The following is a 96,822-nucleotide window of genomic DNA, read 5'->3' as shown; positions in this document are numbered from 1 at the left end:
CATAAATATTGGGGGTTCCCCCAAGTAACACTGTTATGGGCGAAATCGCGGGCTGGGTGGCTGGAAACGCGCGCTCCTGTGGCGTTTTGACACTCGAATCGTGCGCTGGGGCTCCTCGCCCGCTCGGACCCGGACCACCGGCCCCCAGCCCGGAACAGCGACCACCCCCGAACCCGGAACAGCGACCCCGGACTGGAACAGCGACCCCCGAACCGGGCCACCGGCCCTCGAACCGGAACAGCGACTGCGGACCGGGCTGCCGCTCCGACTCGCTCCGCAGGCCTCGGCCCGGGCCGCCGGCCGTGCTCCGCCGCCCTCGGCCCAGACCGGCTGGCACCGGGCCTCGCCCAGACCCTCGGTGGTGCTTCGGCCTCACGACCGGACCACCGGCCCACGGCCCCTCGCCGAGCCTCGGTCCGGCGACCCAGCGCGTGGAGCGTCTGGCCCCGGCCTTCGCCCAGCCCCTCGTGCCAGGGCGAGCCTGGCGGCAGAACCGCCGGCCCTGGCCCTCGTCCAGACCATCGTCGGCGCTCCGGCCTGGCGGCCGGAGCGTCCGGCCTGGCGGCCGGAGCGCCGACGAGGTGTGCGAGCGGCGTCATGACGACGAGCGTCGCCCGGGCTCAACAGGGTGGGACGTCGCCGGTGACGTCGACCCTCCCCCGGGGGACGAACCGCTCGTGGCCGATGCGCAGCCACTTGTTGGAGCCGTCCGCGTGCTCACCCGTGGTCTCGCACTCGATCGGGACCTGGGCGCGTGGCGTGGCCATGCCGTTCTCGGTTTCCGGGATGACCTGGGGACGGCTGTGCACGGTGATCACGTCGTCGCCGTTGACCGTCCCGCGTGGACCGGAGCCGGTCCAGACGTAGGTGACCGTGACCCACTCGTTGGCCATGAGGCGCAGGCCGTCCCAGAACATCCCGTCGGCCAGGTCGATGCCCGCCGGGTTGCGCACCGTGCGCCCGAACTGGTCCCTGCCCCCGTTGTGGCCGTCCTCGTACGCGGCCTGCGCCTGGGGCTTGCCCCTCGGCAGGTCCTGCCACATCTCGCGGTCGGCGTTCCAGTGGTCGTCCTTGGTGTTCCACGGCCCCACGTCCCACACCGGCGCCCACTCGCACCGGCCGCTGTCCGCGCAGACGCTCACCGTGTAGTCGCCGGTGTCCCTCGGGGCGAGCCCCCGACGGGAGGGCAGGGCGGCGAAGTGGTCCCGCTCGGCGATGATGTGGCCGTTGGCGGTCTTGCCGCCCACCAGGCCCTCGCGCGTGGCGTAGACCCGGAACGACGCGGGCGGCCCCGGCTTGTCCCCACCGGCCTCCGACGAGGTCTCCTCCTCGCCCTCGCGCGGGGTGGTCGAGGTGGCGTCGGCGGTGAGGCTCAGCCGGCGCAGCTCGGGACCGGCGCCGCCCGCCGGGGCGGACAGCACCGCGCGCGCCTGCACGGTGTTCGTGGCCTCGTCGAGTACGGCGGGGTGGCCGGGTCGGGCCTCGACCCACTCCGTCCACCGGCCGTCGCGCCGTCGTCCCCGCACGTCGACGGCCAGTTCGGCGCCGTGGGGGGTGGCGCCGACCAGCTCGGCGGCGATCCGGTTGACCGGCGCGGCGAACCCGCGCGGCGGGAGCACCATCATCCCGGTGCGCCCCGCGCCGGGGACGCCGACGTCCGCGCGGCCCCGGCCGGCCAACCGCACGGTTCCCCGCTCGACGACGACGTCGCTGTCGTCGCCGTCCACTCTGGACAGGTCGGCGACCCAGGTCGTCGCCGCCGACGCCGTCGGCGGGGAGACCGGGAGCGCGAGCACGCCGACCACCAGCGCGGGGAGCACACGATGCCATGGCACATCAACGACTCGCATGGCAGACGGCTCCGTTCCTGGCGGTTTCGGTACGGTCGCGCGCCGCGCCCCACGGCCGACGCCCGACCGTTCGTCAGGAGAATCCGGACCCCGGGAAACGGCAACTCGGGCCGGCCGCCGGGGAACCCGGAATGCGGAAAACGTCCGCCGCTTTCAGTGCGGAAAGCGACAAAACCCGGTGGCGATCACCTGGTGTGATTACTTCGTTGGAGCGAAAAGACGCCGTACCGCCGTGCGATCAACCTTGCCTGGTCCACGGAGCGGAAGCGCCCGAACGAAGGTCACCCTTTTTGGTGCCGCCGCCCGGCCCACCCGCTCCCGGACCTGGCCGCGCAGCGCGTCCGCGCTGGGCGGGTCCGCCGGGTCCACCGGGACGACCGCCGCCACCACGGCCTGGCCCCACTCCGGGTCGGGCACGCCGACGACGCACGCCTCCAGCACGCCGGGCGTGGCGGCGAGCGCCCGCTCCACCAGGACCGGCGCGATCTTCACCCCGCCGGTGTTGACCAGGTCGTCGACCCGCCCCAGGACCTCCCACCGCCCGTCGTCGCCCCGGCGGCCGAGGTCGCTGGTGCGGAACCACCCGTCGCGGGGCGCGCCGAAGGCCGCGGCGGTGAGGTCGGGTCGGCCCCGGTAGCCCCGCGCCACGGTGGGCCCGCCCAGAACGATCCGGCCGATCCGGCCGATCTGGCCGACCGTTCCGACGTCCCCGACAGAAGCGCTGACGGAAGCGCTGACGGAATCCCCGCCGTCCCCTCCGACGGACTCGTGGGGCTCGGTCCCGTCCAGCTCCAACTCGGTCACCTCGGCGAGCCGCACCCGCGTCCCGTCCAGCGGGATCCCGTCGTAGACGCAGCCGCCGCTGGTCTCGCTCATGCCGTAGGTGGTGACGACGCGCACGCCGGCGGCCTCCGCCCGCTCCCGCAACGCGGGCGGCGTGGCCGCGCCACCCAGCAACACGGCGTCGAAGGCGCGCAGCGCCGCCAGTCCCGCCCCACCCTCGGCGACCAGGCGGGCGAGCTGCGTGGGCACCAGGGACGTGTAATGCGGCCCTCGCCTGGCCAGCAGGGGCGCCGCCGCCGCGGCGAAGCCGTCGGGACGGAAACCGCCCGACGTGTCCATCACCACGGGATCGGTGCCCGCCGTGAGCGAACGCACCAGGACCTGCGTGCCCGCCACGGACCACGCGGGCAACGCGAGGAGCCAGTGACCCGGCCCGCCCAGCCGCGCGTGGGTGGCGTCGGCGGAGGCGCGGAGGGCCCCGGCCGACAACAGCACGCCCTTCGGCTCGCCCGTCGAGCCCGAGGTCGCCACGACCAGGGCCGTCGGGTCGTCCCCGTCCTCGTCCGCCGCCAAGGGACCGCCGCCCAGCGCGGCCGCCAGCCGGTCCGCCGCGGCGCGGTCGTCGGCCGGCACGGGCAGCACGGCCGGCCCCTCTCCCGCGAGCGCTCGGCGCAGCGGGGACAGCAGCAGCGCGCCACCGCCGGTGGGCACCGGCAGCGGGCGCAGCTCGCGGGCCTCGGACCGCACGGACCTGGTCACGGGAACACGATCAGTAGTAGTAGGGGAAGCGCGACCAGTCGGGCGAGCGCTTCTCCAGGAAGGCGTCGCGGCCCTCGACGGCCTCGTCGGTCATGTACGCCAGCCGCGTCGTCTCCCCGGCGAAGAGCTGCTGCCCGACCAGCCCGTCGTCGATGAGGTTGAACGCGTACTTGAGCATGCGCTGCGCCGTCGGCGACTTGCCGTTGATCTCCCGCGCCCACTCCAGCGCGGTGGCCTCCAGCTCGGCGTGCGGGACGACCGCGTTCACCGCGCCCATCCGGTGCATCTCCTCGGCCGAGTAGGCGCGCCCGAGGAAGAAGATCTCCCGCGCGAACTTCTGGCCGACCTGCCGGGCCAGGTAGGCCGATCCGAAGCCGCCGTCGAAGCTGCCCACGTCGGCGTCGGTCTGCTTGAACCTGGCGTGCTCCGCGCTGGCCAGTGTGAGGTCGCACACCACGTGCAGGCTGTGCCCGCCGCCGGCCGCCCACCCCGGCACGACCGCGATGACGACCTTCGGCATGAACCGGATCAGCCGCTGGCACTCCAGGATGTGCAGCCGGCCGGCCCGCGCCGGGTCGATGGTGTCGCCGGTCTCACCGCTGGCGTACCGGTAGCCGTCGCGGCCGCGGATCCGCTGGTCGCCGCCGGAGCAGAACGCCCAGCCGCCGTCCCTGGGCGAGGGGCCGTTGCCCGTGAGCAGCACGCACCCGACGTCCGGGCTCATCCGGGCGTGGTCCAACGCCCGGTACAGCTCGTCCACCGTGTGCGGCCGGAACGCGTTGCGCACCTCGGGACGGTCGAACGCGATGCGCACCGTGCCCTGGTCCACCGCCCGGTGGTAGGTGATGTCGGTGAAGTCGAACCCCTCGACCGGCTTCCACGCGGCGGGGTCGAACAGCTCGGAGACCTGCGGCTCTGGCACGCCTGCGAGGATAGGGGTGTGTCCCCCACTCTTGTCGCCGCGGCACCACCGGCCCTCCGGTGGTCCGCCGGCACGGGGTGGTGCTGGTGAATCCCTCCACGGCGCAGGCCCGGGTCGTCGTCGACGAGCTGGTGCGCAACGGCGTGCGTCACGTCGTGCTGAGCCCGGGATCGCGCAACGCCCCGCTCTCGTTCGCCCTGTACGAGGCGGCTGACGCCGGCCGGCTCCGGCTGCACGTGCGCATCGACGAGCGCAGCGCCTCGTTCCTCGCGCTCGGCCTGGCCGCCCAGAGCCGGCGGCCGGTGGTGGTGTGCTCCACCTCCGGCACCGCCGCCGCGAACTTCCACCCGGCCGTGCTGGAGGCCGACCGGTCCGGCGTGCCGCTGGTCGTGCTCACCGCCGACCGGCCGCCCGAGCTGCGCGCGGCCGGCGCCAACCAGGTCGTCGACCAGCACCGCCTCTATGGCGGCGCGGTCCGGCTGTTCGCCGAGCTGGCCGTGGCCGAGCGGCGCCCGGGGCAGAACTCCTACTGGCGCAGTGAGGTTTGTCGCGCGTGGCATGCGGCACGGGGGGACTGGTGGACCACGGCGGGGCCGGTGCACCTCAACATGCCGTTCCGCGACCCGCTGGTGCCGGAGCCGGGGGACGGCCCCGGCGAGTGGTGCGAGTCGCTGGAGGGTCGGCGGGACGGCCTGCCGTGGACCGAGGTGACCGACCACTTCGCCGCGCCCAGCCTCGTCTGCCCGGGTGAGGGGCGCGGTGTGGTGCTGGTGTGCGAGGGGCAGCCCCGGCTGGCCGTGCGCTGGGCGGAGGAGCACGGGTGGCCGGTGCTGTCCGAGGCCGGCGGGGTCGGCCTGGGCGGGCCGAACGCGATCAGCACCGGCGCCTGGCTGCTGGGCATCGAGGAGTTCCTCGCCGAGCACCACCCCGACCAGGTGGTGTGCGTGGGGAGGCCCACGGTGTTCCGGCAGGTCCAGCGGTTGCTCGCCGACCCGGACGTGGACGTCTACCTCGTGCACGACGGCAACGACTGGCCGGCGCCCGGCCACGACGTCCGCGAGGTCGGGCAGGCCCTGGGCGCGCCGTTCGGGGAGCGGGACCCGGAGTGGCTGGCCGCGTGGCAGGCGGCGGAGAAGGCGGCCAGCGTCGCCCTGCACGCCGCGCTGGACGCGCAGCCGTGGCCGACCGGCCTGCACGTGGCCCGCGAGGTGGTCGACGCCCTCCCCCCGGGGGCGATGCTGGTCCTGGGCTCGTCGAACCCGACGAGGGACGTGGCGTTGGCCGCCCATCCCCGGCCCGACGTGCTCCTGCTCCGCAACCGGGGCGTGGCCGGCATCGACGGCATGGTCTCCACCGCCGTCGGCGCGGCGCTCGGCCACCAGGGGCCGGCCTACGCCCTGCTCGGCGACCTGACCTTCCTGCACGACAGCAACGGGCTGTTGATCGGCCCGGACGAGGACCGGCCCGACCTGACGATCGTCGTGTTCAACGACGACGGGGGCGGGATCTTCTCCCTGCTCGAACAGGGCGCCCCGGAGCACGCGCGCCCGTTCGAGCGCGTGTTCGGCACACCGCACGGCGTGCGGCTGTCCGCCCTCTGCGCCGCGCACGGCGTGCCGCACGTGGCGGCCACCACCCAGGAGGAGCTGCGCGACGCGTTGCGGCCGGCCCCGGGACTGCGCGTGGTCGAGGTCCGCGCTGACCGCTCCCACCTGCGGGAGCTGCACCAGCGCGTGCGCTCCGCCGTCCGCGCCGCCCTGGTCGGCTGAACGTTCGCGAACCTGGTCAGTACCCCGCGCGCGGGTCCTGGCGGAGTCGCGCCTGACCGCCCGGCGTTCTCCTCCCGGGCTCCCCGCGCGGAGGGAGGCGTCGAACGGACGAGCCACGGGCGCACGGCCCGGCGCGCCGCCACGACCGGTCGCGGCCGCCCACGTCCGCCCCTCCTCCCCAGTGGCACCGCGCTGGCCTGCGGAAACAGAGATCGACCAGGTTCGTCCCACTCCGTGACCACCAACGTACGGAGGGTGGCGACCTTCGACGGCGCTCGATACGTTCGGCCGCACGCACCAGCTGACTGGGAGGTTCAGCACGTGGCCGTGAGACACACCCTCCGCGTCGCCGCCGCGGCGACCTGCGCACTCGCCCTGCTGGCGTTGCCGGCGGGCGCCGGGACCGAGGGGCCGGGCTCGGCGGGCGTCGGGGACCCGTACTTCCCCACCGACGGCAACGGCGGGTACGACGTCACCCACTACGACATCCGGCTGAAGTACCAGCCCTCGGACGACCGCCTCCAGGGCACGACGACGATCGTGGCGCGGCCGACCCAGGACCTCACCCGGTTCAACCTCGACTTCGCGCTCAAGGTCAACTCGATCCGGGTCAACGGCGCGCCCGTGCGCACCTTCACCCAGAAGGGCAAGGAGCTCCAGGTCACGCCGGCCACGACGCTGCGCCGCGACAGCCTGCTGACGATCGTCGTCGACTACGCCGACACGCCGTCGCAGGTGAAGGTGGACGGCCAGACCGCGTGGCGCAGGACCTCCGACGGCGCGGTGGCCATCGACGAGCCGCACATCTCGTCGTGGTGGTTCCCCGGCAACGACCACCCGACGGACAAGGCCACGTTCGACATCTCCGTCGCGGTGCCCCAGGGCACCGAGGTGCTGTCCAACGGCGTGCTCAAGAGCAGTCCCACGCAGCACGGCTGGACGCGCTGGAACTGGCGTAGCACCAAGCCGATGGCCACGTACCTGGCGTTCCTCGCCGTGGGCCAGTACGAGATCAACACCAAGACCGGCCACAACGGGCAGCCGTTCGTGACCGCCTACGCGCAGGGGCTCGGCGAGGTCGAGGGCGCCGCCAAGGCGAGCATCGAGCGCACGCCGGAGGTGCTCGACTTCCTGGTCAACCTCTACGGGGAGTACCCGTTCGAGGCCCAGGGCGGCGTCGTGCCGAAGGAGGGGCTGGGCTTCGCGCTGGAGAACCAGACCCGGCCGACCTACAGCCCGGCGTTCTTCCGCGCCGGCGCCAACACCTACGTGGTCGTGCACGAGAACGCCCACCAGTGGTTCGGCGACTCGGTGTCGGTCCAGACCTGGCGCAACGTGTGGCTGAACGAGGGCTTCGCGACCTACTCCGAGTGGCTGTGGTCCGAGGCGAAGGGCGAGGGCACCGCCCAGGAGGTGTTCGACTACGAGTACGCCTCCCGGTCGGCCGACGACCCGTTCTGGCAGGTCCTGCCGGGTGACCCCGGCGCGAACCAGGTGTTCCACAACGCGGTGTACGACCGGGGCGCCATGACCCTGCACGCGTTGCGCACCGAGGTCGGTGACGGCGCGTTCTTCGCCATCATCAAGGACTGGGTGAGCAAGAAGAAGTACCAGAACGGCACGATCGAGGAGTTCGTCGCGCTCGCGGAGAAGATCTCGGGCAAGAAGCTCGACAAGCTCTTCCAGACCTGGCTGTTCACCAAGGGCCGGCCCTCGGTGGGCGAGCAGAGCGGGGTGGCCGCGAGCGCGGCCCAGGCCGCCAGCCAGTTCGCGGCGGCCGCCTCGGCCGGCGACGCGGCGCCGGCCCTGCCCGCGAAGCCCAAGTCGGTCGACAAGATCCGCCAGACCCACGAGACCCTGCACAGCCAGCACGGCGCGGGCAGGTGACGGACTGGCGGACTCCCGCACGCACGGCCTCCCGCCCGGTTCGCCGAACCGGGCGGGAGGCCGTCGGCGTCGTGGAACCGGGGTGCGGTCGGGATCTGGGGCGAGGCCGGGAGCGGGAGCACCTCAACGGCTCTCGGTCACCTGCCAGTAGGGGCCGCCGGTCCAGCTCGCCTCCAGGCGGGACGAGGCGCCCGCCGCCGAGCGGAAGGTGACCACGACCAGGTGCGGCCCGCGCCGCTCCACCTGCGCGGAGTAGCCCGCGCCCGGGGTCGCCGAGACCGCCTCGACCCCGGTCTCGGCGAACCGGACGCCCGCGGTGCCGCCCTTCAGGCCGAAGCTGCGGAGGTAGACCTGCCGCCCGTCCTCCTGCACCCACGCGCCCTCCTGGGGAGGCTTCTGGGGTGTCGGCGTGGGGCGGTCGGGAGTGCGGCGTGGTGTGGTCGTGGCCTGCGCCGTGGTGGTGGTCGCCTGCGTGGTCGTGGGTGTGGGGCTGGCACTGGTCGGCGTCGGGGTCGGTGTGTCCGACGTGGTGAGCACCACCGTGTGCGTGGGCGCGGCGAGCCCGGCGTGCAGGTCGAAGCGTTGCGGCAGGGTGGCGCCGAAGACCGAGCGCACACCGAGCCAGGACAGGCCCACGGCGCATGCGGTCACCGCCAGCCACGCCGCCACGTACCGGATGCGCACCCACACCCACCTCATCCCGCCGGCCGTCGCCTGGGCGCCGCCGACGCGCGGGCGTCGACCGCGACACCACCGCCGGGGCGTCGGCCCTCGGCCGCGTCGGAGCCTATTCGAACCGGCGCCGCCGTGATCGACCGCCGCCCCTCCCGCGCCCGTCGATATCGCGCTATTCCGGATAGCGGTCCCCTTCTGAGCAGGGAATCTTTCACCGCTTCACGGAGGGGGCGAACGGGCGTTTTGTGACGTCAATTCTGGCCGGGGTCGGAGGAAAGAGCGGCCCTGGCCCCGCCCTCGACGCGCGAAGTAGCGTACGGGGGTGCCCGCGATTCTCCTGGTGGAAGACGACGTGGTGGTGCGCGCCGCGGTGCTGCGGGCGTTGCGGGAGCACGGCCACGTGGTCCTGCCCGTCGGCACCGCCCTCGACGCCCTGCGCGCGGTGACCACGCACCGGCCCGACCTGGTCGTGCTGGACCTCGGGCTGCCCGACCTCGACGGCAGCGACGCGCTGCGCATGATCCGCGGCGTCTGCGACGTCCCCGTCGTGGTCGCCACCGCCCGCGACGACGAGGCGGAGATCGTCCGGCTGCTCAACGCGGGCGCCGACGACTACGTGGTCAAGCCGTTCTCCAGCGAGCACCTGGCCGCGCGCCTGTCCGCCGTGCTGCGCCGCGCCCGCCCCGCGCGGGAGCCGGGGCCGATCGAGGTGGGCGGGCTGCGGGTGGACGTGCGGCGCAGGGAGGCCGAGCTGGACGGGCGGCCGCTGAGCCTGACCCGCAAGGAGTTCGACCTGCTCGCCTACCTGGCGGCCAGGGCCGGCCAGGTGGTCGAGCGGGCCACGCTGCTCACCGAGGTGTGGCGGCTGCCGGCGGGGCAGGACGACCAGACCCTCGACGTCCACCTGTCCTGGTTGCGCCGCAAGCTCGGGGAACGCGCCGCCCAGCCCCGATACCTGCACACGGTGCGCGGGGTGGGCGTGAAGCTGGTGGCGCCCCGGTGACGGCTCCAGCGGCCTCGGCGCGCCCCCGGGCGGGAGGGACCGGGACGACGGGATCGGCAGGGCTGACCGGATCGGCAGGGCTGACCGGATCGGCAGAGCTGACGGGAACGACAGGGCCGACCGGATCGGCAGAGCCGACGGGAACGACAGGGCCGACCAGATTGACGGCGACGGGGGCGGGCCGGGCGTGAGACGCAGCCTCGCCACCCTCGCGCTCGCCGTCACGTCCATGGTCGCGCTGGCGTTCCTGCTGCCCCTCGGCCTGGTCGTCGGCGAGCTGGCCAGGGACCGCGCGCTGACCGAGGCCGAGCGGCAGGCCAGCGCGCTGGCCCCGGTCCTGGTGATCACCACCGACGCCGCCCAGCTCCGGCGCGCGGTGGCCAGCACCCCGATGGGCTCGGCGGGCCGGCTCGTCGTGCACCTGCCGGGCGGCACCGTGCTCGGCGCCAGCCGGGTGCCCTCGCACCAGCCGGCCGTGGCCGCGGCCGAGGGCCGCTCGTACACCACGTCCGCGCCGGGCGGCCAGGTCGTGCTCCAACCGATCCTGCTCGGCCACGACGGGACCGCCGTGGTGGAGGCGTTCGTGCCGGAGGAGGAGCTGACCAGGGGCGTGGGCACGGCGTGGCTGGTGCTGTCCTGCGTGGCCCTCGGCCTCGTCGCGTGCTCGGTCTTCGTCGCCGACCGGCTGGGCTCCCGCATGGTCCGCTCGGTCGCGACCCTCGCGGCGGGCGCGAAGGAGATCGGCAGCGGGAACACCGAGGCCAGGGTCGAGGTGGACGGGCCGCGCGAGCTGGCCGAGGTGGGCGCGGCGTTCAACGCGATGGCCGAGCGGGTGGCCACCCTGCTCAGGGCGGAGCGGGAGTTCGTCGCCGACCTCTCGCACCGGCTGCGCACGCCGTTGACCGCGTTGCTGCTCGACGCGGAGGCGTTCGGCAGGGACCCGAGGGCCGACCAGGTGCGGCAGTCGGTGTACGCGCTGGAGTTCGAGGTCAACGAGATCATCCGCACCGCGCGGGGCGGCCTGGCCGAGCGCGCCGAGGAGGGCTGCGACGCCGCCTCGGTCCTGCGGGACCGGCTGGCGTTCTGGTCCGCCCTGGCCGAGGACCAGGAGCGGCCGTGGCGGCTGCGCGGGGTGGACCGGCCGGTGACCGTCCCCGTCTCCCGCGCCGACCTCGTCGCCGCGACGGACGCGTTGCTCAGCAACATCTTCCGGCACACCCCGCACGGCGTGGCCTTCGCGGTCTCGCTGCACGCCGAGCCGGGCCGGGTGACGATCGCCGTCGACGACGCCGGTCCCGGCGTCCGCGACCCGAAGGCCGCCGTGCGCAGGGGCGCGAGCGGGCGGGGCTCCACCGGGCTCGGGCTGGACATCGTCGACCGGCTCGCGCGCGGCACCGGTGGGGCGCTCCACGTGGAGCGCGGACCCCTCGGCGGCGCGCGGTTCCGGCTGGTGCTCGGCGGCGGTCCCCGCGGCCGTCAGCCGGCTCCCGCACCCGCCGAATGATCTTGTCTTACCGGCGGCTCAGCGTTTCCTTAAATGCTCCATAAATAAGTCGAGCACCGTCGTGAACCGCGTTTTTCGTCGCTAGCGTCGTTGTTGGGTTCCGTTGACGCCACCATTCGCCGCCCATGGGGGTGGGCTGCGCGAACAACCGGCGCGCGCCGTCTGGGCGCCCGGGGAATTGGCGCGCGGAACTCGAGGGAAACCCGACGCGAAAAGGACGACTCGTGCTCCGACACCGACTTCTGCCCGGCGTGCGCGCGGCCCGGCCCCTCGGCCGCCGCCGGGTCGCGTTCGGCGCGCTGGTGGCCGGCCTGGTGCTGGTGACCGCCGCCTGCGACCCGACGGCCCCGACGGTGGGCGGCGGCTCCGGCTCCCCGGTCGACCCCGCGGCGAGCGCCCCGGCCCCCGCCGCCCTCTCGTCCACCCCCGCCCCGTCCGGCTCGACCACACCCCCGAGCGACAGCGCGAGCGCGACACCCAGCCCGTCCAGCTCGTCCCCGGCCTCGTCCGTGCCGTCTGAGCCGGCTGAGCCGGCTGAGCCGGCTGAGCCGTCAGGGCCGTCCGCCCCGCACGGCCCGTCCGGGTCGGCCGACGCCACGGCCCGCCCCGGCCCCGCCACCACGGTCGCGACGGGACCCACCCGCCCGCGACCGGCGTCCTCCTCGTCGCGGCCCGCACCGACGAATCCCTCGATGAGCGAGGAGGAACGCGCCGTGGCCGAGCTGACCAACGCGGAGCGCCAGCGGGCGGGCTGCCCGGCGCTGCGGATCGACGACCGGCTCAACGCCTCCGCACGCGGCCACAGCGTCGACATGGCGTCCAGGAACTACTTCGACCACCGGTCGCTGGACGGCAGGAGCTTCGCCGACCGGATCCGGGCCGCCGGCTACCCCAACCCGGGCGCGGAGAACATCGCCGCCGGCCAGTCCACGCCGGAGGACGTGGTGCGGGGCTGGATGAACTCGCCGGGCCACCGCGCCAACATCCTCAACTGCGACCTCAAGAGCCTCGGCGTGGGCATGGCCCGCGGCGGGAGCTACCGGATCTACTGGACCCAGAACTTCGGGTGGTGATCCCCTGCCCAAGTCGCCCCCGGAGCGTTCCGGCGAGGGCAGTGATCCGGTAGGTGTCCGGCCGGGCGCGCTCCCAGCGCCCGACGGGGCACCGGTCCGGCCCGCGGCCCGCGTGGGCGTCCCCTTCCCCCGAGTGGGACGGTGCCGCGGGTCGGGCCGACACCGAACGGGGAGGCCGCCGGAGCGAGGGCCCGGCGGCCTCCCCGCGCGCCACGGCGGTCGTGCGTCCCGCCCGCCCGAGGGGGCCGGGACCGGAGCGGGCCGGGTCAGCCCGTCGAACGGGCCGAGCGCGGCGGCGTGGAGATCAGCCGAACGCCCTGGTGGTCGCGAGCACCACGCGCCAGCCGTCCGGGTCCTCGACCGTCACGGCGCCGTGCTTGTCCCAGAACGGGTTCTCCGACGGCACCACGGGGTGGCCGAGCGCGGTGAGCCGGGCGGCCACGGCGTCCCGGTCCCGCTCGCCGTCGAAGTAGAGGACCAGGAGGTTGTCGGCCGTCGGCGCGGGACAGGGGCTGCCGTCGACGTGCGAGGTGAACTCCAGGTGGTAGCTCGCGCCCGGCAACCCGAGCATCACCCCGTCGTAGCCGTCATGCCCGCTGAACCGGAACAGCTCCGGCAGGCCAAGGCCGTCGCGGTAGAAGCGGACCACCTCGTCGAGCCGGTCCGTCGGCCGCGCCACCCGCACCCGCACCGCCGGCAGGGCGGCCGGCCACCGCTCGGTCTCCGCTGTCCGGCCCACCTTGTCGCTGTCTCGCACTGTCGCTCCTCGTCCGGCCCGCTCCGGGCGCGACCGTAACAACGGGACCGGGCCGAACCAGCGTGATCATCACGGCAGGGGCGCGGCGGGCTCATCCCTCCAGCGCGTCGCGGATCGGCCGGAACTTGGCCTCGGCCTCCTCCACCTCGCGGTCAGGATCGGAGTCGGCGACGATCCCGCAGCCGGCGAACATCCGCACGACGTCGCCATCGACCTCGGCGCACCGCAGCGCGATCCCCAGCTCGCCGTCGCCGTCGGCCCCCACCCAGCCGACCGGCCCCGCGTAACGGCCCCGGTTCATCCCCTCCAGCTCGGCGATCAGCCGGAGGGCGTCCGGCGTGGGGGTTCCGCCCACCGCCGCCGTCGGGTGCGCCGCCTCGGCGAGCCGGAGCAGTGAGGCATGGCCGACGGCGCGGCCGGACACGTCACTGGCGAGGTGCAGCACGTTCGGCAGGCGGAGCACGTGTGGTTCGTCGGGGACCGACAGGTCGGCGCAGAACGGGGCGATCGCCTCGGCGAGCGACCGCACCGCGTAGGCGTGTTCGGCGCGGTCCTTCGGGGAGGACAGCAGCGCGTCGGCCAGGGCGTCGAGCGTCATGTCGGAGCGGGGCCAGGTCGTGCCGGCCAGCACACGGGAGGCGATGCGGCCGTCCTGCCGCCGCAGCAGCAGCTCCGGGGTCGCGCCCACCAGCCCGTCGACGGCGAACGTCCAGCAGCCCGGGTAGCGGGCGGCCAGGTTGTGCAGCAGGAACCGCTGGTCGACCGGCTCCTCGGCGTGCGCCGTCAGGTCGTGGGCGAGCACCACCTTGGCCACCTCGCCGGCGCGCATCCGCTCCACGGCGGCCCGCACCGCCGCCCGGTAGCCGGGGACCGACAGCTCGCCCTCCGCGTACCGCAGGACCGACGGCCGGCGCACCGGGAGCGACCGCGCCGCGGGGCCGGCCGGCTCGAACTCGGTGATCCAGGTGGTGTCGCCCAGCCGTCCGACCACCACCCGGGGGACCACCACCACGGAGCGTCCCGGCTCGTCCGCGAACGCCATGCTCACGAACGCGACGGGGCCGGTGCCGGGCAGGCCCACCTCGTCGTGGACGTCGACCTCGGCCGCGAACTCCCGCCACCAGGCGTCGGCGGCCGCGAACCGGCCGGGGCCCTCCGGCTCGAACCGGGCGACCTCGCCCCAGCCGACCAGGCCCTCCCCGTTCCGCACCCACGCGAGGACGTCCGTGGGGACGGGCAGCGCGGCGAGCAGGTCGGCGGGGGAGGGGAGCACGCGGGTTCGGGCACGTGGCCCGCCGCCGGGAGTGGGGGCCGGGACCGAGGACACGCCGCGAGGGTAGGAGCGCGGACCCGCCCCGCCCCGGCCGCCCCCGGCCGTGTGTGGCCCAGGCCAAGCACGCGCCGACGGGGAACGACGAGGAACGGCGCGCCGGCGCGCCCGCGACGCCGGCCACCCCAGGCCGACACCGACGGTCACCGGACCTGCGGGAACCGCCGCGGACGGGTGTCGACCGGCGCTGTCACCCGGCTCCGCGACCGGGCCGGCCGGCCCGCCCCTACACTCGGCGGACGTGGCGGAGACAGCGGGGGCCGGGACCACGGCGCGGGGCCGACCGGGGCTTCCCGCGGAGACCGTCGAGGACGGCTCCCCTCCGCCGGCCGCCCCTGACCAGGTGGTGCGCGAGACGCGGGAGGGGCCTGTGGACGAGCGGCCGGCTCCGCGCGCACGGACCCGGCGCGGCTGGCGGCGCGTGACTGCCGCGGCGCTGGTGACGGTCGGCACGGTCCTGAGCGCGCTGTGCGTCCTGCTCGTGATCGGCTGCTGGCTGGACGACCGCGCGATCGAGCGCCCCGAGCCGGGCCGGGCCACGGCCGAGGTCGTCCTCGTCTCCTTCCCCCGGACGGTGGTCCGCTACACCACGCCGGACGGAGCGGTGTACAGCCCGTCACTGGGCGTGCTCTACCCGGAGGGGCTCCAGACCGGGCAGCTCGTGCGCGTGGAGTACGACCCGGCCCAGCCGGACAAGCTGGTGAGGGTGGCCGGACGGGACTTCCGCATCGCCCTGCTGCCGGCCGGCACCACGGTGCTCGGCATCTGGCTCGTGGTGGTTCCCCTCGTCTGGTGGCTGCGCCGCTCGGCGCGCTGACCCTTCCTCCCCCACGGCGTCGGACGCCGTCAGGCGTCACACGTCGTCGGACCTCGCCGGTCGTTCTCCGGCGCGGCTCCTGGCGCGACCGCGCCCTGTCCCCCTCGCGTCCCCGGCGACATCGCCGCGACCCCTTCCCCTGGCAGGCCCCTCGATGTAACACTTCCGCCAATGATCGGTGTTCGCCTGTAACATCGAGATGGGCCGGATCGGTGGAGGTGGGCCGTGACCGAGCGGGCCGAGCTGGCGGCGTCCCCCGAGCGGGAGACCGAGGACCTGGAGCGCCGGTTCCAGCGCACGGTGGACGCCGAGCAGCGGATCGAGCCACGGGACTGGATGCCGGAGGCGTACCGGCGCACCCTGGTGCGCCAGATCGCCCAGCACGCGCACTCCGAGATCATCGGGATGCAGCCGGAGGGCAACTGGATCACCAGGGCGCCGAGCCTGCGCCGCAAGGCGATCCTGCTGGCCAAGGTGCAGGACGAGGCCGGGCACGGGCTGTACCTGTACGCGGCGGCGGAGACGCTGGGCGTCGACCGCGAGGACCTGACCCGCAAGCTCGTCGAGGGCCGGCAGAAGTACTCCTCCATCTTCAACTACCCCACCCTGACCTTCGCCGACGTCGGCGTCATCGGCTGGCTGGTGGACGGGGCGGCCATCTGCAACCAGGTCCCCCTCTGCCGCACCTCCTACGGCCCGTACGCGCGGGCGATGATCCGCATCTGCAAGGAGGAGTCGTTCCACCAGCGGCAGGGCTACGAGCTGCTGATGACGATGATGCGGGGCACCCCCGAGCAGCGCGCCATGGTCCAGGACGCGGTGGACCGCTGGTGGTGGCCGGCGTTGATGATGTTCGGCCCCCCGGACGAGGCGTCGACCAACACCGAGCGGTCCATGCGGTGGCGCATCAAGCGGCACACCAACGACGAGCTGCGGCAGAAGTTCGTCGACATGACCGTGCCGCAGGCGGAGAAGCTGGGCGTCACCCTGCCCGACCCCGAGCTGCGGTGGAACCCCGAGCGCGGCCACCACGACTTCGGCCAGCCGGACTGGGACGAGTTCTGGCGGGTGGTGAAGGGCGACGGGCCGTGCAACGCGCGGCGCCTCGCCCACCGGCGCAGGGCGCACGAGGAGGGCGCGTGGGTGCGCGAGGCCGCCGCCGCCCACGCCCGCAAGCGCGCCGCCACCGGCCGGCCGGCCCTGTCGGTGACCGCGCGGACGGAGGGAGCCGCATGAGCGAGACCAGGTCGTCGTGGCCGCTGTGGGAGGTGTTCGTGCGCGGCAAGCGCGGGCTCAACCACGTGCACGTGGGCTCGCTGCACGCGCCGGACGCCGAGATGGCGGTGCGCAACGCGCGGGACCTCTACACCCGCCGCAACGAGGGCGTGAGCATCTGGGTCGTGCCGGCCGACGCGATCACCGCGTCCAGCCCGGACGAGAAGGACCCGTTCTTCGCGCCCAGCGGGGACAAGGTCTACCGCCACCCCACGTTCTACGCGATCCCCGACGACGTCCCCCACCTGTAAGGCGGCGCGATGAGCTGGGACAACGCCTACGAGTCGCTCACCGAGGGGCACGACGACAGCGGGCACTGGGCGTTCGGCACGGGTTTCGCGGACGCCCTCGCCGGGGTCGGCCGCGATATCCCGTCCAATGTGGACAGAGCAGACCTCGCGGCCTACTGCGTGATGCTCGGCGACGACGCGCTGGTGTTCGCGCAGCGGCTCTCCGAGTGGTGCTCCAACGCGCCCGAGCTGGAGGAGGACGTCGCGCTGGCCAACATCGCGCTGGACCTGCTGGGGCAGGCGCGGATGTCGTTGACCCGCGCCGGCGAGGTGGACCCGGCGGTGCGTCCTGCGGCGGCGCCCGTGCACGTCCCCGACGAGGACGCGCTGGCCTACTTCCGCGACGAGCGCGCGTTCCGCAACGTCCGCATGGTCGAGCAGGAGCGGGGCGACTTCGCCGAGACGATCGCCCGGCTGCTGCTCTTCTCCTGCTGGCGGCTGGCGTTGTTCGAGCGGTTGACCACCAGCGGGGACCCGGTCCTCGCCGCGATCGCCGCCAAGGGGCTCAAGGAGCTGGCCTACCACCGGGACCACGCCGCGCGGTGGACCGTGCGGCTGGGCGACGGCACGGAGTTCTCGCGGGAGCGGATGCGGGCCGGCCTGGACCGGGTGTGGCCGTTCCTGGCCGAGCTGTTCACCGCGCACCCGGTGGAGGCCAGGCTCGCCGAGGCGGGGGTCGCCGTCGACCCCGGCTCCCTGCGGCCCGTGGTGGACGACGTGCTCGACCAGGTGCTGGCCGCGGCCGGCCTGGACCGGCCCGAGGTCGCGCCGCTGCCCGCCGTCGCGGGGCTGGCCGGCCGGCACGGCGTGCACACCGAACCCATGGGCTACCTGCTGGCCGAGATGCAGCACGTCGCCCGCTCGCATCCTCAGGCCGTGTGGTGAGGACGATGGCTCCGCCCGAACCGCCCTCGTCGACTGCGCGGTCCGCGCGGTCCGCGCGGTCCCCGTCGTCTGGCCCGGCCGGGTCGACCGTGCCGGCTGGGTTGTCCGCGTCGTCTGCGCCATCTGTGTCGGACGGGCCGATTGTGTCCTCTGTGTCATCTGTATCGGACGGGCCGGTTGTGTCGTCTGCGTCCTCTGTGTCGGACGGGCCGATTGAGCCGTGTGTGTCCTCTGTGTCACACGGACCGTCTGTGTCCGCTGCGTCTTCCGGGTTGTCCGTCGAGGACGTGGAACGGGCGCGGCTCGTCGCCGAACAGGTGCGCGACCCCGAGCTGCCGGTGCTCACGCTCGCCGACCTCGGGGTCCTGCGGGGCGTCTGCGCCGAGGCGGGACGGGTCGTCGTCACGATCACGCCCACCTACTCGGGGTGCCCCGCGCTCGACGAGATGCGCGCCGACCTGCGGTCCCGCCTCGCCGCGGAGGGCTTCCCCGACGCGGAGGTCCGCACGGCGCTGAGTCCCGCGTGGACCACCGACTGGATCAGCGAGGAGGGGCGGCGCAAGCTCGCCGAACACGGCATCGCGCCGCCGGCCCGCCTCGGCCCCCGGGCGGCCGGCCCGGTCCCGCTGCGCCTCGACCCGCCGTCGGCCACCGTGCCGTGCCCCCGGTGCGGCTCGCCGAACACCGTCGAGCTGTCCCGGTTCGGGGCCACCGCGTGCAAGGCGCTGCGTCGCTGCCAGGACTGCCGGGAGCCCTTCGAGCACGTGAAGGAGATCTGAGTGGCCGCGCCCACGCTGACCCGCCGCCCCGCCCGCCGGTCGACCTTCCACGAGCTGACCGTGGCCGGGGTGGACCGCCTGTGCGCGGACGCCGTCGCCGTGACCTTCGACGTGCCCGCCGAGCTGGCCGGGGACTTCGACTTCCGCGCCGGGCAGTACCTGACGCTGCGCCGCCGGGTCGACGGCCGCGAGGAGCGCCGCTCCTACTCGATCTGCGCGCCCGTGGGGGCCGCGCCGAGGATCGGGGTGCGCCGCGTCGAGGGCGGGTTGTTCTCGGAGTGGCTGGTCGACTCGGTGCGGCCGGGCGACGTCGTGGAGGTCCTGCCGCCGCTGGGCGGGTTCTGCCCCGACCTCGACGCGCCGGCCCACCACTGCCTCGTCGCCGCGGGGTCGGGCATCACCCCGGTGCTGTCCATCGTCTCCAGCGTGCTGGCCGCGAACGAGGGGAACCGCGTCACCCTGCTGTACGGGAACCGCCGCACGGACACCGTGATGTTCGCCGAGGAGCTGGCCGACCTGAAGGACCGGTACCGGTCGCGGCTCCAGCTCGTGCACGTCCTGTCGCGGGAGCCCAGGGACGTCGAGCTGTTCTCGGGGCGGCTGGACGCGGACCGCCTGCGGCGCCTGTTCGCCACGGTGGTGCCCGCGGCCGACGTGGACGAGTGGTGGCTGTGCGGGCCGTACGGCATGGTGCGGGACGCCGAGGCGGTGCTCGCCGAGCGCGGCGTGCCGAGGGAGCGGGTCCACCACGAGCTGTTCTACGTGGACGAGCCTCCGCCGGAGCCGGTCCGGCACGACGAGCAGTCCACAGTGGACGGACCAGCGAGCGAGGTGGTCGTCCTCCTGGAGGGCAGGGAGACCGCGCTCACGCTGCCGAGGAGCACACCCATCCTCGACGCCGCCCAACGCGTGCGGGCCGACCTGCCGTTCGCGTGCAAGGGCGGCGTGTGCGGCACCTGTCGGGCGCGCCTGGTGGAGGGCGAGGTGCGCATGCGACGCAACTACGCGCTGGAGGACCACGAGGTCGCGGCGGGTTTCGTCCTCACCTGCCAGTCGCTCCCGGTCACCGAACGGGTGGTCGTGGACTACGACGCCTGAGCCGGCGAGCGCCTCCCTCCGGGGCCGGTTCCGCCGTTCTGCCAGCCGGGCTGTGTAGAACGGCGGAGCCGCGTCTGTTTGCTCCTCGCGGGGACGGCGCAGGCAACTGCCAGCGGGCCTGCCGGTGACTGGCCCGGCAGGCCAGCGGAGCCGTCATGTCACCGGGTGGGTGATTTCCCGGCCCTCCAGTGCCTCGGACGTGTTCCGCGCCGGCCTTTCTGTCAGACCTCCGTGAGACGTTAGAAGTGGGGGTCCCCCTTACTTCAGCGCTGTAGTCGCGCGCGAGGGCCGGCGCCAGTGTCCACAAAGGACTACGTACTTCGTCCACAGAAGACAGACAGGGACAGGGGAGAGGGTCGCGGACCGGAACGCGCCCATGGGTGCTGGCGATCAGGAGATCTTCATCGACCCCCACCGGTCCGGCAGTCTCTGGGCGCTCAACTCCTCTCGCCCGCCGACTTCACCCAGCCGAGGCCGCTCATCAGGACCGAAACTGTCAGTGCTGCGCGAGATGCTGGAAATGGGGGGTTCCCCCTTACTAAACCCTGTACAGATCAAAAGAAATGCGTCCTCGCTCCCCGAGGCGCGAGCCACTGCCGCGTGTCCGCGTGGTGTCCGGCATCAACACCCCCAGGACCGGCCCGCCCACTGCGACAAGCGCACGGCGACAATCACACGGCGACAATCACCCGGCGGCATGGTGCCAGGGCACGGTGCCAGGCCGTCAGGGCAGCGCCTTGACCTGACGGGGCAGGCTCGGCCCGCCGGGGTCGCGCCGCGCCCCGTCCTCCGCCGCCCGCCACCAGTCGAGGACCCGCGCGGCCACCTCGGGCGCGGCGACCAGGAGCCCGTCGCGCGGCATCGGGTCGGCCTCGCCGTCGCGGTTGAGGACGACCGCGCCGGACTCCAGGGCGAGTCCGAGCCCGCCGGCCACGTCCCACTCGTGGTAGTCGTCCAGCACCGCGCCCACGGCGTGGCCCAGGGCTACCTGCGTGACCGCGAGCGCGGCCGAGCCGAGGACGCGCACGGCGCAGTGGGCCGCCGCGGCGCGCTCGGTGAACGTGTCCATGCCCGGCCAGAACCGGCCGCGGGTCAGCTCCGCGCAGACGATGCCGCCCCGTGCCTCGGCGTTGCCCTGGAGCCGGACCGGCGTGCCGTTCGCCCGCATCCCCCTGCCCCGCGCGGCGGCGTAGATCTGCGCGCGGTACGGGTCGGCGACGACCCCCACCACCGGGCCGTGCGCGTCGACGAGGGCCAGGCTGTAGGCGCACCACGGCAGGCCCGCGAGGTAGTTCGACGTGCCGTCGACCGGGTCCACCAGCCAGCGGAACGGCGAGGCCCCGTCGGCCACCGGCGGGGGCTCGACGCCGAACCCCTCGCACACGATCGGGATGTCGAACTCGCTGGTGAGCACCCGTCGGGTGTGGCGTTCCAGGGTGCGGCCGGTGTCGGTCACCCAGTCGAACGGCGTTTCCTTCAGGCCCGGCCGCGCGCCGCGCCCCGCGGTCGCGGAGATCACGTCGGCCGCGTCGTTGGCCAGTCGCCCGGCGACCTCGAGGGCCCGTGAGACCAGAACCGGGTCGACGGGCGGGGCCGGACGGGAGAACAGGGCGGTCATGCCTCCCAAGGATGACCCTCGCGGGTGTCCGCGACGCGACACCGAAGTGAATTGCCGTCGCGGAGGCGGGTGTTGGCCCGCCGTTCCGCCCGCCGTCACGCCGGCGTCGGGCGGACGCCGCGCGCGCCGGGGTCCTGGCCGCCACCGGCCAGCTTCGACCCGGTTCCGGCGCGGTCGTAGGCTGCGAGGGTGGTCAGGGCGGACTTGGACAAGGACCCGCGTGAGGTCGCCGCGATGTTCGACGACATCGCGCGGCGGTACGACCTCGCCAACACGGTCATCTCCTTCGGGCAGGACCGGCGGTGGCGGACCAGGACCCACCGGGCGTTGGACCTCCAGCCGGGCGAGCGCGTGCTGGACCTGGCCGCCGGCACCGCCGTGTCCACCGTCGAGCTGGCCCACTCCGGGGCCTGGTGCGTGGCCGCGGACTTCTCCCTCGGCATGCTGGAGCAGGGGCGGCACCGCGGCGTGCCGATGGTGGCGGCGGACGCCCTGCACCTGCCGTTCGCCGACGAGAGCTTCGACGCGGTGACCATCTCCTTCGGGCTGCGCAACGTGGTGGACACCGAGGCGGCGCTGCGCGAGATGGCGCGGGTGACGCGGCCCGGCGGCCGCATGGTGGTCTGCGAGTTCTCCCGCCCGACCTGGCAGCCGTTCCGCTGGAGCTACCAGATCTACCTGAAGCTGCTGCCGTGGGTCGCCGGGATCGTCACCTCGAACCAGGAGGCGTACGCCTACCTCACCGAGTCGATCGCCGAGTGGCCGGCGCAGCGGGAGCTGGCGGAGATCATTCACGCCGCCGGGTGGCGGGACGTGGCGTGGCGGAACCTGATGGGCGGTTCGGTGGCCCTCCACCGGGCGGTCAAGCCGGAGCCGGCCGCCCCGGCGGAGGGACAGGGCGACGCGGGGAAGGCCGGGCGGCCCGCCGCGGAGTGACGGCGACCGCGTCCCGGTCAGATGTGAGGATCGCTAAACTCCGGCGCCAGGGACTTCGTGAAAGCGTTCACAAGTCGGCGTTCGGGTGCGGCACGTGCTCGTCCCACCGTGGACGCCGGCCCGACGTGGGTACCCCGCGGACGTGGGGCCCGCGAGAGAGGGAGGCGCGATGCGCAGGGGGCCGGGCGAGGACGCGGAAGTCATCGTGGTGGGCGCCGGTCCGGCCGGCGCGACCGCCGCGACCTACCTGGCCAGGGCCGGGGTGGACGTGCTGCTGTTGGAGAAGAGCACCTTCCCCCGGGAGAAGGTCTGCGGCGACGGTCTGACGCCCCGCGGCGTCAAGCAGCTCATCGACCTCGGCATCGACACCCGCGAGGAGGCCGGCTGGCTGCACAACCGCGGCCTGCGGGTCATCGCCGGCGGGGTGACCGTCGAGCTGCCGTGGCCCGAGCTGGCGAGCTTCCCGCCCTACGGCGTGGTGCGGCCCCGGCAGGACTTCGACGAGCTGCTCGCCCGCAACGCGGAGCGGGCCGGAGCGCGGCTACGGGAGGACACCACCGTCACCGGGGCCGTCACCGACGAGCGCACCGGCCGGGTCGTGGGCGTGACCGCGAAGACCGGGCCGGACCGCGCGCCCGTGACCTACCGCGCCCCCCTCGTGCTCGGCTGCGACGGCGTCTCGGCGCGGCTGGCGCTGTCCGTGGGGCTGGAGAAGCGCGACGACCGGCCCATGGGCGTGGCCGTGCGGCGCTACTACACGAGCCCCCGCACCCACGACGACTTCCTGGAGTCCCACCTGGAGCTGTGGGACCGCTCCGTGCCCGGCGAGCCCCGGCTGCTGCCCGGCTACGGGTGGATCTTCGGGATGGGCGACGGCACCGTGAACGTGGGGTTGGGCAGCCTCAACACCGCCGCCGGCAACGTCAAGATCGACTACCGGGCGCTGCTGCGGTCCTGGTTGGACGGCACGCCCGAGGAGTGGGGCCTGCGCGAGGAGAACGCCATCGGCAAGGTCGGTGGCGCCGCGCTCCCCATGGGCTTCAACCGGACCCCGCACTACCGCTCCGGGCTGCTGTTGGTCGGTGACGCCGGCGGCATGGTGAACCCGTTCAACGGGGAGGGCATCGCCTACGCCATGGAGTCGGCGCGGCTGGCCGCCGAGTGCGTCGTGCACGCGCTGGCCCGGGCCGACGGCGTCTCCCGGGAGCGCGCGCTTGCCGGTTACCCGTCCGCGCTCCGTCAGCGGTTCGGCGGCTACTACCGGTTGGGCAACATCTTCAGCCGGCTCATCGGCCAGCCCGTGGTGATGCGCACCGCGACCCGCTACGGGCTGCCGGTGACCCCGCTCATGAAGGTCGTCCTCAAGCTCCTGGCCAACCTCTACGACGCCAGGGACGGTGACCTGATCGACCGGGCCATCACCACCGCCACCCGCCTCGCCCCCAGCGTCTGACCCCATCCCCCGTTACGCCCTACGGCTCCTTGTTCCGGACGGGCTGGTCGGTGAGCCTGTCCGGGGTATCGAGGAGCGCGCCCGGCGGTGCTCGTCGGGCGGGCGGGACGAGGGGGACCGAGGTGGCGCGACTGTTCGGGCGCAACCGCGCCCAGCGCGGCGGCTCCGGTGTTGCTGGCGACGGTGGCCGTGGCGGGCCTGGTGGCGACCGCGCCCAGCGCGGCGGCGGCCGCTCCGCCGTGCCAGCCGTACGACCTGGGGATGGAGGGCGGTCTGATCCCCTGCGCGACGGGGGAGGCCCGACCGTACGTCTTCACGTCGACCCCGCGGCTCGGCGAGAGATCGCGTGGTCGGAGCCGGCCGATGAGTCGCTCCTGGTCGTCGACCGGGACGGAAACCGCGTTCCGGTGCTGCCCGCGCGGAAAGCGGCGTTGCGCGAGGTGGTCGACGTCGCGTACCAAGATCTGCTCGACGCGAACCCCAAAATCGTGTGTGCGTCGCTGAACCTGCTCGGCTCCGTGGCGGATCCGGAGGCTCTCCTGGTTCGGCTTCGACTCCTCCGTCGGAAGAACCTCGATTCAGGGGTGAGTGGGGAGATCGAAAACTGGATCAAAACCCTTGGGTCTGCGGTGGGTAAGGCGTGGGGTGCGCTCACACGGCCGCGTGGAAAAGCTGGACTTGCCTTACGCCCGCGGTATCTCCAAACCGCGGTAGGCACCGCGACCCAGTGAGAGGAGTGGGCGTTCGTGGGGAAGGCGGGTGGTCGCGGTGGTGGTGTCGCCGGCCTGGACGAGGGCGTGGATCTCGTGGGCGAGCGGGGTGACGTCGCGGATGCGGACAATCCATTCGTCGACATAGCGACGGCTCGCCTCGGGGCCGAGGCCGATCTGGATCGCGCGGTGCGGTTGCGGGCGTAGCCACAGGTCGCGCTCGGGGTCCCATTGGACGCGGACCGGGCTGGCGGCGAGCTGGGCGCGCCATGCCTCATGGCTGGAGTGGACCCGGTCGGAATAGTGGCTCAGGCAGGAGTTCTCCAGCGCCCAGCGGAGACCGTCGTGGGTGATGTCGATAGCCAGAACACGTTCCTGTTGTGATTTCGTGGCCCATCCAGACCGATACATCATCCAGAGGAACGAGGGTTTGATCCAGGTCATCCGGTCCGGCTTGAACGGGGCCACGAAGGTGCCGGCCGCGAGTGCCCGGTCGGCGATCTCGTGGCCGTAGGCCTGGTAGACCGTGACGGTTTCGTTGTCGAACCGTGCCCGGATTTCACGTTCATTCACGGCTGTAGGTTGTGGGTGCCCGCTGCTACGGTCAAGGGTTTTTCGGGGGAGGGGGGAACGGGCGGGGGCGAGCGGCGGTAACGGATTTGCCCCGTGTGGAGATACTTCGGGTACGGCCGCCCCGGTCGGGGGCGGTCCGTTTCCTGGAACCACAGGTAGGGGGACTGCTGTGCGTCGTGCTGGTCTCGTGCTGTCCGGTGTGGCGGCGTCGGTGATGCTGGTGGGCTGCGGGGGTGGCAACGGCGCTCCGCAGGCCGAGGCCCCGAAGCCGAGGACCGCTGAGACGGTCGAGGCGCTGTCCGCGGGCTTCAAGCAGGCCACGCAGGGCAAGAACTCGGCGCGGATGCGGTTCGAGATGGCCGCCGGCGACGAGAAGATGTCGGGTGACTGTTCCGTGGCGTTCGGGGCGAGCGCCGAGGCCATGGACTGCCAGGTGGAGTCCGTGGAGAAGGGCACCCCGGAGAAGATGCGGATGCTCGCCAAGGACAAGGTGGTCTACGTCAAGGGGCCGGACGAGCTTGAGCCGGGCAAGTCGTGGCTGAAGCTGGACACCAGGTCCAACAACCCGCTGGCCGCCATGATGGGCAAGGCGTTCGACAGCGTCTCCCAGGTGACGGACTTCGAGAAGTCGCTGCCCAAGGGCGCGAAGATCCTCAAGACCGAGCAGGAGAAGCGGGACGGGCAGGACCTGACCCGCTACGAGGTCGAGTTCGACCCGAAGGTGCTGCGGGCCAACGCCAAGGACCGGATGGAGAAGCTGGGCGCCCTGGCGTTGCAGAAGGCCGGTGTCGGCGCCTTCCACACCACCTTCTGGGTGAACGCCGAGAACCTCCCGGTCCGGTTCGAGATGACGGTGCCCGCGCCGAAGACGGCGGACAAGCCAATGGAGGCGAAGTTCAGCGGCACCTACACCGACTGGGGCAAGCCGGTCGAGGTCACGGTGCCGCCGGCCGAGCAGGTCGCCGAGTTCCCGGAGATCCCCGGGTTCCAGGAGGCCTACGAGAAGCAGATGGCCGAGATCGACAAGAAGATCACCGAGCTGGAGCGGGAGCTGGACAAGTCCGGCAAGTGAGCTGACGCCGCCACGGCCGTCGGGACCCCTCGTGGGCCCGGCGGCCGTCGCGCGTTCGGGCGGGCGGAGGGCACGCGCTCCGCCCGTGGAGGGGGCTCACGGGACACGCTCCCGGCACGTCGGCGTCGGGGAGACGGTGTGAGGCCGGGGGTCAAGGGCCGGCGGGGACGACGGGCCTTGGGTGGTGGCGGGTCGGGCCGTTCGGGACTTGACAAAACCCCTCGCCCGATGGTGGGGGGTGAATGCCGGGTTTGGCGGGTTGTGCGAACCCGCCACCTGGGGTAATGGGCGCTCGGCTGTCCGGGGGTGGTCCGGACCACTCGTGAGCGAGATCACAAGTGGCCTGAGCTGGTGTGACGCCGCCCACTGGACAGGTCCGGGAGGGGTGGTGACGTTAGCCACGATTCGCGTCGTAGACTGCCTGCGCACAGCTCGTGAACCAGTTCACAAGCTATGCAGGGAGTTAGGGAACCCTCACCAAGGGTGAACGCGATCGCCCTCCTAGGGTCGCTTGTGAGTGGCGTTCGGGTCCCCCCGGGGGCGGTTGCGGAAAGGACGGCGGACGACGTGCTCCAGCCCTACGTCCCCCTCGTGCTGATGTTCGCGCTCGCCGCGGCGTTCGCGGTGTTCTCGGTGGCGGTGGCGCCGTTCGTCGGCCCGCGCCGTGACAACCGGGCCAAGCTCGACGCGTACGAGTGCGGGATCGAGCCCTCGCCGCAGCCCGTCGTCGGCAGCGGCCGGATGCCGGTCGCCTACTACCTCACGGCGATGCTGTTCATCCTCTTCGACATCGAGATGGTCTTCCTCTACCCGTTCGCGGTCTCCGCGGACGCGCTCGGGCTGTTCGGCCTGGTGGAGATCGCCCTGTTCATCATCACGGTCGGCTTCGCCTACGCCTACGTGTGGCGCCGCGGCGGCCTGGACTGGAACTAGGAGGAGGGGGAGCGGCCATGGGCCTGGAGGAGCACCTGCCCAACGGCGTCCTGCTGACCAGCGTGGAGAAGCTGGTCAACTGGACCCGCAAGTCGTCGCTGTGGCCGGCCACGTTCGGCCTGGCCTGCTGCGCGATCGAGATGATGACCACGGGCGCGCCGCGCTACGACCTCGCCCGCTTCGGCATGGAGGTGTTCCGCGCCTCGCCGCGCCAGGCCGACCTGATGATCGTCGCCGGCCGGGTGACGCAGAAGATGGCCCCGGTCCTGCGCCAGATCTACGACCAGATGCCCGAGCCGAAGTGGGTGCTGGCGATGGGCGTGTGCGCCTCCTCCGGCGGCATGTTCAACAACTACGCGGTCGTGCAGGGCGTGGACCACGTCGTCCCGGTCGACATGTACCTCCCCGGCTGCCCGCCGCGGCCGGAGATGCTCATCGACGCGATCCTCAAGATCCACGCGAAGATCATGGACGAGCCCCTGGGGCCGAAGCGGGCCGCGCAGCTCGCGGCGGCCGGTCACCGCACCGAGCTGGTCCCGTCCTCGGTCCGCTACGCCAAGAAGAAGTGAGCGGTATGAGCAGCGACGAGTCGGACAGGGGCACACCGGCCCCCGGCGAGGAGCACTCCAGCGCGGAGCGCCCCGGCCCGGGCCTGGAGCCCAGGAACGGCAGCGATCGGGTGGTGTCCGGACGCGCCCGCAAGGGCATGTTCGGCGTCGAGGGCTACGGCGACACCTCCGGCTTCGGGGGGCTGCGCCTGCCCGCCTACTGCCCGCCACCCGCCGAACGCCCCTACGGGGGGTGGTTCGACGAGCTGGCCGACGAGCTGCTGGCCGCGTTGACCGAACGCGGCGTGCCCACCGAGGCGGTCCAGCAGGTGACCGTCGACCGCGGGGAGATCACCTTCTACGTGCGGCGCGAGCACCTGGTGGACGTCTGCCGCACGCTGCGCGACGACCCCGCGCTGCGGTTCGAGCTGTGCGGCTCGGTGTCCGGAGTGGACTACGGCCCCGAGGTGCCGCAGCGCCTGCACTCCGTCTACCACCTGACGTCGATGACCTACCGGCGGCGCATCCGGCTGGAGGTGTGCGTCGACGTCGACGACCCGCACGTGCCCAGCGTCGTGGAGGTCTACCCGACCGCCGACTGGCAGGAGCGGGAGGCGTGGGACATGTTCGGCATCGTCTACGACGGCCACCCCGCGCTGACCCGCATCCTCATGCCCGACGACTGGGACGGGCACCCGCAGCGCAAGGACTACCCGCTCGGCGGGATTCCGGTGGAGTACAAGGGCGCGGAGATCCCACCGCCCGACCAGCGGAGGGCCTACTCATGACGACCGACACCGACCGCACGCGGCACGACGACCAGCCCGACCCGTACGCGAGCGCGCGGGAGACGACCGAGGGCCGGGTCTACACGGTCACCGGCGGCGACTGGGACACCGTCCTGGAGGACGCCGTCCACGACGAGCGCATCGTCATCAACCTCGGCCCGCAGCACCCGTCGACCCACGGCGTGCTCCGCCTGGTGCTGGAGCTGGAGGGCGAGACGGTCACCGAGGCGCGCTCGGTGATCGGCTACCTGCACACCGGGATCGAGAAGAACACCGAGTACCGGAACTGGACGCAGGGCGTCACGTTCGTGACGCGCATGGACTACCTCGCGCCGCTGTTCAACGAGGCCGCCTACTGCATGGCGGTGGAGAAGCTGCTCGGCGTGGAGGCGCCCCGGAGGGCGCAGGTGATCCGGGTGCTCCTCATGGAGATCAACCGGATCGGCTCGCACCTGGTCTGCCTGGCCACCGGCGGCATGGAGCTCGGCGCGCTGACCGCGATGACCTCCGGCTTCCGCGAGCGCGAGGAGGTGCTGCACCTCCTGGAGTTCCTGACCGGCCTGCGCATGAACCACGCGTTCATCCGGCCGGGCGGCGTCGCCCAGGACCTCCCCGAGGGCTACCACGAGCGGATCCTCGACTTCATCAGGGTCATGGACTCGCGGCTGCCGGACTACGACAAGCTGCTCACCGGCCAGACGATCTGGCACAAGCGGCTGCGCGGCATCGGGTACCTCCCGCTGGACGGCTGCCTCCAGCTCGGGGTCACCGGCCCGGTGCTGCGCTCGGCCGGCCTGCCGTGGGACCTGAGGAAGGTCGAGCCCTACCTCGGCTACGAGGAGTACGAGTTCGACGTGCCGACGGCCACCGAGGCCGACTGCTACGCGCGGTACCTGCTGCGGGTCGAGGAGATCCACCAGTCGCTGCGGATCATCCGGCAGTGCCTGGACAGGCTGGAGCCCGGCCCGGTCATGGTGGAGAACAAGAAGATCGCCTGGCCGGCGCGGCTGACCATCGGCCCCGACGGCCTCGGCAACTCGCTGGAGCACGTCCGGCGGATCATGGGCCAGTCGATGGAGGCCCTGATCCACCACTTCAAGCTGGTCACCGAGGGCTTCGACGTCCCGGCGGGCCAGGTGTACGTGCCGGTCGAGTCGCCGAGGGGCGAGCTGGGCTACCACGTGGTCTCCGACGGCGGGACCCGGCCGATGCGGGTGCACGTCCGCGAGCCCAGCTTCGTGAACCTCCAGGCGATGCCCGCGATGTGCGAGGGCGGGATGGTGGCCGACGTGATCGCGGCGGTCGCCTCCCTCGACCCGGTGATGGGCGGGGTGGACCGGTGAGCGAGGAGTCCTTCATGAACGGCGCTGACGGCGCGGCGGGGGCCGCGGTGTCCACCGAGGCCGTCGAGCCCCGCGCGGACCGGCCCGGCGGTGCGGACGGGTCGGGTGGACCGGCCGGATCCGCCGGATCGGCCGGATCGGACACCGTGGACACCGCCGTGTTCGACGAGCTGACCCGCCAGCGGGCCAGGGAGATCGTCGCGCGGTACCCGAGGTCGCGGTCGGCGCTGCTGCCGATGCTGCACCTCGTGCAGTCGGTGGAGGGCCACGTCAGCCAGGCCGGCGTCGCCTTCTGCGCCGAGCAGCTCGACCTGTCCTTCGCCGAGGTCAGCGCCGTGGCCACCTTCTACACGATGTACAAGCGGCGGCCGTGCGGCGAGCACCTGGTGAGCGTCTGCACGAACACGCTGTGCGCGGTGCTGGGCGGCGACGCGATCTACCGCAGGCTGGCCACCTACCTCGGCACCGACGGGCGCCCGCTGGGCCACGAGGAGACCTCGGGCGAGCCGGGCGCCCCCGGCTCGATCACGCTGGAGCACGCCGAGTGCCTGGCCGCGTGCGACCTCGCGCCCGTGCTCCAGGTCAACTACGAGTTCTTCGACAACCAGACGCCGGAGTCCGCGCTGGAGCTGGTCAAGGAGCTCCAGGCAGGGCGGCGGCCCCACCCGACCAGGGGCGCGCCGCTGACCGACTTCCGGCAGGCCGAGCTCCAGCTCGCCGGGTTCTTCGAGGGTCGGGAGTCCGACGTGGACGGCCCGTCGGCCGCCCCGGAAACCGTGCGGGGCGCGCGGATCGCCAACGAGCGGCAGTGGACGGCGCCGCCGATGCCGGACGAGGCGCCCATGCCCGAGCTGCCCGAGAAGAAGGAGAGGGGGCAGGCGTGACGAACTCCCCGAACGCCCGGGGCGGCCGGACCAGCCCGTTGACGCCGGTGCTCACCCGGCGCTGGCTGTCCCCGCGCTCCTGGACGCTGCGCACGTACGAGCAGCTTGAGGGCTACGTCGCGCTGCGCAGGGCGCTCCAGGTCCACCCGGACCAGCTCATCCAGCTCGTCAAGGACGCGGGTCTGCGCGGCAGGGGCGGCGCCGGCTTCCCGACCGGGATGAAGTGGGGCTTCATTCCGCAGAACGACGGCAAGCCGCACTACCTCGTGGTCAACGCCGACGAGGGCGAGCCGGGCACGTGCAAGGACGTGCCGCTGATGATGGCCGACCCGCACTCGCTGATCGAGGGCATCGTCATCGCGTCCTACGCGATCAGGGCGAACTTCGCCGCGATCTACGTGCGGGGCGAGGTCCTGCACTGCGTCCGCCGGTTGCACGCCGCCGTGCGCGAGGCGTACGAGGCGGGCTACCTGGGCAGGAACATCCTCGGCTCGGGCTTCGACCTCGACGTCGTCGTCCACGCCGGAGCCGGGGCCTACATCTGCGGCGAGGAGACGGCGCTGCTGGACTCGCTGGAGGGCAAGCGCGGCCAGCCCCGGCTCAAGCCGCCGTTCCCGGCGACCGAGGGCCTCTACGCCTCGCCCACCGTCGTCAACAACGTCGAGACCATCGCCAGCGTCCCCTACATCGTGCTCGGCGGCTCCGCCTGGTTCCGCGCGATGGGCACCGAGAAGTCGCCGGGCCCGAAGATCTACTCGATCTCCGGGCACGTGGAGCGGCCGGGGCAGTACGAGGCCCCGATGGGCACCACGCTGCGGGAGCTGCTGGAGCTGGCCGGGGGGATGAAGGGCGGGGTCCCGCTCAAGTTCTGGACCCCCGGCGGCTCGTCGACGCCGCTGTTCACCAAGGAGCACCTCGACGTTCCGCTGGACTTCGAGGGCGCGGCCGCCGCCGGATCGATGCTCGGCACCACCGCCGTCCAGGTCTTCAACGAGACCGTGTCCGTGCCGTGGGCCGTGATGAAGTGGACCGAGTTCTACAAGCACGAGTCCTGCGGCAAGTGCACCCCGTGCCGGGAGGGCACGTACTGGCTGGTGCAGATCCTGCGCCGCATGCTCGCGGGCGAGGGCACGCCGGCCGACGTCGAGACGATGCTCGACATCTGCGACAACATCCTCGGCCGGTCGTTCTGCGCACTGGGCGACGGCGCGACGAGCCCGATCACCAGCGCGATCAAGTACTTCCGGCACGAGTTCCTCGAACTGTGCGAGCGGAACCAGTCGGCACAGCGGCAGGCGAGCGAGTCGGCACTGGCGGGAGCGCACTGATGACCGTTGCCCCGGAGAAGTCCCAGCAGGACACCCCTCCGCCCCCCGTGCCCGAGGGGCACGTCCGCCTCACGATCGACGGGGTCGAGGTGGTCGCGCCCAAGGGCGAGCTGCTGATCCGCACGGCGGAGCGGCTGGGCGTGGTGATCCCCCGGTTCTGCGACCACCCGCTGCTCGACCCGGCCGGCGCCTGCCGGCAGTGCCTGGTCGAGGTGGAGATGGGCGGCCGCCCGATGCCCAAGCCGCAGGCGTCGTGCACGATGACCGTGGCCGAGGGCATGGTCGTGCGCACCCAGCACACCTCGCCGGTGGCGGACAAGGCCCAGCAGGGTGTGATGGAGCTGCTGCTCATCAACCACCCGCTGGACTGCCCGATCTGCGACAAGGGCGGCGAGTGCCCGCTCCAGAACCAGGCGCTCAAGCACGGCCGCGCCGACTCGCGGTTCGTGGACCGCAAGCGCACCTTCCCCAAGCCGATCGCGGTCACCGCGCAGGTCCTGCTGGACCGGGAGCGGTGCGTGCTGTGCCAGCGCTGCACCCGCTTCGCCTCCCAGGTCGCGGGGGACCGGTTCCTCGACCTGCTGGAGCGCGGCGCCGACCAGCAGGTCGGCACGGCGGGGACGGCCGAGATCGAGGGCGCCGGCGGCTCGGAGGAGCAGAGCTACTTCTCCGGCAACACCATCCAGATCTGCCCGGTGGGCGCGCTCACCAGCGCGGCCTACCGGTTCCGCGCCCGTCCCTTCGACCTCATGTCGACGCCGAGCGTCTGCGAGCACTGCGCCTCCGGCTGCGCCCAGCGGACGGACTGGCGTCGCGGCAGGGTGATGCGGCGCCTCGCCGGCGAGGACCCGGCGGTGAACGAGGAGTGGAACTGCGACAAGGGCCGCTTCGCCTTCACCTACGCGACGGCGGCGGACCGGCTCACCCGCCCCCTGGTCCGGGACGAGCGGACCGGCGAGCTGCGGCCGGCGTCGTGGACCGAGGCGCTGGCGGTGGCCGCGAAGGGGCTGCTGGCGGCGCGGGACGACGGGCGCGGCGCTGGCGTGCTGGCCGGCGGCCGGCTGACCGTCGAGGACGCCTACGCCTACGCGAAGTTCGCCAGGGTCGCCCTGGGCACGCACGACGTCGACTTCCGGGCCCGGCCGCACTCGGACGAGGAGCTGGAGTTCCTGGCCTCGACCGTGGTCGGCTCCTCGCCGGACACCGGCGGCGTGACCTACGCCGACCTGGAGGCCGCGCCGGCCGTGCTGTGCGTGGCCTTCGAGCCGGAGGAGGAGTCGCCCATCGTCTTCCTGCGGCTGCGCAAGGCGGCCCGCAAGCGGGGGACCAGGGTGTTCCACATCGGACAGTGGTCCACCCCCGCCGTGGAGAAGACGGCGACCAGGTTGGGGCCGGACCGCCAGCCGCTCGGGGGCCTGCTCGTGTGCGCACCCGGCGCGGAGGCGTCCGTGGTCGACGCGCTGGTCTCCCACCCCGAGGGCGCGGACGTCGCCGAGGCGTTGCGGCTGCCCGGCGCGGTGGTGCTGGTCGGCGAGCGGGCCGCCGAGGTGCCCGGCCTCCTGTCGGCCGTGGTGCGGCTCGGCGAGGCCACCGGCGCCCGGCTCGCGTGGGTGCCGCGCCGCGCCGGCGAGCGGGGCGCGCTGGAGGCCGGCGCCGTCCCGACGCTGCTGCCGGGCGGACGCCCGGTCGTCGACGCGGAGGCCAGGGCCGAGGTCGAGGCCGCGTGGGGCCTGCCGGCCGGCGCGCTGCCCGACCGGCCGGGACGCGACACCGACGCCATCCTGGCGGCCGCCGCCTCCGGGGAGCTGTCCGCCCTGGTGGTGGGCGGGGTGGACCCCGACGACCTCGCCGACCCGGCGTTGGCCGACCGCGCGTTGCGCGAGGTGGGCTTCCTGGTGAGCCTGGAGCTGCGGGCCAGCGCGGTCACCGCGCACGCCGACGTGGTCCTCCCGGTCGCGCCCGCCGTCGAGAAGTCCGGGGCCTACCTCAACTGGGAGGGCCGGCGCCGGGACTTCCGCACCACGCTGGAGGGCACCGGCGCGGTGCCGGACTGCCGCGTGCTCGACACGCTCGCCGTGGAGATGGACGCCGACCTGTTCACCCAGACCCCGCAGGCCGCGGCCGCCGACATGGCCCGGCTCGGCGTCGGCGACGCGCCCCACCGGGCGCGGCCCGAGCCGCCGCGCCGCGAGCCGGGGCCGGCCCCGCGTCCCGCGGACGGCCAGGTCGTGCTCGCGACCTGGCGGCGGCTCCTGGACAACGGCTCGCTCCAGGACGGCGAACCCCACCTGGCCCGCACCGCCCGACCCGTCGCGGCCCGGCTGTCGGCGGCCACCGCCGAGCGGCTCGGCGTGATCTTCGGTCGGCCGGTCACCGTGGCCACCGACCGGGGTTTGGTGACGGTGCCCGCCGAGCCGGCCGACCTACCCGACGACGTGGTGTGGCTGCCGGCCAACTCCGGCCCCGCCACCGTCCGCCGCCTGCTGGGCGGGCACGGCACGCCGGTGACGGTGACGCCGGCCGCCGACGCCGGCGAGCCCGCCGCGGCCGGCGCGACCACCGGAGGTGAGGCATGAGGACGCTGGTCCACGCGGGACCCCCGCTCGCGCAGGGGCCGCGCAACCCGGTCCCCGAGCTGCTCGCGGACGACCCGCTCTGGCTGATCATCGTGAAGGTCGTCGCGATCTTCGCGCTGCTGGTCCTGCTGACCCTGTTCATGATCTGGTTCGAGCGCAGGGTCGTCGCCAGGATGCAGCACAGGATCGGCCCGAACCGGGTGGGTCCGGCCGGTCTGCTCCAGTCGCTGGCCGACGGGCTCAAGCTCGCGTTCAAGGAGGACATCCGGCCGGTCCTCGCCGACAGGTGGGTGTACTTCCTGGCCCCGGTGATCTCCACGATCCCGGCGTTCCTGGCCTTCTCGGTGATCCCGCTCGGCCCGGAGGTGTCGATCTTCGGCGAGCGGACCGCGCTCCAGCTCGCCGACCTGCCGGTGGGCGTGCTGGTGGTGCTGGCCTGCTCGTCCATGGGCGTCTACGGCGTGGTGCTCGCCGGGTGGTCCTCCGGCTCGCCCTACCCGCTGCTCGGCTCGCTGCGCTCGGCCGCGCAGGTCATCTCCTACGAGATCGCGATGGGCCTGTCGTTCGTGGCGGTCATCCTCTACTCGGGGACGCTGTCCACCTCGGGCATCGTGGCGGCGCAGGCCGACAGGTGGTTCGCCTGGCTCCTGCCGGTCAGCTTCGTCATCTACGTGATCGCCATGGTCGGCGAGACCAACCGCGCGCCGTTCGACCTGCCGGAGGCCGAGTCCGAGCTGGTCGGCGGGTTCCACACCGAGTACTCGTCGCTGAAGTTCGCGCTGTTCTTCCTCTCCGAGTACATCAACATGGTCACGGTCTCCGCGCTGGCCACGACCCTGTTCCTCGGCGGGTGGCACGCGCCGTGGCCGCTGTCGGCGGTCGGCGACGGGGTGCTCAACACCGGCTGGTGGCCGCTGCTGTGGTTCCTCGGCAAGACGCTGCTGTTCCTGTTCGTCTTCGTCTGGCTGCGGGGCACCCTGCCCCGGCTGCGTTACGACCAGTTCATGCGGCTGGGCTGGAAGGTCCTGGTCCCGGTCAGCCTGCTGTGGATCCTCGCCGTGACCACGATCCGGGTGCTGCGCAACACCCAGGGCATCACCAGCCAGCAGATCCTGGTGATCGGCGGCATCGTGCTCGCGGTGCTCCTGCTGGTGGTCTTCCTCATCCCGGACCGGCCGGCGCCGCGCGAGGACGAGGTGCCGCTGGCCGGCAGCGACTACCCGCTGCCCCCGCTGGACCTCCAGGTGCCCAAGGCGCCCCCGCGCCGGCGGTCCGTGCCGGTCGCGCGGCTGCCGGTCGCCGAGAGGGCGGCCGTGACCGCTCCCGCGAACGCGGGCGCCACCCGCGACGACGCCAACCCCGCGAAGGAGGACGGCGATGGGACTGCTTGATCCGCTGAAGGGCTTCGGCGTCACCTTCTCGACGATGTTCAAGAAGGTGGTGACCGAGGAGTACCCGGAGGTCAAGAAGGTCACCGCGCCGAGGTACCACGGCCGGCACCAGCTCAACCGGCATCCGGACGGGCTGGAGAAGTGCGTCGGCTGCGAGCTGTGCGCGTGGGCCTGCCCGGCGGACGCGATCTACGTCGAGGGCGGCGACAACACCGAGGACGAGCGGTACTCGCCCGGTGAGCGGTACGGCAGGGTCTACCAGATCAACTACCTGCGGTGCATCGGCTGCGGCCTGTGCGTCGAGGCCTGCCCGACGCGGTCGCTGACCATGACCAACGAGTACGAGCTGGCCGACGACGACCGGCAGAACCTCATCTACACCAAGGAGCAGCTCCTCGCGCCGCTGCTGCCCGGCATGGAGCAGCCGCCGCACCCGATGCGACTGGGCTCGGACGAGCAGGACTACTACGTGAAGGGACCGGAGCTGGCCCGGCGGGCCGGGCAGACGTTCACCAACGGCCCCGGGGACGGGGAGGGCGCGCAGTGACCGCCGGACTGACCCTCGCGCAGGCCGCGGCCGACACCGTCGGCACCGGCGAGGCCGTCGCGTTCTGGGTGCTCGGACCGCTGGCCGTGGCCGGCGGGCTGGGCATGATCTTCGCCAGGAACGCGGTGCACTCGGCGTTGTGGCTGGTGCTGAGCATGCTCTGCCTCGGCGTGCTGTACATGGTGCAGCAGGCGCCGTTCCTCGGCTTCGTGCAGATCATCGTCTACACCGGCGCGGTCATGATGCTGTTCCTGTTCGTGCTCATGCTCGTGGGCAGGGACAGCTCGGACTCGGTCGTCGAGGTGCTGCGGGGCCAGCGCCTGGCCGCGGGGCTGCTCGGCGTCGGGTTCGCCGCGCTGCTGGCGGCGGGGCTGGCCAGGGCCCTGGTCGAGGTCCAGCCGGCCGGTCTGGCCCAGGCCAACGCCGGCAACGGCAACGTGGTGAACCTGGGGCGGTCGATCTTCACCGACTACCTGTTCCCGTTCGAGCTGACCTCGGCGCTGTTGATCACCGCGGCCATCGGCACCATGGTGCTGGCCTTCGTGGGCCGGCAGCGGGGCGCGCGGCGGACCCAGCGCGAGCTGGTCGAGGCACGGGTGCGCGGCGAGCACGCCCGTCCCTCGCCGCTGCCGGGTCCCGGCGTGTTCGCCACCGCCAGCTCGGTCGCGGTGCCGGCGTTGCTCCCGGACGGCTCGGTCGCGCCGGAGTCGCTGTCGGAGATCATCGAGTCGACCTCGCGCCGGCGGCTGGAGGCCGACCTCGCCGAGGTCGCCGACGAGCTGCCCGGACCGGACGCGCGCGCGTTGGCCCCGCACGGGCCGGGGGGCCGGGGCGCGACCGCCGCGACCGGCGACACCCCCGAGAGCGCCGAGACCGGCACGGCCGGCGAGGTCACGGGCGACGCCGGGGCCTCCGGGGAAGCCGGGGACGTCTCCGCCTCGGGTGAGCCGGGCGAGCCGGGCGGGTCGCAGTCGGGAGCCGAGGAGCGAGCCGACGAGGAGTCGGCCGCAGGGGAGCGGGGCGCCGAGAAGGCGGAGAAGGCCGAGGAGGCGGAGGAGGCGGAGGAGCCGCCCTCGGCCGATCCGCCGCCGGGGCACACCGGCAACGGGCAGACCGTCCACAGTGGAGCCGAGTCCGACCGGTCGTCGGCCCAGCCCTCCGGGGAGGTCTCGCGGTGACCCCGACCCACTACCTGCTGCTGTCGGCGTTGCTGTTCACCATCGGCGCGGTCGGCGTGCTCGTCCGGCGCAACGCGATCGTGGTGTTCATGTGCGTCGAGCTGATGCTCAACGCGGTGAACCTGACGCTCGTCACCTTCGCGAGGATCAACGGCTCGCTCGACGGCCAGGTCATGGCGTTCTTCGTGATGGTGGTCGCGGCCGCCGAGGTGGTGGTCGGCCTCGCGATCATCATGGCGATCTTCCGGACCCGTCGCTCGACCTCGGTCGACGACGCCAACCTGCTGAAGTACTAGAGGGGCGCACGTGACGAGGACGGGAATGATCCTGGCCGACGGTCCGGCGACCGCCGTCGCCGAGGTCGGCGCGGCCACCGGCGTCGCCCAGTTCGCCTGGCTGTTGGTCGCGCTGCCGGCGTTCGGCGCGGCGGTGCTGCTGCTCGGCGGCCGACGCACGAACGCGTGGGGCCACCTGCTCGGCTGCCTCACGGTGATCGCGGCGTTCGGGTACGGGCTGGTGTTGTTCCTGGACAGCACGGGTCTTCCCTCGGCGGAGCGGGTGCGGGAGCTGCACCTGTTCTCCTGGATCCCGGTCGAGGCGCTCCAGGTGGACTTCGGCCTGCGGCTGGACCCGCTGTCGCTGGTGTTCGTCCTGCTGATCACCGGTGTCGGCGCGGCGATCCACGTCTACTCGATCGGCTACATGGCCGGCGACGCCGACCGCAGGAAGTTCTTCGCCTACCTCAACCTGTTCGTCGCGGCGATGCTGGTGCTGGTCCTCGGGAACAGCTTCGTGACGCTGTACCTGGGCTGGGAGGGCGTCGGCCTCGCCTCGTACCTGCTGATCGCGTTCTGGCACCACCGGCCGGAGGCGGCGACCGCGGCCAAGAAGGCGTTCGTGATGAACCGGGTCGGCGACGTCGGCCTGGCCATCGCGATCTTCATGATGTTCCGCACCCTCGGCACGACCCAGTACACCGAGGTCTTCGCCAGGGCCGGCGAGTTCTCCTCCGGCGAGCTGCTGGCGATCACGCTGCTGCTGTTGCTCGGCGCGTGCGGCAAGTCCGGCCAGTTCCCGCTCCAGGCGTGGTTGCCCGACGCCATGGCCGGCCCCACCCCGGTCTCCGCGCTGATCCACGCGGCGACCATGGTCACCGCCGGCGTCTACCTGGTCGCCAGGGCCAACCCGCTCTACGACCTCAGCCCCGACGGCCGGCTGGTGGTCACCGCGATCGGCGCGTTCACGTTGCTCATCGGCTGCGTCATCGGCTGCGCCTACGACGATTTCAAGAAGGTGCTGGCCTACTCGACCGTGAGCCAGATCGGCTACATGATCCTGGCCGTCGGCCTCGGCTCGTTCGGCTACGCGCTGGGCATCATGCACCTGCTGACCCACGGCTTCTTCAAGGCGGGGCTGTTCCTCGGGGCCGGCTCGGTGATGCACGGCATGAACGACGAGGGCGACATCCGGCGGATGGGCGGCCTGTGGCGGCACATGCCGATCACCTTCGTCACGTGGGGCCTCGGCTACCTGGCGCTGGTCGGCTTCCCCGGGCTGTCCGGCTTCTTCTCCAAGGACGCCATCATCGAGGCGGCCTTCGGTCAGGAGGGCTGGCGCGGCTGGGTGTTCGGCGGCGCGGCCCTGCTCGGCGCGGGGCTGACCGCCTTCTACATGACCCGGTTGCTGCTGATGGTGTTCTTCGGCGAGAAGCGCTGGGAGCGGCTGAAGTCCGCCGACGGCAGGGACTACCACCCGCACGAGTCGCCGGCGGTGATGACCGTCCCGATGATCCTGCTGGCGGTCGGCTCGGTCGGGGCCGGCGTGTTCCTCGCCTCCGGCGACCGGCTCGCCACCTGGCTGACGCCGTCGCTGGGCGCGTTGGACAAGGCGGAGCACGGCGTGCTGCCCCACGCGTTGGTGCCGGTGCTCACGGTCGCGTTGTCCGCCCTCGGCGCGCTGGTCGCGTGGCTGGTGGTCGGCCGGAGGCCGGTCCCGGTCGAGCGCCCCCGGCGGGTGTCCCTCCCGGTGCGGGCCGCGCGCGCCGACCTGTACGGCAACGCGCTCAACGAGGCGTTGGTCGCCAGGCCGGGCGTCTGGCTGAGCAGGGCCCTGGTCTACGTCGACAACAAGGGCGTGGACGGGCTGGTCAACGGGCTCGCCGCGCTGCTGGGCGGGACCTCGGGGCGGCTGCGCCGGTTGCAGACGGGTTTCGTGCGCTCCTACGCGCTGAGCATGCTGGGAGGTTCGGTCCTGGTGATCGCGGCGCTGATGGTGGTGAGGTTCGCGTGAACGGCCTGGGCACGGCCTCCCTGGCGGCGCTCATGGCGCTGCCCCTGCTGGGTGGCGTCGTGGTGGCGTTGCTGCGGGACAACGAACGGTTGGCGAAGTCGGTCGCGCTGGGCTTCTCGCTGGTGGAGCTGGCGCTGGCCGCCGTCCTCTGGGCGGGCTACGACCCCGACGGCGCCCGGTTGCAGATGACCAGCTCGGTGGACTGGATCGCGGCGGTCGGGGCGCACCTGTCGTTCGGCGTGGACGGCGTCGCGCTGGTGATGATCGCGGTCGTCGCCCTGCTCGGGCCGGTCGTGGTCGGCGCGGCGTGGCGGGAGAGCCTGCCGGCCGGCCGCACCCAGGGTGGCTTCCTGTCGCTGATCCTGGTGCAGCAGGGGCTGATGGTCGGCGTCTTCGCCGCCACCGACGTCTTCCTGTTCTACGTGCTCTTCGAGATCATGCTGATCCCGATGTACTTCCTGATCGGCGGCTACGGCGGGGCCCGCAGGCAGTACGCGGCGGTGAAGTTCTTCCTGTACTCGTTCCTGGGCGGCCTGCTCATGCTGGCCTCCGCCATCGGCGCGTACGTCTACGCCGCCGGCCGGCTGGGCCACGGGACCTTCGACTGGGCCACCCTGGTCGGGGTGGTGCGGGACGCGCCGCTGTCCACCCAGGTCTGGCTGTTCCTCGGCTTCTTCGCGGCCTTCGCGATCAAGGCGCCGCTGGTCCCGGTGCACACCTGGCTGCCGGACGCCGCGGCCGAGGCGCCGATCGTGGTGTCGGTGATCCTGGTCGGCGTGCTGGACAAGGTCGGCATGTTCGGCTTCCTGCGCTACCTCCTGCCGATGTTCCCGCAGGCCAGCCAGGAGCTCGCGCCGCTGGTGCTGGTGCTGGCCGTGGTGGGTGTCCTCTACGGCTCGGTGCTCGCGACCGGCCAGCGCGACATGAAGCGGTTCATCGCCTACGTGTCGATCGCGCACTTCGGGTTCATGGCGCTGGGCGTGTTCGCGTTCAGCACCCAGTCCCAGGTCGGCGCGGTCACGTACATGGTCAACCACAGCGTGGCCACCGGCATGCTGCTCCTGGTGATCGGCATGGTGATCGCGCGCGGCGGGTCGACGCGGATCGGGGACTACGGCGGCATGGCCCGGCTGACCCCGCTGCTCGGCGGTCTCTTCCTGGTGGCGGGGCTGTCCACGCTGTCCCTGCCCGGCACCAACTCCTTCGTCAGCGAGTTCCTGGTGCTGCTGGGTTCCTACCCGCGCGAGCCGGTCTACACGGTGCTGGCGGCCCTGGGCATGATCCTGGCCGCGGTCTACGTGCTCTGGCTGTACCAGCGGGTGTTCCACGGGCCGGTGCGGGGCGACGCGCTGCTCGGCGCGGCCGCCGGCCCCGGCGCGGTGGGCGACCCGGCCAGGGCGAAGGTGCCCGACCTGTCCGCCCGCGAGCTGGCCGTGCTCGCCCCGCTCGTGGTGCTGGTGCTGGGGCTCGGCATCTACCCGAAGCCGGTGCTCGACGTGGTCACCCCGTCGGTCTCGGCCACGATGACCGAGGTCGGCCTGGCGGACCCGGTCGCGCAGGGAGGCAAGTGAGGTGAGCGCACTGAGCGTGACGGTGTCCCACACGGTGTCCCAGGCGGTGTCGGGCGGGGTGGCTGACGCGGTGTCCGGCGCGCCCTGGGCGGTGCTCGCCCAGGGCTCGGTGCCGGCGCCCGAGGTCGACTACGGCGCGATCGGCGCGATGCTGGTGGTGTTCGCCGGCGCCTGCCTCGGCGTGCTGGTGGAGGCGTTCTTCCCCCGGCACGTGCGGTGGTCGTCGCAGGTCGTGCTGTCGTTGCTGACGATCGGCGCGGCCGGCGTCACCTTCGGGTGGTACGTGGGCAGGTCGACCGACCCGGTCACCACGCTGTCGGGGACCATCGCGATCGACCGGCCCACGTTGTTCCTGTGGGGCACGTTGCTGGCCCTCGCGCTGGGTGCGGTGCTGTTGATCGCGGACCGGTCGGTCGAGCCGGGGGGCTCCTTCGTCGGCCACACCGCCGTCGCGCGGGGCGGCGTCCGGGAGGGCGTCGGGGACGGGGCGGCGCCCGGCGGGATGCGGACCGAGATCTTCCCGCTCACGCTGTTCGCCCTCGGCGGGATGATGGTCTTCTGCGCGGCCAACGACCTGCTGACGATGTTCGTCGCGCTTGAGGTGCTGAGCCTGCCGCTGTACCTGATGTGCGGGCTCGCGCGGCGCCGCCGGCTGCTCTCCCAGGAGGCGGCGGTCAAGTACTTCCTGCTCGGCGCGTTCGCGTCGGCGTTCTTCCTGTACGGCCTCGCCCTGCTGTACGGCTACGCGTCGTCGGTGAAGCTGTCGGCCATCGCCGAGGCCACGGCCGGCAACGACCGCTCGGACACCCTGCTCTACGTGGGCCTGGGGCTGCTCGTGGTCGGCCTGCTGTTCAAGGGGTCGGTCGGCCCGTTCCACACCTGGACGCCCGACGTCTACCAGGGCGCGCCGACCCCGGTGACGGCCTTCATGGCCGCCTGCACCAAGGTCGCCGCCTTCGGCGGGATCGTGCGGGTGCTCAACGTCGCGTTCAAGGCGAGTAGCTGGGAGTGGCGGGGCGTGCTGTGGGCCGTGGCCATCGTCTCGATGGTCGTCGGCGCGGTGCTCGGCCTCACCCAGACCGACATCAAGCGGATGATCGCCTACTCGTCGGTGGCGCACGCCGGGTTCCTGCTCGTCGGCTCGATCGCGCTGACCGAGCAGGGCCGGTCCGGCACGCTGTTCTACCTGCTGGCCTACGGATTCACCACGCTGGCCGCCTTCGGCGTCATCAGCCTCGTGCGCGCCGGTGACGGCGAGGCGACCCACCTGTCGCAGTGGGCCGGGCTGGCCAAGCGGTCGCCGCTGACCGCCCTGGTGTTCACGTTCCTGCTGCTCGCGCTCGCCGGGATCCCGCTCACCAGCGGCTTCGTCGGCAAGTTCGTGGTGTTCACCGCCGCGGTCGAGGACGGGATGGCGCCCCTGGTCGTGGTGGCCGTCCTGGCGAGCGCGGTCGCCGCGTTCTTCTACCTCCGCGTCGTCGTGCTCATGTACTTCAGCGAGCCGGCGAGCGACGGGCCGACCGTGACGGTGCCCGGAGTTTTCACCACCGTGGCCATCACCCTCGGCGTCCTGGTTACGCTGCTGCTGGGTGTGTACCCCGCGGTCGCCCTCGACTGGGCCGGCCCCGGGCTCGCATTCGCCCCGTGACAGCGGCGATGAGGGCGACGGAGACGTGACGACGAGTACATCAACGGGGGGCGGGCACAACAACGCCCGCATGGACCTGGCCGACCCCGCCCTGGCCGACGGGGTGCGGGCCGGGCTGGACCGCGTGGAGGCGCTGCTGCACTCCGTGGTGCAGCACGACTTCGGCCTGCTCACCGAGGCGTCGCTGCACCTGGTCGACGCGGGCGGCAAGCGGTTCCGCGCGTTGTTCACGCTGTTGTCCGCGCACTTCGGCGACCCGACGCGGGACGACGTGATCAAGGCGGCGGCGGTCATCGAGCTGACGCACCTGGCCACGCTCTACCACGACGACGTGATGGACGAGGCCACCATGCGCCGGGGGGCGGCCAGCGCGAACGCGCGCTGGGGCAACACCGTCGCCATCCTCACCGGCGACTTCCTGTTCGCGCACGCCTCCCGGCTGGGCGCCGACCTCGGCACCGAGGCGGGGCGGCTGCTCGCCGAGACGTTCTCGCAGCTCGTCACCGGTCAGCTCAGGGAGACCGTGGGACCGGCCGACGGTGACGACCCGGTGCGGCACTACCTCACGGTGGTGGCGGAGAAGACCGGGTCGCTGATCGCGACCTGCGGCAGGTTCGGCGGGATGTTCGCCGGCGCGGCCCCGGAGCACGTCGCGGCGCTGGAGCGGTTCGGCGACGTCATCGGCACCGCCTTCCAGATCTCCGACGACGTCATCGACATCGCCTCGCCGGCGACGGAGTCGGGCAAGACGCCCGGCACCGACCTGCGGGAGGGCGTGCTCACGCTGCCCATGCTGTACGCGTTGGAGGAGGAGGGGCCGCGCGGTGACCGGCTGCGGGAGCTGCTCGCCGCGCCGATCACCGAGGACGCGCTGGTGACCGAGGCCCTCGACCTGCTCAGGGCGTCCACCGGGCTGGAGCGGGCGCGGGAGACCCTGGCCGGGTACGCCGACCGGGGCCGCGCCGAGCTGTCGGTGCTGCCCGCCTGCCCGGCGCGCGACGCGCTGGAGTCGTTGACCGACTACATGGTGGCCAGGACGCACTGACGGCGTCTCCCGGCCCGGCCCTCCGGTCGTGGCCGGGCCGGTCCTCCTGACGCCGGGCCCGGCCCCGTCGGCTGACGCCGCCGTGCCGGCCGCACCCCGTTCGCGCCCCGGCGCCCGGCCGGGGGCCACCCACGCCTCAGCGGAGTGTCGGGCTGGCCGGTCGTCGCCGCGGGCCGCGCCGGGCTGGCGCGGGTGGCGGCGAGGGGCCGGGAGGGTCAGGACCGGGCGGCCGCCGCCGTCCGGGAGCGGTGCGCGGCGCGGAGCCCGTCCACGGTGAAGATCACCAGCGCCGCCCACACCAGCCCGAAGCCCAGCCAGCGCGAGGCCGGCATCTCCTCGTGGACGACGAGGACGCCCCAGGCGAACTGGAGGATCGGCGCCAGGTACTGGAGGATGCCGATGGTGACCAGCGGCACCCGGCGCGCGGCCCCGCCGAAGAGCAGCAACGGGACCGCGGTGATCGGGCCGGCCGCCATCAGCAGCAGCACGTGCCCGATCCCGTGGCCGGTGAACGTGCCCGAGCCGGTCCACTGGAGCCACACGAGGTAGGCGACGGCGACCGGGGCGAGCACCACGCCCTCCGCGGTCAGGCTGCTCGCCGAGTCCAGCGGCACGGTCTTCTTGATCAGGCCGTAGAGGCCGAAGGACACGGCGAGGGTCAGCGCGATCAGCGGCACCCGGCCGTAGTCCACGGTCAGTACCACGACCGCGCCGCCGGCCACGGCCAGCGCGACCCACTGGGCGATCCGCAGCCGCTCCCTGAGCACCACCACGCCGAGCAGCACGCTGAACAGCGGGTTGACGAAGTAGCCCAGCGCGCTCTCGACGACCTGGCCGCTGTTGACGGCATAGATGTAGGTGGCCCAGTTGACCGCGATCAACACGGCGGCCGCGCCGACCAGCAGCCAGCCCCTGGCCGGGAGCTGGCGCAGGACCCGCCACCGCCCGAGGGCCAGCGCCAGCGCGCTCATGACCACGAAGGTCCACGCCAGGCGGTGGCCGAGGATCTCGAAGGGTCCGGCGGGGCGCAGCAGCGGCCAGAAGGCGGGGAACAGTCCCCACAGGAGGTACGCACCGGCGCCGAGGGCGAGGCCGGGGCCGTCCGCCTTGGGGGAGGCGGGGCGTGTCGCGTCGGCCCCTGCCGCCACCGGGGAGGGATCATTCGTTAGCAGCGGCACGCACGCAGCTTACGGGGCGTGTCCACAATGCCGCCGGGGAGTGACCCGACATGGGCCGGTTCGATCACCCGGCGCAATCGGGTGAAATGGGTACCGCCTGGAACGCGCACCGGAACGGAGGCCCGGCAGTGGGCAAGCCCCCGCATTCCGACCGGGACCGCGACGGAGAAGATCAACTTCAGTGGCGCCGCCGCCGGGGGGACCGGGCGGCGTGGGTCGGCTGGCTGCTCGCGGCGGTGCTCTGCCCCGCCGCCGTCGCGGGAGCCGCCACCGCCACCACCGGGCAACGCGTCCAACGGGAGCTCACGGAGCGCGCGAGCCACGCCCTCCGCGTCGCCGGCGTCGGCGGCCGGGTGTCCTTCGACGGCCGCGACGGCGAGGTGGTCGACGTCCCCGCCGGCCGGGGCGAGCAGGCCCGCCAGGTCGTGCAGGCCGTGGACGGCGTCCGCTCGGTGCGGGTCAGCGAGGCCGCGCCCGTCGCGCCGCCGCCGAGGACCCAGGTCGAGCCGGTGACGATGACGTTCACCGGCGACCGCGTCGCCGTGATGGGCGCCGTGCCGGACGAGACCGCGCGGGACGAGGTCCTGGCCGCGGTCGAGCACGCGTGCGGCCGCGCGGTCGTGCCCGGACTCCAGGTCGTCTCCTCCGCCCCGATGCCGGGACCACCCGCCGCCTTCGGGGAACTCGCCCGCGCCGCGAGCACGGTTCCCGGCGAACGCACGGTGTCGTGGACACTGTTGGGGGTCACCCTGACCGGTACAGTCCCGGATCCGACCAGCCGTGGCCGTATCGAGGAGGCGGTCCGGCACGCGCTGCCCGGAGTGGAGGTGCACAGCCAGCTCGTGGTGACCAGGGACGGATCTGCCCAGGCCCTGGAAACCGGGGCTACGCAGGAACAACTGGACCGGATGTTGATCGAGCACCCGATCACGTTCCTGCCGAACAGCGCGGTGCTCACCGCCGAGGGCGCGGAGAGCGTGCGCCAGGTCGCCCAGTTGCTGCGTGGCGTGTCCGACCGCACCGTTGAGGTCGGTGGGCACGTGGCGGCCGGGCCCGGAGGGGAGAGCAACGCGCTTCGGCTGAGCCAGCAGCGCGCCGACGCTGTCCGTGACAAGCTCGTCCGCCAGGGCCTGCCGGCGGAGCGGATCGTGGCCAAGGGGTTCGGTGACGCTCGGCCCAGGGCTGACAACAACTCGCAAGAGGGCAAGGCGGCGAACCGTCGGGTCGAGATCACCGTACGGTAGGAGGGACTTCCCGTGACGTGGCTGTTCGGGCAGGTCTGGCTGTGGAGCGCGGTGGCGTTCCTGGCCGGAGCGCTCATCACCTGGCTGTTGTTCGCCCGCCCGGCGCGCCGGCGGCTCGCCGAGCTGGCGGACCAGGGCCCGGCACAGCCCGCGCTGTCCGGGTCGCACGAGGGCTACCTCGACCAGGAGGACCACGCCGAGCCCGGCGTGGGACCCCGCGCCGCGCCGGCCCCGTTGGCCGGCTCCGCGCCCCGGGTCGAGCCGTGGGGCGCCGAGGCGCCCCCGGAACCGGTGGCGGACCACGCGGCGGGGCCCGCGGGAGAGACGGCGGGGGAGGCCAGGAGGGGGACCGCGCCGGAGGCGCCGGTCGAGCCTCCCACCCCTCCGCGTCCCGCCGTCGCCGGACCCGTCCCCGGCGTCCCGGCCGCCGACGCGACCGGGGCAGTGGGGATGACGGAGGCGACCACGGTCATCCCGGCCCAGCACGACGCCCCGGGCGCCGGGATCGGCGCCGCGCCGGAGGAGCGGGCCGCCCGGCCCGAGACCGCGCCGCGTGAGCCAGCCCGCGAGCGGACCCCTGCCCGCGACCGCGGCGACCTGGGCTTCCCCCGGCCCGCCGAGCCGACGCCGTTCCCCTCGGAGGCCCCGCCGCCGGGCGGGGAGTCGATCGCGGCGGCGCTGGGCGGCGTCGAGGGCGTGAGCCCGAACGGCGGGAGCCGCGGCGACCGTGCCGAACGTGCCGACCATGCCGACCGCGCCGACCGCGCCGACCGCGCCGATCAGGCTGGTCACGCCGAGCCCGCCGGGCCCGCCGAGCCCGCCCAGCCGCGCCCGGCGGCGCGCCGGGTCAGCGTCCCGCCGATGGGCTTCGGCGTGGGCAGGGAGCCGGAGCGCCCCGCGACGCCGTGGGCGGCGGGCGAGCCCCGGCCGCCGGCCGCCGGCGCGGCCGAGGAGCGGCCGGCCCGGCCGTTCGACGGGCCGTCGCGCCCCGCGGACCAGCAGGGCGGGACCGAGGACGAGATCACGGCGGGCGGCCAGGGACCGGGCGGTCAGGGGCTGGGCGGTCAGGGGCTGGGCGGGATGCCCGACGTCGACCAGTGGGTGACGCCGGCCCCGCGCCCGGCCGTCGTGGACGAGCCCGCCACCTACGAGCGGGCCCGGTTGGACGAGCAGTGGCAGCCGCTGACCGGGCAGGGCGGCGTCGAGCCGCCGCCGGGACCGGAGCCGGCCCCCGCCGAGTCCGGCCCGTCCGCGCCCGCGGAGCCGGCGGGCGGTCGTTACCCGACGGAGCCGCGGGGCGGCGAGCCGCGGCGGCCGGTCGCGGGGGAGATGCACGCCCCGCCGGAGCCGGAGCTGGTCGAGGCCGAGCCGCCGGCCGGCGTCGAGGAGGACGAGCTCGAACCCGAGGCGGAGCGGACCGGTCCGGTGTCCGCCGCGATGATCGCCGAGCAGGTGCGGCGGGCCGGCGGGGTCGACTCCGGCGAGTTCGGGGAGCCGGTCGAGCACACCCTGACCGAGCGGGAGCTGATCGACCAGGAGATCGCCGAGGACGAACTGGCCGCCACGACGGCGGCCGAGGAGCAGGCCGCCGGCCGCGCGCGGCACGCGCGCACCGACTCCGGCCTCGGGGTCGAGGCGCTCGTGGACCGCGACGAGGACGAGCCCTACCAGGCGGAGGCCACCAGCCGCGCCGAGGCGCGCGCCGCGGAGGCGGAGCGCGCGGCCGAGGCCGGGGCGGACGAGCCCGTCACGCCGGCGACCTCCGCGCCGTGGGACCGGATCGGGCCTGCTTCCCGAGACCGGGAGGACACCGTGCACGAGAACACGGAGATGCCGTCCCTGCCCACGCACGACGAGCTGATCGGCCTGGCCGGCGCGGAGTCCGAGCGCCGGACGCCGAGCGGGGCGCGTGCCGAGAAGGAACTGCCCGAGCCGCTGGTCGGCGAGCGCGGGGCCGGCCAGGAGCCGACCCCGTCGCGGGGTCCCGCCGAGGGCGAGCCGTGGGCCGACCAGGCGCGCCGGGACGCGGAGCCCGGCCAGGGCCGGTACGAGCAGCGGCCGCCGGCCGCCGCCGGGTTCACGGCCCCCGCGCCGTCGCCGACCGAGCCGACGCCGGCGAACGCGCCGGTGGACCCGTCCACCTCCGCCGGGGCGGCGTCCCCGGCCCGTGAGCCGTGGGCGCCGCAGGGCGAGCGGCAGGGGAACGGGCTGGCCGCGGCCTTCCGCTCGGAGCGCCCGGCCACCCCGCCCCAGGAGGCGGCGGCCCCGCCGCAGCCCCCGCTGGGCGGCCAGGCCCCGGTGCCGCCCTCGCCGGCCCAGGCCGCGCCGGGACAGCCGGGACAGCCGGGACAGCCGGGACAGCCCCAGCCGCCGCAGGTCGCGTCCCCGCCGCCGGCACAGCCGGTCGCGCCGCCGCCGGCGCCCACCGCGCCGGCAGTGCCGGCCGTCGAGGCCGAGCGTCAGCGCTCGCTGTTCGAGCCGGTGGTGGACCCGGAGGCCGCCAGGTCGGCCGCGCCCACGCCGCCGCTGCCGCAGCGGGGCGCGCCGGCCGCGCCCGCCCAGCCGCCCTCGGCCCACCCGCAGCAGGCCGCGCCCGCTCCGGCCGAGCGGCCGGCGGCGCAGCCGCGCCAGGAGGCCCCGGTGCCGCAGTCCGCGGCGTCGTGGCCCAGCGGCGCGCCGGCCACGCCCGCCGGCGCGGGGTGGACGGGTCCGCAGCCGGCCCCGCAGCCGTCCGCGCCGCTGCCGAAGCGGCCGACGCCGCAGGCGGCCGAGGCCGCGCCGTCCGCCGCCCGGCCCGCCGAGAACGGCTCGGCCGCGCCGCGCCCGACGACGGCGACGCCGTCGCCGTTCGGGCCGGGATCGGCGTTGCCGAACCCGGACGGCTCGGCTCCCGGGCCGGAGTTCCGGGTGAAGGCGAGCGCCTCGTCGATGTTGTTCCACACCGCCGAGTCGCCGTACTACGCCCGCACCAGGGCTGAGGTGTGGTTCCGCGGTCCGGAGGACGCCGAGCGCGCCGGTTTCCGCGCCTGGAACCAGCCGCGCTAGTACGGAACGTCGCAGGCGGGCGTCCCCTCCCGGGGGCGCCCGCCTCGCTGTTCGGGCCGCACTCTGTCCGCGCCCGTCGAATCCCCGGCCGGCGTGCCCTGCTCCGTGGTTCGCCGGTCGCCGGTCGCCGAAACGCGCGAGGCGCCTGGCCGGATGCCGGCCAGGCGCCTCGTCGACCGCCTCGGTGGAGGCGCTTTCCCGCTACTCGACGGTCCAGGTGTCCTTGCCGCGCAGGAGCGCGCCCAGGTCGGCCGGCTTGGCCGTCCTGGCCTGCTCGACCTGGGCCCGAGCCAGGTCGTCGTAGCTCGGGCGGTCGACGGACCGGAACACGCCGGTGACGGTGTAGTCCAGGTCCTGCCCGCCCAGTCGCGACAGGGCGAAGGCGTAGGACGGGTCGTCCCGCGTGGCGTCGTGCACGACCAGCGCGGCCTCGCCGACCTCGGCCACCTTGCGCACCTGGAGGGAGCCGGTCGCCGGGTCCCGCACCACGCCGTACTCGCCGTCGGCGCCGAACCGGATCGGCTCGCCCTGCCGGAGCGGGACGATCCGCCGCTCCCGCTCGCCGGGCTCCTTCAGGACGTCGAACGCGCCGTCGTTGAAGATCGGGCAGTTCTGGTAGATCTCCACGAGCGCCGAGCCCCGGTGCTGGGCCGCGGCCCGCAGCACCTCGGTGAGCTGCTTGCGGTCGGAGTCCAGGGCGCGGGCCACGAACGTGCCCTCCGCGCCCAGCGCGAGCGACACCGGGTTGAACGGGTGGTCCAGCGAGCCCATCGGGGTCGACTTGGTGACCTTGCCGACCTCGGAGGTGGGCGAGTACTGGCCCTTGGTCAGCCCGTAGATCCGGTTGTTGAACAGCAGGATCTTGAGGTTGACGTTGCGGCGCAGCGCGTGCACCAGGTGGTTGCCGCCGATCGACAGCCCGTCGCCGTCACCGGTCACGACCCAGACCGACAGGTCGGGCCGGGAGACCGACAGCCCGGTCGCGATGGCCGGGGCGCGGCCGTGGATGGAGTGCATCCCGTAGGTGTTCATGTAGTACGGGAAGCGCGAGGAGCAGCCGATGCCGGAGACGAACACGATGTTCTCCCGGCGCAGGCCCAGTTCCGGCAGGAACGAGCGCACCGCGGCGAGGATCGCGTAGTCACCGCACCCCGGGCACCAGCGGACCTCCTGGTCGCTGGTGAAGTCCTTCGCGGTCTGCCTGGCGTCGGTGGTCGGGACGCCCTCCAGCCCGCCGAGCGTGGGCAGGCCCAGGTCGATCGCCGTCATGCCGCGACCCCCTTGATGATCTCGGTGAACACACCCTGGAGCTCTTCGGCCTTGAACGGGAGCCCGGCCACCTTGGTGTGGCTGACCGCGTCCACCAGGTAGCGCGCGCGCAGCAGCATGGCGAGCTGGCCCATGTTCATCTCCGGCACGACGACCCGGCGGTACCGGCGCAGCACGTCGCCGAGGTTGCGCGGCATCGGGTTGAGGTGGCGCAGGTGGGCGTGGGCGATCGTCATGCCGAGCCGGCGGACCCGGCGGCAGGCCGCGCCGATCGGGCCGTAGGTGGAGCCCCAGCCGACCACGAGCAGCTCGGCGTCCCCTGTCGGGTCGTCGACCTCCACGTCCGGCACGGCGATCCCGTCGACCTTCGCCTGCCGGATGCGCACCATCCGGTCGTGGTTGTCCGGGTCGTAGGAGATGTTGCCCTTGCCCTCGGCCTTCTCCAGGCCGCCGATGCGGTGCTCCAGCCCGGGGGTTCCCGGCACCGCCCACGGCCGGGCCAGTGTCCTCGGGTCGCGCAGGTAGGGCCAGAACTCCCCGGAGCCGTCCGGGGCGTTGGGCTCGGTGGCGAAGTCGACCTCGATCGGGGCCAGCTCGTCCACCGACGGCACCAGCCACGGCTCGGAGCCGTTGGCGATGTACCCGTCGGACAGCAGCAGCACCGGGGTGCGGTAGGTCAGGGCGATGCGCGCGGCCTCGACCGCGGCGTCGAAGCAGTCCGCCGGCGAGCGCGGCGCGATGATCGGCACCGGGGCCTCGCCGTTGCGGCCGAACATCGCCTGGAGCAGGTCGGCCTGCTCGGTCTTGGTGGGCAGACCGGTGGACGGGCCGCCGCGCTGGATGTCGCACACCAGCAGCGGCAGCTCGGTCATGACGGCCAGGCCGATGGTCTCCGACTTCAGGGCGAGGCCGGGGCCGGAGGTGGTGGTGACGCCGAGCGCGCCGCCGAAGGACGCGCCGAGGGCGGCGCCGACGCCGGCGATCTCGTCCTCGGCCTGGAACGTGGTCACCCCGAAGTTCTTGTGCTTGGCCAGCTCGTGCAGCACGTCCGAGGCCGGGGTGATCGGGTAGGTGCCGAGGAACACCGGCAGCGAGGCGAGCTGTCCGGCGGCGACGATGCCGTAGGCCAGCGCGGTGTTGCCGGTGATCTGCCGGTAGGTGCCGCGGGGCAGGCTGGCCGGCGCGACCTCGTAGGTCACGGCGAACGCCTCGGTGGTCTCGCCGAAGTTCCACCCGGCGCGGAAGGCCAGGACGTTGGCCTCGGCGATGTCCGGCTTCTTGGCGAACTTCTCCCGCAGGAAGCGCTCGGTGCCCTCGGTGGGGCGGTGGTACATCCAGGACAGCAGGCCCAGCGCGAACATGTTCTTCGCGCGCTCCGCGTCCTTCTTGGTCAGGCCGGTCTCCTCCAGCGCGCCCCTGGTGAGGGTGGCCATGGCCACCTTGTGCACCGTGTACGCGTCGAGGGAGCCGTCCTCCAGCGGGTCGCTGTCGTACCCGACCTTGGTCAGGTTCCGCTTGGTGAACTCGTCGGTGTTGACGATCAGCGTGCCGCCGTGGGGCAGGTCGCCGATGTTGGCCTTGAGCGCCGCCGGGTTCATCGCGACGAGCACGTCGGGGCGGTCGCCCGGCGTGAGGATGTCGTAGTCGGCGAAGTGGAGCTGGAAGCTGGAGACGCCCGGCAGGGTGCCCTGGGGGGCGCGGATCTCGGCGGGGAAGTTGGGCAGGGTGGCCAGGTCGTTGCCGAAGGCGGCGGCCTCCGAGGTGAACCGGTCACCGGTGAGCTGCATGCCGTCGCCGGAGTCACCGGCGAACCGGATGACGACCCGGTCCAGCTTGCGGACCTCGGTGGGTCGTCCGGGGGCGGGCGCCCCGTGAGACACCTTCGGGCTGCTTCCCACGTCTGCGGTCATGGGCTCGGGGTCCCTCTCTCACGCGTGTCGGCCGGGCATCGAAACCCGTGCGAATGTCCGGCACGCCGGCCCGGCGTGCCTTCCCCGCTCCGGTGACGAGCGTAGTCGGCACTCGATCTCGTTCCGGCCGGTGAGACCCGCCCCGGTTCCGACGTCGGCGGGGCCGCTGGGCTCGTCTGAGCTCGGGCTGAGCTCGCTCAACCCCACCGCCACCTCTCCAAGGTAGGGACGCCCCACCGGGCGGACCGGCCAATGCAACGTGCGTCACACTCCGCGGCCCGCGCCAGGGCGGGCCCGAAGAAACTGTTACTTCGAGTAACACCCGTTTGGCAAGCCTCGGGCCGCACGTGTTCCCGCTTCTCCCGGAAGGGGAAGACGCGTCCGGCGAGGGGCGTCACCAGCTCCGGGCCGTCGGTCGACGTGGCGTCGGTCGACGTGGCGTCGGTCGACGTGGCGTCGACCGACGGCCCGTGGTGGAGGAGGGGCCGTCAGCGGCCGCTGATACGTGCCTTCATCGCGGCGAGCCGTTCGGCGAAGGCGGGGTTGTCCATCGAGCGGACCTGCGGCGCCAGCTCGACCTCGACCGCGGTGGGGTGGTCGTCGAGCATCGACGTCGTGCGCATGGTCCGCTTCGTGGCCAGCACCAGCTCGCGCGGCGCCTGCGCGGCGGTGGCGGCCAGGCGCACGGCGGCGTCCACCACGGCCTCCGGCTCGCCGTCGACCGCGCGCAGGGCCAGCCCCGCCCGCACGGCCTCCTCGGCGTCCAGCACCTCGCCGAACAACGCCATCGCGGCGGCGGTCTGCGGGCCGACGACCCGCTGCAACATCCAGGTCATGCCCCCGCCGGGGTGGATGCCGAGCTGGAGGAACCGCGCGTCGAACCGGGCGCGGGGGCCGGCCAGCCGCACGTCGCAGGCCAACGCCAGGTTGAGGCCCGCGCCCACGGCGGCGCCGTTCACCGCGGCCACCGTCGGCAACGGGCAGGACGCCACCGCGAGGAACCCGGCGTAGATCCGCCGCAGCCCCTCCTCGCGGGCCTCGCCCAACGCGGTCAGGTCCGCGCCCGCGCAGAACGCCGGCGGCGCGCCGGTCACGACGACCGCCCCGACCCGCTCGTCCTCGGCGCAGTCGACGACCGCGTCCGCGAGCCGCGCCGACAGGTCGAGGGTCAGGGCGTTGCGCCGGTCGGGGTCGTTCACCGTGATGACGGCGACGCCGCCGCGCCGCTCGACGAGGACGTCTCCGCTCATGCGGGGGATCTTGCCACTCGCGGCGGGGCGCGGGAGGTGGCCTGGGCCACGTCCTGGCGGGGCTGGTGGCGCGGCCCTGGCGGGCGCGCGGGGGTCAGGCCCCGGGGGCGGGCGGCCGCTCCAGCAGCCGCGACAGCACCACGGTGGACACCGTGCGCTCGATGAAGTCGACCGCGCGCAGCCGCTCCAGCGCGCTCTCCAGGTGGTGGATGTCGGCGGCGCGCAGGTGCACGATGGCGTCGGCCGCGCCGGAGACGGTGTAGGCCGCGACGACCTCGGGCAGGGGCTCCAGGCCGATGCGGATCTCTCCGGGGGTGACGTTGCCCCGGCAGTGCACCTCGATGAACGCCTCGGTCCCCCAGCCGAGGGCCTCGGGGTCCACCACCGCGGTGAACCCGCGCAGGACGCCGGTGTCCAGCAGTTTGTCCACCCTGCGCTTCACGGCGGGAGCGGACAGGCCCACCACTCCGCCGATCTCGGCGTAGCTGGAGCGGGCGTCCGCCACAAGGCACGAAATGATCCGCTGGTCGATGGCGTCCATACGCAAGATTCTGCCCCATACGCCGCAACAAAGCGGCGTTGAGTGCCGGTCAACGCGAACCTTAGATTTCGATTCATGTCGTCCACCCTTGACGCGCCGCTGGCGACGCCCGCGCCGGAGACCGGTCCCGGCGCCCTCGCCGTCACCCAGGAGCGGGTCCCGACCCGCCGTCGGTACCTCATGTGCGAGCCGCGGTTCTTCACCGTGGAGTACGTGATCAACCCGTGGATGCGTCCCGACCAGCCGGTCAGCACCGAGCGGGCCGTCGAGCAGTGGACGGAGCTGAAGCGGACCTACGAGCGGCTCGGCCACCAGGTCGAGACGATCGAGCCGCAGCCGGGCCTGCCGGACATGGTCTTCGCGGCCAACTCCGGCACCGTCATCGACGGCCGGGTGCTGGGCGCCCGCTTCCGCGCCGAGCAGCGCTCGGCCGAGGCCGAGCACTACCGGCGCTGGTTCCTGGAGCACGGCTACCGCAGCGTGGTCATGCCCGAGAAGATCAACGAGGCCGAGGGCGACTTCGCCTGGACCGGCGGCCTGCTCCTGGCGGGCACCGGGTTCCGCACCGACCCCGGGGCGCACGCCGAGGCGCAGGAGGTGCTGGGCGTCCCCGTCGTGTCGCTGCGACTGGTCGACCCGAGGTACTACCACCTCGACGTCGCCCTGTTCGTCCTGGACGACCAGTCCGAGCGCCCGCTCGTCGCCTACTACCCGGAGGCGTTCTCGGCCGGCTCGCAGCGGGTGCTGCGCCGGCTGTTCCCGGACGCGGTGATCGCCAACGACGCCGACGCCGAGTGCCTCGGCCTCAACGGCGTGTCCGACGGCCGCAACGTGGTGCTGCCGAAGGAGGCCACGCACCTGGCGGAGCGGATCGCGGAGCGCGGCTTCGAGCCGGTCCTCGTGGACATCTCCGAGCTGCGCAAGTCCGGTGGCGGCCCCAAGTGCTGCACGATGGAGCTGCGCGGCTGATCCGCCGGCGGACACCCGCACCACACGGACCCGGGGCTGGGAGCGCGCGCACGCTCCCAGCCCCGTTTCACGGGATGCCCTGGCGGGTCTCGGCGCCTGAGGGCGGAGACTCGGCCCACGTTCGGTACAGCAGGTGCGCTGCCTCCACCTCATCGATCTCCCGGAGGGCCTCCTCGCGGGTCATGCGGAGCCGCGCATCGATTTTGACAACGTGTCGTTGTAGGCCCTGGCGGAGCACCAGAAGCCCCCTGGTGCTCGGCGTCGCGCTCTCCCGGGTCGGAGTCGACGATCTCGAAGCGCATCGACGCAGGGAGTTGGCCGGGCCTGAAGATAATCGCGCCATCGGCGAGGCCGTCCACCCGTCGACGAGCCCAGGGGCCTCGTCCAGGCCCCTGTCAGCCCACTCACCGGTATCCCGACGGCGAAGGAACTCCCCACCGCCGATCCCCGTCTCCCGTCGCGCCAGGAGGTCGAACGCGGCGGCGGACTCCTCCGCTGACCGGGCGAGGGGCGGTCGGCTGTCACGCGATCGGATGGGATTCGTGTCGTCGTTGGGCCGAACGGCCTAGCATCGCGGCGATGCGCAAGATCAACGCGGGATGCGTGGACGACCGCGCCGACGGTCGGCCCGAAGAGATCGACGCTGACGAGATCGGCGCTGACGAGTTCGGCGCTGACGAGTTCGACGGCGACGGCCTCGACGACGGGTTCGGGGACTCCGGGGACCTGCCAGAGCCGGTCCGGATCGTCTCGGAGGCGGCGCTGCGGAACGCGGTGCTCGTCCTCGACGCGGTGGCCGCCACGCTGCGCGCGGCGCCCACCGGGCCCGTCAACAAGGCGGCCGCCACGGCGGACCAGATCCGCATCATCATCGACGCGGTGGAGTCCGGCCGGCGGCTCGACCTCTCCTGCTGCGCCAACCCCTGGCGGGCCGTCCTCGCCCGCCACCTGCTGCCGCCGGAGCGCGCCGCCCAGGCTCCCCGGGCCGGGTGATCCGGCGCTACTGGAGATACCCCTCGACCTCCGACGGAGGGCGCGGGCGCGCCTCGTCGGGGTTCTGGCCGGTGTCCCGCCGGGCCCTCCGCTGGCGCAGCAGGTCCCAGCACTGGTCCAGCGCCTCCTCCAGGCTCCGCAGCCGGGTGTTCTCCTCCTCGGAGACGCCCTCGCCCACGGCGCGCTCCCGGAGCCGGTGCTCCTCCTCGACGAGCCGCTGGATCCGGTTCATCACGTCGTCGTCGGTCACCGCGCTCGGCCTCCCGTGCTCCTCGTCGTCCGGCGCGCCGCGTCGGCTCCCACTTCCGCGAACGCCGGCGGGGCGCGGGCCGGGGACTGGCTTACCCTCCTTTCGTGGGTACCCGCTTCACCCTGGACTGGGGCACGACCTACGAGGTCAATGTGCTCGACCTCGGCCTCGCGTGCTGCGGCGTGGAGGTGATGGCCGCGTTGCACGGCCGGGGCGACGACGACCGGCCGGACCGGCCCGACCGGCTCGCCGAGTTCGGCGTGCGCCCCGCCACTGGCCCCGACGCCCCCGAACGGGCCCACGTCCTGGTGGTCTCCGGCACCGTCACCGACGTGATGCTGCCGGCCGTGGTCGCCACCTACGAGCGGATGCCGGAACCGAGGTACGTGCTCTCCGTGGGCGCGTGCTCCAACACCGGCGGGCCCTACTGGGACTCCTACTCGGTGACCAAGGGCATCGACCAGGTCCTCCCGGTGCACGTGGCCGTGCCGGGCTGCCCGCCGCGCCCCGAGGCGCTGCTGGCCGGCCTGGCCGCCCTGCACCGGATGGTGACCGGAGAGGCGGCGGCATGACGGCGGGCAGCCAGCGGCTCGCCGAGCGCTTGGTCGAGTTGGTGCCCGACGCCTCGGCGCGCACGGCGTTCGGCCAGACCATCGCGCAGGTGCCGGTCGAGCGGTGGGTGGAGGCGGCCACGGTCGCCAGGGACCAGCTCGGGTGCGTCGCCTTCGACTGGCTCGGGGCCGAGGACGCCGGCCGTCCCGGCGCGGTGGGGGAGCGGCACGCCGTGACGCTCCACGTGCTCGCGCCGCCCGCCTGGGACGGGTTGTTGCTGCGCACGGAGCTGCCGGACGGCGTCCCGTTGCCCAGCGTGGCGGGTGTGTGGGCCGGCGCGGCCTGGCACGAGCGGGAGGTCGCCGAGATGTTCGGCGTGGAGCTTTCCGGCCACCCTGACCCGCGTCGACTGCTGCTGCCGGGGGAGTTCGCCGGCCATCCGCTGCGCAAGGACTTCGTGCTGGCCTCCCGGGTGGTCCGCCCGTGGCCGGGACGGTTGGAGCCCGGCGAGGACGGGACGGCCGCCCCGAGCCGCCGTCGACTGGCGCCGCCCGGGGTGCCGGGGCCGGAGTGGGGACTGCGGAGGGAGAGCGAATGAGCGACGAGCGTCAGCCCGAGCTGCCGCCGCGTTCCCGGGGCGTGATCGCGCTGCTGGAGGCCAACTGCACGGTGTGCATGTTGTGCGCCAGGGAATGCCCCGACTGGTGCATCCACATCGCCTCGCACACCGAGACCGTGCAGCAGCCCGGCGCCGCCCGCCCCCGGCAGCGCAACGTGCTCGACCGGTTCGCCATCGACTACGGGCACTGCCTGTACTGCGGTATCTGCGTCGAGGTCTGCCCCTTCGACGCCCTGCACTGGGCGCCCGACTTCGGCTACCCCGGCACCGGGACTCCCTCCGGGGACGGCGCCGTGGCCGAGCTGGTCCACGAGCGCGAGCGTCTCGCCGACTGGCTGGTGGACGTGCCGCCGCCACCGCCGCTGGACCCCGCCGCCGAGCCGGCCCCCGAGGCCGCGACGCGGCGCCCCGGCGGCCCCGCGCGGCCCGGTGGGTTCCGCGGGCGCGAGACGACGTAGGCCGTCCCACCCGCGCGGGGTCCGCGCGCGACACCGCGCCCGGTCGGCGGGGTCGATGTCGGTCGACCAGCCCCCGTCACGTCGACGGCCGCCGTCGACGGTCTCCGACCTGGGCCGTTTGGTCGCTCCCTGGTGGAACCCCGCGCCGGCACCGGGCGTTGACCCGGGTGGATGCGACGTTCCGGGTTAATCCAGGGGTGGCGAGCACCGGCGAGCACCTCGGAGGCGACAAGACCGTGCACAAGCACTACAACGGGTTGAAGACCGCACTGCTGCTGGGCGGCCTCGGCGCGCTGATCGTCGTGGTCAGCTCGTTCTTCGGCAGGACCGCCCTGGTCATCGGCCTGGTGGTGGCGCTGGGCGTGAACGCCTTCGCGTACTTCAACTCCGACCGGCTCGCGCTGCGGGCCATGCGCGCCCGCCCGGTGTCCGAGGCCGAGCAGCCCGCGATGTACCGGACCGTGCGGGAGCTGGCCACCGCCGCCCGACAGCCGATGCCCCGGCTCTACATCAGCCCGACCGACGCTCCCAACGCCTTCGCCACCGGCCGCAACCCGCGCAACGCCGCCGTGTGCTGCACCACCGGCATCCTGGAGTTGCTCGACGAGCGCGAGCTGAGGGCCGTGCTGGGGCACGAGCTGGCCCACGTCTACAACCGCGACATCCTCACCTCGTGCGTGGCGGGCGCGCTCGCCAGCGTCGTGACGTTCCTGGCCAACATCGCCATGTTCACCGGCCTGTTCGGCGGGGACGACGACGAGCGGCCCAACCCGGTCGCGATGCTGTTGATCTCGATCCTCGGGCCGGTCGCGGCGGGCATCGTGCGGATGGCGGTCAGCCGCTCCCGGGAGTACCAGGCCGACGCCTCGGGCGCGGCGCTCACCGGCGACCCGCTGGCGCTGGCCTCGGCGCTGCGCAAGCTGGAGCTGGGCACCAGGGCCCGGCCGCTGCCGCCGGAGCCGAGCCTGGTGAACCAGGCGCACCTGATGATCGCCAACCCGTTCCGGCCGGGGGAGCAGCTCTCCCGGCTCTTCTCCACCCACCCGCCGATCGCCGACCGGATCCGGCGGCTGGAGGACCTGGCCGGGCGACGGCTGCCCTGAGCGCGTCGACGCGCCCCCTCGGGCGCGCGAGAAGAAGGGACGCCGCGGGAGACCCGCCCCCCGGGGGCGGAGCGTCCCGCGACGTCCCCACGACGTCCCCACGACGTTCCCGGCGGTGTTGCCGCGGGTCAGCCCGTCGCGCCAGCCGTGCGGGCGACGTTCATGACGTACTGGCCGTAACCCGACTTGGCCAGCTTGGCGCCCAGGGCGTGACACGCCTCGGCGTCGATGAAGCCCATCCGCAGGGCGATCTCCTCCAGGCAGGCGATCCGGACGCCCTGGCGGTGCTCCAGCACCTGGACGAACTGGCCGGCCTCCAGCAGCGAGTCGTGCGTGCCGGTGTCCAGCCAGGCGAACCCCCTGCCGAGGTCCACCAGCCTGGCCCGGCCCTCCCGCAGGTAGGCCAGGTTGACGTCGGTGATCTCCAGCTCGCCCCGCGCCGACGGCCGCAGCCCGCGCGCGATCTCCACGACGCGGTTGTCGTAGAAGTAGAGGCCGGTGATCGCCCGGTTCGACCGGGGCCGCTCCGGCTTCTCCTCGATCGACACCAGGCGGCCGTCCCCGTCGACCTCGCCGACGCCGTACCGCTCGGGGTCCTTCACCGGGTAGCCGAACAGCACGCAGCCGTCCAGCGTCGCGGCCTCCTTCTGGAGCAGCCGCGAGAAGCCCTGGCCGTAGAAGATGTTGTCGCCGAGCACCAGCGCGACGTCCTGGTCGCCGATGAAGTCCGCGCCGATCACGAACGCCTCGGCCAGCCCGTTCGGCTGCGGCTGCTCCGCGTACTCCAGGCGCAGCCCGAGCTGCGAGCCGTCCCCGAGCAGCCGGCGGAACAGCGGCAGGTCGGTCGGGGTGGAGATGATGAGGATCTCCCGGATGCCGGCGAGCATGAGCACCGAGAGCGGGTAGTACACCATCGGCTTGTCGTAGACCGGCAGGAGCTGCTTCGACACGGCCTGCGTGATCGGGTGCAGCCGGGTGCCGCTGCCCCCGGCGAGGATGATCCCCCTCAACTCGTCCCCCAGACGCGTCAGCGGTAGTTGGTGAACTGGAGCGCGATGCCGAAGTCCTTGGCCTTCAGCAGCGCGATGACCTCCTGTAGGTGGTCCTTCTTCTTGCCGGAGACGCGGAGCTGGTCGCCCTGGATCTGCGCCTGCACGCCCTTCGGGCCCTCGTCCCTGATGGCCTTGGCGATCTCCTTGGCCTTGTCCGACGCGATGCCCTGGAGGATCTTGCCGGTGACCTTGTAGATCTTCCCGGACAGCGCCGGCTCGCCGACCTCGAACGCCTTCAGCGAGATGCCCCGCTTGACCAGCTTGTCGCGGAAGACCTCGATGGCGGCCTTGCACCGCTCCTCGGTCTCCGCCTGGATGGTCACGGCCTCCTCGCCCGCCCAGGACACCTGGGCCCCGGTCCCCCGGAAGTCGAAGCGGGTGGTCAGCTCCTTGGCCGCCTGGTTGAGCGCGTTGTCGACCTCCTGCCGGTCGACCTTGCTCACCACGTCGAACGACGGGTCCGCCACGTGCACGCACCTTTCGTCTCGGATCCGGTCCGCCACGCTACCGGGACCCGATTGGCTCTCGACCGGGGGAGGTATGTATGCTTCTGGACCGCAGCCCCCACACGGGGGCGGCAACGGCAGGTTGCCCGAGTGGCCAAAGGGAGCGGACTGTAAATCCGTCGGCTTAGCCTACGTTGGTTCGAATCCAACACCTGCCACACCCGATGACCGGAGCCCCTGATCTGTGGAAACAGGTCGGGGGCTCCGGTCGTTTCGGCGTTCCTCGTGGCCTTCTGCCGCCCCCTTGGTCACCGCCTTGTCTGGCACGTGTTCGGCACGGCCGACGGACCCCCGTACCGCTCCCTTGCTGAGGGCCAGGAACCTGTGATCGCCGCCACCGCACCAGGCGTGATCTCTGTCGCGTCCCTGACAGCTCCAGCGCCGGCCCCTTGCCCTGACGCGATGGTGGCCTTCGGTTGCCGGCAGGTGTCACTCGCCCCGGCCGCACGGCAAGGCGACTGTCGCCCAAGATCGTCGTGGCTTGCCGCCGGCGCCCGGGTGCGCCCTCGCTCGGGAGCCGCGTGAAGCCAGGCGGCGGCGCGCCTTGATTCTGTGAGCGGAATTCACAACGCGTTGCGGCATGGGCTGAGGGCTGGCTGAGGCCACCCGTGTGTCCTTGCCGGGTTTGTTGGCGTAGCCGATGGCTGGCTGGCCACCGGGATGTGCGGTGTGAATGTCGGTGGTGGAGCCGTCGTCCCGATCGGTCTTTCCCCGCACGGTGTTTCCGGGTTTCCCGGCCAACCCGGGCTGGGAGGCGGCTTCCCAGCCGTCCCGTGTGGCGTGATCACGGCTGCCCGGCGGGCAGTCCGTCTGGCTGGCCGTCGCGGCCGGGGCCGGTGGAGTGCCACGCCCACAGGCCGAGGACCACGAGGACCACGGTGTCCAGCATCACCGCGAGGCGTTCGAGGAGCCCGAAGGCCGACGCCAGCGACCACGTCCCTCCCAGGAGGTGGTGGGCGGTGACGGTGACCGCGATCGGGAGGAGGCACAGCGCGTCGGCCAGACACAGCCCCAGGGTCGGGAGCGCGAACCGCCGCCAGTGGTCGTGCCGCCGGTGCCGCCACCCCACCGCCACACCGGCGACGGGGAGGCTCACGCAGGTCGTGGCGGCGAGCCAGAAGTGCGCCGCCACCGTCACGTCGGCGAGGACACCGACGGTGAGCCGGCCCGGCGGGACCACGGCGACGCCCACCAGCCCGACGCACCAGACGGCCATGGCCGCCCTCGTCGCCCGGTCGTGCAACACGGCCAGGGACGACAACACGAGCACCAGCGCGGCGGAGCCGAGCGCGCCGGCGCACAGGGCGAGCGAGAAGACCCAGCCCGTCGGCCCGAGGGCGTAGTCGCTGATCAACTCGCGCACCGGGTCCACGCCGCCGAGGTCGGGCAGCAGGTGGAGGCCGACGAGCAGCGCGTGGCTCAGGACGACGAAGGCCAGGCCCGTGGCCACGAGGGCCCTGCCGAGCCTGCCGTTCCCCAGCACGAGCGCCAGCGGCCCCCGTGGAGTGAGCGGGAGTTCGCCGGGGCCTCGCCCGGCCGGTCCTCGCACGTCCACGTCCACCACCTCCTGGCGCCGGGGCGGTCTCGGGGCGCTGGCGGAGTCGGGGTCCGGTGGACCCACGAGGACGGCTGACCCCAGCGGGGTCGACCACCGGGGACGCGGGTCCGTGACGGTGCTCACTTCCGACGCTAACGCGGCGGCCCGCCCCCCGTCGGGTGGCGGGCCTGCACGAACAGGTGATGAAGGGTGGTCACGTCCCGTGCGCGCTGGCGATGGCGTCGAGCACGGCGCCCCACGGCGGCGTCCCGTCGTCGGCCACGGCCGCGTCGACCAGGTGCGCCCCGGCCGAGCGGAGGGTGGCGAGGTGCCCGTTCCACGCGGGGTGGGCGGCGTGGAACGCGTTGGTCCTCGGCCAGACCACGACCGGCACGCGCGGGTCGCCGAGCGCCTCGCAGAGCTGGGTGAGCGCCTGGTTGTCCGCGATGCCGAGGGCGAGCTTGGCCACCGAGTTGGCGGAGGCGGGCGCGAGGACCGCCAGGTCCGCGTCGGGGTGGGGCCGGGGCTCGGTGGGCAGCCGGGAGTCCCACCGCACGGGGAGACCGGTCGCGCTGGCCAGCCGGTCGACCTCGCCGGCGTGGGTCAGCCAGCGGGCGGCGGTCGGGGTGAGGGTGACGGTCACCCGCCAGTTGGCCGCGAGGGCGGGCTCGACCAGCCCGGTCCGGAGGGTCTCGACGCCGCCGGCCGCGGTCGCGACCACCCGCAGCACCGGTTGTGCGGACACCGCGCTCTCCCATCGCTGTCGGTTCCCGTGCCAGGGCCACGAGAGGGTGAGGTCCACCCTGCCCGAGGGAGTCAGCGCGTCGGGGACGGGGGGTTGAGGAACCGCTCCCGGTCGACGACCACCCGGGTGATCACGCCCCGGGCGACCAGCTCGCCGCGCCCGTCGACCGCGCGGACCTCGAACCGGAGCCGACGGCCGTCCACCTCGACGAGCGTGGCCAGCACCGCGACCCGCCCGCCGACGGGGGTCGGCAGGAGGTGCTCCAGCTCGACGCGGTGGCCCACGGAGGTGGTCGCGGGGGCCAGCCGGCCGGCGAGGGCCGCGACGGTGGCGGCCTCGGCCAGCGCCAGCAGCCGGGGCGTGGCCAGGACCGGCACGTCGCCGCTGCCCACCGCGCCCGCCGTGTCCGACCGGTCGACGACCAGTTCGACCGTCGCCCGCAGACCCACCACGACGTTCATGCCCTGAGGCTAGGCACGCCCACCGGGAGAGGTGGCGAAAACCACCGGGACAGCGCAGCGCGAGGCCCTCCGCGCGCCTCGGGACCGCGCGCCTCGGGACCGCGCGCCTCGGGACCGGGCGGCGCGGGATCTAGGTTCGGGGCGTGACTGTTGAGGTGCACGTCGTCGACGCGTTCACGGAACGGGCGTTCGCGGGGAACCCGGCCGGGGTGGTCCTGCTGACCGAACCGAGGGACGCGGAGTGGATGCAGGCGGTGGCCGCGGAGCTCAAGCACGCGGAGACCGCGTTCGTCGAGGTCGGGCGGTCGGTGGACGGGGCGCTGCCGTTGCGGTGGTTCACCCCCACCCACGAGGTCGACCTGTGCGGCCACGCCACCCTGGCGACCGCGCACGTCCTCGGCGGGACGCGGCGGTTCGCGACGGCCAGCGGGGAGCTGGTGTGCTCGGCCGTCGGCGACGGGTGGATCGAGATGGACTTCCCCGCCGACCCGCCCGCGCCCGCCGAGGGAGGACCGGACCTGCTGGCCGCCCTGCCCGGCGTCACCGTGCGCTCGGTGTGGCGTGGCCGGTTCGACGTCCTGGTCGAGGCCGCCTCGGCCGCCGAGGTGCGGGCGCTGCGCCCCGCGCTCGACCGGGTCGCGGCGATCGACGCCAGGGGCGTCATCGTCACGGCCCCCGGCGACGGGGCGGGGACCGACTTCGTCAGCCGGTGCTTCTACCCGGCCTACGGGGTGCCCGAGGACCCGGTGACGGGCTCCGCGCACTGCACGCTCGCGTCGTGGTGGTCGGAGCGGCTGGGGAGGACCACCTTGGTGGGGGAGCAGGCGTCACCCCGCGGGGGTGTCGTGCGATTGACGGTGCGCGGGGACCGGGTGGGGCTGGCGGGCAGGGCGGTCAGCGTCCTTCGGGGTGAACTTCTCGTCTGAGCCCCTCGGCCGATCCGGTGTCATCTCCACCACAACGTGATCAAGGAGGTGAACGGGCACCATCCCGGGTTCGTCCTGCTGGGCCGGTCGGTTGACGCGTGCGCTCCCGTGCGCGGAGAACCCCTCACCCGCCGTTGCCCCCGACCACCCGGTGGGGGTATTCAGGAGATCGGTCAGTGGCAATTGCCACGCGGCACCTGCCATCGACTGCCCGAAGCGGGGTGACGGTCCGTGACCAGATCCGGTCAGGACGCCCCGCCCGCCGCCGCGGCGTGTCATGGTCCACGTCACCCCGACAGGTGACTGCGGAGCGTGGCGGTCTGGCCAAGGTTGCGGCCTTCCGTCACGATCGGGCGACAGATCCAGCGCGTGAACGTATTCGCAGCGCGACGAGGAGGGGTGGATGTCCGAGCACCACCGCCCACACGACCCGGACGCGTCGCGCCTGGCCGACCGGGCGCAGATGGACCCCCGGCGGCGGCTCCTCTACCTCACCTTCTCCCGCGCCGTGCTGGTGGCGGGCACACTCGCGGCGGCCGGCGTGGCGTGGTCGCAGCCCACCCAGTTCACGCCCCAGCTCCTGTGGCTCGGCCCGCTGCTCGTGCTGGGCTTCCTGCTCGCCGAGCACCTCACCATCGACGTCGACATCCGCCAGGTCGGCTGGGCCATCTCGTTCACCGAGATCCCGCTGGTGCTTGGCCTGCTCACCGCGCCGTTCGAGGTCGTGCTCGCCGCGCACCTGGTCGCCGGGGTCGGCAGCCAGCTCGTCCGGCGGCTCACCAGCAACCTGGTCTACAACGTCGGCGTGATGTGCCTGGAGATCGCCGGACCGTTCGCGGTCTACGCGCTGGCCACCCAGGTCCTGCCCGACGGCGCGCCCCGGTGGACCGCCGCCCTGCTCGGCACCCTGGCCTCCTCGCTCATCAGCGTCGCGCTCGCGGTCACCGCGCTGAACATCCTGCGCGGCGAGCCCCGGCTGCCGGCGGCCCTGCGCCTCGCCGCGCACACCCTCGTCGTCGGCCTGCTGAACACCTCCGTCGGCGTCGTCGGCTACGAGGTCGCGGTCTCCGCCCCGTGGGGCTGGGCGCTCAACGTGCTCGTGGTCGCGGCCCTCGTCGCGCTCTACCGCGGCTACTACGGCCTGCTGCGCGAACAGCGCGACCTGGAGACGCTCAGCGACGTCAGCCTCAGCGTCGCGCGCTCCGGCCAGCGCGTCGCGGCCAGGCCGGGCAACCTGCTGGACGGCCAGCTCGCCGACGCCGACGCCGACGAGTGGCAGAAGATCGCGGAGCGGATCAGGGAGCAGCTCTCCGCCAAGCGGGTGGTGCTGCGCCTGCGGCTGGACCCGGCCGCCCCGGCCCGCGCGCTCGTGGCCGGCAAGCCCCTGCCCGAGGACGAGCCCCCGTCGCACGACGACCCGATCCTGCAACTGCCCGGCAGCCAGGTCCGCTACTTCCGCGGCCTCGACGCCTCCGACGACGTGCGGGAGGCGCTCGCCCGGCGCGGCGCGCACGAGGCCCTCGTCGTCCCGCTCCGCGGCGCCAACCAGCTCCTGGGCGCGGTGGAGGCCCACGACCGGCTCAGCCGCTGGCGCGGCTTCGGCCGCTCCGACGTCCAGCTCCTGCGCACCCTGGCCAGCCACCTGGCCACCGCGATGGACAACCGGCGGCTGCTGGCCCGGCTCCGGCACGACGCCTACCACGACCCGCTCACCGGCCTGCTCAACCGGCCGGGCTTCCGGGAGGCCGCCGTGGACCGGCTGCGCCGGCACACGGGCTCCATGGTGGTGCGCATCGACCTCGACGCGCTGTCCGCCGTCGGCGACGCGCTGGGCCACTCCTGGGGCGACCGCATGGTGATCGCCGCGGGCGGCCGGCTGCGGGAGGCGCTGGGGCCGGGGGTGCCGCTGGCGCGCCTGGAGGGCGGCACGTTCGCCGCGCTGCTCGCGGACTGCGACGAGGAGGAGGGGCGCCGGATCGCCGAGCAGCTCCACCGGGAGCTGGCAGCGCCCTACCCGGTCGACCGGCTCAGCGTCGAGGCCGACGCCGTCGTCGGCTACGTGCAGGTGCCCTCGGAGCCGGCGGAGGAGGACGACGCCGACGTCGACACCCTGCTCCAGCGCGCGGACGTGGCCCTGCGCGCGGCCCGCAACGCCGGGGACGCCGTGCGCGGCTACGTGCCGAGCATGGGCCAGATCTTCCTGCGGCGGTTCCAGCTCGTCACCCAGTTCCGGCAGGCGCTGGACACCGGCCAGGTCCGGGTCCACTACCAGCCCAAGGTGGCCCTCCCCGGGCGCGAGGTCCTGGGCGTGGAGGCGCTGGTCCGGTGGGTCCACCCCGAGTTCGGCCGGCTCGACCCCGACGAGTTCGTGCCGGCCGTGGAGGCCACCGGCCTGGTCGACGCGCTGACCTCGTTCGTCATGGACAACGCCCTGGCGAAGGTGCGGGGCTGGCTGGACAGGGGGCTGCGGCTGTCGGCCGCGGTGAACCTCTCCGTGCGTAACCTCGCGGACGAAAGCTTCCCCGACCGGGTGGCGGAGGCGCTGCGCCGGCACGACGTGCCGCCGCGGCTGCTCACCTTCGAGCTGACCGAGTCGGGCGTGATGTCCGACCCCGAACGGGCGTTGCCGGTGTTGCGGCGGCTGCACGCGCTGGGCGTGGTGCTCGCCGTGGACGACTTCGGCACCGGGTACTCGTCGCTGGCGTACCTGCGCCAGCTCCCCGTCGACGAGGTGAAGATCGACAAGAGCTTCGTGCTCGGCATGGGCACCGACCTTGGTGACATGGCCGTGGTGCGCTCCATCGTCGAGCTGGGGCACTCGCTGGGCCTGACGGTGGTGGCCGAGGGCGTGGAGGAGGACGCGGCCAGGGACCAGCTCGTCGAGATGGGCTGCGACGTCGCCCAGGGCTACCTGATCTCCCGGCCGCTGTCGGAGGACCGCTTCGAGGCCTGGCTGCGGGCCAGGACGGTGCGGGCCAGGGGCCGTCGCGATGAGACCGTGCTCACTTTGGTGCGCTGAGCGGCCCCCGGATTTTGGCTCCGCGACGTTCTTGTGTAGAGTTCACATCGCTCCGCGAGAGCACGCCCCAATAGCTCAGTCGGCAGAGCGTCTCCATGGTAAGGAGAAGGTCTACGGTTCGATTCCGTATTGGGGCTCGACGAACGGCACGCGGTGCTCGCAGAGCGGGTACCGCGTTTCGTTCTTGGGGGACACCCCGGTGTCCCCCGTGGCGGTGTAGCTCAGGTGGTAGAGCAAGCGGCTCATAATCGCTGTGTCGCCGGTTCAAGTCCGGCCACCGCTACGCGAGTGGGCGAGCTGTGTCCGCTGGGAGCGGACCGGCTCGCTTCGCAATGACTGTGGGGGCCGAGCCCCCACACCCCGCGCCGGGGGCATGCCCCCGGACTCCCTTCGTGGGTGGGGTGGATCCCGCACATCGTGGGCGACACCTGTGCGGGGTTACAGGAACCCGGCCTCGCCGGGTTCCGAGCGGAGCGGGACGGGTCTGCTGGGAGTGGGCCAGCTCGCTTCGCAATGACTGTGGGGGCCGAGCCCCCACACCCCGCGCCGGGGGCACGCCCCCGGACCCCCGTATGGGGGTGTGGTGAGATCCACTTTGGTGGTGTTTCGCCTCGTGGGGTGGCTGTGGAGCGGGACGGGTTCGCTGGGAGTGGGCCGGCTCGCTTCGCGATGAGTGAGGGACAATCCTCACAGCCATGCCGGGGATCCGCCCCGGGCCGCCGGGACCGGGGGCGCGAGCGGGTACCGTGTAGGTGACTCGCAGCCGTGGTTCCTGGGCCCCGTGCCCACGCCCGGAGCCGGGGAGAGCCCCGGACCCCCTCACGGGGGTGCGAGCGGGCAGGTTCTCTGGGGGCCCGCCCTCAGACCCCTACCAGGGGCAAGCCCCTGGGCCCCCGTCACCGGGGGTGCGAGCACGAGAAGGAGAGGCTCCCCGTGGCCGCCACCGACGTCCGCCCCAAGATCACGCTGGCGTGCGAGGAGTGCAAGCACCGGAACTACATCACCAAGAAGAACCGGCGCAACGACCCGGATCGCCTCGCGGTGAAGAAGTACTGCCGGAACTGCAACACGCACCGGGTGCACAAGGAGACCCGCTGACCCCGTCCGGTCAGCGACGCTGATCTTCACATCGACAGGCCGCCCCGCCTCCCGCGGGGCGGCCTGTCGTGTTCCGGGGTCCCCCGCCAGCTCGTTCCGCCGATGCCCCGGCCGTGGCGTCGGGCGTTGCCGCTGGTCAGGGCTGGGGGCGGCCGACGACCGCCCGCGCGGCAACGGCTAGCCTGCCCGACGTGCCCCTTGACGAGTCGTTCATCGGCAGGGCCTTTCCCGCCACCGAGGTGTGGGAGGTCGGCCGCGAGAAGATCCGTGAGTTCGCCGACGCCATCGGGGACGCCAACCCGGTCTACCGGGACCGGGAGGCGGCCGTGGCCGCCGGCCACCCCGACGTCATCGCCCCGCCGACCTTCGCGGTCATCCTCGCCCTGCGGGCGCACGACCTGGTGATCGCCGACCCCGAGCTGGGCCTGGACTACAGCAGGGTCGTCCACGGCGACCAGCGGTTCACCCACCACCGCCCCGTGCGGGCCGGCGACCAGTTGGTCGCGTCGGCGCACGTCGACGACATCAAGTCCCGGGCGGGCAACGACTTCCTGTCGATGCGCGCCGAGATCACGACGGTCGAGGGCGAGCCCGTGTGCACCTCCCGGGCGACGCTGGTCGCCAGGGGCACCGCGGAGCCGGCCCCGGCGGCCGAGGAAGGGGTTCCGGCATGACGCCGCCGCGCTTCGCCGACGTCGCCGAGGGCGACCAGCTCCCCACGACGCGGTTCCAGGTCACCCGCGCCGACCTCGTGCGCTACGCGGGCGCCTCGGGGGACTTCAACCCGATCCACTGGAACGAGCGCTTCGCGCGCGAGGTGGGCCTGCCCGACGTCATCGCGCACGGCATGCTGACCATGGCCCTGGCGGGGCGGGTCGTCACGGACTGGGCCGGCGACCCCGGAGCGGTCCTCGACTACGGCGTGCGGTTCACCCGGCCGGTCGTGGTCCCCGACGACGAGGACGGGGCGCTCGTCGAGGTCAGCGGCAAGGTCGCGAAGAAGCTCGACGACAACGTGGTGAAGATCACGCTGACCGCCCGCTTCCAGGGGCAGACCGTCCTGGGCGGCGCGAACGCCCTGGTGCGCCTCGCCTGACCTCTGACGCCACCGGGGCCCCGTAACCGCGCCGGACGCGCGGTCCGCCGCGCACGGGGATTTCGGAACGTGGACGGACCAGGTGGCGCGTCGGCGCAGCGCCGACGCGCCACCCGGGCGGTCAGCGAGCCTCGGCCAGGAGCTGGGCCATCCTGGTGACACCCGTCACCAGGTCGTCGTCGCCGAGGGCGTAGGAGAGCCGGAAGTAGCCCGGCGTGCCGAACGCCTCACCGGGCACCACGGCGACCTCCGCCTCCTCCAGCACCAGCTCGGCCAGCTCCGCGCTCGTCGCCGGCCGCCGGCCCCGGATCTCCCTGCCCAGCAGGCCCTTCACCGACGGGTACGCGTAGAAGGCGCCCCGGGGGACCGGGCAGGTCACGCCGTCGATCGCGGCCAGCAGCTCGACGATGCGCCGCCGCCGGCGGTCGAACGCCTCCCGCATCTCGGCGACCGCGTCGAGCGGGCCCGTGACGGCCGCCAACGCCGCCCGCTGGGCCACGTTGCAGACGTTGGACGACAGGTGCGACTGGAGGTTGGTCGCCGCGCGCACCACGTCGTCCGGGCCGATCAGCCAGCCGACCCTCCACCCGGTCATCGCGTAGGTCTTGGCCACGCCGTTGAGCACGACGCAGGTGTCGGCCAGCTCGGGCACCAGCACCGGCATGGAGGCGTGCTGGGCACCGTCGTAGACCAGGTGCTCGTAGATCTCGTCGGTGACCACCCAGATGCCGTGCTCCAGCGCCCAGCGCCCGATCTCCTCGACCAGCTCCGGCGGGTGGACCGCGCCGGTGGGGTTGGACGGCGAGCAGAAGAGCAGGACCTTCGTCCTCGGCGTCCTGGCCGCCTCCAGCCGGTCCACGCTGACCAGGTAGCCGGTGGTCTCGTCGGTGGGTACGACCACCGTGCGGCCGCCGGCCAGGGCGATCGCCTCGGGGTAGGTGGTCCAGTACGGCGCCGGCAGCAGCACCTCGTCGCCGGGGTCGAGCAGGGTGGCGAACGCCTGGTAGACGGCCTGCTTGCCGCCGTTGGTCACCAGGACCTGGCTCGGCCGGACGCGCAGGCCGGAGTCGCGCGCGGTCTTCGCGGCGACCGCCTCGCGCAGCTCGGGCAGGCCGGCGGCCGGGGTGTACCGGTGGTTGCGGGGGTCGGCGCAGGCCGCGGCGGCGGCCTCGACGATCGGCGCCGGCGTCGGGAAGTCGGGCTCGCCGGCGCCGAAACCGATCACCGGTCGGCCCTCGGCGCGCAACGCCTTCGCCCTGGCGTCCACGGCGAGCGTGGCGGACTCGCTGATGCCGCCGATCCGGGCGGACACCCGGCGGTGGGTGGCGGTGTGGTTGGTCTGGGGTGCGGCCATGGCCAGCATCGTGGCAGAGAACACCCCGATGGCCTCCGCCACGGGCCTGTCCCGGGGCGCTCGCCGGCCGGGAAAAGGGCCTCTGACCTAAGCGGTTGGAGGTTCGGGCGGTCTGTGTCGTAGACTCGCCACCCTGGAAGCTCCGAACACCGCCCCACGGGCCACGTGGGGAGGGTGGACGGCGGCCAGGAGCGTGATCTTCGCGTAGGCTGTGCGGTGCACTGGTCCTGCGCGAGGGGCAGCGCGAAGGGGTGTAGCTCAACTGGCAGAGCAGCGGTCTCCAAAACCGCAGGTTGCAGGTTCAAGTCCTGTCACCCCTGCGTCGTAGTAGACGGCGAGCGGAGGATGCAGGCGTGAGCGAGGACCGCGAGCAGGAGCGGGCCGAGGAGCGTGACGCTTCCCGCCCGGTTACCGCCGCGGCGCGGCGTGAGCGCCGCGCCTCCGCACGCCCGGCCGCCCGGCAGGACCGGGCCGGCCGCGCCGCCGGCTCGAGGGTCGGTGGGGCCGCCGAGGCCAGGAACGCCAACGGCGCGAAGGGCCGGCCGACGCCGTCGAGGGAGCGCCGGGAGAGCAAGGGTTCGCCGCTCAAGCGGCTGGGCCGGTTCGTCCGGGAGGTCGTCGCCGAGCTGCGCAAGGTCATCTGGCCGACGCGCAAGCAGTTGGTGACCTACACGGCGGTGGTGCTGGTCTTCGTTGCCTTCATGGTTCTGCTGGTGGCGGGGCTGGACTTCGCCTTCGGCAAGGGCATGCTCTGGCTGTTCGGCTGACGGCCGACCGCGCCGCGCGGGACCCCCGCGACCCGAGGCCAGGGACAACGGCGCGAGGAGCCAGGGCGCGCGACGCACGAGAGGAAGCGAGACCGACAGTGACCTCCCACGACGGCAGCCAGGAGCTGACCGGCCCGATCGACGAGGTGGACGCTGCCGCCATGACCGGCGACGCGGCCGACGTCGAGTCGGTCGGCGGGGCGGCCGACGAGCCGCAGCGGCCGGCTGACGCGGAGGCCGGCGAGGTCTCGACGGACGACGCCGACACCGCGACCGCCGACGAGCCGGCGGAGCCGGCCGAGGGCGGTGAGGCCGCTGGGACCTCCGAGACCCAGGAGACCCCGGTCGACGACGAGGCCGAGGTGGACCCGGTCGCCGAGCTGCGCGACGCGCTCCGGCGCGCCCCCGGCGAGTGGTACGTGGTGCACTCCTACGCGGGCTACGAGAACAAGGTCAAGGCCAACCTCGAGACGCGCATCCAGACCCTGGACATGGAGGACTACATCTTCCAGGTCGAGGTGCCGACCGAGGAAGTCACCGAGATCAAGAACGGCCAGCGCAAGCAGGTCCAGCGGAAGGTGCTGCCCGGCTACATCCTGGTCAGGATGGAGCTCAACGACGCCTCGTGGAGCGCGGTGCGCAACACGCCGGGCGTGACCGGCTTCGTCGGCGCGACCTCCAAGCCGTCGCCGCTGAGCCTGGACGAGGTGCTGAAGTTCCTCGCCCCGCAGGTGGAGAAGGAGAAGGCGCCGGCGGCCCCCGGCAAGAAGGCCCCCGCCGCCGTGGCCAAGCCGACCATCGAGGTCGACTTCGAGGTGGGCGAGTCGGTCACCGTCATGGACGGCCCGTTCGCCACGCTCCCGGCCACGATCAGCGAGGTCAACCCGGACGCCCAGAAGCTGAAGGTCCTGGTGTCGATCTTCGGCCGCGAGACCCCGGTCGAGCTCTCCTTCAGCCAGGTTTCCAAGATCTGACCGCGGACCCCGCGCACGCGGGGAGCGGATCGGCCGCGTGGCGGCGTGGCAGGGCCGACGCGCGGAACACCTCACGAAATAGAGGAAGCACGAGATGCCGCCCAAGAAGAAGAAGCTCGCAGCGATCATCAAGCTACAGATCACGGCGGGCCAGGCCAACCCGGCCCCGCCGGTCGGCCCCGCGCTGGGCCAGCACGGCGTCAACATCATGGAGTTCTGCAAGGCCTACAACGCCGCGACCGAGTCGCAGCGCGGCACCGTGGTGCCGGTCGAGATCTCCGTGTACGAGGACCGGTCGTTCGACTTCAAGCTCAAGACCCCGCCCGCGGCGAAGCTGCTGCTCAAGGCCGCCGGTGTGGAGAAGGGCAGCGGCGAGCCGCACTCCAAGAAGGTCGCCTCGGTGACCATGGACCAGGTGCGCGAGATCGCCCAGCAGAAGATGGCCGACCTCAACGCCAACGACGTGGACCAGGCCGCGAAGATCATCGCCGGCACCGCCCGCTCGATGGGCATCACCGTCGAGGGCTGAGGTCCTTCCCCCCGGGGTCGCCCGACGACCGTCGACCCCACCGAGCACGTCACCGTGGGAAGGCCGGGCGCTGGCCTGAACACCACGACTGATCCGAAGAGGAACAGCACATGAAGCGCAGCAAGGCCTACCGCAAGGCCACCGAGCTGGTGGACAAGACCAGGCTGTACTCGCCGCTGGAGGCGGCCGGCCTGGCCAAGGAGACCAGCGCCACCAGGATGGACGCGACCGTGGAGGTGGCGATCCGCCTGGGCGTGGACCCCCGCAAGGCCGACCAGATGGTCCGCGGCACCGTGAACCTGCCGCACGGCACCGGCAAGACCGCACGCGTCATCGTGTTCGCCACCGGCGAGAAGGCCGCCGAGGCCGAGGCCGCCGGCGCGGACGCCGTTGGCTCCGACGACCTGATCGAGCGCATCCAGGGCGGCTGGCTCGACTTCGACGCGGCGATCGCCACCCCGGACCAGATGGCGAAGGTCGGGCGCATCGCCCGCATCCTGGGCCCGCGCGGCCTCATGCCGAACCCCAAGACCGGCACGGTCACCCCCGACGTGACCAAGGCCGTCAAGGACATCAAGGGCGGCAAGATCAACTTCCGGGTGGACAAGCAGGCGAACCTGCACCTGGTGATCGGCAAGGCCTCGTTCGACACCGAGAAGCTGGTGGAGAACTACGCCGCGGCCCTGGACGAGATCCTGCGGGCCAAGCCGGCGGCGGCCAAGGGCCGCTACCTGAAGAAGATCACCTTCTCCACCACCATGGGCCCGGGCATTCCGGTGGACCCGAACCGGACCCGCAACCTGCTCAGCGACGAGGCCTCGGCCTGATCGCCACCGAGCCGCCGAGGGGCGCATCCCACCAGGGGTGCGCCCCTCGCGCTTTTCGCGGGCCGTCCGCCGTGCGCCGCCACCGGCCGCCCCGTGCCCGGGGGAGGGCGACCGGCCGGCCGGCGCCGACCCGGCCGTGGCCGATCGGGGGGTGGGCGGGGCGAGCGGAACGCGCATAGGATCGCCGGATGTCAGCGTCGTCGCAGATGGACGAGGTGGACGTCGAGCGCGGCCTGACCGGGGAGCAGGTGCGCCGGCGGGTCGCCGACGGCAGGACCAACGACGTGCCGGCCAGGGCAAGCCGGAGCCTGGGGGAGATCGTCCGGGCGAACGTGTTCACCCGGTTCAACGCGATCATCGGCGTCCTCTTCGCGATCATGCTCGTGGTCGGGCCGGTCAAGCAGGCCCTGTTCGGCATCGTGATCGTGGTCAACACGCTCATCGGCGTCGTGCAGGAGCTGCGCGCCAAACGGACGCTGGAGCGCCTGGCGATCGTCGGCGAGGCACGCCCCAGGGTCCTCAGGGACGGCGAGTCCGTCGAGCTGCCGCCGCACCAGGTCGTCCTGGACGACGTCGTCGAGCTGGGGCCGGGCGACCGGATCGTCGTGGACGGCCAGGTGACCGCCGCCGACGGCCTGGAGGTGGACGAGTCCCTCCTCACCGGCGAGTCCGACCCGGTGGTCAAGCGCGCCGGCGACGAGGTGCTCTCCGGCAGCTTCGTGGTCGCGGGGACCGGGCGGTACCGGGCCACCAAGGTCGGGCGGGAGGCCTACGCCGCGCGGCTGGCCGAGGAGGCCAGCCGGTTCACCCTGGTCCGCTCCGAGCTGCGCTCCGGCATCGACCGCATCCTGCGCTTCATCACCTGGCTGCTGGTCCCGGCGGGCGCGTTGATCATCTGGAGTCAGTTCCTCAGCAACCCCCGCCTGCCCGACGCGCTCCGCGGCATGGTCGCGGCGCTGGTGCCCATGGTGCCCGAGGGGCTCGTGCTGCTGACCAGCGTGGCCTTCGCCGTCGGTGTCGTGCGGCTGGGCCGGCGGAAGTGCCTGGTCCAGGAGCTGCCGGCCATCGAGGGCCTGGCCAGGGTGGACGTGGTGTGCGCGGACAAGACCGGCACCCTGACCGACGCCGGCATGCGCCTGGCCGAGGTGCGGCGCGTCGACCGGTCCGCGCCGGTCGACGAGGTGCTCTCCGCGCTGGTGGCGACCGATCCCCGGCCCAACGCCAGCCTCCAGGCCATCGCCGACGCCCATCCGCCGTCGGACGGGTGGCGGGCCACCGCCGTCGCCCCGTTCTCGTCGGCGCGGAAGTGGAGCGGCGCGAGCTTCGACGGCAGGGGCGACTGGGTGCTCGGCGCGCCCGACGTGCTGCTCCCCGACGACAGCGAGGCCAGGCACACCGCCGACGAGCTGAACGCCAGGGGCCTGCGCGTGCTGGTGCTGGGCAGGGCCGAGGTCAGGGTGGACGCCGAGGGCGCGCCCGGCAGGGTCGAGCCGGCCGCCCTGGTCGTGCTGGAGCAGAAGGTCCGGCCGGACGCCGCGCCCACGCTGCGGTACTTCGCGGAGCAGGACGTCGCGGTCAAGGTGATCTCCGGGGACAACGCCCGCTCGGTGGGCGCGGTGGCGGCCTCGCTCGACCTGCCGGGCGCCACGCACCCGGTCGACGCCAGGGAGCTGCCGGAGGACCGGGGCGAGCTGGGCGAGCGCCTCGACAGGGCGAGCGTGTTCGGCCGGGTGACGCCCGCGCAGAAGCGGGAGATGGTGGGCGCGCTGCGCTCGCGCGGCCACACCGTGGCGATGACCGGCGACGGCGTGAACGACGTCCTGGCGCTCAAGGACGCCGACATCGGGGTGGCGATGGGCGCGGGCAGCCCGGCCACCAGGGCCGTGGCCCAGATCGTGCTGCTGGACAACCGGTTCGCCACGTTGCCCCACGTCGTCGCCGAGGGGCGGCGGGTCATCGGCAACATCGAGCGCGTCGCCAACCTGTTCCTGACCAAGACGGTCTACTCGGTGCTGCTGGCGATCCTCATCGGCATCGTGCGGGTGCCGTTCCCGTTCCAGCCCCTGCACCTGACGCTCATCGGGTCGCTGACCATCGGCATCCCGTCGTTCTTCCTGGCGCTGGCGCCGAACACCGAACGCGCCAGGCCCGGCTTCGTGCCCAGGGTGATGCGCATGGCCGTGCCCGCCGGGATCGTCACGGGCCTCACCACCTTCGTGACGTACTGGGTGGTGCGGTTCGACCACAGCGCGAGCCAGGTGGAGCACCGTACCGCCGCGGTGATCGCGCTGTACTGCGTGGCGACGTGGGCGTTGGCGATCGTGGCCCGCCCGTACGCGTGGTGGAAGATCGCGCTGCTCTGCTCGATGGGCGTGTTGTTCCTGCTGGCCCTGCTGACCCCGCTCGGGCAGCGGTTCTTCGAGCTCGACCCGACGCACACGGGTCACGTGCTGACCGCGCTGGCCTGCGCGGCCGTGGCCATCGTGCTGTTGGAGCTGGGCTGGTGGGTCGACGGGTGGCTGCGGGGCGAGGAGCGCCGCGTCGTGGAGTGACCGCGACCGGGGGCGGCCTCGTGGCGCGACGGCCAGGGGCCGACCGCGCTGGACGGGGAGTCCGGGGCTGGACGGGGAGCCCGGGAGCGTCCCCAAGAGGGGAGCGAGGCGGGGGCGTTCAGCCGGTGCGGCAGTCGGCCGGCTCCGCCTCGTGGCCGGAGATGGCCCAGGTGCCGTTGGGCAGCCGGCTCAGCACGAAGGCGCCCAGCCGCTGGCCGCCGTCCACCGTCATCTGGCAGGACCGCACCTCGGCCCGGTCGCCCCGGACCGTCACGGCGCCCTCCGGGAAGCCGGGGTTGGCGTAGCTCGACCGGTTCGTGACGCGGCCGTTGAGCCGTTGGACGGCCTGCTGGCAGTCGCCGCCGCCCGAGTTCCTCGCGAACGCGTCCCTGCCCTCGGGCGAGAACAGCGCGCACGCCTTGCCCGCGTCGCCGTGCGCCGTGAACTGGTACACGGCGATCACGGCCTCCTTCGGCGTCGACCAGTAGACCGGGCTGTAGGTGGGGCCGCCCTGCCCGGTGCCGGGGTCGCTGTCGTCGGAGAAGTACCAGTAGCCGCCCACGACCAGCAGGAACCCGCCGAGGAACAGCCAGAGCGACCTGCGTGACCTCTTCTTCGCCACGTCCAACCTCCCGCGCGGGGTGTTCTGCGCGACACCGGCGCCCATGATCGTGCCACCCTGGCGCGGTGGGCGGATTCCCGCCGACCCGGTGCGCCCGCTGAGCAGCGGTCGGTCCGACCAGGTGGACTCGGGGCGGGGCCGGGTGGCGCCGGACCCCGGTGGGAGACCTCGCCGCGCGGTGGGGTGACGCATCCCGCAGGGGGTGGTTTGGTTCCCCGTCCCCGCCTCACGTACAGTGGTCGGCGGTTCCACCAAAGACCGCTGGTCTCCATGCCTCACGACGTGCGTGCCCCGTGTTCGCCGTCCAGGGCAGGACGAAGGCCCCGCGACCCGGGCGGCCCGCGCAGGAGGGACGAGGCAGCAAACCGTCTCCACGCCCGACGACGTGCGTGTCGAGAGTGTCCACGCCCCGTGCCGCAGTTCCTGCGCCGGGGCGTTCGTCGTCTCCGGGGTCAAGGGCCCGCGAGGGTCCGAGTGCCGGCCAGCCCGCGCACTATCCCACTAGAGAGGAGGCGACCATGGCGAAGCCCGAGAAGGTGCAGGCCGTCGCCGAGATCACGGAGAAGTTCCGTGGTGCCTCGGCAGCCGTCGTCACCGAGTACCGCGGCCTCTCCATGGCGCAGCTGACGGAGCTGCGTCGTGCCCTTGGCAAGGGTGCCTCGTACACCGTCGCGAAGAACACGCTGGTCAAGCGCGCCGCCGCCGAGGCGGGCGTGGCGGGCCTCGACGACCTGCTCTCCGGCCCGACCGCGATCGCCTTCATCGAGGGCGAGCCGGTCGACGCCGCGAAGGCGCTGCGCAACTTCGCGAAGGACAACAAGGCCCTCGTCATCAAGGGCGGGTTCATGGAGGGCAAGGCGCTCTCCGTGGACGAGGTCAACCGCATCGCGGACCTCGAGTCCCGCGAGGTGCTGCTCGCCAAGCTGGCGGGCGCGATGAAGGGCAACCTCAGCAAGGCCGCGGGCCTGTTCCAGGCCCCGATCACGAAGGTGGCCCGCCTGGCCGCCGCCCTGCAGGAGAAGAAGCAGGGCGCCGAGGGCGACACCGCCGCCTGATCCACCGCCACCCACCCACATCCCGCGCCCGGCGCACGGGCGTGGCAAGAGAGAGGAACCGCCACCATGGCGAAGCTCAGCGCTGACGAGCTGCTCGAGGCGTTCGAGGGCATGACCCTGCTGGAGCTGTCGGACTTCCTGAAGAAGTTCGAGGAGAAGTTCGACGTCACCGCCGCCGCCCCGGTCGCCGTCGCCGCCGCCCCGGGTGCCGCTGGCGCCCCGGCCGAGGCCGCCGAGGAGAAGGACGAGTTCACCGTCGTCCTGGAGTCGGCCGGCGACAAGAAGATCCAGGTCATCAAGGTCGTCCGCGAGGTCGTCTCCGGCCTGGGCCTGAAGGAGGCCAAGGAGCTGGTCGAGGGCGCTCCGAAGCCGATCCTGGAGAACGTGGCCAAGGACGTGGCCGACGCCGCCAAGGAGAAGCTGGAGGCCGCCGGCGCCAAGATCACCCTCAAGTGATCTCGCGCTGACGCGCTCCGAAGGGGCGGGCACCCACCGGGTGTCCGCCCCTTCCGCTTGTCCGAGATCTGGGGCCGAGATCTGTGGCCGCGATCTGGGGCCGCCCCGCATCTTGAGCGGCCCCAGCCCCGCCAGCGGGCCGCGAAACACCGACCACGGTGTCCTTGCCCCGCCTCTCGCCATCGGTGTCCCATTCGCGATCTGGCGGGCCAATTCGCTGAGCACATCTCGTCCTGGAGCTTCCCTCCCCACGCCACGTGAACATGCGGGGCGCGAGTGCCTGATGAGGCAATCAACGCTCGGTGCTTTCGATCGAATTCGTTCTCCCGGAGCCCCCTCGGCCGGCCTTCCGGTGCTGCCCTCGACCCGTCGTCCCTGGTCAGGCGGGCCACCGCGATCGGCGCGGGAGGCGCGACGAGGGGGACAGCCGCTGCCTGACGGCGCGCGAATCCCACTCCGGAAACCCTCGGCCCGGTTCGGTCCGCACGAGCCTGTGTCGCTCGTTCTGCTCTCGTGGGGCGTGGACACGAGGGCCGACGGGACCGGTCCTGGTGCCGCCGCGTCCTGGTTGTGGCGTCGAGCGTCGGGATCGGAACGTTCTGGCCGAGGAAATGACGATCGAGGATTCGCCGGGTCCGGCGACCGCGTCGCACTCGTGTCCCGGCGATGCGGGGTTTCGCACGCGGATCCCGGTGGAACCCCCCGCCAACGGGACCCCTGGCGGCAGGCATGGGAGGGCTTGGCCGCCCCCGGCGGGGGACTCCTGTGACACCTGCGAGAATGACCGAGCAGTGTGAGCCGTTGGCACCGAGATGCCGTTGTGCGCGGTGCTACGCGGGCGAACAACACAACGAGATCGTCACCGGGTGTGCGTGAGGTCACAGAGGGCAACGTGGTTGATCTCGACTCCGACCGCGACAGGGGCCGGCAAGGTCAACGGCTGGAGTCCGCACCGAACGGTGACGAACGGCCGACAGTGCGGTGACCTGCGGTTTCGTCCGCCCACAATGGTCACTGGCGGTGACTGTGGCGTCCGCCGCCGGGGTGATCGGGGCGTGGCACCTTGACTCCGCGCCGTCGCCGGGTCACTCTGTCGGTGAGCATGAGGCCAGGTGTCAGCACCTGCCTCTCGACAGTCGCCTTATGTGTGGCTAGACTGCCCCTTTGCGCTGCCCTCCTTCTGTGTGCCCTTCCCCGGGGCATTGGTTGGCGGGCACCCACCGCACCCTTGACAGCCGCGCTAGTCCAGCCGCTAGCTCAGCTACCAAGTCCCTGGAAGGACGCATCTTGGCAGTCTCCCGCGCGACCAAGGCCACTGCTGCGACCACCTCCACGTCGGGGATCCCTGGAGCACCTAAGCGGGTCTCGTTCGCGAAGATCCGTGAGCCGCTGGAGGTGCCCGACCTGCTGGCCCTCCAGACGCAGTCGTTCGAATGGCTCATCGGTGCCGATGAGTGGTACCAGCGCCGGGTGGACGCCGGCGACGAGAACCCGGTGAGCGGGCTGGAAGAGGTCCTCAACGAGATCTCGCCGATCGAGGACTTCTCCGGCTCCATGTCGCTGTCCTTCTCCGACCCGCGCTTCGACGAGGTCAAGGCCTCCGTCGAGGAGTGCAAGGACAAGGACATGACCTACGCGGCGCCGCTGTTCGTCACCGCGGAGTTCACCAACCACACCACTGGCGAGATCAAGAGCCAGACGGTGTTCATGGGTGACTTCCCGATGATGACGAACAAGGGGACGTTCATCATCAACGGCACCGAGCGCGTCGTCGTGTCGCAGCTCGTCCGGTCCCCCGGCGTCTACTTCGACCAGGCCGTCGACAAGACGACCGACAAGGACGTCTTCAGCGTCAAGGTCATCCCGAGCCGGGGCGCCTGGCTGGAGTTCGACGTCGACAAGCGCGACACCGTCGGTGTCCGCATCGACCGCAAGCGCCGCCAGCCGGTCACCGTGCTCCTGAAGGCCCTTGGCTGGACCAACGAGCAGATCCGCGAGCGGTTCGGCTTCAGCGAGACCCTCATGGCCACGCTGGAGAAGGACCACACGGCGGGTCAGGACGAGGCGCTGCTGGACATCTACCGCAAGCTGCGCCCCGGCGAGCCGCCGACGAAGGAGAACGCGCAGGCCCTCCTGGAGAACCTGTTCTTCAAGGAGAAGCGCTACGACCTCGCCAAGGTCGGTCGTTACAAGGTCAACAAGAAGCTCGGCCTCGACCTGCCGGTCGAGGTGGGCGTGCTGACCGAGGACGACATCGTCACGACGATCGAGTACCTGGTGCGCCTGCACGCCGGCGACACCAAGATGACGATCGGCGACAACGAGGTGCCGGTCGAGGTCGACGACATCGACCACTTCGGCAACCGCCGCCTGCGCACCGTCGGCGAGCTGATCCAGAACCAGATCCGGGTGGGTCTGTCCCGCATGGAGCGCGTCGTGCGCGAGCGGATGACCACCCAGGACGTCGAGGCCATCACGCCGCAGACCCTGATCAACATCCGGCCGGTCGTGGCCGCGATCAAGGAGTTCTTCGGCACCTCGCAGTTGTCGCAGTTCATGGACCAGGCCAACCCGCTGGCCGGCCTGACCCACAAGCGGCGGCTGTCCGCGCTCGGCCCCGGCGGTCTGTCCCGGGAGCGGGCCGGCCTCGACGTGCGTGACGTGCACCCCTCGCACTACGGCCGGATGTGCCCGATCGAGACGCCGGAAGGCCCGAACATCGGTCTGATCGGCTCGCTCGCGTCGTTCGCGCGGGTCAACCCGTTCGGCTTCCTGGAGACGCCGTACCGCCGGGTCGTCGACGGCCGGGTCACCGACCAGATCGACTACCTGACCGCGGACGAGGAGGACCGGCACGTCATCGCGCAGGCGAACGCCGTGCTGGACGCCCAGGGCAACTTCCTGGACGAGCGCGTCCTGGTCCGCCGCAAGGGCGGCGAGATCGACTACATCAACCCGCAGGGCGTCGACTACATGGACGTCTCCCCGCGGCAGATGGTGTCGGTGGCGACCGCGCTCATCCCGTTCCTCGAGCACGACGACGCCAACCGCGCGCTCATGGGCGCGAACATGCAGCGCCAGGCGGTGCCGCTGCTGCGCAGCGAGGCCCCGCTGGTCGGCACCGGCATGGAGCTGCGCGCCGCCGTGGATGCCGGCGACGTCGTCGTGGCGGAGAAGGCCGGTGTGGTCGAGGAGCTGTGCGCCGACTTCGTGACGGTCATGGCCGACGACGGCACGCGGCAGACCTACCGCCTGCACAAGTTCCGCCGGTCGAACCAGGGCACCTGCATCAACCAGAAGCCCATCGTCAACGAGGGCGACCGGGTCGAGGTCGGCCAGGTGATCGCGGACGGCCCGTGCACCGAGAACGGCGAGATGGCCCTGGGCAAGAACCTGCTCGTGGCGATCATGCCGTGGGAGGGGCACAACTACGAGGACGCGATCATCCTCTCCCAGCGCATCGTCCAGGACGACGTGCTCACCTCGATCCACATCGAGGAGCACGAGATCGACGCCCGGGACACCAAGCTGGGCGCCGAGGAGATCACCCGGGACATCCCGAACGTCTCCGAGGACGTGCTGGCCGACCTGGACGAGCGGGGCATCATCCGGATCGGCGCCGAGGTCGAGCCGGGCGACATCCTGGTCGGCAAGGTCACCCCGAAGGGCGAGACCGAGCTGACCCCCGAGGAGCGCCTGCTGCGCGCCATCTTCGGTGAGAAGGCCCGCGAGGTGCGGGACACCTCGCTGAAGGTGCCGCACGGCGAGCGCGGCAAGGTCATCGGCATCCGGGTGTTCAGCCGGGAGGACGACGACGAGCTGCCGCCGGGCGTCAACGAGCTGGTCCGGGTCTACGTCGCCCAGAAGCGGAAGATCCAGGACGGCGACAAGCTCGCCGGCCGGCACGGCAACAAGGGCGTCATCGGCAAGATCCTGCCGGCCGAGGACATGCCGTTCCTCCCGGACGGCACCCCGGTGGACATCATCCTGAACACCCACGGTGTGCCGCGACGGATGAACATCGGCCAGATCCTCGAGACGCACCTGGGCTGGATCGCCAAGCAGGGCTGGTCGGTCGACGGCGACCCGGAGTGGGCCAAGCGCCTGCCCGAGGAGCTGTACTCGGCCGAGCCGGGCACGAACACCGCCACCCCGGTGTTCGACGGCGCCCGCGAGGAGGAGATCACCGGCCTGCTGGGCTCGACGTTGCCCAACCGCGACGGCGAGCGGATGGTCGGGGAGAACGGCAAGGCCCAGCTTTTCGACGGCCGCAGCGGTGAGCCGTACCCGTACCCGGTCGCGGTCGGGTACATGTACATCCTCAAGCTGGTCCACCTGGTCGACGACAAGATCCACTCCCGGTCGACCGGCCCGTACTCGATGATCACCCAGCAGCCGCTGGGCGGTAAGGCGCAGTTCGGCGGTCAGCGGTTCGGCGAGATGGAGTGCTGGGCCATGCAGGCCTACGGCGCCGCCTACACGCTCCAGGAGCTGCTGACGATCAAGTCGGACGACGTCCTCGGCCGCGTGAAGGTCTACGAGGCCATCGTCAAGGGCGAGAACATCCCCGAGCCGGGCATCCCGGAGTCGTTCAAGGTGCTCCTCAAGGAGCTCCAGTCGCTGTGCCTCAACGTGGAGGTGCTGTCCAGCGACGGCGCCGCGATCGAGATGCGCGACGGCGACGACGAGGACCTGGAGCGGGCCGCCGCCAACCTCGGCATCAACCTGTCCAGCCGGCCCGGCTCGGAGACGCTCTCCGTGGACGACGTCGTGAACTGACCTCGCCGTCCGGTCGGGGTCGGCCGGCCCCGCGCCCCGCGGGGGCGCCCCGGCCCCGACCGGACAGCCACTGCCCCTAGCCAGTGACAACCCAGGGGAGAAGGAAACCGACGTGCTCGACGTCAACTTCTTCGACGAGCTCCGCATCGGCCTCGCCACGGCCGACGACATCCGCCAGTGGTCCTACGGCGAGGTCAAGAAGCCCGAGACCATCAACTACCGCACCCTGAAGCCCGAGAAGGACGGCCTCTTCTGCGAGAAGATCTTCGGCCCGACCCGGGACTGGGAGTGCTACTGCGGCAAGTACAAGCGCGTCCGGTTCAAGGGCATCATCTGTGAGCGGTGCGGCGTCGAGGTGACCCGCGCCAAGGTGCGCCGTGAGCGGATGGGCCACATCGAGCTGGCCGCCTCGGTCACGCACATCTGGTACTTCAAGGGCGTCCCGAGCCGGTTGGGCTACCTGCTCGACCTGGCCCCCAAGGACCTTGAGAAGATCATCTACTTTGCCGCCTACGTGATCACCTCGGTGAACACCGAGATGCGGCACAACGACCTGCCGACGCTCGAGAACGAGATCCAGGTCGAGCGCAAGCGGCTGGAGGACAAGCGCGACGCCGACGTCGAGGCGCGCGCCCAGAAGCTCGAGGCCGACCTCGCCCAGCTCGAGGCCGAGGGCGCCAAGAGCGACGTGCGCCGCAAGGTCAAGGAGGGCGGAGAGCGCGAGATGCGCCAGATCCGCGACCGGGCGCAGCGCGAGATCGACAAGCTCGACGAGATCTGGGAGACCTTCACCAAGCTCGAGCCGAAGCAGCTCATCGCCGACGAGCTGCTCTACCGCGAGCTGTACGACCGCTACGGCGAGTACTTCACCGGCGGCATGGGCGCCGAGGCCATCCAGAAGCTGCTGGGCGACTTCGACGTCGACGCCGAGGCCGAGCACCTCCGCGAGGTCATCCGCACGGGCAAGGGCCAGAAGAAGCTGCGCGCCCTCAAGCGGCTGAAGGTCGTCGCCGCGTTCCAGACCACCGGCAACTCGCCGCAGGGCATGGTGCTGGACTGCATCCCGGTGATCCCGCCGGACCTGCGCCCGATGGTGCAGCTCGACGGTGGCCGGTTCGCGACCTCCGACCTGAACGACCTGTACCGCCGGGTCATCAACCGGAACAACCGCCTCAAGCGACTGATCGACCTCGGCGCGCCCGAGATCATCGTCAACAACGAGAAGCGGATGCTCCAGGAGGCCGTGGACGCGCTGTTCGACAACGGCCGGCGCGGCCGTCCGGTCACCGGGCCGGGCAACCGCCCGCTGAAGTCGCTGTCCGACCTGCTCAAGGGCAAGCAGGGCCGGTTCCGCCAGAACCTGCTCGGCAAGCGCGTCGACTACTCCGGCCGTTCGGTCATCGTGGTCGGCCCGCAGCTCAAGCTGCACCAGTGCGGCCTGCCCAAGCTGATGGCGCTGGAGCTGTTCAAGCCGTTCGTGATGAAGCGCCTGGTCGACCTGAACCACGCGCAGAACATCAAGTCGGCCAAGCGCATGGTCGAGCGGTCCCGCCCGCAGGTGTGGGACGTGCTCGAGGAGGTCATCACCGAGCACCCGGTGCTGCTCAACCGGGCACCGACCCTGCACCGCCTGGGCATCCAGGCCTTCGAGCCGCAGCTCGTCGAGGGCAAGGCCATCCAGCTCCACCCGCTGGTCTGTGAGGCGTTCAACGCCGACTTCGACGGCGACCAGATGGCGGTCCACCTGCCGCTGTCGGCCGAGGCGCAGGCCGAGGCCCGGATCCTGATGTTGTCGAGCAACAACATCCTGTCGCCGGGTTCGGGTCGCCCGCTGGCCATGCCGCGTCTGGACATGGTCACCGGCCTGTTCTACCTGACCAAGCTCAAGGAGGGCGCCGAGGGCGAGGGCCGGTCCTTCACCTCGCCGGCCGAGGCCATCATGGCCTTCGACCGTCACGCGATCACCCTCCAGTCCAGGGTGCGGATCCGGCTCACCGACCGGCGCCCGCCGCTGGGCGAGGAGCCGGAGGGCTGGGAGCCCGGTCAGCCGTGGCTGGCCGAGACCACCCTGGGCCGGGTGCTGTTCAACGAGCTGCTGCCGGCGGACTACCCGTTCGTCAACGACGTCATGCCGAAGAAGCGGCAGGCCGAGGTCATCAACGACCTGGCCGAGCGGTACCCGATGGTGACCGTCGCCCAGACGCTGGACAAGCTGAAGGACGCCGGCTTCTACTGGGCGACCCGCTCCGGCGTCACCCTGGCGATCACCGACGTGGTCGTGCCGCCGCAGAAGAAGGACATCCTCGACGGCTACGAGAAGGAAGCCGACCAGATCGAGAAGCGCTACCAGCGCGGTCTGCTCTCGCACCGCGAGCGCAACGAGGAGCTGGTGAAGATCTGGAGCCGGGCGACCGACGAGATCGCCCGGGTCATGGAGGAGAACTTCCCCGAGGACAACCCGATCCCGACGATCGTGAAGTCCGGCGCGGCGGGCAACATGACCCAGGTCCGGCAGCTCGCCGGCATGAAGGGTCTGGTCGCCAACCCGAAGGGTGAGTACATCCCCCGCCCGATCAAGGCGAGCTTCCGCGAGGGCCTGACCGTTCTGGAGTTCTTCTCCTCGACGCACGGCGCCCGCAAGGGTCTGGCCGACACCGCGCTCCGCACCGCCGACTCGGGTTACCTGACCCGTCGTCTGGTGGACGTGTCGCAGGACGTCATCGTGCGCGAGACGGACTGCGGCACCGACCGGGGCATCGCCCTGCCGGTCGACGAGCACGCGAAGACCACCATCTACGCGCGCATCGCGGCCGACGACATCCGCGACGGCGAGGGCAACGTCCTGGTCGCCAGGGGCGAGGAGATCAGCGACCGGCACATCGCGACGATCGTCGCGGCCGGCCTGACCTCGGTGAAGGTGCGCAGCGTGCTCACCTGCGACTCGCACACCGGTGTCTGCGCCACCTGCTACGGCCGCTCCATGGCGACCGGCAAGCTGGTGGACGTCGGCGAAGCGGTCGGCATCGTCGCCGCCCAGTCGATCGGTGAGCCGGGCACCCAGCTCACGATGCGGACCTTCCACACCGGTGGTGTGGCCGGTGACGACATCACCGCTGGTCTGCCGCGTGTGCAGGAGCTGTTCGAGGCGCGCGTGCCCAAGGGCAAGGCGCCGATCGCGGACGCGTCCGGCCGGATCCGGCTGGAGGACGGCGAGAAGTTCTGGAAGATCACCGTCATCCCCGACGACGGGGGCGAGGAGATCGTCTACGACAAGCTGTCCAAGCGTCAGCGGCTGGCGACCATCGCCGTGGACGGCACCGAGCGGCCCCTCATGGACGGCGACCACGTCGAGGTCGGCCAGAAGCTGATGGAGGGCGCGGTCGACCCGCACGAGGTGCTGCGCGTGATGGGTCCGAGGGAGGTGCAGCTCCACCTGGTCCGCGAGGTCCAGAAGGTGTACCGCTCGCAGGGTGTGTCCATCCACGACAAGCACATCGAGGTGATCGTCCGGCAGATGCTGCGCCGGGTGACCATCATCGACTCGGGCGCCACCGAGTTCCTGCCCGGCTCGCTGGTCGAGCGGGCGGAGTTCGAGTCGGAGAACCGCCGCGTGGTGGCCGAGGGCGGCGAGCCGGCGTCCGGCCGTCCGCTGCTGATGGGCATCACCAAGGCGTCGCTGGCCACGGACTCGTGGCTGTCGGCGGCCTCCTTCCAGGAGACCACCCGGGTGCTGACCGAGGCGGCCATCCACGGCAAGAGCGACAAGCTGCTCGGCCTGAAGGAGAACGTGATCATCGGTAAGTTGATCCCGGCTGGCACGGGCATCAACCGCTACCGCAACATCCAGGTCCAGCCGACGGAGGAGGCGCGGGCCGCGGCCTACGCCATCCCGTCCTACGACGACGGCTACTACACGCCGGACGTCTTCGGCACGGGCACGGGTGCGGCGGTGCCGCTGGACGACTACGACTTCGGGCGGGACTACCGCTGAGGGCGTAGCTGAGGCGAGACGAGGGCCCCGGGGCATCCGCCCCGGGGCCCTTCGCCGTTTCGCTGTCCGCGGTGTCGGTGTTCAGTCGGTGGCCGGAGGTGGGGGAGGCGGCACCTCGGCCGGCGCTGGCGCGTTCGGGTCGATCTCCACCAGGTGACCGGCGGCCAGGTGCTCCGTGATCGACTGGGGGAAGAGGTAGGCGGTGGCTCCGCCCTCGGTCGCGCCGGAGATCACCAGGCCGTTCTTGACCAGGCGATAGCGGTGGTACTCGCGTTGCGCCCACTCCGGGGGGAGCGACCGCTGCTCGAACGGGGTGCCGACGGCGAACGTGGTGTTCCCCTCCGGGCCGCCGTGGCGGTCGACCTCGAAGCCCTCGGTGAGCTGGACCAGCAGCTTGTTGGCGTAGTGCGCGAGGGGCGGGTCGTCGCCCAGGACAGGGATCGGGCAGTCGTAGTCGTCGTAGATGTCCTCGGGGTGCCGGCGCAGGTCGGCGGCGTTGGCCACCAGGGTGCCGAGGAGGTAGTTCGCGGCCTCCCAGATGTTCGGGAACCGGGCCTCATACTGTCGCTCCTCGCCGTTCCAGAACACCGCGTACTCGTCGTTCTCCGGAACGAGGCACCAGGCGTTGGGCGCCGCCACGCCGACCGCGTACGCGGCGGGGCAGAGATCGTGGTGACGCGCGTACCACCGGATCCACCAGTAGGTCCGGCCGAGGTCCTCCTGGATGGCGGAGTTCGCGTCCGGCATCCCCATCGCCAGCGCGGAGGCCCGGTTCTTCGCGTTCTCCGGGACGCGCTCCGGAAGCTGGTATCGGCGGTCACGGATGTGCCCGAGCAGCTCCAGCGGCGGGGTCAACCCGTGGTGTTCGAGGTAGTAGGCGTGCGCCGCCGACCAGATCCACGCGCCGTCGGTCTGGTACGCCATCGGCACGACCCTGCCCCGTTCGGGGTCGAGGTCGTCCTCGGTCTGCCCCCGGGAGGACAGGACGACCGGGGCGTCCCGGAGGTACTTCAGCACCGCCTGGCGCTCGTGGTTCCCCAGCACCGGCCGGTAGTTGCGCGGCAGGGTGCCATCCTCACCGACGACGTCGAAGAGCGGCGCGCGCCGGAGGTCCCGGGGCTGCGCCGCCGTGGCCGGAGCGGTCACCAGGCTCCAGGTCTCGTTGAGCCGGTCTCGGTAGATCTCGCGGATCATCCAGTCCGGGGTCGCGTCGACCGCCCTGGGCAGCAACCACAGCTCGTCGAGGTAGGCCGCCGCTGGAGTTCGGTTCCCCCGCACGTGCGGGAACAGCCAGTCGGGTTCGGCGTCGTGGTCGAACTCGATCCGCGGCTCGGCGTCTCGGGCGATCTCGTACCGCGCGGTGAACCACGCGCCCCGGTCCGGGTGGTAGGTCACCAGCCGGAGACGGCGCAGCCACTGGCTGACCTGCGGTGGCGGGGACCAGAACCGCTCCTCGCCGTCCGCTCCGACGACCCTGGTAATCAGCTCCATCTCGTGGACGAGCGCCCGGCACTCCAGCGTGATCCGTTGCCACCCGTCGGGCGCCCGCTCCGTGAGCACGGATCGGAGGGCGTCGAGGACGGGGGCCGGAGAGGGCAGTTCGACGTCGGCCGCGAAGAGCGCGGGTCGGGCCCTGTCCCACTGCCGCTCGGCGGCTCGCACCCGCTGGCCGCTGATCGGGCCGCGGTCCAGGCGGATCTGGGTGAGGGGGGAGAAGTCCGCGAGTGCTGTGTGGACGGAGGGCATCCCGTCCTCGTTGGGTTCGGAAAAGCCGCGGCGGTGCGCGTACTCCTTGCCGAGCGGCATTCCGATCCATCTGGCCACCACCTGGTCCGGATCCTCGCCGTACGGGCCGAAGACGCAGTAGGGGTCGGGCCCGACCAGCCCGATGACGGCCAAGGTGAACCGGGACTCCACCAGGGGTCGGCGGTCCCGCGGAAAGGAAGGGGCCGCTGACGGTTCGGACCCTTCGCCGCCTCCGTCAACAGGCACGATGACTGAGCTGTCCGCGTCCCCGGCATCGTCGACGCGATACACCACGTCGTTCCACGTCACGAAACTCGCTGAGGCGACAAAATCCGAGGTGCTCACTTCTTCCGGCTCTCCCGTCGCGCTTCCTCACACGTCGACAGGGAAGGCTTCACCGTGGAGGTGGTCACCTCGGTGGATGCTCGCCGCTCCTGCCGCGGACACTGTTGCGGATCTCAGAGGTTGAAGTATTTCCGCCCCGTGCTCTCCTGTTTCTCGACCGTGCTCACCAGCGCCGGTTCGGCCGGGTCGAAGATGTAGAGCGCGCGCATGTCGGGGGTTTCGTTCGTTCTGGGGATCTCGTGCACCGCCGTCCCGTTCGACATGTTCCGGGTCGCGCCCATGCAGTAGACGTCGTAGCGCGCGCCGTTCACCGCGAGGAACCATCCGAGGGGTTCGAGCTTCCGACGGATCTCCCGGAACGACTCGAACACGTCCCATCGAACCGCCCGGACAACGCCCCACGGACCGTGGGCGCGCACTTCGCCGGACTCGTGGCACGCCGCGTACTCGATCCGCGCCTCGACGAACTCGCTTCCCCGGAACGCGCGGACCGGGACTGACTCAAGGCTCATCATGCTCTCCTGTCGGCGGCGGGGACGTCGTCCGGTGAGAATTCCGGGTTCTCGTCGGTGTTACCCGTCCTGACCCACCGTCCGTTCTCGAACCTCAGCTCGAAGGCGCTCCGGACGAACCGCCAGGCGATGCCGCCGAGGAAGGCGACCTCCGCCTCCCGGTCGGCCTGCGTGGCCAGGTCCTCTCGGCCAGACCTGATGAGGGTGGGGATGACGTCGGCGCCGCCCTCGGCGTGGATCGAGTAGACCCACTGGACTGCCCCTTCGCTCGGGCGGGTGGCGAAGAACATCCCCTCCCAGAAGTCGGGGTCGCGAGTCGTGGACACCTGACGCCCGTCGTTGTTCTTCACAAGGCGGCGTTCCACCGCCGTGCGCCGCTCCACCGTGTGGCGGGGGTGGTGTGCCGGTCGGGTCGCCGGACGGGTGCCACTGCCGGGGCGCGGCGGGGGTGGTCGGCGGGGGCGTGATCGGCCCCGGACACGTCTCGGTGTCCGGGGCCGAGGTTCGTCGGTGTTACTCCCCTGCCGGTGGCGTCGGTGGCGTCGGTGGCGTCGGTGGACTCGTGGGTGGCGTCGGCGGCGTCGGGGGACTCGTGGGTGGCTCCTCGGTCGGCTGGGCCTGAGCGGGGTCGATCTCGACGAGGTGCCCGGCGGCGAGGTGCTCCGCGACCGGCCAGGGGAAGAGATACGCGCGGGCGCCGCCGGCGGTCACGCCGGTGATCAGTATGGTGTCCGCCATCACGTAGTAGGAGTGCACCTCACGCTCCGCGTACTCGGGCGGGAGGTTGAGCTGGTCGAACCGTGAGCCGGAGAGGAAGGTCGTGTTTCCGTCCGGCGTCCCGTACCGGACGACCTGTGCGCCCGCGTTGAGCTGGACCCACAGCTTCTCCGCGTAGTGCGTGAGCGGCGGGTCGTCGCCGAGAACGGGGATGGGGCAGTCGAAGTCGTCGAAGATGTCCTCTGGATGCCGTCGGTAGTCGTCGACGTAGGAGATGAGCGTGCCGACCAGGTATCGCGCGGCCTCCCCGACGTCGCCGAACCTCGCCTCGCCGTATCGCTGGTCCGCGCTGTTCCAGAACACCGCGTACTCGTCGCCCTCCGGCACCAGGCACCAGGCGTCGGGCCGGAGCTGGCCAATGGAGTAGATCAGGGGGCAGAGGTCGTAGTAGCGGGCGTACCAGCGAATCCACCAGTAGGCCCGCTCGAACTCCTCCTGGATTCCGGGGTCGGGTCCGGGCATCCCCATCACCAGCGCGGTCGCGCGGCGTTTCGTGTTCTCGGCGAGCTGGCGTGGCGGCTCGTACCGGCGTGCGCGGATGTGGCCGAGCAGTTCCAGCGGCGGAGTCAGCCCGTGGTGTTCGAGGTAGTAGGCGTGCGCCGCCGACCAGACCCACGTGCCGTCGGTCAGGAAGGCCATGGGGACCGTCGCTCCCCGCCCCGGGTCGAGTAGGTCCTCGGACTGGCCCCGCGAGGACAGCACCACGGTGCCGTTCCGCAGGTACTCCAGCACCGCCCGCCGCTCGGCCACGCCCAGAGGCGGCCGGTAGGCGCGGGGGTGACCGTTGTCGTCGAGATGGTCGAACAGGCGTGCCTCGACCAGCGGAGCGGGCTGGACCGCGGCCATGCCGTTCGCGTCAGCGGGCCGGGGCGTGCCACCACCGAGCAGGAGGTGTCGTGTTTCGTCGAGGTGGCCGCGGTGGACCGCGGCCGCGAGCCAGTCCGGTGTGTGGGCGGGGTCGCGCGGGAAGAGGAGGAGATCGTCCGCGTACCTGCGGGCGAGCAGCGGCTCCCGCTCGGCCGTGAGGTACTGCCAGCCGGGTTCGTTCACCCGGTCGAACTCGAACGAGGCGTAGGATCCCTCGCGAACGAAGCGGTACCGGGCGGTGAACCACGCACCTTCACCGGGGCGGTACGTGATCAGCCGGAGGCGGTGGAACCACTGGCTGATGTCGGGCGGCGGAGCCCAGTGCCGGACGACCTCGTCGGGCCGACGCCCGAAGGTGACCAGGCACAGCAGCTCCATCTGACCCGCGATCGCCCGGCACTCGATGGAGATCTGGGTCCACCACTGCGGCGCCTGGCCGAGAAGTGCCTGGGTGAACCCCCGGCCCCACGGCGACTCCATCAGGTCCACCTCGTCCTGGTGGTGGTCCTCCGGGAGCGCGGGGAGGGGATACGCCGTCGGGACGGGCGAGAACGTTCGGGAAAGCCGTAGCTGGAGAAGGCGGGTGGCGCCCTCGGGCGGACGGTGGGACGTGCCCCCCGACTCATCCTGTCGCGGCGTCACCACGGCCAACTCGTCGCCGTGGCCGGCGACGGTGAGCAGGTCGAACACCGACTCCACCTCGGTCGGCCCCACGGTTCTCACGTCGCCGTTCGGGAGGCGGACGCTGTGCGTTCCCGCGTCGTCCTGTTCCGTCCGGGCCAGTGTCGGGTGGACCTCGTTCGAGCACACGACGTGGAGGCCGCTGGGCGGAATGTCATCAATGATCACTGGGCTGCTCCCACCGGTTTCCTGGCGTCGTCAGCGGGACTCGCGGGAGGTCCGCTGGCCGGTCGACATACCCTGCCCCGCCTGGGTCCGTTCCTTCGCCATCGCGTCGAACTTCTTCCACTCGGCCCACAGATCGTTGAGTTCGGCGCCGGAGAGGCCGACGCTCAGGATCCCGTCCGGGTTGAAGTGGATCACCGTTCCTTCCTGGGGGCAGACCTTCTCCAGAATCTCCAGCCCGCTGATCGTCCGCCAGGGGTACCGGTCTGGTGGAAGAAACTGTTGTGACGAGTAGACCGGAAGTACCCGCTTTCCGTCGGGTTCGTTCTCGAACCAGAGTTTGTCCGGCGCGCCCTGCGAGCCGGGGGTGAAGAGTTCCGCCTGGCTGAGCGAGGCAAGGAACCGATCGATGTTGTTGTACCCCTTGAGTGTCCGCCAGAGGACGAGCTCGAAGTGACTGCCAAACCGCATGCCGGCCGACTTCGGTTGCTGGGGGATGAAGTCCGGATTGACCCAGTACTCGTCCGTGATCCTCCCCTCCTTGTCCACGAAGCGGCCTCCCATGAGGAAGCTCCCTGTGATCGGGGCGCCCTTGGGCAGGTTCGGATCGACGTAGGCCAGCCACTCGTCGGACATCGTGCTCGCCTTCTCGATGTCCGACTCGTCCACCGACGGCAGTGGCGGTTTCGCAAGATAGTCGAAGATGTGCAGCTCGCCCACGTCAGCGGTCCTTTCGCGCGAAGAGCGGATGGCGACGGTACTTGAAGTTCGGGTTGTAGATCGGGGGGTAGACCACCGTGGTCAGGATATTCCCGTACACGTCGAAGATGATCTCTCGCGGCCACATGCGGTAGACGTAGTGCTGGGGCAGGCCGCCGGGGAGGAGCACCTCCGCCTCCTTGTGCCCGCTGCTCTGGCCCCGGTCGTGGAACGACGCGTCGGTGAGGACGCCGTAGGGGTGGTAGGCCTCGTGCATGTATCGCACCTGCCTGTAGAAGCCGGAAGGCAGTCGCTCCACGTCGTTCATGGAGGGGGAGACCGCCTCGTCGCGCTGGATCGCGTGCTCCGGACTCATGGAGAAGGAGGTGAACCCGCCTCCGTTGTGCGCGGAGCCGACGTGGGCGTTGATGTTCAAATTTCCCGGATCCCGCACCCGGAACCCACCCGCCTGGAGGAGCTCGGCGCCGCGGCTGTCCAGTCGGAAAATCGCGTTCTCGGGGCGGAGGAAGGCGTCGCCCTCGCTCAGGTCCCGCCACATTCCCCCGCCGTCCCCCGGGTAGATCAGGTGGACGTCGTCGGGGTTGACCCGGTCAAGGGTGTCGGCGACCGCGTCGCGCGGCATTCGGCGCCTCATGTGGGAGGGAAGCTCGTTGTCCGGGCAACCGGCCTCGAAGGGCGGGAGCTTCTGGCTCTCGTAGTCTTCGACTCCTCGCCGCTCGTTCGCGCGGCGGTGCTGGATCACCTGGTTCAGGTATTCCACGCTGAGGTCGTCGGGGCGTTCGAGCGCTTCGGCCGGAGTCTGCCGCCTCTTCTCGAAGATCCGTAGGTCCTCGGTGATCCCGAGGCGCCCGATCTGGATTTTGTTCCAGACCTCTTCCCTGGTCATTCCGTGCTCGTGGGCGTAAGCGTCGATCGCCAGGTCGGCCCGGGGGTTGCACGCGATCTCCGAGTGCGTCAACTCGCGGGGCGGTTTCGGTGTTTCCGGTGCGGCGCCGGGATGAGCGGCTCCGCTGAGCTCATCCGGCGATCCGACCGTCGGCGAGGACGCGTTGACGACGCCGTCGTTTCGCGACCCGGGTTCGGCGGCTCCCGGATGACCTCCGCCCTGGTGTGGAGCAGTGTCGAGGTGTTGGGGCTTCGGGGCGGGTTGCTGGGGACCAGTGGCGTGGTACCGCTCGGCACCGGGTTGGAGCGGGCGGGGTGCGGCTGGGACCGGGTTGGTCGCCGGAGGTGCTGGCCTCGCGGTGGGCGGCTGGTTGCCGTGGCCCTGAGCACCCCTGGGGTACGGGTCGCCGTGGTTCGGCCCTCCCCGGTACCCGGGCCGCGACCCACCCTGCGGGTGGTTGCCCAGGTGGTGCCCGCCCTGCGCGCCGCCGTCGTACGGCTGGTTGCCGAAGGGCTGGCCCCCCTGGTTCCGCATCCCCTGGGGCTGGCCGGGGTTCCGCGGCGGCCAGGGGTTGGTGGCTGGAGGGCGACCCGCGCCGGGCTGAGTCGGCGAGGCGTCCGCCCGCGCACCCGTGTACCCCGATCGCGGCTGCTGGAGGGGATAGGCGGGCGGGACGTTGGCCGGCGGGTAGCCCTGCCGGGGCGGCTGGACCTGTTGACCGGGCGGCACCGGACCGCCGGGCGGCACCGGGGTGTTGGGGTAGTTCGGCCTGGTCGCGGGCTGGCCGCCCCAGACGGGGGGCCCGGGCTGGACGCCGGGAGCCGGCGGGTGGCGCCGGTCGACCTGGGAGGTGTCCTGCCAGCCACCCTGGTACGGCCCGCCCTGGTACGGCGCGCCCTGGTACGGCGCGCCCGGTTGGCGCACGGGCGGGTACTGGCCGGCGCGCGGGTCGGAATGGGTCGGGTGCGGTCCGTGGGGCGACGGGCCGGATTGGTTCCAGGTATTCGTGCCGAACTGGGCTCCGGGCGGTGGTGGGCCGCCGGACGGGTGTCCGCCGAAGACCGGTGGTGGTGTCGGAGACCGGCCGTAGGGGTCTCTGGGGAACCCGTCCTGGCCGGGCCAGGGCGGAGCGTCGGTGCCGCGGCGGCTGAGGAGGGCGGGAGGGCCGTCCCAGTCCTTGGCAGTGGCGGCCCAGTCGGGTTTGTGGCCAGGAGGGTAGGGTCGGTCGTGGTCGCCGCTGCCGTGGGTCTCGACGCGGCCGTCGGGGTGGAAGGTCGCCCACTCCCCGTTGGGCGGCCAGCCAGGCCGCTTCGGTCCGGAGCCGTCGTGCTCGGCGCGGCTGGCGAAGACGTCGCCGTTGGAAGTGACCCACACGTCGCTGCGCGCGGCGAGGACGGGCGCCTTCAGCTCCTTGGCGAGCTTCGCGGCGAAGCCGTCGTCGTGCCGGCCGGCGTCGCACATGAGAAGCCGGACGGGCTGGCCGTCCTGGTAGCGGGGGTCACTCCGAATGATGTCAGCCAGCTCGTGCGGGTTCAACAGCGTGCGACCGACGCGGGCGCGGTCGGCGTCGCCGTGGATGTCGACGGTGAAGCGGTGCGGGTCCGGCGGGACCTGGCTGGCCGAGGAACGGTCGAAGTTCGACGTGCGGTCGCTGTCGTCGAACAGCGAGAGCCCGCCGGCGGTGGTGCGGGCCTGGTCGCGGGCCGCCGCCACGTCGTCGGCGTGTGCCTGGTCGACGTCTGCGGTGAACCTGGCGCCGTCGTCCCAGCCTTCTTTGCCGTGTCGGTCGTCGTGGTGGGACGGAGGGGTCGCCGGGGTCGGGTCAGTCGCGGTGAACGGGTCGTCGCCGTCGTCGTACCAGCTCGGCTGCTCGTGGCGTTGGTCCGGCGTGGGTGACGGCTGCTCGGGCGAGGCCGGGGTGTCGTCGCGGTGACCGGTCGGGCCGAGGTCGTGGGACCGGCTTCCGATCGGCCCGAAGCCGCTGTGCTGGGAACCCAGGGGGCCGAAGCCCTCGGTCCGTGGGCTCTGGAAGCCGACCCCGGTGAATCCCGAACCCATGGGATCGAAGCCGGCCGGCGCCGCCGGTGGGCGCGGTGGCATCGGACGGGTCGGTGGTGCGACCTGGTTGTTCGGTGAGCCGACGAGGGGCTGGTGCGGTACCTGGCCGGCAGCGGGGAACGCAGGGCCGCGCGCGGGCGGCACGGGGCCGCGCTGGGGTGGAAGTGGACCGGCGCCCGGTTGTGGCACCGGTCCCCGTGGCACCGGCCCCCGTGGAACCGGTTGGGTCGGTGGTGCGACCTGGTTGTTCGGTGAGCCGACGAGGGGCTGGTGCGGTACCTGGCCGGCAGCGGGGAACGCAGGACCGCGCGCGGGCGGCACGGGGCCGCGCTGGGGTGGAAGCGGACCGGCGCTCGGTTGTGGCACCGGCCCCCGTGGAACCGGCTGGGGCGGGGGTCCGACGGGACGTGGCTGCCCGGGTGTGGGGCCTCCCGCGAAAGGCGGAGTGACC

The 96,822-nt window shown here is 72.6% G+C and carries 77 protein-coding genes, 4 tRNA genes and 2 pseudogenes; 55 read left to right on the top strand and 28 right to left on the bottom strand.

Annotation, left to right across the window (positions count from 1 at the left end; all coding sequences use genetic code 11):
* Positions 1–620 precede the first annotated feature (620 nt).
* From LX15_RS20730 to LX15_RS20720, 3 genes are all read right to left on the bottom strand, one after another.
* On the bottom strand, positions 621–1,850 hold the full coding sequence (locus LX15_RS20730; RefSeq protein ID WP_253671274.1) for a DUF8814 domain-containing protein: 1,230 nt from the start codon (positions 1,848–1,850) through the stop codon (positions 621–623).
* Positions 1,851–2,048: 198 nt separating this feature from the next.
* On the bottom strand, positions 2,049–3,359 hold the full coding sequence (locus tag LX15_RS20725) for an AMP-binding protein (RefSeq protein ID WP_372502764.1): 1,311 nt from the start codon (positions 3,357–3,359) through the stop codon (positions 2,049–2,051).
* Positions 3,360–3,402: 43 nt separating this feature from the next.
* Positions 3,403–4,314 (bottom strand): 1,4-dihydroxy-2-naphthoyl-CoA synthase, encoded by a 912-nt coding sequence (locus tag LX15_RS20720; RefSeq protein ID WP_253671273.1) that lies wholly within the window; start codon positions 4,312–4,314, stop codon positions 3,403–3,405.
* Positions 4,315–4,400: 86 nt separating this feature from the next.
* Between LX15_RS20720 and menD the strand changes: the two genes are divergently transcribed.
* Both menD and LX15_RS20710 read left to right on the top strand, forming a co-directional pair.
* Positions 4,401–6,083, top strand: a complete 1,683-nt coding sequence (gene menD / locus LX15_RS20715) for a 2-succinyl-5-enolpyruvyl-6-hydroxy-3-cyclohexene-1-carboxylic-acid synthase (protein WP_253671272.1) — start codon at positions 4,401–4,403, stop codon at positions 6,081–6,083.
* A gap of 321 nt (positions 6,084–6,404) precedes the next feature.
* Positions 6,405–7,970 carry a M1 family metallopeptidase gene (locus LX15_RS20710; protein ID WP_253671271.1) on the top strand — a complete coding sequence of 522 codons (1,566 nt, stop codon included), beginning with the start codon at positions 6,405–6,407 and terminating at the stop codon, positions 7,968–7,970.
* A gap of 123 nt (positions 7,971–8,093) precedes the next feature.
* On the opposite strand, the gene LX15_RS20705 is transcribed toward LX15_RS20710, so the two are convergent.
* A complete protein-coding gene (locus LX15_RS20705; RefSeq protein WP_253671270.1) occupies positions 8,094–8,654 on the bottom strand; it encodes a hypothetical protein in 561 nt (186 codons plus the stop codon).
* A gap of 313 nt (positions 8,655–8,967) precedes the next feature.
* On the opposite strand from LX15_RS20705, the gene LX15_RS20700 reads away from it, so the two are divergent.
* From LX15_RS20700 to LX15_RS33190, 3 genes are all read left to right on the top strand, one after another.
* Complete coding sequence (locus LX15_RS20700) at positions 8,968–9,648, top strand: response regulator transcription factor (RefSeq protein WP_253671269.1); 681 nt, start codon at positions 8,968–8,970, stop codon at positions 9,646–9,648.
* A gap of 187 nt (positions 9,649–9,835) precedes the next feature.
* Positions 9,836–11,152 carry a sensor histidine kinase gene (locus LX15_RS20695; RefSeq protein ID WP_253671268.1) on the top strand — a complete coding sequence of 439 codons (1,317 nt, stop codon included), beginning with the start codon at positions 9,836–9,838 and terminating at the stop codon, positions 11,150–11,152.
* 224 nt (positions 11,153–11,376) lie between these two features.
* Positions 11,377–12,225, top strand: coding sequence for a CAP domain-containing protein (locus LX15_RS33190; protein WP_253671267.1), 849 nt, complete (start codon positions 11,377–11,379; stop codon positions 12,223–12,225).
* A 304-nt stretch (positions 12,226–12,529) separates the two neighbouring features.
* On the opposite strand, the gene LX15_RS20685 is transcribed toward LX15_RS33190, so the two are convergent.
* Positions 12,530–12,982 (bottom strand): VOC family protein, encoded by a 453-nt coding sequence (locus tag LX15_RS20685; protein WP_253671266.1) that lies wholly within the window; start codon positions 12,980–12,982, stop codon positions 12,530–12,532.
* Positions 12,983–13,073: 91 nt separating this feature from the next.
* A complete protein-coding gene (locus tag LX15_RS20680) occupies positions 13,074–14,309 on the bottom strand; it encodes an isochorismate synthase (RefSeq protein WP_253671265.1) in 1,236 nt (411 codons plus the stop codon).
* A 244-nt stretch (positions 14,310–14,553) separates the two neighbouring features.
* On the opposite strand from LX15_RS20680, the gene LX15_RS20675 reads away from it, so the two are divergent.
* The 6 genes from LX15_RS20675 to paaE all read left to right on the top strand — a co-directional run bounded on the left by LX15_RS20675 (position 14,554) and on the right by paaE (position 19,456).
* A complete protein-coding gene (locus LX15_RS20675; RefSeq protein ID WP_253671264.1) occupies positions 14,554–15,129 on the top strand; it encodes a DUF3592 domain-containing protein in 576 nt (191 codons plus the stop codon).
* Between the two features lie 243 nt (positions 15,130–15,372).
* Positions 15,373–16,365 (top strand): 1,2-phenylacetyl-CoA epoxidase subunit PaaA, encoded by a 993-nt coding sequence (gene paaA, locus LX15_RS20670; protein WP_301304959.1) that lies wholly within the window; start codon positions 15,373–15,375, stop codon positions 16,363–16,365.
* Positions 16,362–16,655 (top strand): 1,2-phenylacetyl-CoA epoxidase subunit PaaB, encoded by a 294-nt coding sequence (paaB, locus tag LX15_RS20665; protein ID WP_253671262.1) that lies wholly within the window; start codon positions 16,362–16,364, stop codon positions 16,653–16,655. Before paaA ends, paaB begins: the two co-directional genes overlap by 4 nt.
* Positions 16,656–16,664: 9 nt before the next feature.
* Positions 16,665–17,579 (top strand): 1,2-phenylacetyl-CoA epoxidase subunit PaaC, encoded by a 915-nt coding sequence (gene paaC / locus LX15_RS20660; protein ID WP_253671261.1) that lies wholly within the window; start codon positions 16,665–16,667, stop codon positions 17,577–17,579.
* Between the two features lie 251 nt (positions 17,580–17,830).
* Positions 17,831–18,358 (top strand): 1,2-phenylacetyl-CoA epoxidase subunit PaaD, encoded by a 528-nt coding sequence (gene paaD / locus LX15_RS20655; RefSeq protein ID WP_253671260.1) that lies wholly within the window; start codon positions 17,831–17,833, stop codon positions 18,356–18,358.
* Positions 18,359–19,456, top strand: a complete 1,098-nt coding sequence (gene paaE, locus LX15_RS20650) for a 1,2-phenylacetyl-CoA epoxidase subunit PaaE (RefSeq protein ID WP_253671259.1) — start codon at positions 18,359–18,361, stop codon at positions 19,454–19,456. It abuts the gene before it with no gap.
* Positions 19,457–20,180: 724 nt separating this feature from the next.
* Here paaE and LX15_RS20645 read toward each other — a convergent pair.
* On the bottom strand, positions 20,181–21,074 hold the full coding sequence (locus LX15_RS20645; RefSeq protein WP_253671258.1) for an inositol monophosphatase family protein: 894 nt from the start codon (positions 21,072–21,074) through the stop codon (positions 20,181–20,183).
* A gap of 189 nt (positions 21,075–21,263) precedes the next feature.
* Between LX15_RS20645 and LX15_RS20640 the strand changes: the two genes are divergently transcribed.
* On the top strand, positions 21,264–22,010 hold the full coding sequence (locus LX15_RS20640; protein WP_253671257.1) for a demethylmenaquinone methyltransferase: 747 nt from the start codon (positions 21,264–21,266) through the stop codon (positions 22,008–22,010).
* Between the two features lie 169 nt (positions 22,011–22,179).
* Complete coding sequence (locus LX15_RS20635) at positions 22,180–23,463, top strand: geranylgeranyl reductase family protein (protein WP_253671256.1); 1,284 nt, start codon at positions 22,180–22,182, stop codon at positions 23,461–23,463.
* 683 nt (positions 23,464–24,146) lie between these two features.
* Here the strand turns inward: LX15_RS20635 and LX15_RS20630 are convergent.
* Positions 24,147–24,746 (bottom strand): DUF4291 domain-containing protein, encoded by a 600-nt coding sequence (locus LX15_RS20630; RefSeq protein ID WP_253671255.1) that lies wholly within the window; start codon positions 24,744–24,746, stop codon positions 24,147–24,149.
* A 169-nt stretch (positions 24,747–24,915) separates the two neighbouring features.
* Here LX15_RS20630 and LX15_RS20625 point away from each other — a divergent pair, with 169 nt between their 5' ends.
* From LX15_RS20625 to LX15_RS20550, 16 genes and pseudogenes are all read left to right on the top strand, one after another.
* Positions 24,916–25,818: an SCO4651 family lipoprotein gene (locus LX15_RS20625; RefSeq protein ID WP_253671254.1), complete on the top strand. Its 903-nt coding sequence runs from the start codon at positions 24,916–24,918 to the stop codon at positions 25,816–25,818.
* A 567-nt stretch (positions 25,819–26,385) separates the two neighbouring features.
* Positions 26,386–26,751, top strand: coding sequence for an NADH-quinone oxidoreductase subunit A (locus LX15_RS20620; RefSeq protein ID WP_308213496.1), 366 nt, complete (start codon positions 26,386–26,388; stop codon positions 26,749–26,751).
* Between the two features lie 17 nt (positions 26,752–26,768).
* Positions 26,769–27,320, top strand: a complete 552-nt coding sequence (locus LX15_RS20615; protein ID WP_253671253.1) for a NuoB/complex I 20 kDa subunit family protein — start codon at positions 26,769–26,771, stop codon at positions 27,318–27,320.
* 5 nt (positions 27,321–27,325) lie between these two features.
* Positions 27,326–28,087, top strand: coding sequence for an NADH-quinone oxidoreductase subunit C (locus LX15_RS20610; RefSeq protein ID WP_253671252.1), 762 nt, complete (start codon positions 27,326–27,328; stop codon positions 28,085–28,087).
* Positions 28,084–29,430 (top strand): NADH-quinone oxidoreductase subunit D, encoded by a 1,347-nt coding sequence (locus LX15_RS20605; protein ID WP_253671251.1) that lies wholly within the window; start codon positions 28,084–28,086, stop codon positions 29,428–29,430. Before LX15_RS20610 ends, LX15_RS20605 begins: the two co-directional genes overlap by 4 nt.
* Before the next feature lie 14 nt (positions 29,431–29,444).
* A complete protein-coding gene (gene nuoE / locus LX15_RS20600) occupies positions 29,445–30,314 on the top strand; it encodes an NADH-quinone oxidoreductase subunit NuoE (RefSeq protein WP_253671250.1) in 870 nt (289 codons plus the stop codon).
* Complete coding sequence (gene nuoF, locus LX15_RS20595; protein ID WP_253671249.1) at positions 30,311–31,642, top strand: NADH-quinone oxidoreductase subunit NuoF; 1,332 nt, start codon at positions 30,311–30,313, stop codon at positions 31,640–31,642. Before nuoE ends, nuoF begins: the two co-directional genes overlap by 4 nt.
* Complete coding sequence (locus LX15_RS20590) at positions 31,642–34,218, top strand: NADH-quinone oxidoreductase subunit G (protein WP_253671248.1); 2,577 nt, start codon at positions 31,642–31,644, stop codon at positions 34,216–34,218. The genes nuoF and LX15_RS20590 overlap by 1 nt, the downstream gene beginning before the upstream one ends.
* The gene (gene nuoH / locus LX15_RS20585) at positions 34,215–35,609 is read left to right on the top strand and encodes an NADH-quinone oxidoreductase subunit NuoH (RefSeq protein WP_253671247.1); all 1,395 of its coding nucleotides are present in this window, start codon (positions 34,215–34,217) and stop codon (positions 35,607–35,609) included. Before LX15_RS20590 ends, nuoH begins: the two co-directional genes overlap by 4 nt.
* Positions 35,596–36,156: an NADH-quinone oxidoreductase subunit NuoI gene (gene nuoI, locus LX15_RS20580; protein WP_253671246.1), complete on the top strand. Its 561-nt coding sequence runs from the start codon at positions 35,596–35,598 to the stop codon at positions 36,154–36,156. The genes nuoH and nuoI overlap by 14 nt, the downstream gene beginning before the upstream one ends.
* Positions 36,153–36,962: pseudogene (locus tag LX15_RS20575) on the top strand (NADH-quinone oxidoreductase subunit J); the annotation flags it as partial. The gene nuoI and the pseudogene LX15_RS20575, both read left to right, overlap by 4 nt.
* 368 nt (positions 36,963–37,330) lie before the next feature.
* Entirely contained in the window at positions 37,331–37,630 is a 300-nt protein-coding gene (gene nuoK, locus LX15_RS20570; RefSeq protein ID WP_253671245.1) for an NADH-quinone oxidoreductase subunit NuoK, read from the top strand.
* 25 nt (positions 37,631–37,655) lie between these two features.
* The gene (gene nuoL, locus LX15_RS20565; protein WP_253671280.1) at positions 37,656–39,623 is read left to right on the top strand and encodes an NADH-quinone oxidoreductase subunit L; all 1,968 of its coding nucleotides are present in this window, start codon (positions 37,656–37,658) and stop codon (positions 39,621–39,623) included.
* Positions 39,620–41,194 (top strand): NADH-quinone oxidoreductase subunit M, encoded by a 1,575-nt coding sequence (locus LX15_RS20560; RefSeq protein ID WP_308213495.1) that lies wholly within the window; start codon positions 39,620–39,622, stop codon positions 41,192–41,194. Before nuoL ends, LX15_RS20560 begins: the two co-directional genes overlap by 4 nt.
* Positions 41,195–41,342: 148 nt before the next feature.
* Positions 41,343–42,842 carry an NADH-quinone oxidoreductase subunit NuoN gene (nuoN, locus tag LX15_RS20555; RefSeq protein WP_253671278.1) on the top strand — a complete coding sequence of 500 codons (1,500 nt, stop codon included), beginning with the start codon at positions 41,343–41,345 and terminating at the stop codon, positions 42,840–42,842.
* A gap of 70 nt (positions 42,843–42,912) precedes the next feature.
* Positions 42,913–43,887: a polyprenyl synthetase family protein gene (locus LX15_RS20550; protein WP_253671277.1), complete on the top strand. Its 975-nt coding sequence runs from the start codon at positions 42,913–42,915 to the stop codon at positions 43,885–43,887.
* Positions 43,888–44,102: 215 nt separating this feature from the next.
* On the opposite strand, the gene rarD is transcribed toward LX15_RS20550, so the two are convergent.
* A complete protein-coding gene (rarD, locus tag LX15_RS20545; protein ID WP_253671244.1) occupies positions 44,103–45,065 on the bottom strand; it encodes an EamA family transporter RarD in 963 nt (320 codons plus the stop codon).
* 128 nt (positions 45,066–45,193) lie between these two features.
* On the opposite strand from rarD, the gene LX15_RS33185 reads away from it, so the two are divergent.
* Together LX15_RS33185 and LX15_RS20535 are read left to right on the top strand one after the other, a co-directional pair.
* A complete protein-coding gene (locus LX15_RS33185) occupies positions 45,194–46,309 on the top strand; it encodes an OmpA family protein (RefSeq protein ID WP_253671243.1) in 1,116 nt (371 codons plus the stop codon).
* A gap of 12 nt (positions 46,310–46,321) precedes the next feature.
* Positions 46,322–49,354, top strand: coding sequence for a sunset domain-containing protein (locus LX15_RS20535; RefSeq protein ID WP_253671283.1), 3,033 nt, complete (start codon positions 46,322–46,324; stop codon positions 49,352–49,354).
* 201 nt (positions 49,355–49,555) lie between these two features.
* On the opposite strand, the gene LX15_RS20530 is transcribed toward LX15_RS20535, so the two are convergent.
* From LX15_RS20530 to LX15_RS20515, 4 genes are all read right to left on the bottom strand, one after another.
* Positions 49,556–50,623: a 2-oxoacid:ferredoxin oxidoreductase subunit beta gene (locus LX15_RS20530; RefSeq protein WP_253671242.1), complete on the bottom strand. Its 1,068-nt coding sequence runs from the start codon at positions 50,621–50,623 to the stop codon at positions 49,556–49,558.
* On the bottom strand, positions 50,620–52,533 hold the full coding sequence (locus LX15_RS20525) for a 2-oxoacid:acceptor oxidoreductase subunit alpha (protein WP_253671241.1): 1,914 nt from the start codon (positions 52,531–52,533) through the stop codon (positions 50,620–50,622). Before LX15_RS20525 ends, LX15_RS20530 begins: the two co-directional genes overlap by 4 nt.
* A gap of 488 nt (positions 52,534–53,021) precedes the next feature.
* The gene (locus LX15_RS20520; RefSeq protein WP_253671240.1) at positions 53,022–53,783 is read right to left on the bottom strand and encodes an enoyl-CoA hydratase; all 762 of its coding nucleotides are present in this window, start codon (positions 53,781–53,783) and stop codon (positions 53,022–53,024) included.
* A 94-nt stretch (positions 53,784–53,877) separates the two neighbouring features.
* Complete coding sequence (locus LX15_RS20515; protein WP_253671239.1) at positions 53,878–54,324, bottom strand: Lrp/AsnC family transcriptional regulator; 447 nt, start codon at positions 54,322–54,324, stop codon at positions 53,878–53,880.
* A 75-nt stretch (positions 54,325–54,399) separates the two neighbouring features.
* Between LX15_RS20515 and ddaH the strand changes: the two genes are divergently transcribed.
* Positions 54,400–55,293: a dimethylargininase gene (ddaH, locus tag LX15_RS20510; protein WP_372502762.1), complete on the top strand. Its 894-nt coding sequence runs from the start codon at positions 54,400–54,402 to the stop codon at positions 55,291–55,293.
* Between the two features lie 579 nt (positions 55,294–55,872).
* The gene (locus tag LX15_RS20505; RefSeq protein WP_253671238.1) at positions 55,873–56,286 is read left to right on the top strand and encodes a hypothetical protein; all 414 of its coding nucleotides are present in this window, start codon (positions 55,873–55,875) and stop codon (positions 56,284–56,286) included.
* Between the two features lie 7 nt (positions 56,287–56,293).
* Here LX15_RS20505 and LX15_RS20500 read toward each other — a convergent pair whose 3' ends face one another.
* Positions 56,294–56,536 carry a DUF2630 family protein gene (locus LX15_RS20500; RefSeq protein ID WP_253671237.1) on the bottom strand — a complete coding sequence of 81 codons (243 nt, stop codon included), beginning with the start codon at positions 56,534–56,536 and terminating at the stop codon, positions 56,294–56,296.
* 104 nt (positions 56,537–56,640) lie between these two features.
* Here LX15_RS20500 and LX15_RS20495 point away from each other — a divergent pair, with 104 nt between their 5' ends.
* The 4 genes from LX15_RS20495 to htpX all read left to right on the top strand — a co-directional run bounded on the left by LX15_RS20495 (position 56,641) and on the right by htpX (position 59,268).
* Positions 56,641–57,108, top strand: a complete 468-nt coding sequence (locus LX15_RS20495; RefSeq protein WP_253671236.1) for an NADH-quinone oxidoreductase subunit B — start codon at positions 56,641–56,643, stop codon at positions 57,106–57,108.
* Positions 57,105–57,686 carry an NADH-quinone oxidoreductase subunit C gene (locus LX15_RS20490; RefSeq protein WP_253671235.1) on the top strand — a complete coding sequence of 194 codons (582 nt, stop codon included), beginning with the start codon at positions 57,105–57,107 and terminating at the stop codon, positions 57,684–57,686. Before LX15_RS20495 ends, LX15_RS20490 begins: the two co-directional genes overlap by 4 nt.
* The gene (locus tag LX15_RS20485) at positions 57,683–58,165 is read left to right on the top strand and encodes a 4Fe-4S binding protein (RefSeq protein ID WP_253671234.1); all 483 of its coding nucleotides are present in this window, start codon (positions 57,683–57,685) and stop codon (positions 58,163–58,165) included. Before LX15_RS20490 ends, LX15_RS20485 begins: the two co-directional genes overlap by 4 nt.
* A 236-nt stretch (positions 58,166–58,401) precedes the next feature.
* Complete coding sequence (htpX, locus tag LX15_RS20480; protein ID WP_253671275.1) at positions 58,402–59,268, top strand: zinc metalloprotease HtpX; 867 nt, start codon at positions 58,402–58,404, stop codon at positions 59,266–59,268.
* Positions 59,269–59,396: 128 nt separating this feature from the next.
* On the opposite strand, the gene rfbA is transcribed toward htpX, so the two are convergent.
* Positions 59,397–60,278: a glucose-1-phosphate thymidylyltransferase RfbA gene (gene rfbA / locus LX15_RS20475; protein ID WP_253671233.1), complete on the bottom strand. Its 882-nt coding sequence runs from the start codon at positions 60,276–60,278 to the stop codon at positions 59,397–59,399.
* 17 nt (positions 60,279–60,295) lie between these two features.
* A complete protein-coding gene (locus LX15_RS20470; protein WP_253671232.1) occupies positions 60,296–60,787 on the bottom strand; it encodes a YajQ family cyclic di-GMP-binding protein in 492 nt (163 codons plus the stop codon).
* Positions 60,788–60,902: 115 nt separating this feature from the next.
* Here LX15_RS20470 and LX15_RS20465 point away from each other — a divergent pair.
* Positions 60,903–60,984: transfer RNA gene (locus LX15_RS20465), tRNA-Tyr, on the top strand.
* Positions 60,985–61,610: 626 nt separating this feature from the next.
* Here the strand turns inward: LX15_RS20465 and LX15_RS20460 are convergent.
* The 3 genes from LX15_RS20460 to LX15_RS20450 form a co-directional block, all read right to left on the bottom strand.
* A complete protein-coding gene (locus tag LX15_RS20460) occupies positions 61,611–62,381 on the bottom strand; it encodes a DUF998 domain-containing protein (protein WP_253671231.1) in 771 nt (256 codons plus the stop codon).
* Between the two features lie 196 nt (positions 62,382–62,577).
* Positions 62,578–63,108: a flavoprotein gene (locus LX15_RS20455; RefSeq protein WP_253671230.1), complete on the bottom strand. Its 531-nt coding sequence runs from the start codon at positions 63,106–63,108 to the stop codon at positions 62,578–62,580.
* 71 nt (positions 63,109–63,179) lie between these two features.
* On the bottom strand, positions 63,180–63,569 hold the full coding sequence (locus LX15_RS20450; protein ID WP_253671229.1) for a thioesterase family protein: 390 nt from the start codon (positions 63,567–63,569) through the stop codon (positions 63,180–63,182).
* Positions 63,570–63,712: 143 nt separating this feature from the next.
* On the opposite strand from LX15_RS20450, the gene LX15_RS20445 reads away from it, so the two are divergent.
* The 3 genes from LX15_RS20445 to LX15_RS20435 all read left to right on the top strand — a co-directional run bounded on the left by LX15_RS20445 (position 63,713) and on the right by LX15_RS20435 (position 67,651).
* Complete coding sequence (locus LX15_RS20445; RefSeq protein WP_253671228.1) at positions 63,713–64,495, top strand: PhzF family phenazine biosynthesis protein; 783 nt, start codon at positions 63,713–63,715, stop codon at positions 64,493–64,495.
* Positions 64,496–64,898: 403 nt separating this feature from the next.
* Positions 64,899–67,514 (top strand): putative bifunctional diguanylate cyclase/phosphodiesterase, encoded by a 2,616-nt coding sequence (locus tag LX15_RS20440; protein WP_253671227.1) that lies wholly within the window; start codon positions 64,899–64,901, stop codon positions 67,512–67,514.
* A 64-nt stretch (positions 67,515–67,578) separates the two neighbouring features.
* Positions 67,579–67,651: transfer RNA gene (locus tag LX15_RS20435), tRNA-Thr, on the top strand.
* On the opposite strand, the gene LX15_RS32585 is transcribed toward LX15_RS20435, so the two are convergent.
* Positions 67,626–67,760: a hypothetical protein gene (locus tag LX15_RS32585; RefSeq protein WP_301304941.1), complete on the bottom strand. Its 135-nt coding sequence runs from the start codon at positions 67,758–67,760 to the stop codon at positions 67,626–67,628. The two genes, LX15_RS20435 and LX15_RS32585, sit on opposite strands and share 26 nt — an antisense overlap.
* Between LX15_RS32585 and LX15_RS20430 the strand changes: the two genes are divergently transcribed.
* From LX15_RS20430 to LX15_RS20415, 4 genes are all read left to right on the top strand, one after another.
* A tRNA-Met gene (locus LX15_RS20430) sits at positions 67,725–67,797 on the top strand. The two genes, LX15_RS32585 and LX15_RS20430, sit on opposite strands and share 36 nt — an antisense overlap.
* A gap of 650 nt (positions 67,798–68,447) precedes the next feature.
* Positions 68,448–68,612, top strand: a complete 165-nt coding sequence (gene rpmG / locus LX15_RS20425) for a 50S ribosomal protein L33 (protein ID WP_073479367.1) — start codon at positions 68,448–68,450, stop codon at positions 68,610–68,612.
* 191 nt (positions 68,613–68,803) lie between these two features.
* Positions 68,804–69,286 (top strand): MaoC family dehydratase N-terminal domain-containing protein, encoded by a 483-nt coding sequence (locus LX15_RS20420; protein ID WP_253671226.1) that lies wholly within the window; start codon positions 68,804–68,806, stop codon positions 69,284–69,286.
* Positions 69,283–69,708 (top strand): MaoC family dehydratase, encoded by a 426-nt coding sequence (locus LX15_RS20415; protein ID WP_253671225.1) that lies wholly within the window; start codon positions 69,283–69,285, stop codon positions 69,706–69,708. Before LX15_RS20420 ends, LX15_RS20415 begins: the two co-directional genes overlap by 4 nt.
* 121 nt (positions 69,709–69,829) lie before the next feature.
* Here the strand turns inward: LX15_RS20415 and LX15_RS20410 are convergent, their stop codons facing one another.
* Complete coding sequence (locus tag LX15_RS20410) at positions 69,830–71,062, bottom strand: pyridoxal phosphate-dependent aminotransferase (RefSeq protein WP_253671224.1); 1,233 nt, start codon at positions 71,060–71,062, stop codon at positions 69,830–69,832.
* A gap of 247 nt (positions 71,063–71,309) precedes the next feature.
* Between LX15_RS20410 and LX15_RS20405 the strand changes: the two genes are divergently transcribed.
* The 6 genes from LX15_RS20405 (at position 71,310) to LX15_RS20380 (ending at position 76,711) form a co-directional block, all read left to right on the top strand.
* Positions 71,310–71,382: transfer RNA gene (locus LX15_RS20405), tRNA-Trp, on the top strand.
* 33 nt (positions 71,383–71,415) lie between these two features.
* Entirely contained in the window at positions 71,416–71,829 is a 414-nt protein-coding gene (secE, locus tag LX15_RS20400) for a preprotein translocase subunit SecE (protein ID WP_253671223.1), read from the top strand.
* A 98-nt stretch (positions 71,830–71,927) separates the two neighbouring features.
* Entirely contained in the window at positions 71,928–72,803 is an 876-nt protein-coding gene (nusG, locus tag LX15_RS20395) for a transcription termination/antitermination protein NusG (protein ID WP_253671222.1), read from the top strand.
* A 94-nt stretch (positions 72,804–72,897) separates the two neighbouring features.
* Positions 72,898–73,332 carry a 50S ribosomal protein L11 gene (gene rplK / locus LX15_RS20390; RefSeq protein WP_253671221.1) on the top strand — a complete coding sequence of 145 codons (435 nt, stop codon included), beginning with the start codon at positions 72,898–72,900 and terminating at the stop codon, positions 73,330–73,332.
* Between the two features lie 110 nt (positions 73,333–73,442).
* The gene (gene rplA, locus LX15_RS20385) at positions 73,443–74,159 is read left to right on the top strand and encodes a 50S ribosomal protein L1 (protein ID WP_253671220.1); all 717 of its coding nucleotides are present in this window, start codon (positions 73,443–73,445) and stop codon (positions 74,157–74,159) included.
* Between the two features lie 188 nt (positions 74,160–74,347).
* Positions 74,348–76,711 (top strand): cation-translocating P-type ATPase, encoded by a 2,364-nt coding sequence (locus LX15_RS20380; protein WP_253671219.1) that lies wholly within the window; start codon positions 74,348–74,350, stop codon positions 76,709–76,711.
* Positions 76,712–76,829: 118 nt separating this feature from the next.
* On the opposite strand, the gene LX15_RS20375 is transcribed toward LX15_RS20380, so the two are convergent.
* Entirely contained in the window at positions 76,830–77,378 is a 549-nt protein-coding gene (locus tag LX15_RS20375) for a hypothetical protein (protein WP_253671218.1), read from the bottom strand.
* Between the two features lie 473 nt (positions 77,379–77,851).
* Between LX15_RS20375 and rplJ the strand changes: the two genes are divergently transcribed.
* From rplJ to LX15_RS20355, 4 genes are all read left to right on the top strand, one after another.
* On the top strand, positions 77,852–78,388 hold the full coding sequence (rplJ, locus tag LX15_RS20370) for a 50S ribosomal protein L10 (RefSeq protein ID WP_253671217.1): 537 nt from the start codon (positions 77,852–77,854) through the stop codon (positions 78,386–78,388).
* Between the two features lie 66 nt (positions 78,389–78,454).
* A complete protein-coding gene (rplL, locus tag LX15_RS20365; RefSeq protein ID WP_253671216.1) occupies positions 78,455–78,844 on the top strand; it encodes a 50S ribosomal protein L7/L12 in 390 nt (129 codons plus the stop codon).
* Positions 78,845–80,131: 1,287 nt separating this feature from the next.
* On the top strand, positions 80,132–83,623 hold the full coding sequence (gene rpoB, locus LX15_RS20360) for a DNA-directed RNA polymerase subunit beta (protein WP_253671215.1): 3,492 nt from the start codon (positions 80,132–80,134) through the stop codon (positions 83,621–83,623).
* A 112-nt stretch (positions 83,624–83,735) separates the two neighbouring features.
* Positions 83,736–87,614 (top strand): DNA-directed RNA polymerase subunit beta', encoded by a 3,879-nt coding sequence (locus LX15_RS20355; protein ID WP_253671214.1) that lies wholly within the window; start codon positions 83,736–83,738, stop codon positions 87,612–87,614.
* Positions 87,615–87,695: 81 nt separating this feature from the next.
* Here LX15_RS20355 and LX15_RS20350 read toward each other — a convergent pair whose 3' ends face one another.
* From LX15_RS20350 to LX15_RS20325, 6 genes and pseudogenes are all read right to left on the bottom strand, one after another.
* The gene (locus LX15_RS20350; protein ID WP_253671213.1) at positions 87,696–89,513 is read right to left on the bottom strand and encodes a TNT domain-containing protein; all 1,818 of its coding nucleotides are present in this window, start codon (positions 89,511–89,513) and stop codon (positions 87,696–87,698) included.
* A 305-nt stretch (positions 89,514–89,818) separates the two neighbouring features.
* Positions 89,819–90,217: a hypothetical protein gene (locus LX15_RS20345; protein WP_253671212.1), complete on the bottom strand. Its 399-nt coding sequence runs from the start codon at positions 90,215–90,217 to the stop codon at positions 89,819–89,821.
* Positions 90,217–90,612 (bottom strand): annotated as a pseudogene (locus LX15_RS20340) (scabin-related ADP-ribosyltransferase); the annotation flags it as partial. The gene LX15_RS20345 and the pseudogene LX15_RS20340, both read right to left, overlap by 1 nt.
* 118 nt (positions 90,613–90,730) lie before the next feature.
* Positions 90,731–92,710 carry a glycohydrolase toxin TNT-related protein gene (locus tag LX15_RS33180; RefSeq protein WP_253671210.1) on the bottom strand — a complete coding sequence of 660 codons (1,980 nt, stop codon included), beginning with the start codon at positions 92,708–92,710 and terminating at the stop codon, positions 90,731–90,733.
* 30 nt (positions 92,711–92,740) lie between these two features.
* The gene (locus LX15_RS20330) at positions 92,741–93,427 is read right to left on the bottom strand and encodes an SseB family protein (RefSeq protein ID WP_253671209.1); all 687 of its coding nucleotides are present in this window, start codon (positions 93,425–93,427) and stop codon (positions 92,741–92,743) included.
* A gap of 1 nt (position 93,428) precedes the next feature.
* On the bottom strand, positions 93,429–96,371 hold the full coding sequence (locus LX15_RS20325) for a DUF8616 domain-containing protein (protein ID WP_253671208.1): 2,943 nt from the start codon (positions 96,369–96,371) through the stop codon (positions 93,429–93,431).
* Between the last annotated feature and the right edge of the window lie 451 nt (positions 96,372–96,822).

The organism is Streptoalloteichus tenebrarius (assembly GCF_024171885.1).
Taxonomy (GTDB): Bacteria; Actinomycetota; Actinomycetes; order Mycobacteriales; family Pseudonocardiaceae; genus Streptoalloteichus; species Streptoalloteichus tenebrarius.
Note: the sequence above shows the minus strand (reverse complement) of the source record. Positions and strands in the feature narration are given on the sequence as shown.

Bases quoted from the DNA above. Each gene is read 5' to 3' on its own strand.
- LX15_RS20730 (WP_253671274.1), bottom strand. From the start codon at position 1,850: ATGCGAGTCGTTGATGTGCCATGGCATCGTGTGCTCCCCGCGCTGGTG.
- paaB (WP_253671262.1), top strand. From the start codon at position 16,362: ATGAGCGAGACCAGGTCGTCGTGGCCGCTGTGGGAGGTGTTCGTGCGC.
- paaC (WP_253671261.1), top strand. From the start codon at position 16,665: ATGAGCTGGGACAACGCCTACGAGTCGCTCACCGAGGGGCACGACGAC.
- LX15_RS20645 (WP_253671258.1), bottom strand. From the start codon at position 21,074: ATGACCGCCCTGTTCTCCCGTCCGGCCCCGCCCGTCGACCCGGTTCTG.
- LX15_RS20635 (WP_253671256.1), top strand. From the start codon at position 22,180: ATGCGCAGGGGGCCGGGCGAGGACGCGGAAGTCATCGTGGTGGGCGCC.
- LX15_RS20615 (WP_253671253.1), top strand. From the start codon at position 26,769: ATGGGCCTGGAGGAGCACCTGCCCAACGGCGTCCTGCTGACCAGCGTG.
- LX15_RS20610 (WP_253671252.1), top strand. From the start codon at position 27,326: ATGAGCAGCGACGAGTCGGACAGGGGCACACCGGCCCCCGGCGAGGAG.
- LX15_RS20605 (WP_253671251.1), top strand. From the start codon at position 28,084: ATGACGACCGACACCGACCGCACGCGGCACGACGACCAGCCCGACCCG.
- nuoE (WP_253671250.1), top strand. From the start codon at position 29,445: ATGAACGGCGCTGACGGCGCGGCGGGGGCCGCGGTGTCCACCGAGGCC.
- LX15_RS20590 (WP_253671248.1), top strand. From the start codon at position 31,642: ATGACCGTTGCCCCGGAGAAGTCCCAGCAGGACACCCCTCCGCCCCCC.
- nuoH (WP_253671247.1), top strand. From the start codon at position 34,215: ATGAGGACGCTGGTCCACGCGGGACCCCCGCTCGCGCAGGGGCCGCGC.
- nuoI (WP_253671246.1), top strand. From the start codon at position 35,596: ATGGGACTGCTTGATCCGCTGAAGGGCTTCGGCGTCACCTTCTCGACG.
- nuoL (WP_253671280.1), top strand. From the start codon at position 37,656: ATGATCCTGGCCGACGGTCCGGCGACCGCCGTCGCCGAGGTCGGCGCG.
- nuoN (WP_253671278.1), top strand. From the start codon at position 41,343: ATGCTGGTGGTGTTCGCCGGCGCCTGCCTCGGCGTGCTGGTGGAGGCG.
- LX15_RS20550 (WP_253671277.1), top strand. From the start codon at position 42,913: ATGGACCTGGCCGACCCCGCCCTGGCCGACGGGGTGCGGGCCGGGCTG.
- LX15_RS20530 (WP_253671242.1), bottom strand. From the start codon at position 50,623: ATGACGGCGATCGACCTGGGCCTGCCCACGCTCGGCGGGCTGGAGGGC.
- LX15_RS20525 (WP_253671241.1), bottom strand. From the start codon at position 52,533: ATGACCGCAGACGTGGGAAGCAGCCCGAAGGTGTCTCACGGGGCGCCC.
- LX15_RS20520 (WP_253671240.1), bottom strand. From the start codon at position 53,783: ATGAGCGGAGACGTCCTCGTCGAGCGGCGCGGCGGCGTCGCCGTCATC.
- LX15_RS20515 (WP_253671239.1), bottom strand. From the start codon at position 54,324: ATGGACGCCATCGACCAGCGGATCATTTCGTGCCTTGTGGCGGACGCC.
- ddaH (WP_372502762.1), top strand. From the start codon at position 54,400: ATGTCGTCCACCCTTGACGCGCCGCTGGCGACGCCCGCGCCGGAGACC.
- LX15_RS20505 (WP_253671238.1), top strand. From the start codon at position 55,873: ATGCGCAAGATCAACGCGGGATGCGTGGACGACCGCGCCGACGGTCGG.
- LX15_RS20490 (WP_253671235.1), top strand. From the start codon at position 57,105: ATGACGGCGGGCAGCCAGCGGCTCGCCGAGCGCTTGGTCGAGTTGGTG.
- LX15_RS20485 (WP_253671234.1), top strand. From the start codon at position 57,683: ATGAGCGACGAGCGTCAGCCCGAGCTGCCGCCGCGTTCCCGGGGCGTG.
- LX15_RS20450 (WP_253671229.1), bottom strand. From the start codon at position 63,569: ATGAACGTCGTGGTGGGTCTGCGGGCGACGGTCGAACTGGTCGTCGAC.
- LX15_RS20440 (WP_253671227.1), top strand. From the start codon at position 64,899: ATGTCCGAGCACCACCGCCCACACGACCCGGACGCGTCGCGCCTGGCC.
- LX15_RS32585 (WP_301304941.1), bottom strand. From the start codon at position 67,760: ATGAGCCGCTTGCTCTACCACCTGAGCTACACCGCCACGGGGGACACC.
- LX15_RS20415 (WP_253671225.1), top strand. From the start codon at position 69,283: ATGACGCCGCCGCGCTTCGCCGACGTCGCCGAGGGCGACCAGCTCCCC.
- LX15_RS20410 (WP_253671224.1), bottom strand. From the start codon at position 71,062: ATGGCCGCACCCCAGACCAACCACACCGCCACCCACCGCCGGGTGTCC.
- rplK (WP_253671221.1), top strand. From the start codon at position 72,898: ATGCCGCCCAAGAAGAAGAAGCTCGCAGCGATCATCAAGCTACAGATC.
- rplA (WP_253671220.1), top strand. From the start codon at position 73,443: ATGAAGCGCAGCAAGGCCTACCGCAAGGCCACCGAGCTGGTGGACAAG.
- LX15_RS20380 (WP_253671219.1), top strand. From the start codon at position 74,348: ATGTCAGCGTCGTCGCAGATGGACGAGGTGGACGTCGAGCGCGGCCTG.
- LX15_RS20375 (WP_253671218.1), bottom strand. From the start codon at position 77,378: ATGGGCGCCGGTGTCGCGCAGAACACCCCGCGCGGGAGGTTGGACGTG.
- rplJ (WP_253671217.1), top strand. From the start codon at position 77,852: ATGGCGAAGCCCGAGAAGGTGCAGGCCGTCGCCGAGATCACGGAGAAG.
- rplL (WP_253671216.1), top strand. From the start codon at position 78,455: ATGGCGAAGCTCAGCGCTGACGAGCTGCTCGAGGCGTTCGAGGGCATG.
- LX15_RS20345 (WP_253671212.1), bottom strand. From the start codon at position 90,217: ATGAGCCTTGAGTCAGTCCCGGTCCGCGCGTTCCGGGGAAGCGAGTTC.
- LX15_RS20325 (WP_253671208.1), bottom strand. From the start codon at position 96,371: ATGGGTTCGGGATTCACCGGGGTCGGCTTCCAGAGCCCACGGACCGAG.